At 62.2% G+C, this 114,660-nt stretch carries 103 protein-coding genes and 2 tRNA genes (1 of these 105 only partly in view); 52 read left to right on the top strand and 53 right to left on the bottom strand.

Features of this window, described 5'->3' with window-relative positions:
• On the bottom strand, window positions 1-782 hold the 5' portion of the coding sequence (locus JQ641_RS26470; protein WP_211998810.1) for a DUF6662 family protein. It extends 85 nt beyond the left edge of the window; the window shows 782 of its 867 coding nt (coding positions 1-782); its start codon is at window positions 780-782; the stop codon falls past the left edge of the window.
• A 361-nt stretch (window positions 783-1,143) separates the two neighbouring features.
• Window positions 1,144-1,224, bottom strand: coding sequence for a pyrroloquinoline quinone precursor peptide PqqA (gene pqqA, locus JQ641_RS26465; protein ID WP_192736930.1), 81 nt, complete (start codon window positions 1,222-1,224; stop codon window positions 1,144-1,146).
• Between the two features lie 349 nt (window positions 1,225-1,573).
• On the opposite strand from pqqA, the gene JQ641_RS26460 reads away from it, so the two are divergent.
• The 3 genes from JQ641_RS26460 to JQ641_RS26450 are packed head-to-tail and all read left to right on the top strand — an operon-like array spanning window position 1,574 to window position 3,587.
• Window positions 1,574-2,344 carry a MotA/TolQ/ExbB proton channel family protein gene (locus JQ641_RS26460; RefSeq protein ID WP_211998809.1) on the top strand — a complete coding sequence of 257 codons (771 nt, stop codon included), beginning with the start codon at window positions 1,574-1,576 and terminating at the stop codon, window positions 2,342-2,344.
• Window positions 2,341-2,973: a hypothetical protein gene (locus JQ641_RS26455; protein ID WP_211998808.1), complete on the top strand. Its 633-nt coding sequence runs from the start codon at window positions 2,341-2,343 to the stop codon at window positions 2,971-2,973. The genes JQ641_RS26460 and JQ641_RS26455 overlap by 4 nt, the downstream gene beginning before the upstream one ends.
• A 2-nt stretch (window positions 2,974-2,975) precedes the next feature.
• Window positions 2,976-3,587 (top strand): hypothetical protein, encoded by a 612-nt coding sequence (locus tag JQ641_RS26450; protein WP_211998807.1) that lies wholly within the window; start codon window positions 2,976-2,978, stop codon window positions 3,585-3,587.
• A gap of 111 nt (window positions 3,588-3,698) precedes the next feature.
• Here the strand turns inward: JQ641_RS26450 and JQ641_RS26445 are convergent, their stop codons facing one another.
• A complete protein-coding gene (locus tag JQ641_RS26445; RefSeq protein ID WP_211998806.1) occupies window positions 3,699-4,043 on the bottom strand; it encodes a hypothetical protein in 345 nt (114 codons plus the stop codon).
• A gap of 160 nt (window positions 4,044-4,203) precedes the next feature.
• On the opposite strand from JQ641_RS26445, the gene JQ641_RS26440 reads away from it, so the two are divergent.
• The gene (locus JQ641_RS26440) at window positions 4,204-4,458 is read left to right on the top strand and encodes a hypothetical protein (RefSeq protein ID WP_211998805.1); all 255 of its coding nucleotides are present in this window, start codon (window positions 4,204-4,206) and stop codon (window positions 4,456-4,458) included.
• A gap of 8 nt (window positions 4,459-4,466) precedes the next feature.
• Here the strand turns inward: JQ641_RS26440 and JQ641_RS26435 are convergent, their stop codons facing one another.
• Both JQ641_RS26435 and JQ641_RS26430 read right to left on the bottom strand, forming a co-directional pair.
• A complete protein-coding gene (locus tag JQ641_RS26435) occupies window positions 4,467-4,859 on the bottom strand; it encodes a hypothetical protein (RefSeq protein WP_211998804.1) in 393 nt (130 codons plus the stop codon).
• 163 nt (window positions 4,860-5,022) lie between these two features.
• Window positions 5,023-5,991 (bottom strand): helix-turn-helix domain-containing protein, encoded by a 969-nt coding sequence (locus JQ641_RS26430; RefSeq protein WP_192736685.1) that lies wholly within the window; start codon window positions 5,989-5,991, stop codon window positions 5,023-5,025.
• 413 nt (window positions 5,992-6,404) lie between these two features.
• Between JQ641_RS26430 and xoxF5 the strand changes: the two genes are divergently transcribed.
• The 5 genes from xoxF5 (at window position 6,405) to JQ641_RS26405 (ending at window position 15,863) form a co-directional block, all read left to right on the top strand.
• Window positions 6,405-8,210: a lanthanide-dependent methanol dehydrogenase XoxF5 gene (gene xoxF5 / locus JQ641_RS26425; protein ID WP_211998803.1), complete on the top strand. Its 1,806-nt coding sequence runs from the start codon at window positions 6,405-6,407 to the stop codon at window positions 8,208-8,210.
• A gap of 109 nt (window positions 8,211-8,319) precedes the next feature.
• Window positions 8,320-8,808 carry a c-type cytochrome, methanol metabolism-related gene (locus JQ641_RS26420; RefSeq protein WP_211998883.1) on the top strand — a complete coding sequence of 163 codons (489 nt, stop codon included), beginning with the start codon at window positions 8,320-8,322 and terminating at the stop codon, window positions 8,806-8,808.
• A gap of 67 nt (window positions 8,809-8,875) precedes the next feature.
• Window positions 8,876-9,985 (top strand): S-(hydroxymethyl)glutathione dehydrogenase/class III alcohol dehydrogenase, encoded by a 1,110-nt coding sequence (locus tag JQ641_RS26415; RefSeq protein WP_211998802.1) that lies wholly within the window; start codon window positions 8,876-8,878, stop codon window positions 9,983-9,985.
• A gap of 35 nt (window positions 9,986-10,020) precedes the next feature.
• Window positions 10,021-10,590: an S-(hydroxymethyl)glutathione synthase gene (gfa, locus tag JQ641_RS26410; RefSeq protein WP_211998801.1), complete on the top strand. Its 570-nt coding sequence runs from the start codon at window positions 10,021-10,023 to the stop codon at window positions 10,588-10,590.
• A 437-nt stretch (window positions 10,591-11,027) separates the two neighbouring features.
• Window positions 11,028-15,863, top strand: a complete 4,836-nt coding sequence (locus JQ641_RS26405) for an NAD-glutamate dehydrogenase (RefSeq protein ID WP_211998800.1) — start codon at window positions 11,028-11,030, stop codon at window positions 15,861-15,863.
• Window positions 15,864-15,896: 33 nt separating this feature from the next.
• On the opposite strand, the gene JQ641_RS26400 is transcribed toward JQ641_RS26405, so the two are convergent.
• From JQ641_RS26400 to JQ641_RS26375, 6 genes are read right to left on the bottom strand one after another with little or no spacing between them, the layout of a single operon-like run.
• A complete protein-coding gene (locus JQ641_RS26400; protein WP_211998799.1) occupies window positions 15,897-17,783 on the bottom strand; it encodes an ABC transporter ATP-binding protein in 1,887 nt (628 codons plus the stop codon).
• Between the two features lie 23 nt (window positions 17,784-17,806).
• Entirely contained in the window at window positions 17,807-18,733 is a 927-nt protein-coding gene (locus JQ641_RS26395) for a 2-hydroxyacid dehydrogenase (protein WP_211998798.1), read from the bottom strand.
• Between the two features lie 23 nt (window positions 18,734-18,756).
• Window positions 18,757-20,085 (bottom strand): NAD(P)/FAD-dependent oxidoreductase, encoded by a 1,329-nt coding sequence (locus JQ641_RS26390; RefSeq protein ID WP_211998797.1) that lies wholly within the window; start codon window positions 20,083-20,085, stop codon window positions 18,757-18,759.
• 42 nt (window positions 20,086-20,127) lie between these two features.
• Window positions 20,128-21,003 (bottom strand): ABC transporter permease, encoded by an 876-nt coding sequence (locus JQ641_RS26385; RefSeq protein ID WP_211998796.1) that lies wholly within the window; start codon window positions 21,001-21,003, stop codon window positions 20,128-20,130.
• A gap of 3 nt (window positions 21,004-21,006) precedes the next feature.
• Window positions 21,007-21,957, bottom strand: coding sequence for an ABC transporter permease (locus JQ641_RS26380; protein WP_211998795.1), 951 nt, complete (start codon window positions 21,955-21,957; stop codon window positions 21,007-21,009).
• Window positions 21,958-21,983: 26 nt separating this feature from the next.
• Window positions 21,984-23,681, bottom strand: coding sequence for a peptide ABC transporter substrate-binding protein (locus tag JQ641_RS26375; protein WP_211998794.1), 1,698 nt, complete (start codon window positions 23,679-23,681; stop codon window positions 21,984-21,986).
• A 227-nt stretch (window positions 23,682-23,908) separates the two neighbouring features.
• On the opposite strand from JQ641_RS26375, the gene JQ641_RS26370 reads away from it, so the two are divergent.
• Window positions 23,909-24,544 (top strand): helix-turn-helix domain-containing protein, encoded by a 636-nt coding sequence (locus JQ641_RS26370; RefSeq protein ID WP_211998793.1) that lies wholly within the window; start codon window positions 23,909-23,911, stop codon window positions 24,542-24,544.
• A 485-nt stretch (window positions 24,545-25,029) separates the two neighbouring features.
• Window positions 25,030-26,103, top strand: coding sequence for a DUF6161 domain-containing protein (locus JQ641_RS26365; protein WP_211998792.1), 1,074 nt, complete (start codon window positions 25,030-25,032; stop codon window positions 26,101-26,103).
• Window positions 26,104-26,195: 92 nt separating this feature from the next.
• On the opposite strand, the gene JQ641_RS26360 is transcribed toward JQ641_RS26365, so the two are convergent.
• A tRNA-Glu gene (locus JQ641_RS26360) sits at window positions 26,196-26,270 on the bottom strand.
• Window positions 26,271-26,329: 59 nt separating this feature from the next.
• On the opposite strand from JQ641_RS26360, the gene JQ641_RS26355 reads away from it, so the two are divergent.
• The 4 genes from JQ641_RS26355 to JQ641_RS26340 all read left to right on the top strand — a co-directional run bounded on the left by JQ641_RS26355 (window position 26,330) and on the right by JQ641_RS26340 (window position 30,077).
• Window positions 26,330-26,710: a hypothetical protein gene (locus JQ641_RS26355; RefSeq protein ID WP_211998791.1), complete on the top strand. Its 381-nt coding sequence runs from the start codon at window positions 26,330-26,332 to the stop codon at window positions 26,708-26,710.
• A 253-nt stretch (window positions 26,711-26,963) separates the two neighbouring features.
• Entirely contained in the window at window positions 26,964-27,416 is a 453-nt protein-coding gene (locus tag JQ641_RS26350; RefSeq protein WP_211998790.1) for a (2Fe-2S)-binding protein, read from the top strand.
• A 2-nt stretch (window positions 27,417-27,418) separates the two neighbouring features.
• On the top strand, window positions 27,419-29,737 hold the full coding sequence (locus tag JQ641_RS26345) for a xanthine dehydrogenase family protein molybdopterin-binding subunit (protein WP_211998789.1): 2,319 nt from the start codon (window positions 27,419-27,421) through the stop codon (window positions 29,735-29,737).
• 55 nt (window positions 29,738-29,792) lie between these two features.
• Window positions 29,793-30,077, top strand: a complete 285-nt coding sequence (locus JQ641_RS26340) for a hypothetical protein (protein WP_249150713.1) — start codon at window positions 29,793-29,795, stop codon at window positions 30,075-30,077.
• 69 nt (window positions 30,078-30,146) lie between these two features.
• Here JQ641_RS26340 and JQ641_RS26335 read toward each other — a convergent pair whose 3' ends face one another.
• From JQ641_RS26335 to JQ641_RS26325, 3 genes are all read right to left on the bottom strand, one after another.
• The gene (locus JQ641_RS26335; protein WP_211998788.1) at window positions 30,147-31,877 is read right to left on the bottom strand and encodes a methanol/ethanol family PQQ-dependent dehydrogenase; all 1,731 of its coding nucleotides are present in this window, start codon (window positions 31,875-31,877) and stop codon (window positions 30,147-30,149) included.
• A gap of 74 nt (window positions 31,878-31,951) precedes the next feature.
• Window positions 31,952-32,593: a QcrA and Rieske domain-containing protein gene (locus tag JQ641_RS26330; protein ID WP_211998787.1), complete on the bottom strand. Its 642-nt coding sequence runs from the start codon at window positions 32,591-32,593 to the stop codon at window positions 31,952-31,954.
• Window positions 32,594-32,720: 127 nt separating this feature from the next.
• A complete protein-coding gene (locus JQ641_RS26325; protein ID WP_211998786.1) occupies window positions 32,721-33,056 on the bottom strand; it encodes a hypothetical protein in 336 nt (111 codons plus the stop codon).
• 14 nt (window positions 33,057-33,070) lie between these two features.
• Here JQ641_RS26325 and JQ641_RS26320 point away from each other — a divergent pair, with 14 nt between their 5' ends.
• Together JQ641_RS26320 and rpoH are read left to right on the top strand one after the other, a co-directional pair.
• Complete coding sequence (locus tag JQ641_RS26320) at window positions 33,071-34,087, top strand: RluA family pseudouridine synthase (protein WP_249150711.1); 1,017 nt, start codon at window positions 33,071-33,073, stop codon at window positions 34,085-34,087.
• Between the two features lie 215 nt (window positions 34,088-34,302).
• Window positions 34,303-35,202 (top strand): RNA polymerase sigma factor RpoH, encoded by a 900-nt coding sequence (rpoH, locus tag JQ641_RS26315; RefSeq protein WP_192736706.1) that lies wholly within the window; start codon window positions 34,303-34,305, stop codon window positions 35,200-35,202.
• Window positions 35,203-35,460: 258 nt separating this feature from the next.
• On the opposite strand, the gene JQ641_RS26310 is transcribed toward rpoH, so the two are convergent.
• The 4 genes from JQ641_RS26310 to JQ641_RS26295 all read right to left on the bottom strand — a co-directional run bounded on the left by JQ641_RS26310 (window position 35,461) and on the right by JQ641_RS26295 (window position 39,357).
• The gene (locus JQ641_RS26310; protein WP_211998785.1) at window positions 35,461-36,084 is read right to left on the bottom strand and encodes a peptidoglycan recognition protein family protein; all 624 of its coding nucleotides are present in this window, start codon (window positions 36,082-36,084) and stop codon (window positions 35,461-35,463) included.
• 39 nt (window positions 36,085-36,123) lie between these two features.
• The gene (locus tag JQ641_RS26305; RefSeq protein ID WP_211998784.1) at window positions 36,124-37,341 is read right to left on the bottom strand and encodes a GGDEF domain-containing protein; all 1,218 of its coding nucleotides are present in this window, start codon (window positions 37,339-37,341) and stop codon (window positions 36,124-36,126) included.
• A 745-nt stretch (window positions 37,342-38,086) separates the two neighbouring features.
• The gene (locus JQ641_RS26300; protein ID WP_211998783.1) at window positions 38,087-38,701 is read right to left on the bottom strand and encodes a LysE family translocator; all 615 of its coding nucleotides are present in this window, start codon (window positions 38,699-38,701) and stop codon (window positions 38,087-38,089) included.
• A gap of 260 nt (window positions 38,702-38,961) precedes the next feature.
• A complete protein-coding gene (locus JQ641_RS26295) occupies window positions 38,962-39,357 on the bottom strand; it encodes a response regulator (protein ID WP_211998782.1) in 396 nt (131 codons plus the stop codon).
• A 145-nt stretch (window positions 39,358-39,502) separates the two neighbouring features.
• On the opposite strand from JQ641_RS26295, the gene JQ641_RS26290 reads away from it, so the two are divergent.
• Entirely contained in the window at window positions 39,503-40,351 is an 849-nt protein-coding gene (locus tag JQ641_RS26290; protein ID WP_211998781.1) for an SDR family NAD(P)-dependent oxidoreductase, read from the top strand.
• A gap of 628 nt (window positions 40,352-40,979) precedes the next feature.
• Here JQ641_RS26290 and JQ641_RS26285 read toward each other — a convergent pair.
• The 3 genes from JQ641_RS26285 to JQ641_RS26275 form a co-directional block, all read right to left on the bottom strand.
• A complete protein-coding gene (locus JQ641_RS26285) occupies window positions 40,980-41,714 on the bottom strand; it encodes an ABC transporter permease family protein (protein ID WP_211998780.1) in 735 nt (244 codons plus the stop codon).
• 272 nt (window positions 41,715-41,986) lie between these two features.
• On the bottom strand, window positions 41,987-42,793 hold the full coding sequence (locus JQ641_RS26280) for a lytic murein transglycosylase (protein ID WP_211998779.1): 807 nt from the start codon (window positions 42,791-42,793) through the stop codon (window positions 41,987-41,989).
• A 192-nt stretch (window positions 42,794-42,985) separates the two neighbouring features.
• Window positions 42,986-43,789, bottom strand: a complete 804-nt coding sequence (locus tag JQ641_RS26275) for a lytic murein transglycosylase (RefSeq protein WP_211998778.1) — start codon at window positions 43,787-43,789, stop codon at window positions 42,986-42,988.
• A gap of 128 nt (window positions 43,790-43,917) precedes the next feature.
• Here JQ641_RS26275 and JQ641_RS26270 point away from each other — a divergent pair, with 128 nt between their 5' ends.
• Window positions 43,918-44,859 (top strand): OmpA family protein, encoded by a 942-nt coding sequence (locus JQ641_RS26270; protein WP_211998777.1) that lies wholly within the window; start codon window positions 43,918-43,920, stop codon window positions 44,857-44,859.
• Between the two features lie 134 nt (window positions 44,860-44,993).
• On the opposite strand, the gene JQ641_RS26265 is transcribed toward JQ641_RS26270, so the two are convergent.
• Window positions 44,994-46,349, bottom strand: coding sequence for a hypothetical protein (locus JQ641_RS26265; RefSeq protein ID WP_211998776.1), 1,356 nt, complete (start codon window positions 46,347-46,349; stop codon window positions 44,994-44,996).
• A gap of 346 nt (window positions 46,350-46,695) precedes the next feature.
• On the bottom strand, window positions 46,696-47,061 hold the full coding sequence (locus tag JQ641_RS26260; RefSeq protein WP_211998775.1) for a hypothetical protein: 366 nt from the start codon (window positions 47,059-47,061) through the stop codon (window positions 46,696-46,698).
• 350 nt (window positions 47,062-47,411) lie between these two features.
• On the opposite strand from JQ641_RS26260, the gene JQ641_RS26255 reads away from it, so the two are divergent.
• Entirely contained in the window at window positions 47,412-47,648 is a 237-nt protein-coding gene (locus tag JQ641_RS26255; RefSeq protein WP_192736715.1) for a hypothetical protein, read from the top strand.
• A gap of 172 nt (window positions 47,649-47,820) precedes the next feature.
• Here the strand turns inward: JQ641_RS26255 and JQ641_RS26250 are convergent, their stop codons facing one another.
• The 3 genes from JQ641_RS26250 to dnaG all read right to left on the bottom strand — a co-directional run bounded on the left by JQ641_RS26250 (window position 47,821) and on the right by dnaG (window position 52,743).
• Window positions 47,821-48,201: a thiol-disulfide oxidoreductase DCC family protein gene (locus tag JQ641_RS26250; RefSeq protein WP_211998880.1), complete on the bottom strand. Its 381-nt coding sequence runs from the start codon at window positions 48,199-48,201 to the stop codon at window positions 47,821-47,823.
• A 124-nt stretch (window positions 48,202-48,325) separates the two neighbouring features.
• Window positions 48,326-50,455 (bottom strand): RNA polymerase sigma factor RpoD, encoded by a 2,130-nt coding sequence (gene rpoD / locus JQ641_RS26245; protein WP_211998774.1) that lies wholly within the window; start codon window positions 50,453-50,455, stop codon window positions 48,326-48,328.
• 254 nt (window positions 50,456-50,709) lie between these two features.
• A complete protein-coding gene (gene dnaG, locus JQ641_RS26240) occupies window positions 50,710-52,743 on the bottom strand; it encodes a DNA primase (RefSeq protein WP_211998773.1) in 2,034 nt (677 codons plus the stop codon).
• 184 nt (window positions 52,744-52,927) lie between these two features.
• Between dnaG and JQ641_RS26235 the strand changes: the two genes are divergently transcribed.
• Window positions 52,928-53,494, top strand: coding sequence for a chlorite dismutase family protein (locus JQ641_RS26235; RefSeq protein WP_211998772.1), 567 nt, complete (start codon window positions 52,928-52,930; stop codon window positions 53,492-53,494).
• Between the two features lie 110 nt (window positions 53,495-53,604).
• Here JQ641_RS26235 and JQ641_RS26230 read toward each other — a convergent pair whose 3' ends face one another.
• The 3 genes from JQ641_RS26230 to JQ641_RS26220 form a co-directional block, all read right to left on the bottom strand.
• A complete protein-coding gene (locus tag JQ641_RS26230; protein WP_211998771.1) occupies window positions 53,605-54,003 on the bottom strand; it encodes a gamma-glutamylcyclotransferase family protein in 399 nt (132 codons plus the stop codon).
• 111 nt (window positions 54,004-54,114) lie between these two features.
• Entirely contained in the window at window positions 54,115-54,927 is an 813-nt protein-coding gene (locus JQ641_RS26225) for a transglutaminase-like domain-containing protein (protein ID WP_211998770.1), read from the bottom strand.
• A gap of 2 nt (window positions 54,928-54,929) precedes the next feature.
• Window positions 54,930-55,829, bottom strand: a complete 900-nt coding sequence (locus JQ641_RS26220) for a transglutaminase family protein (RefSeq protein WP_211998769.1) — start codon at window positions 55,827-55,829, stop codon at window positions 54,930-54,932.
• A gap of 99 nt (window positions 55,830-55,928) precedes the next feature.
• On the opposite strand from JQ641_RS26220, the gene JQ641_RS26215 reads away from it, so the two are divergent.
• Window positions 55,929-56,732, top strand: coding sequence for an N-formylglutamate amidohydrolase (locus tag JQ641_RS26215; RefSeq protein ID WP_211998768.1), 804 nt, complete (start codon window positions 55,929-55,931; stop codon window positions 56,730-56,732).
• Between the two features lie 98 nt (window positions 56,733-56,830).
• On the opposite strand, the gene JQ641_RS26210 is transcribed toward JQ641_RS26215, so the two are convergent.
• From JQ641_RS26210 to JQ641_RS26200, 3 genes are all read right to left on the bottom strand, one after another.
• Entirely contained in the window at window positions 56,831-57,586 is a 756-nt protein-coding gene (locus tag JQ641_RS26210; protein WP_211998767.1) for a tetratricopeptide repeat protein, read from the bottom strand.
• Between the two features lie 125 nt (window positions 57,587-57,711).
• Entirely contained in the window at window positions 57,712-58,686 is a 975-nt protein-coding gene (locus tag JQ641_RS26205) for a DUF3592 domain-containing protein (protein ID WP_211998766.1), read from the bottom strand.
• Between the two features lie 66 nt (window positions 58,687-58,752).
• Window positions 58,753-59,370: a LysE family translocator gene (locus JQ641_RS26200; RefSeq protein ID WP_211998765.1), complete on the bottom strand. Its 618-nt coding sequence runs from the start codon at window positions 59,368-59,370 to the stop codon at window positions 58,753-58,755.
• A gap of 359 nt (window positions 59,371-59,729) precedes the next feature.
• Between JQ641_RS26200 and JQ641_RS26195 the strand changes: the two genes are divergently transcribed.
• From JQ641_RS26195 to JQ641_RS26185, 3 genes are all read left to right on the top strand, one after another.
• Window positions 59,730-60,044, top strand: a complete 315-nt coding sequence (locus JQ641_RS26195) for an ArsR/SmtB family transcription factor (protein ID WP_211998879.1) — start codon at window positions 59,730-59,732, stop codon at window positions 60,042-60,044.
• A 39-nt stretch (window positions 60,045-60,083) separates the two neighbouring features.
• Complete coding sequence (locus JQ641_RS26190; protein WP_211998764.1) at window positions 60,084-60,596, top strand: SRPBCC family protein; 513 nt, start codon at window positions 60,084-60,086, stop codon at window positions 60,594-60,596.
• Window positions 60,597-60,954: 358 nt separating this feature from the next.
• Window positions 60,955-63,180, top strand: a complete 2,226-nt coding sequence (locus JQ641_RS26185) for an ATP-binding protein (protein WP_211998763.1) — start codon at window positions 60,955-60,957, stop codon at window positions 63,178-63,180.
• Between the two features lie 4 nt (window positions 63,181-63,184).
• Here the strand turns inward: JQ641_RS26185 and JQ641_RS26180 are convergent, their stop codons facing one another.
• The 6 genes from JQ641_RS26180 to JQ641_RS26155 all read right to left on the bottom strand — a co-directional run bounded on the left by JQ641_RS26180 (window position 63,185) and on the right by JQ641_RS26155 (window position 67,651).
• Complete coding sequence (locus JQ641_RS26180) at window positions 63,185-63,622, bottom strand: hypothetical protein (RefSeq protein WP_211998762.1); 438 nt, start codon at window positions 63,620-63,622, stop codon at window positions 63,185-63,187.
• A 19-nt stretch (window positions 63,623-63,641) separates the two neighbouring features.
• Window positions 63,642-63,995, bottom strand: coding sequence for a nuclear transport factor 2 family protein (locus JQ641_RS26175; RefSeq protein ID WP_211998878.1), 354 nt, complete (start codon window positions 63,993-63,995; stop codon window positions 63,642-63,644).
• A gap of 95 nt (window positions 63,996-64,090) precedes the next feature.
• On the bottom strand, window positions 64,091-64,561 hold the full coding sequence (locus JQ641_RS26170) for a MarR family winged helix-turn-helix transcriptional regulator (protein WP_211998761.1): 471 nt from the start codon (window positions 64,559-64,561) through the stop codon (window positions 64,091-64,093).
• 32 nt (window positions 64,562-64,593) lie between these two features.
• The gene (locus JQ641_RS26165) at window positions 64,594-66,204 is read right to left on the bottom strand and encodes an acyl-CoA synthetase (protein WP_211998760.1); all 1,611 of its coding nucleotides are present in this window, start codon (window positions 66,202-66,204) and stop codon (window positions 64,594-64,596) included.
• Between the two features lie 169 nt (window positions 66,205-66,373).
• The gene (locus JQ641_RS26160) at window positions 66,374-66,829 is read right to left on the bottom strand and encodes a GatB/YqeY domain-containing protein (RefSeq protein ID WP_211998759.1); all 456 of its coding nucleotides are present in this window, start codon (window positions 66,827-66,829) and stop codon (window positions 66,374-66,376) included.
• 120 nt (window positions 66,830-66,949) lie between these two features.
• Window positions 66,950-67,651: an alpha/beta fold hydrolase gene (locus tag JQ641_RS26155; protein WP_211998758.1), complete on the bottom strand. Its 702-nt coding sequence runs from the start codon at window positions 67,649-67,651 to the stop codon at window positions 66,950-66,952.
• A 222-nt stretch (window positions 67,652-67,873) separates the two neighbouring features.
• Here JQ641_RS26155 and carA point away from each other — a divergent pair, with 222 nt between their 5' ends.
• The 3 genes from carA (at window position 67,874) to JQ641_RS26140 (ending at window position 70,410) form a co-directional block, all read left to right on the top strand.
• A complete protein-coding gene (gene carA, locus JQ641_RS26150; protein WP_211998757.1) occupies window positions 67,874-69,064 on the top strand; it encodes a glutamine-hydrolyzing carbamoyl-phosphate synthase small subunit in 1,191 nt (396 codons plus the stop codon).
• 172 nt (window positions 69,065-69,236) lie between these two features.
• A complete protein-coding gene (locus JQ641_RS26145) occupies window positions 69,237-69,734 on the top strand; it encodes a PaaI family thioesterase (RefSeq protein WP_211998756.1) in 498 nt (165 codons plus the stop codon).
• Between the two features lie 148 nt (window positions 69,735-69,882).
• Window positions 69,883-70,410, top strand: a complete 528-nt coding sequence (locus tag JQ641_RS26140; RefSeq protein ID WP_211998755.1) for a hypothetical protein — start codon at window positions 69,883-69,885, stop codon at window positions 70,408-70,410.
• A 116-nt stretch (window positions 70,411-70,526) separates the two neighbouring features.
• On the opposite strand, the gene JQ641_RS26135 is transcribed toward JQ641_RS26140, so the two are convergent.
• Window positions 70,527-71,636: an HlyD family secretion protein gene (locus JQ641_RS26135; RefSeq protein WP_211998754.1), complete on the bottom strand. Its 1,110-nt coding sequence runs from the start codon at window positions 71,634-71,636 to the stop codon at window positions 70,527-70,529.
• Between the two features lie 235 nt (window positions 71,637-71,871).
• Between JQ641_RS26135 and JQ641_RS26130 the strand changes: the two genes are divergently transcribed.
• From JQ641_RS26130 to JQ641_RS26110, 5 genes are all read left to right on the top strand, one after another.
• A complete protein-coding gene (locus JQ641_RS26130; protein ID WP_211998753.1) occupies window positions 71,872-73,314 on the top strand; it encodes a DUF1254 domain-containing protein in 1,443 nt (480 codons plus the stop codon).
• Between the two features lie 108 nt (window positions 73,315-73,422).
• A complete protein-coding gene (locus JQ641_RS26125; protein WP_211998752.1) occupies window positions 73,423-74,865 on the top strand; it encodes a DUF1254 domain-containing protein in 1,443 nt (480 codons plus the stop codon).
• 105 nt (window positions 74,866-74,970) lie between these two features.
• Window positions 74,971-76,413: a DUF1254 domain-containing protein gene (locus JQ641_RS26120; RefSeq protein WP_211998751.1), complete on the top strand. Its 1,443-nt coding sequence runs from the start codon at window positions 74,971-74,973 to the stop codon at window positions 76,411-76,413.
• A gap of 108 nt (window positions 76,414-76,521) precedes the next feature.
• Window positions 76,522-77,952 (top strand): DUF1254 domain-containing protein, encoded by a 1,431-nt coding sequence (locus JQ641_RS26115; protein ID WP_211998750.1) that lies wholly within the window; start codon window positions 76,522-76,524, stop codon window positions 77,950-77,952.
• 284 nt (window positions 77,953-78,236) lie between these two features.
• On the top strand, window positions 78,237-79,238 hold the full coding sequence (locus tag JQ641_RS26110; protein ID WP_249150707.1) for a SphA family protein: 1,002 nt from the start codon (window positions 78,237-78,239) through the stop codon (window positions 79,236-79,238).
• 4 nt (window positions 79,239-79,242) lie between these two features.
• Here the strand turns inward: JQ641_RS26110 and JQ641_RS26105 are convergent, their stop codons facing one another.
• Complete coding sequence (locus tag JQ641_RS26105; protein WP_211998748.1) at window positions 79,243-79,545, bottom strand: hypothetical protein; 303 nt, start codon at window positions 79,543-79,545, stop codon at window positions 79,243-79,245.
• 249 nt (window positions 79,546-79,794) lie between these two features.
• On the opposite strand from JQ641_RS26105, the gene JQ641_RS26100 reads away from it, so the two are divergent.
• On the top strand, window positions 79,795-80,892 hold the full coding sequence (locus tag JQ641_RS26100; RefSeq protein WP_211998747.1) for a mandelate racemase/muconate lactonizing enzyme family protein: 1,098 nt from the start codon (window positions 79,795-79,797) through the stop codon (window positions 80,890-80,892).
• Between the two features lie 101 nt (window positions 80,893-80,993).
• On the opposite strand, the gene JQ641_RS26095 is transcribed toward JQ641_RS26100, so the two are convergent.
• Window positions 80,994-81,524, bottom strand: a complete 531-nt coding sequence (locus JQ641_RS26095; RefSeq protein ID WP_211998746.1) for a Dps family protein — start codon at window positions 81,522-81,524, stop codon at window positions 80,994-80,996.
• Window positions 81,525-81,648: 124 nt separating this feature from the next.
• On the opposite strand from JQ641_RS26095, the gene JQ641_RS26090 reads away from it, so the two are divergent.
• The 6 genes from JQ641_RS26090 to JQ641_RS26065 all read left to right on the top strand — a co-directional run bounded on the left by JQ641_RS26090 (window position 81,649) and on the right by JQ641_RS26065 (window position 88,480).
• Window positions 81,649-82,350, top strand: a complete 702-nt coding sequence (locus JQ641_RS26090) for a class I SAM-dependent methyltransferase (protein WP_211998877.1) — start codon at window positions 81,649-81,651, stop codon at window positions 82,348-82,350.
• A 505-nt stretch (window positions 82,351-82,855) separates the two neighbouring features.
• A complete protein-coding gene (gene carB / locus JQ641_RS26085) occupies window positions 82,856-86,320 on the top strand; it encodes a carbamoyl-phosphate synthase large subunit (protein WP_211998745.1) in 3,465 nt (1,154 codons plus the stop codon).
• A gap of 224 nt (window positions 86,321-86,544) precedes the next feature.
• Window positions 86,545-87,018, top strand: coding sequence for a transcription elongation factor GreA (gene greA, locus JQ641_RS26080; protein WP_192736743.1), 474 nt, complete (start codon window positions 86,545-86,547; stop codon window positions 87,016-87,018).
• A gap of 81 nt (window positions 87,019-87,099) precedes the next feature.
• Complete coding sequence (locus JQ641_RS26075; RefSeq protein WP_249150704.1) at window positions 87,100-87,378, top strand: hypothetical protein; 279 nt, start codon at window positions 87,100-87,102, stop codon at window positions 87,376-87,378.
• Between the two features lie 287 nt (window positions 87,379-87,665).
• Window positions 87,666-88,061, top strand: coding sequence for a DoxX family protein (locus JQ641_RS26070; protein ID WP_211998744.1), 396 nt, complete (start codon window positions 87,666-87,668; stop codon window positions 88,059-88,061).
• 11 nt (window positions 88,062-88,072) lie between these two features.
• Window positions 88,073-88,480: a DoxX family protein gene (locus JQ641_RS26065; protein WP_249150702.1), complete on the top strand. Its 408-nt coding sequence runs from the start codon at window positions 88,073-88,075 to the stop codon at window positions 88,478-88,480.
• A 150-nt stretch (window positions 88,481-88,630) separates the two neighbouring features.
• Here JQ641_RS26065 and JQ641_RS26060 read toward each other — a convergent pair whose 3' ends face one another.
• Window positions 88,631-89,110: an Lrp/AsnC family transcriptional regulator gene (locus JQ641_RS26060; protein ID WP_192736745.1), complete on the bottom strand. Its 480-nt coding sequence runs from the start codon at window positions 89,108-89,110 to the stop codon at window positions 88,631-88,633.
• Between the two features lie 311 nt (window positions 89,111-89,421).
• On the opposite strand from JQ641_RS26060, the gene trxB reads away from it, so the two are divergent.
• The 5 genes from trxB to JQ641_RS38525 all read left to right on the top strand — a co-directional run bounded on the left by trxB (window position 89,422) and on the right by JQ641_RS38525 (window position 93,852).
• Window positions 89,422-90,387 (top strand): thioredoxin-disulfide reductase, encoded by a 966-nt coding sequence (gene trxB / locus JQ641_RS26055; RefSeq protein WP_211998743.1) that lies wholly within the window; start codon window positions 89,422-89,424, stop codon window positions 90,385-90,387.
• 32 nt (window positions 90,388-90,419) lie between these two features.
• Entirely contained in the window at window positions 90,420-91,313 is an 894-nt protein-coding gene (locus JQ641_RS26050) for a LysR family transcriptional regulator (RefSeq protein WP_192736747.1), read from the top strand.
• An 820-nt stretch (window positions 91,314-92,133) separates the two neighbouring features.
• Window positions 92,134-93,054: a 4-hydroxy-tetrahydrodipicolinate synthase gene (gene dapA, locus JQ641_RS26045; protein WP_211998742.1), complete on the top strand. Its 921-nt coding sequence runs from the start codon at window positions 92,134-92,136 to the stop codon at window positions 93,052-93,054.
• 382 nt (window positions 93,055-93,436) lie between these two features.
• Window positions 93,437-93,586: a hypothetical protein gene (locus JQ641_RS26040; RefSeq protein WP_211998741.1), complete on the top strand. Its 150-nt coding sequence runs from the start codon at window positions 93,437-93,439 to the stop codon at window positions 93,584-93,586.
• A 131-nt stretch (window positions 93,587-93,717) separates the two neighbouring features.
• Window positions 93,718-93,852 (top strand): hypothetical protein, encoded by a 135-nt coding sequence (locus JQ641_RS38525; RefSeq protein ID WP_283813432.1) that lies wholly within the window; start codon window positions 93,718-93,720, stop codon window positions 93,850-93,852.
• 103 nt (window positions 93,853-93,955) lie between these two features.
• On the opposite strand, the gene JQ641_RS26035 is transcribed toward JQ641_RS38525, so the two are convergent.
• Window positions 93,956-94,636, bottom strand: coding sequence for an AAA family ATPase (locus JQ641_RS26035; protein ID WP_192736750.1), 681 nt, complete (start codon window positions 94,634-94,636; stop codon window positions 93,956-93,958).
• Between the two features lie 191 nt (window positions 94,637-94,827).
• A complete protein-coding gene (locus JQ641_RS26030) occupies window positions 94,828-95,121 on the bottom strand; it encodes a hypothetical protein (RefSeq protein WP_502754995.1) in 294 nt (97 codons plus the stop codon).
• A 509-nt stretch (window positions 95,122-95,630) separates the two neighbouring features.
• Between JQ641_RS26030 and JQ641_RS26025 the strand changes: the two genes are divergently transcribed.
• A complete protein-coding gene (locus JQ641_RS26025) occupies window positions 95,631-96,059 on the top strand; it encodes a hypothetical protein (RefSeq protein ID WP_211998739.1) in 429 nt (142 codons plus the stop codon).
• Window positions 96,060-96,141: 82 nt separating this feature from the next.
• On the opposite strand, the gene JQ641_RS26020 is transcribed toward JQ641_RS26025, so the two are convergent.
• The 3 genes from JQ641_RS26020 to JQ641_RS26010 form a co-directional block, all read right to left on the bottom strand.
• Window positions 96,142-96,219, bottom strand: a tRNA-His gene (locus JQ641_RS26020).
• A 236-nt stretch (window positions 96,220-96,455) separates the two neighbouring features.
• Entirely contained in the window at window positions 96,456-96,890 is a 435-nt protein-coding gene (locus JQ641_RS26015) for a phasin (RefSeq protein ID WP_211998738.1), read from the bottom strand.
• Window positions 96,891-97,226: 336 nt separating this feature from the next.
• Window positions 97,227-97,604: a phasin family protein gene (locus JQ641_RS26010; RefSeq protein ID WP_211998737.1), complete on the bottom strand. Its 378-nt coding sequence runs from the start codon at window positions 97,602-97,604 to the stop codon at window positions 97,227-97,229.
• A gap of 366 nt (window positions 97,605-97,970) precedes the next feature.
• Here JQ641_RS26010 and JQ641_RS26005 point away from each other — a divergent pair, with 366 nt between their 5' ends.
• The 3 genes from JQ641_RS26005 to JQ641_RS25995 all read left to right on the top strand — a co-directional run bounded on the left by JQ641_RS26005 (window position 97,971) and on the right by JQ641_RS25995 (window position 103,559).
• Window positions 97,971-101,621: a sensor histidine kinase gene (locus JQ641_RS26005; RefSeq protein ID WP_211998874.1), complete on the top strand. Its 3,651-nt coding sequence runs from the start codon at window positions 97,971-97,973 to the stop codon at window positions 101,619-101,621.
• A gap of 25 nt (window positions 101,622-101,646) precedes the next feature.
• Window positions 101,647-102,603, top strand: coding sequence for a threonine/serine dehydratase (locus JQ641_RS26000; protein WP_211998736.1), 957 nt, complete (start codon window positions 101,647-101,649; stop codon window positions 102,601-102,603).
• A 128-nt stretch (window positions 102,604-102,731) separates the two neighbouring features.
• Window positions 102,732-103,559: a metallophosphoesterase family protein gene (locus JQ641_RS25995; protein ID WP_211998735.1), complete on the top strand. Its 828-nt coding sequence runs from the start codon at window positions 102,732-102,734 to the stop codon at window positions 103,557-103,559.
• Here the strand turns inward: JQ641_RS25995 and JQ641_RS25990 are convergent.
• On the bottom strand, window positions 103,498-103,983 hold the full coding sequence (locus tag JQ641_RS25990; protein ID WP_211998734.1) for a Crp/Fnr family transcriptional regulator: 486 nt from the start codon (window positions 103,981-103,983) through the stop codon (window positions 103,498-103,500). The genes JQ641_RS25995 and JQ641_RS25990 overlap by 62 nt on opposite strands.
• A gap of 191 nt (window positions 103,984-104,174) precedes the next feature.
• On the opposite strand from JQ641_RS25990, the gene JQ641_RS25985 reads away from it, so the two are divergent.
• Both JQ641_RS25985 and JQ641_RS25980 read left to right on the top strand, forming a co-directional pair.
• The gene (locus tag JQ641_RS25985; protein ID WP_211998733.1) at window positions 104,175-105,203 is read left to right on the top strand and encodes a Fe(3+) ABC transporter substrate-binding protein; all 1,029 of its coding nucleotides are present in this window, start codon (window positions 104,175-104,177) and stop codon (window positions 105,201-105,203) included.
• A gap of 157 nt (window positions 105,204-105,360) precedes the next feature.
• Window positions 105,361-106,959, top strand: a complete 1,599-nt coding sequence (locus JQ641_RS25980) for an ABC transporter permease (RefSeq protein ID WP_211998873.1) — start codon at window positions 105,361-105,363, stop codon at window positions 106,957-106,959.
• A gap of 113 nt (window positions 106,960-107,072) precedes the next feature.
• Here JQ641_RS25980 and JQ641_RS25975 read toward each other — a convergent pair whose 3' ends face one another.
• Both JQ641_RS25975 and JQ641_RS25970 read right to left on the bottom strand, forming a co-directional pair.
• A complete protein-coding gene (locus JQ641_RS25975) occupies window positions 107,073-107,723 on the bottom strand; it encodes a 3-oxoacid CoA-transferase subunit B (protein WP_211998732.1) in 651 nt (216 codons plus the stop codon).
• A 20-nt stretch (window positions 107,724-107,743) separates the two neighbouring features.
• The gene (locus tag JQ641_RS25970; RefSeq protein ID WP_211998731.1) at window positions 107,744-108,451 is read right to left on the bottom strand and encodes a CoA transferase subunit A; all 708 of its coding nucleotides are present in this window, start codon (window positions 108,449-108,451) and stop codon (window positions 107,744-107,746) included.
• Window positions 108,452-108,701: 250 nt separating this feature from the next.
• On the opposite strand from JQ641_RS25970, the gene JQ641_RS25965 reads away from it, so the two are divergent.
• Window positions 108,702-110,624, top strand: coding sequence for an AsmA family protein (locus JQ641_RS25965; RefSeq protein ID WP_211998730.1), 1,923 nt, complete (start codon window positions 108,702-108,704; stop codon window positions 110,622-110,624).
• 1,071 nt (window positions 110,625-111,695) lie between these two features.
• On the opposite strand, the gene JQ641_RS38120 is transcribed toward JQ641_RS25965, so the two are convergent.
• Both JQ641_RS38120 and aroE read right to left on the bottom strand, forming a co-directional pair.
• Complete coding sequence (locus JQ641_RS38120; RefSeq protein WP_211998729.1) at window positions 111,696-112,496, bottom strand: tetratricopeptide repeat protein; 801 nt, start codon at window positions 112,494-112,496, stop codon at window positions 111,696-111,698.
• A gap of 752 nt (window positions 112,497-113,248) precedes the next feature.
• Window positions 113,249-114,073, bottom strand: coding sequence for a shikimate dehydrogenase (aroE, locus tag JQ641_RS25955; RefSeq protein ID WP_211998872.1), 825 nt, complete (start codon window positions 114,071-114,073; stop codon window positions 113,249-113,251).
• Between the last annotated feature and the right edge of the window lie 587 nt (window positions 114,074-114,660).

Below are 114,660 nucleotides of genomic sequence, written 5' to 3'. Positions count from 1 at the left end.
CCCCATGCCTGAACGCTCCAGGCCGCGGTCAATCGTGAGCGCGGCGACAATTGAAAATAGGCCGTGGGCCCGACAAACAGTGCCTGGCCTGCGAGTTCCTGCAACCCGATCCCTTCATATTGCCGCAGGTAGCGTGCTTCACCGCCGAGAAAGAAACCCGGACGTGTTTGCACCATCAAGGCGAGCGCAGCGCCGATGGTCGATTCCTGCTCTGCGGCTCCGGTGCCGACAACGCGCGTCCATTCCGGCTGGTAGATCAGATTGACTGCAGCGACGGCGACGTTCGGAATTATTTCGCGGTCGAACGCCAGCGTTAGTCCCGCCCCGTAGCTTCGCACCGCCGCTGCCGTAGTCTCGTCAATGCGGCTGCCGTGGCTTTCTACCGCGACGGTAAAGCCAAATGGGGCCGCGTCCCGATCGAGAAACCGGTAGCGCAGGTCCACCGACACGCCTTCCCACGACAACTGGCGCCGATCCTCCAGACCGGGAACGCCGCGGATGTAATGGGACGCAAAGCTGGTTCCCAACTCCACCCGAACATTTTTGGCAGGCACGAATTCCAATTCGAATTCCTGCCCGATCGCGCGATACTTTCCGCCATTCTTGGAAAATCGTCCGGTGGTCTCGCTCTGCAGCTCGCGCTCGCCGACACTGCCGATATCCGTGCCGATCATGAAGCCGAACAGATGCTCGGTATCAATGCCCTCCGCGCAAACAGCACCCGGAAGCAGCACGGAGAGACAGACGAATGCCGCCCGGCAGGTGTTGGAACGAATTGGCATCCACGAGCCACAGGAATGAAAACGACGGGAATGAACGAGGCGTCACTGCCGGCACCTTAGCATGGCGCAGATGGCGACGGCCAAGGAATCGGAAGGCGTAATCCCTGAATTCCGGCCATGGCAGAAGGTGCCGGCGCGAGGACGCCAATGAGGGAAAATGGAATGACAAGCTTCTTCTGCAAGAAGCCTGACGGCGCCGATCAATGCAAAGGGAGTTGGACGCTGCGTGATTTCGCGATGCGATGTTCTGAAATATTGAGCCGGACTAAATCTCGAGCCGGACTGGATCTTGAACCGGACGCCTGCCGCGGCTCGTAGCAGCAGAGTGCAGCCAGAGCCGGGCAGAACGTTTCGATGCAGTCTATTTGCGCGATGCGCAGGCGTACATGTTGATTTCCATGCCCACCGACACTTCGACGATTTTCGGAGTCTTCCAAGTCATTCGGGGTCCTCCCAACTAGTTTGGCGCGACGTTCACGCCGGGGCAGAACCTAGGGCGGCCCCGGACGCAGCGCAAGTACGGAACATCGACCGCACAACGCTGGATTGCCGCACTTACGCTCGAAATTTCTCTCTCGGACAAAGTTACTTCCCTCTTGGGCAAATGCGGAACACCGGATCGTCTCGCGGCATGAGCGCAATAGCGCACGGGCCGTGAAAGACCTTGTGCCCAACGGACGCTTGAATCGACATTTGACGAATTCGGTTTGCCTGCCCATGCGACATGTGGAAGGTTGGCGTTCTCTTGGGTCGAGGTTCTTGGGTCCAGGTTCTTGGGTCGAGGTGTCCGGATGCCAACGGCGAGTGGCGATCTTGATTCTTTTGGTGACCGCGGGCCTCTGTTGCGATGGCTGGTCTTCACCGGGCTGTGGATTTTTGCGTTCTTTCTTTTGTGGCGCTTCGGCCTCGTTCGGCAGATGGTCGCTGGCGATCGTACCTATCTTTCGCCGATCATCGCTCTGCTCTATTTTGCGACGTCGCTACACTGCCTGTGGCGCACGATCGTGATCGCACGCGAGGGCGATGCGGCGCGCCGCACCGGCGCATTGATCGCGTCTGGATCGGGGCGCCTTGATCTTGACGGCGACGCCGTCGTCGTCGAAGGCGCCGGCCAGCTTCCAACCGGTCTGGTCGCGGCTCACATTCGCGACCTTGCCGTCAAGGCACGCCTGCAGGGATCCCGGAAGCTCGATCAGACGCTGCTGCTGCGCGGGCTGGCCAGCCGGCTCCGCGGCTCCAACCAGTTTGGCGCCTTCGCCAGCGACACGCTGATGAAGCTGGGCCTGCTCGGCACGATCATCGGCTTCATCATGATGCTGGCGCCAATTGCAGGGTTAGATCCCAGCGACCGCAGCACGGTCAGATCTTCGATGAATCTGATGAGCGACGGCATGGCGGTCGCCATGTACACGACGCTCGCCGGTCTCGTCGGTTCCATCCTCGTCAGGATCCAGTACTACATGCTCGACGATGCGACCGCGAAGCTGTTTGCCTTCGCCGTCGGGCTGACGGAAGTCCGCGTGGTTTCGATCCTGGAGAATCGACCCGAGGCGGCGGAATGATCGACGAATATGACCTCATGCCGCAGGAGGAGCCGTTCGATCCGTTCGCGGTCATGCTGTTCAAGGCGTTACAGGTCCTCGCCTTCCTGTTCTTCGTCGCATTGCTGGCCATCGCGCCCGAGGCAAAGGATGGCAAGATCGACAGCAAGGCGGAATTCCTGGTCACGATGGCCTGGCCCGACCAGCATCCTGATGACTTCGACATGTTCGTCCAGGACCCGCTTGGCAACATGGTCTGGTATCGACGGCGCGAGGCTGGATTCATGCTGCTCGACCGCGACGATCGTGGTGGCGCCAATGATTTCATTCTGGTCAACGGCCGCAAGGTGCTGTCGCCGATCCGCCAGGAGACGGTCAGCATCCGCGGCATCGTCGCCGGCGAATACACCGTTAATATCTACCATTTTATCGCGATGGGCCGCGAACCCGTGCCGGTCTCGGTGAAGGTCGAGAAGCTCAATCCAACGGTTCAGGTCGTCCACTACGACAAGATGGTGATGCAAAGCGCGGGCACCGAACGCACCGCCGTCCGCTTTTCGATCGACGCCAGCGGCGGCATCGTCGACGTCAACCATCACGAAAAGTCGCTGCTGCAGACGCTGCGCAACCGGCTCAGCAAGAGTGGCTGACCATGGAATTGCAGAAGGAAATCCTGGGTCTGTCGATCGCCTACGCGCTGCTGGCGGCGTTGTTGCTGATATTTGTGCTGCGCGCTCGCGTATCCTGGCAGCTCAAGGCAGCGGCCGTGCTTGTCACCAGCGTCTACTACTGCGTGGCGTTCTTCCGCATCGAAGGCCTGGCCGGCTGGTCGGCGCCCGCACCGCTGCCGTCGCAGTTCCAGTTGTTGTGGGCGCGGGTCGTCGAGCCGAACCCGCTCGATCGCGATCCCGGCGCGGTGCATATCTGGGTCGAGGAACTCGATGCCGCCAATCTTCCGAGCGGTCAGCCGCGGGCCCATCGCCTGCCCTATTCCGCGGCACTCGCGCACAAGGTGACCGCGGCGCGCGACGAGATCATGAAAGGCCATCCGCAGGGCGGACGCGCGGCCGATTACGGATCCGGCAATGGACAACCCGCGCCGGAAGGTCCCGCGGATGTCTCAACGCTTCGCCCGACGGCTGCACCGGGCGGCGATCCGATGAGCGGCGGCCCGCTCGATCTATCGTTCCTGACCGGTGAAGCCGGCAACATCGAATTCGCGCCGCTACCCGCTCCGATTCTTCCACCCAAGGACGGGCCCTGAAGCTGATCGACGCGGCGGCGTGCCGGTCAGTGAGCACACCGAACACCACTGTTCTGTCGCGGCTAGCCGCAGCCGATCACCATCGGCGGTCCCGGCTTAATTACAGCTGGCCTAATCACAAGCCTTTTCGGCCATTTGCTGATCAGACTTGTGCTGATCAGACTTGGCGCCTTGGGCCTGCTGCGCCGCCGTCGGCTGACCTTGCATCTGCTTTTGCGTATCCTGCGAAGACGCTGCGACATCGCTGGCTGCACGATTCATCGTGCTGGTTGGCGCGTGTTCCTTGGCATCGGAAGCCATGCCGGTGGTCTGGCCGGTGCCAACCGATGCGGGTCCGGAACCCGCGTCCTTCAGATTTGCGGCGCGACCGGTGGTGTCGCACGGGGCAGCCATTGCGCTGCCGATGCTCAAAATAGCGATCGAGCAAGCCGCGAGAATGAGTCGTTTCGTGTTCATCTGATCCTCCTTGGAGCTGCCGTGCGCCCCAGCACGTCAGGACGGAGGAGCAACCGGTTCGGAGGCCACGGGTTCCGGGTGGCGGGTCGAATCTCGCTGTTGTTTAATCGGGCGCAACTCATGTTTCCGATCAGTGTCTACAATTTGCGAGGCTAGTCACATGCGACCATTGATCTGCGGAACGATCGGGGCCTTCCTCGCGATTTGCCTCGCGCCAGCGGTCGAGGCCCAGGACAACAGGCAACTCAAGCAGCCGGCACCGGCCTCGGCAAACCCGCCTGCAACACTGACCGGCAAGGAGCGGCTCGGCAGGAAATGGATGGATGAGCAGCGGATCGACAATTGCAATGTGCCGATCGACAAGCGTGGATCCCAGAAGCGGCCGAGCATCTGTCCGCATGTTCCGATGGGCTGATCAAGCGCTCATACGCCGCCGGGCTGGACGTAACAGAACACGTGACCGTTGCGGTTCATGAAAACGACGCCGTGCCCGGTCGGATTCGACTGGTCCCATTTGAGCTTGTAGTGCGGGATTTCGATTTCCGTTCCGTTCTTGACGTGGGGCCGGCCGAGCGGTTCATCCGGCCGGTCATCGGTAATGCGCACGTAGGTCTTGCCATCCCGAACGTGGATCTCATCGGCCCAGTAGGCGTCGGCCTCGCCGCAACAAGATGCGCTGGGAGCATCGGGCTGCATCAGCGATTGGTACCACTGCCGGATCGCAGGATCCGCGTTTTCCCATTGACCAAGGTCGCGCGCGCCGAGCGCTGTAACGGAACAACCGAAAATTCCGAGAAAAAGGATGATTCGCTTCATCCGTCCCGCTCCTGTGTTCTCCGGCGGGATGATCAAAGCAATGTTCGTGCCGCCAAAAGCCCGTATGGAACCGGGCCAAGCAAGGCTCCGACTGGGCGACGAGCCGCTGCGCTATCGGAGCTTCGATCTACGGATCGGGTTCAGATCAGGAGAGTTGAGGAACTCAGGAAGCGTCTGGAGCCGGGCTGCTGTGCTGCGCCTTCTGGATCGAAGACGGAACAATGCCGAAATACCTGCGGAAGACCCGGCTGAAGTGGGACGAACTCGAAAAGCCCCATGAGAATGCGACATCCGTGACGGTCTTGCCGCCGTGCGTCTCCAGTTCGTGACGGCAGTTCTGCAACCGTGCCTGCCAGATATAATCGCTGACGGTCATGCCCCGGTCGCTGAACAGCATGTGCAGATAACGCTTGGTGCAGCCCAGTGCGGCGGAAATCTGATCGATGCACAGATCAGGATCGCGCAGATGTTCGCGGATGAAGGCCTGAGCGCGAATATACATCGCCTCGGGGCCGCCGCGATCGAAACTCGCGTCCGCTTCGCGCAGCGGCAACAGCAACAGATCGATCAGCGAATCGGCGACGACGACCGCGTTGTTCGGCGACAGTCTGGCAGCCTGGTCAAATGCGGCATGAACGAAGTCATAGGCAATGCGGCCGGTGCCCGTGCGCGCCGAGAGCTTGCACGCCGACATCCGCGCCGTATGGAAGCCGCGCTCCTGCAGCAGCGCCTTCGGCACGATGACGACTTCATGCCGCGTCAGCGCCGGACTGACGATCGTATGCGGACAGGATACATCGTAGGCAAGACAATCGCCGGGCATCAGATCGATACGCCGGCCCTCCTGCTCGAAATAGGAAACGCCGTGCGTCTGAAACAATATCTTGACGTAGGGATGCTCGCTGGCTTTTGAACGGGACACGGTGTGCGCGATGCGATGCTGGCTGACCTCGATCTGACAGAGCTTCAGTTTTGAGACCGTCGTGTAGTTGACACGCGCTTCGAGCGACGAAGCTTTCAACGGATCTATGTCAAATTGGCCGCAAAGATCCGTCAGTGCATCCGACCAGCACTGGATCTGCTTCTTCGGCGACAATCCCGAAGTGGTAAGCGAGTGGAGCGTATCAACCATTTCCAGCCACCGATTCGAGAAACGTAACTGTTGCCGCGGGAGACTCGGTCACGGTGAAGTTTGATTTACCTCAATTTAGAACGGTCGTTGTTGCCTAAGCAACGTATGTCCCGGCATCCACTTGACAATCCTCCGACTTAGTTTCTGCGCCGTCAAGGGGAAGGTTCGCCTCGACCGTGCGACATCCGTCGTAGTGCGCCGCACAGCGGCGGCCCAAACCGCTGCCTTATGTGTGGCAACGCCCACAGCGATTTCGGGAGAAAACAGAAAGTTCGCCGAGGTTCGCTTTGGAGCAAATGCCCTTCCCTCTTGGGCAAGTTTCCCATTCCCGAACGGGATAAAGATACGGGACAAAATCGAAAAAGTGGGCCGCCACCTCGGCGGTACCTAGGCTTCATCAGTGGGAGGACGCAATGCGCAGACTGCTATTTGCAACTTGTTTTGGTTCCATGGCGGCGTTCGCCGTGGGCAGCGCCGTAGCCAACGAGGAATTGATCAAAATGTCGCAGAACCCGAAGGATTGGGTGATGCCGGCAGGCGACTACGCCAATACACGCTACTCGAAACTGAACCAGATCACGGCAGCCAATGTCGGCAAGCTCCAGGTCGCCTGGACCTTCTCGACCGGCGTGCTGCGTGGCCACGAAGGCGGACCGCTCATCATCGGCAACATGATGTACGTCCACACCCCGTTCCCAAACAAGGTCTATGCCCTTGACCTATCCAAGGACCAACAGATCGTCTGGAAGTACGAGCCGAAGCAGGATCCGAACGTCATTCCGGTGATGTGCTGCGACACCGTAAACCGTGGCGTAGCCTACGGCGACGGCAAGATCTTCCTGCACCAGGCCGACACCACGCTGGTCGCTCTCGACGCCAAGACCGGCAAACTTGAGTGGTCGGTGAAGAACGGTGATCCCGGCAAGGGCGCAACCGGCACTTCCGCACCGCTCGTCATCAAGGACAAGGTCCTGGTTGGCATCTCCGGCGGCGAGTTCGGCGTGCAGTGTCACGTCACCGCCTACGATCTCAAGTCAGGCAAGCAGGTGTGGCGGGCCTTCTCCGAAGGGCCGGATGATCAGCTCTTGGTCGACCCCGAGAAGACGACCGATCTCGGCAAGCCGATCGGCAAGGACTCGAGCATCAAGACCTGGCAAGGCGATCAGTGGAAGATCGGCGGCGGCTGCACATGGGGCTGGCTGTCCTATGACCCCGCGCTCAACATGGTCTATTACGGCTCGGGAAATCCCTCGACCTGGAACCCGAAGCAGCGCCCGGGCGACAACAAGTGGTCAATGACCATTTTTGCGCGCAATGCCGATACCGGGATGGCCCGCTGGGTCTACCAGATGACGCCCCATGATGAATGGGACTATGACGGCGTCAACGAAATGATCCTGAGCGACCAGCAGTTCAATGGCGCGGAGCGCAAGCTTCTCACCCATTTCGACCGCAACGGGCTCGCTTATACGCTCGACCGCGTCAACGGTGAATTGCTTGTCGCCGAAAAGTACGATCCGAAGGTCAACTGGACCACCGGCGTCGACATGAACAAGAGCTCGCCGACCTACGGCCGTCCCAAGGTCGTCAGTCAATATTCGACAGAACAGACCGGCGAGGACAAGAATACCAAGGGCATCTGCCCGGCCGCGCTCGGTACCAAGGACGAGCAGCCGGCAGCCTACTCGCCGGACACCCAGCTGTTCTATGTGCCGACCAACCACGTCTGCATGGACTATGAGCCGTTCAAGGTGAGCTACACCGCAGGCCAGCCCTATGTCGGGGCGACGCTCTCGATGTACCCGCCTCCCGGCGAATCCCACATGGGCAACTTCATTGCCTGGGACAACAAGACCGGCAAGATCGTGTGGTCGAACAAGGAGCAGTTCTCGGTGTGGTCCGGTGCGCTCGCCACCGCCGGCGGCGTGGTGTTCTACGGAACGCTCGAAGGTTACCTCAAGGCGGTCGATGCCAAGACGGGCAAGGAACTCTACAAGTTCAGGACCCCGTCCGGCATCATCGGCAACGTCACGACCTATGAGCAGGGCGGCCGGCAGTATGTCGCAATTCTGTCCGGCGTCGGTGGCTGGGCAGGCATCGGCCTTGCGGCCGGTCTGACCGATCCGACCGATGGTCTCGGCGCGGTCGGCGGCTACGCTGCGCTTAGCAACTACACGGCGCTTGGCGGATCACTGACCGTATTCGCCCTGCCGCAGTAAACTGAACGATCTACCCTTCCGGCGCATGGACTGGCTCCATGCGCCGGAGCACTTCCCAACAAATCCCGAGGACAAGCTCTTGCGTACAATCTGGTTTGTGGGTGCCGCGATGATCTTCGTGGTATCTGGCGGAATTACTCTCGCTGCAGACGCGGTCGATCCGACTGCCGTCAAGTCCGAGGACGGAAAGTACTTCGACAAGGAAGGCACCCCGACCTTCAAGGTCGCCCCTGACGGTACGGTGGATTGGTACACCTATTCCGGATACCGCCGCTATCACTCTGAATGCCATGTCTGCCATGGCCCCGACGGGATGGGATCGACCTACGCCCCCGCCCTCACGGATTCGGTCAAGACCATGAGCTACGGAGACTTCGTCGGCGTTGTCGCGAGCGGCCGCAAGAACGTGAGTTCGTCGCAGGAGAACGTGATGCCGGCGCTCGGCGATAATCCGAACGTCGCCTGCTACATGGACGACCTCTACATCTATCTGCGCGCCCGCGCCAATAACGCGGTCGGACGCGTGCGTCCTGCCAAGAAGGAAGACAAGCCTGACGCCTACACCGAGGCGGAGAATTCCTGCATGGGCAAGAAATGATCATCCGGAGTGAGCGCGGGGGACAGGTGTCCTTGCAGCGCCCTCAAGACGAAAAGTGGAGTTGAGAATGAAGACGCGCGCTGCCGTGGCTTTTGAAGCCAAAAAGCCTCTCGAGATCGTGGAAGTCGATCTGGAAGGCCCGAAAGCCGGCGAAGTCCTGGTCGAGATAAAGGCGACCGGAATTTGCCACACGGATGCCTACACGCTTGACGGTTTCGACAGCGAGGGAATCTTCCCCTCGATCCTCGGCCATGAGGGCGCCGGCGTCGTTCGCGAGGTCGGCGCGGGCGTCACGTCACTGAAGCCGGGCGACCATGTGATCCCGCTTTACACACCCGAATGTCGCCAGTGCAAAAGCTGTCTCAGTCAAAAGACGAACCTTTGCACTGCAATTCGCGCCACGCAGGGCAAGGGCGTGATGCCCGACGGCACGTCGCGGTTCAGCTACAAGGGCAAGCCCGTCTTCCACTACATGGGCTGCTCGACGTTCTCGAACTTTACCGTGCTGCCGGAAATTGCGCTGGCGAAGATCCGCGAAGACGCCCCGTTCGACAAGAGCTGCTACATCGGTTGCGGCGTGACGACCGGGGTCGGCGCGGTGGTCAACACCGCCAAGGTTACACCGGGCGCCAACGTAGTGGTGTTCGGACTTGGCGGAATCGGACTCAACGTGATTCAGGGCGCCAAAATGGTCGGCGCCGACAAGATCATCGGGGTCGACATCAACGATAGCAAGGAAGCATGGGGCCGTCGCTTCGGCATGACCCATTTCGTCAACCCGACCAAGGTCGGCGGCGACATCGTTGCGCATCTGGTCACGCTCACCGACGGCGGCGCCGACTACACCTTCGACTGCACCGGCAACACGACAGTGATGCGCCAGGCGCTCGAGGCGTGCCATCGCGGCTGGGGTGTCTCTGTCGTGATCGGGGTGGCGGAATCCGGCAAGGAAATCGCGACCCGGCCGTTCCAGCTGGTGACCGGCCGGGTGTGGAAAGGAACTGCGTTCGGCGGCGCGCGCGGCCGTACCGATGTCCCGAAGATCGTTGACTGGTACATGAACGGAAAGATCGAGATCGACCCGATGATCACCCACGTCCTCACGCTGGAGGAGATCAACAAGGGCTTCGATCTGATGCACGAGGGCAAGTCGATCCGTTCGGTCGTCGTTTTCTAAAGCCAAAGAACGTCAAACATAAGGAGGATAGGCCCATGACTGTTCACATCCACCCATCGGTCGACAACGGCGTCAAGAAAGGATCGGGCAGCTTTGCCGGCGGCACCCTTGCCTGCAAATGCGCGGACAAGGCGGTCAAGGTCGGCATCAAGGGTGATGTCGCCCACAACCACGCCTGCGGCTGCACCAAATGCTGGAAGCCGGCCGGAGCAACCTTCTCGGTGGTGGCGGTCGTGCCACGCGAAAACGTGTCGGTGCTGGAAAACGGCGACAAGCTGCAAATTGTCGACGCGTCGGCAGCCATCCAACGCCACGCCTGCAAGGCCTGCGGCACGCATATGTACGGGCGGATCGAGAACAAGGGACATCCCTTCTACGGCCTCGACTTCATCCACCCCGAACTATTCCAGGAAGCCGGTTCGGCGGCACCCGGGTTTGCCGCGTTTGTATCGTCCGTGATCGAAGCCGGCGTCGCTCCGTCTGATATGGCGGGGATCAGATCGCGCCTCACAGAGCTCGGGCTCGAGCCCTATGATTGCCTGTCTCCGCCGCTGATGGATGCGATCGCTACCCACGTGGCGAAATCGAAAGCCAAAGCAGCCTGACCCTGCAATCGTCTGCGACCGCCGGTGAGCTTTACTGCCACCGGCGGAGCCGCGATCAGCCGCGCGAGATTCGGCCTCGAAGACCGTAGTTTGACGCTGGAAATCGCAAGCATTTGGTAACGGCGGAGCGCCCCACCCCCTGCTGCAGGAATTCCTCGTTCGTAAGCTGTACCAGCAAGGCTCGCGCGAATGCGCCGCGGCGGGTGACCTTTCCCGACCTCCGATAACCGACCTGCCAGCAAGTCAAGCCCTCTCGAAGTCGGCCGGAACGCATACTGAAGATGCATTTCCCGAGATTTGATGGCATAATCATCAAGGGCTGCTGAGACTCCGAGACCGGGATTGCGCGTACAATCCCCGGCCAAAAGCGATGCGCCCAAAGAGATGCACTCCAGAATCCAGCGAACGATCGCGGCTGCGGTCAGACGGCGAGAGAAATGGAGGACCTTATGGCGTCATGGCGTGACGACAAGGCCCGGGCGACCCTGATCCACGAAGCCGCGGGTAATGTGCAGCCGGGCAAGGCGCCCCGATCCTTTGCCGAGCATCTGTTCGGCCATACCAATCTCGAGGACCTCGCCAACTACGATGCGGCCTCCCTGGCCTTCCTGGCGGAACAGGCCTGGGAGCATGTGCAGCAACGCACCACGGGCCGTGCCGACATCCGTGTCGTCAATCCGATGATGCCCGACGGGCGCGAGATTTCCGTGCTCGAAGTTCTCAACGACAACATGCCCTTCCTGTTCGATTCCACCATGGCCGAGCTCGCCGAGCGGGGCATCGAGGTCACGCTGGTCGCCCACCCGATCATCGCCGTGGAGCGCAACGAGCAAGGCAAGCTGGTGCATTTCTACGGCGAAGCGCTGCCCGAGGGAGCAAAGGGCGAACGCGAAAGCCTGATCCATTTCCACATCGCCCGCCTGGACGCCGAAGCCGACCGCCAGAAGCTGATCGAGGGCCTGACCAGGACGCTCAGCGACGTGCGCGCCTGCGTCGCCGACTGGCGGGCCATGCGCGCCCGGGTCGAGCAGGCGATCATGACCTTCCGCTCCAATCCGCCGCCGCTGCCGATCGACGAGGTCGCCGAAGCCAACCAGTTCCTGCAATGGCTGTGCGCCGACAATTTCACCTTCCTGGGCTTGCGCGAATATCGATTCTCGCCCGACGCCGATGCGCCGGACGACATCAGCACGGGCGAAGGCCTCGGCATCCTGCGTGACCCCGATGTGAAGGTTCTTCGCCGCGGCGCCGAAATGGTGGTCATGACGCCGGAAATCCGCGAATTCATGCGCGAGCCGACCGTCCTGATGGTGGTCAAGGCCAATGTGAACAGCCGTGTTCATCGGCGCGTCCGCATGGATTATGTCGGCATCAAGCTCTATGCGCCCGACGGGCGGCTCGAGGGCGAGTTGCGCCTCGTCGGCCTGTTCACCTCGGGTGCCTATACCCGCTCGGCGCGGCAGATCCCCTATGTCCGCCACAAGGTCGAGCAGGTGTTGCAGCGCGCCGGCTTCGACCCGGCCAGTCATTCAGGCAAGGCGGTCCTGCATATCCTCGAAGACTATCCACGCGACGAGCTTTTCCAGCTCGATGCCACGACGCTCTACAATTTCGTCATGGATGTCCTGACGCTCTATGAGCGTCCCCGCGTGCGGGCGCTGGCACGGGCCGACAAGTTCGACCGCTTCGTCTCCATCCTCGTCTTCATTCCGCGCGAGAAATATGACACCGATGTGCGCACGCGCGTCGCGGACTTCCTGGCGCAGGTCTACAAGGGGCGCGTGGCCGCCTCATACGCTTCCTTCCCCGAGGGATCGCTTGCGCGCGTCCACTACATCATCGGGCGCTATGAGGGCAAAACGCCCGTCGTCGAGCGCGCGACGCTGGAAGCCGAGATCAGCACCATCGCCGCGACCTGGGGTGACAAGCTGAAAGCGGCGCTCGCCGCCTCCACCGACGGCATGCGAGCGCGCATGCTCGCCAACCGTTACGCCCAGGCCTTCACTGGCGGCTACACCGAGGCTTTCGGCACCTCGCAGGCGATTGCCGATATCGCCACCATCGAAAAGCTCACCCCGGCGCGGCCGGTGGCGATTTCGGCCCACCGCATCGACGGCGAGGACGATCCAACACGCTTCGGTCTCAAGGTCTTCTCGCTTGGCGCGCCCCTGTCGCTGTCGTACCGGGTGCCGGTGATCGAACATCACGGCCTGCGCGTCGTCAACGAGCGCACCTATCAGATCGTGCCTCGCGCCATGCCGGCGCCGGCGCCGGTATGGCTGCACGACATGACGATCGAGGCCAATGACGGCAAGCCGATCGTGATCAGCTCGGAATTCGGCCATCGTCTGGAAGCCTCGATCATGGCGGTGGTCGGCGATCGGGCCGAATCCGACGGATACAACGCCCTCATCCTGCGTACGGACCTGAGCTGGCGCGAGGTTTCGACCATCCGCGCGCTCTCCCGCTACCTGCACCAGATCCGCGCGCCGTTCAGCCAGGACTACATGTGGGAGACCTTGCGCAAGAACACCGCGATCACCGCCAGCATGGTCGCGCTGTTCCAGGCCCGCCTCGATCCGCGCCTCGCCGCCACCGACGCCGAGCGCTCGGCGCGTGAAGCGACCCTCCTCACCGAGATCGAGGAGCAACTCCAATCCGTCGCTTCGCTCGACGAAGACCGCATCCTGCGCCGCTTCACCAATCTGGTGCAGGCAGCCATCCGCACCAATCTGTGGCAGATCGGCCAGGACGGACATCCGCGTCCGGTGATCTCGTTCAAGTTCGACGCGCGCAAGATCGAGGACTTGCCGGCCCCGCGGCCGCTCTACGAGATCTTCGTCTATTCGCCGCGTGTCGAAGGTATTCATCTGCGCTTCGGCAAGGTCGCACGCGGCGGGTTGCGCTGGTCTGACCGGCCGCAAGACTTCCGCACCGAGATCCTCGGCCTGGTCAAGGCCCAGCAGGTCAAGAACGCCGTGATCGTGCCTGTCGGCGCCAAGGGCGGCTTCGTGCCAAAACGCCTGCCGCCGCCCTCCAATCGCGACGCCTTCATGGCCGAAGGCACCGAAGCCTATCGCATCTTCATCCGCTCCATGCTCGAACTCACCGACAATCTCGACGGCGACGACATCGTGTCGCCCGACTCCACCGTGCGGCATGACGGCGACGACCCCTACCTCGTCGTCGCCGCCGACAAGGGCACCGCCACCTTCTCCGACATCGCCAACGCGATCTCGACCGAGAAGAACCACTGGCTCGGCGATGCCTTCGCCTCCGGCGGCAGCCAGGGCTATGACCACAAGAAGATGGGGATCACGGCGCGCGGCGCCTGGGAGGCGGTGAAGCGTCACTTCCGCGAGTTCGGCACCGACATTCAGACCATGCCGTTCACCGTCGCCGGCGTGGGCGACATGTCCGGCGATGTGTTCGGCAATGGCATGCTACTCTCGCCGGCGACCAGGCTGGTCGCGGCTTTCGATCACCGCGACATCTTCATCGATCCCTCGCCCGACCCGGCCGTCAGCCACGCCGAACGCCTGCGCATGTTCAACCTGCCGCGGTCGAGCTGGCAGGATTACAACAAGGGGCTGATCTCACAGGGCGGCGGCGTGTTCTCGCGCTCTCTCAAGGCCATTGCGCTCGCCCCGGAAGTGCGCACCCTGCTTGATCTCGACAAGCCGCAAGCCACGCCGTTCGAGGTGATGACGGCGATTCTGAAAGCGCGCGTCGACCTGCTCTGGTTCGGCGGCATCGGCAGCTATATCCGCGCGTCGGGAGAAAACGACGATCAGGTCGGCGATCGCGCCAACGATCCGATCCGCGTCACCGGCGCCGATATCCGCGCCCGGGTGATCGGCGAGGGCGCCAACCTCGGCGTGACCCAGCGCGGCCGCATCGAGGCCGCGCAGAAAGGCGTCAAGCTCAACACCGACGCGATCGACAATTCGGCCGGCGTGAACACCTCCGACGTCGAGGTCAATATCAAGATCGCGCTGGCGCGCCCCGAGCGCGAGGGACACCTCAGTGCGGCTGACCGCAACAGCCTGCTGGCCGCGATGACCGACGAGGTCGGCGTCCTGGTGCTGCGCAACAATTATCTGCAGACGCTGGCGCTTTCTCTGGCCGAACGCAAGGGCTTGGCAGAGACCGGCTTCCTCATGCGCCTGATGCAGTCGCTCGAGCAGCGCGGCCTTCTCAGCCGCGCTGTGGAATTCCTGCCCGACGACGCAGCGATCGCCGAACGCGCCCGGCGCGGCCAATCCCTGACCCGGCCGGAACTTGCCGTACTGCTCGCTTACGCCAAGCTGACGCTTTACGACGACCTGCTCGCCGCCAGCGTACCTGACGATCCGTATCTTGCCCGCGAATTGTCTCAGTACTTCCCGCGCGAGCTTGAGGACAAATTCCCCGCTGCAGTGGAGCAGCATCGCCTTCGACGGGAGATTATCGCCACCAATCTCGCCAATGCCGTCATCAATCGCGGCGGCCCGGCGTGTGTCGTGCGCCTGATCGACGAGACGGACGCCGAGGTGTCGACCGTCGTCATGGCCTTCGTAGCGGTGGACGAATCCTACGGTCTGAAGCGGCTGAACGACGCGATCGATGCGCTCGACACCCGCATCGACGGGCAATTGCAGCTTACCCTCTACGCGGCGCTTCAGGATCTCCTGCTCTCCCGTATGGTCTGGTATGTGCGCAACGTCGATTTCAAGGCCGGCCTGGACCCGGTCATCGCGCGCTTCGGCCCGAGCATCCGCGAGATCGTCGCTGGACTCGACAAGACCCTTCCGGAGGACTTGCTGGCCGGGCGCGGCAAGCGACGGCAGGACCTGATCGATGCCGGCGTCCCAGCCGACGTCGCAGGCGAGTTCGCCGATCTCGACGCCTTGGTCTCGGCGCCGGATATCGTGACTGTAGCGGAGCGCACCAGCCGAACCATCGGCGACGCCGCCGCTACCTTCTTCGCTGCCGAGGCTAATTTCCGTCTCGATCGCCTTATCGCCGCGGCACGCAGCGTCCCGGCCAACGATAATTACGAACGTCTCGCCATTGATCGCGCCATTGACCAGATCGCAGCCGCCGAAAGAAGACTGGCTGCGGACATGCTGGCAACCGGCCAATGCGGCCAGGAGGCCGCCGAGAACTGGCTGGCGGCTCATCCTGAAGCGACGCGCATCCGTCGCTCGGTCGAGGAGATCGTAGCCAGCGGCCTGACGCTCGCGAAGCTGACGGTGGCGGCGAACTTGCTCGGGGATATGGTGAAAGGTTGAGCAGGCGCGCTCACAAGCGATTCGGGATACCGGTCAGCCCGACCATTCTTCGTCCCAAACCTGGACGACGTGGCCCGGCGTGACCTCGCGGTACTGGCGAACCGGAGGCTGGTAGTCGGGCGCGCGCACCGGACTTTTGATTTCGTCGTTGGATACACCGCGCTTCTCGGCGCGGCGCGCCGGATCGGGGATCGGCACCGCCGCCATCAGCTTCCTGGTATAGGGATGCTGCGGATTCCCGAACACCGCCGCGCGGGGTCCGATCTCGACAATTTCGCCGAGATACATGACAGCAACACGGTGGCTCATCCGCTCGACCACCGCGATGTCATGCGAGATGAACAGATAGGCAAGACCCATGCTCGCCTGAAGGTCGAGCATCAGATTGACCACCTGCGCCTTGACCGAGACGTCGAGCGCCGAGACCGCCTCGTCGGCGATGATCAGCCTGGGCCCGAGCGCCAGCGCGCGGGCGATGCAGATGCGCTGGCGTTGCCCGCCGGAGAACTCGTGCGGAAAGCGCGACGCCATATCTGCCGTCAGTCCGACGCGAACCAACAGATCGGCAACCTTGTCGCGCGCTTGCGACGAAGAAGCCAGTCCATGGGCATAGAGCGGCGCGGCGACCGCCGAGCCGACCGACATGCGCGGATTGAGGCTCGCGAACGGATCCTGGAAGACGATTTGCATGCGCTTGCGCAAGGCGCGCAGGGCCCAGGCACCCATGCCGAGGACATCCTCGCCATCGACCCGCACGGAGCCGCTGTCCGGCTCGACCAGCTTGAGGATGGACCGTCCCGTCGTCGACTTGCCGCAGCCGGACTCACCGACAAGCGCCAGTGTTTCACCGGCGTGCACGCTGAAGGATATGTTCTCCACCGCATGGACGCGGCCCGAGACCTTGCCGAACAGGCCGGAGCGGATCGGAAAGCGCGTGGTCAGGTTGGCGACGTCGAGCACCGGCCGCTCTGATGCGGCGACGGTATCGGGCGTCTCCGTCGGTTCATCCGACGTTCCCGTCACCTTGTCGACGATCGGAAATCGCATCGGCCGCGCCCGCCCCTCCATGGAGCCGAGACGCGGCACGGCGGAGAGAAGCGCGCGGGTATAAGGATGCGAAGGCGCGGCGAAGATCCGTGCAGTGCTGTCGGCCTCGACCGCCTGGCCGTCATACATCACCACGGTGCGGTCCGCGATCTCGGCCACCACTCCCATGTCATGGGTGATGAAGAGGATCGACATATCCTCTTCTTCCTGCAGAACCTTGAGGAGCTCGAGGATCTGCGCCTGGATCGTGACGTCGAGCGCGGTGGTCGGCTCGTCGGCGATGAGCAGCTTCGGTCTGCAAGCCAGCGCCATGGCGATCATCACGCGCTGGCGCATGCCGCCGGAGAAGCGATGGGGATGTTCATGGAAACGCGACTTCGCCGCCGGGATGCGGACCCTCTCGAGCAAACGAACGGTCTCGGCCTCGGCCGCCGCGCGCGACATGCCCCGATGGTAGATCAGCGCTTCGGCGATCTGGAAGCCGATGGTCAGCACCGGATTGAGGCTGGTCATCGGTTCCTGGAAGATCATGGCAACTTCGTTGCCGCGCACATCCTGCATGGTCTGTTCAGGCAGCGTCAGGAGATCGCGGCCCGCCAGCTTGATGCTGCCCTCGATGCGGCCGTTCTCTTGCGGAATCAGCCGCATGATGGAGAGAGCCGTGACGCTCTTGCCCGAACCAGATTCCCCGACGATCGCCACCGTCTCTTTCGCGGCAACGTCGAACGATACGTTCCGGACGACGGGAATCCATTGCCCCTCGCGCGTGAACGAGGTGGTCAGACCCGAGATCGACAGCACCGGCGAACCCGCCGCCTGGGCCGGCTTCACGCCGGTGGCGAGAGGGTCAAGTCCGCTTGGGCCAATGCTCATCCTGAAGCTTTCAATGCACGGTTTCAGTAGCCGCGGTCATGATCGACACGACCCGGCAGGGCTTCGCCGCGGCGGTGGCGAGCGATGGTATCGAGTACGAATTCGACCGCCGCTTCCGGCGTCGTCATGCTGGCGATATGTGGCGTAAGGAGAATGCGCGGATGGCTCCAGAACGGATGGCCCGCCGGCAACGGCTCGGGTTTGGCGACGTCGAGAACGGCTGACGACAACAGGCCGCGCTCCAGAGCCGCAATGAGGTCTGCCTCGACCAGATGCCCGCCCCGCCCGACATTGACGAGTTGAGCACCACGCGGCAGCGCCTCGAACAGACTCATATTCAGGATGCCGCGGGTTTCATCGGTCAGCGGCAGCAGGCAGACAAGGATGTCAGTCTGCGCGAGGAAATCGGGCAATGTCTCCCGGCCCGCATAACAACTGACACCCTCTATGGTGCGTGGGGAGCGGTTCCACCCCGCAAGCGGAAAGCCGAATAGTTTGAGCCGTTCGAGCACCGCCTGACCGAGCAGACCGAGGCCCATCACGCCAACACGTCGTTTCGCAGCCGGCGTGACCCGGATCTCGCGCCATGTCTGCTCGCGCTGCTGGGCGATGAAGTGCAGGAGATCACGGTGCAGCGCAAGCACGGCCATGGTGACATACTCAACCATGCCCTCCGCGATGCCGGGCTCCAGCATGCGGATCAGCGGAACATGGGGTGGGATCTGCGAGAAATCGAATTGATCGACCCCTGCGCCGACCGAGAAGATGAGTTCGAGATTGGGGAAGGTTGCGGCGATGTTTTCCGGCGGGCTCCACACCGCGAGATAGCGCACCTCTGCCGGATCGCCGACATCGGGCCAAAGCCGGAACGGCAGCTCCGGGGCGCGCGCCGCAAAATGGTGGGCCCATTCCAGCCCGCGGGTCGCGTTCGCCTTGTAGAGGAATGTCATGGCGCGGGGCCGATCCGATGCCGCTAGAACAGGCTGACCGGCGCCAGCGGCCGGCCGTCGATGAGGCGCGTATGGCTGTAGGCCGCCGGATCGACCAGCGGTGTTTCGCCCGTGACGAGATCGGCAGCGAGCTTGCCGGCTGCCGGGCCAATGCCGAAGCCATGACCGCTGAAGCCGGTCGCGAGGAAAAACCCCGGCATCGCATCGACACGCGAAATCACCGGAATGGTGTCCGGCGTCGTATCGATTGTGCCTCCCCAGGCCTCCGCGACTTCGATGCCCTTCAAATCAGGATTCGACTTGATCAGCGCCGCGAGCGCCGAAGTGACCAGCGACATGTCAGGCGCGGGATCGCGCACCCGCTCGGTTTCGAACGGCGAAGGCTTGTCGAGGCTCCAGCTGGTGCCGCGCATGATCTGATCGAAAAACGACTTTCCGAACGACAGCTTCAGTCCCTTGCGGCGCTGCTTGTAGGTCGGCCAGAAAGTTTTGGCATAGCGAAACAGATCCGGCGACACTTCCACCGTGCCGCGGCCGCGCAGCGCCAGCGTGAAGCCGCCATCGAGGCGGCGGCGAATGCAATAGAAGTCGGTGCCGAGCGCGCCCATCGTGATTTCCGGCGCCGGCGTGGTGCGGCACGCGGTGGCGTTGACGAGGCCGATCGGCAGCTCGATGCCGTGGCGCCGGCAAAACAGCGACGACCACGCGCCACCCGCCAGCAGCACGGACTGCGTGCGAATAGCCCCCTTCTCGGTGACGACCGCGCTCACCTGTCCGCCCTGGGTTTCGAGCCCGCGCGCGGCACATCCCTGGTGAATCGTGACACCGTGCTTGCGCGCGGCGGCCGCGAGCGCCGGCACCGCCATCGAAGGCTCGGCGCGCCCGTCACTCGGCGTGTGCAAACCGCCGACCCAGCTATCGGCATTGCCGGGCACGCGCTCGGCGACCTCGGCCGCCGACAGGACCGTCGAATGAACCTGCTGTTCGCGGGCGATCTCGGCCCACTTCTCCCATGCGGCCAGTTCCTGCGGGTTCTTGGTCAGGAACATGACACCGGTGCGTCGAAACCCGGCATCGACGCCGGCGTCGTTCTGCATGTCCTCCCACAGCCGCAGCGCCTCGCGGGCCAGCGGGATCTCGGCGCGGGCACGGCCCTGCTGACGGCACCAGCCCCAGTTGCGGCTCGACTGCTCCGCGCCGACATGACCCTTCTCGATCAGCGCGACGGAGTGTCCTTTCTTCGCCAGATGATAGGCCGCCGAAACGCCGATGACGCCACCACCGATGACGACGACATCGGCTTGCGCCGGCAAGCGTTCGTCGCTTGTGATGCGGCTCAGTGGCGGGGACATGAGACTCTCCTACAGTAGCGTTGATCGAAGCCGGACGGCTCCTTATGGGATGTTCATGCGCGGATCGAGCGCGTCGCGCAGTCCGTCGCCGAGGAAGTTGAAGCTGGTCACGGCCAGCGTGATGGCAACGCCCGGCGCGATCGCAAGCCAGGGCGCACTCGTCATATAGATCTGCGCATTGTTGAGCATGTTGCCCCAGCTCGCGGCCGGCGGCTGAATGCCGAATCCGAGATAGCTGACATAGGATTCGAGCAGGATCGCCTTGGCGACGTTGAGCGTGGCCGCAACCACGATCGGCGCCATCGCGTTGGGCACGAGTTCGCGGAACATGATCCGCAGGTTGGACGAACCGAAGGCGACGGCGGCGATCGCGAACTCGCGTTCGCGAAGCGAACGGACCTGCGCTTCCACCACGCGGGCGACGCTCATCCACGCGGTGGCCGCGATCAGCAAGGTGGTGGTCATCAGGCCCGGCTCGGTGAGCGCCGCCAGCGCCAGCAACAGAAAGATCGCGGGGAAGCACAGCACGGCATCGACGAACCGCATCAGCACGGCGCCGATGACGCCGCCGTAGAAACCCGCGAAAGCGCCGACAAGGATGCCGACCGCCATGGCGATGGTCATGGCGACGATGCCGATGGAGAGCGACACGCGACCTCCCATCATCAGCCGCGCCAGTACATCGCGGCCGAGCTCGTCAGTGCCGAGTATGTGGGCTCCCGACAATGGCGGCGCGAACCGCTTCATGATGTCGATATAGGTGTCGTCGAACGGCAAAATATAAGGGCCGAACGCCGAACCCAGCACGAGGATGACGATGGTCACGGCACCCGCCAAGGCGAGCCGATGACGGCGGAAGCGCTGCCAGGCGGCCTGGCCTGGAGCAAGTTGGACGGTCTGCAAGGCTGCGGTGCTCATCGCCTATCCCACCCTGATCCGAGGATCGACGACGGCATAAAGGATGTCGGCGAGAAGAGAACCGATCAGCACCATCATGGCCGAAAACATCAGGATGCCCATCACGACCGGATAATCGCGATAGCCGATGGAATCGAGGAACAGCCGGCCCATGCCGGGCCAGGTGAACACGGTCTCGGTGACCAGCGCGCCGCCGAGCAATGTTGGAAACTGAAGGCCCGCAACTGTGATCATCGGCAGCAGGGCGTTGCGCAAGGCATGCACCGTCAGGATGCGCCACTCCGGCATCCCCTTGGCGCGCGCCGTGCGGATGTAATCCTGGTTGATGACTTCGAGCATGGAGGAGCGCATGAAGCGTCCCCAGATGGCGGTCTCGACAAGCGCCAGCACCACGGCCGGTGCGATCAGATGATGCAGGAGATCGAGAAATGAGCCGTCGCCGATCGTGTGCCGGTTGCCGGACGGCAGCCAGCCGAGCTTCACCGAAAACAGATAGATCGTGACGAGCCCGAACCAGAACGTCGGAATGGAAAGCGCGATCATGGCGCCGACGGTTGCCAGCGAATCGAACAATGAATAGCGGCGCACGGCGCCAAGCACGCCGATCCAGCAGCCGAGCAGAACCGCGATGAGGGTCGCGGTCGCCATCAGTTCGAGCGTGGCGCCGAGATGCGAGCCGATGACGGACAGCACGGGCTCGCCGTCCCGATAGGAGCGACCCCAGTCGCCTCTGACCATGCGCCCGAACCAGTCGAGATACTGGATCGGCAGCGGACGATCGAGGCCCAGCTGTTTGGTGACGCGATCGAGGTCCTCCTGCGTCATTTGCGCCGAGGCGGCGAATTGCGAGAGCGGGCCGCCAGGCGCCAGATGGAGGATCGCAAAGCCGAGCGCCGAGACAATCACCAGCAACATGATCGCCTGCATCAGGCGATTGGCGACGTAACGGGCCATTCAGGCAATCCCCCGGATCAGACGCGTCAGGTCCAGTACCATTCGCGGATGTTCCAGCAGTTGGACGAGGCGTTGATGTTGTGCCGGAAGCCTTGCAAGCCTTCCTTGACGCCCTCGGTGATGGTGCCCTGGAACAGCGGCAGCACCGCGAGGTCGTTGCGGATCAACTTCTGAAGGTCGCCATAGATCGCCTTGCGCTTGGCAAGATCGAACTGCTTGGCGCCTTCGGCGAGCAGCCGGTCGGCCTCCGGACTCTGGTATTGATAGGTGTTGAAGCCGCGTCCGCCTTTGGCCGGGATGGCGCCCGAGCCGAAGCGCGGCGTCACGTCCGGATCGCTGCCCAGCATGAAGTTCACCGACACCAGGACCGAGTTGAACTTCGACTGCTGCCAGAACTCGCCCCAGATCACCGCAGCCGGCATGTTGTTCACGCGCATCGCGGCGCCGATCGCGCGCCAGTCCTGAATCAGCAGTTGCTGGGTTTGTTCGCGCACGGCGTTGCCGGACGTGGTCGAATTGGTGAATTCGAGCTTGGCGCCGCCCTTCTCGCGGATGCCGCCGGCGCCGCGGACCCATCCCGCCGCATCGAGCAGCGCATTTGCCTTCGCCGGATCGTAGCTGTGCTGCGGCAGGCCCTGCTGGAACGACCAGGCCTGTTGCGGCACAAAACTCTCGGTCTGCGTCGGCAGGCCGTAATTGAGCGCGTCGATGATCGCCTTCTTGTTGATCGCGAGATAAAGCGCCTCGCGCACCGTGCGGTCGGTGAATGGACCGAAATCCAGATTCGGCGCGACATGCTCCACCGAGGCCGTCGACGACACGAAAATCTTGCGGCCGCGCAATGTTTTCGCCTCTTGCACGAAGTTTGGCAGGATTCCCTGCAAGCCCGTGTAATCGACCTGGCCGGTGCGGAACTGGGTGTACAGGACGGTCAGGTCCGGGATGTATTTGAAGACGACGCGCTCCAGATAAGGCCCTTTGCCGTGGTAGCCGGTATGGGCGTGCAACAGGATGTGGTCGCCAGGCACGCGCTCGCCCCAACGGAACGGTCCGGTCCCGACCGGCGCATTGTGGAACGGCGAGCTGTTCGGATCCGACACCTTCTCCAGGATGTGCTTGGGCACCATGCAGGTCAGCGACAGGATCGACATATAGGGCGAATACGGCGCCTCCATGCGCCAGTGAACCTCGTCGGGCGCGACGACCTTGATGTCCTTGACCAGGTTATGGCCGACGCGGTTGCGCGCGCGGAAATCCGTGTTGTTGATCAGCTCGAGCGAGAACTTGACGTCATCAGCCGTAAACGCCGTGCCGTCATGCCACTTGGCGTTACTGCGCAGCTTGATCTTCCAGGTCAGGCCGTCGGCCGACAGTCCGCCGTTCTCGATGGTGGGGACTTCGCGGGCCAGGTCAGGAACGAAGTTGCCATCGGGATCGATGAACCACAGCGGCGAGAAGACTTGCCACCAAACGCCCTGATCGACCTCGATACCGGGCATCAGGGGATGAAAGACGGTCGGCTCCTGCGACAGCGCCGCGATCACCTGCCCGCGTGGCTTGGCGGGCGGATTGCCGGGACGTTCGGTCTGGGCAAAGGCGGAAGTCGAAACGGTCAGTCCGGCCGCGGCACTGGCGCCGAGCAGCATGAACTGCCGGCGGTTCGGTATGACGGGGTTCAGATGGCCCAGCGCTGGAACGTCGAACTTGCCAATTTTGTCCGCCATGAACCCTCTCCGTTTCCGCACGAGGCGTCGTTTCCCCACTTCCGGGTGAAAACCCGGCAATGGAGGGGATTGATCGAACTTTAGCATTTCTAAATATTTGCACAGAAATTTCATCACAGCTAAATAATCGAGTCAATCGTAATGATGGTATGACTGGTCAGTTTAGTAGGACTGATCGCGTTTGGTGCCGGCACGAAAAGGTTGGGCGGCGAGATATGGAGAACGACATGGGTGGCCGCAGCGGCGCGGGCGTTCCGAAGAACGCCCAGGCGATCGAAAGCGACGACGCGGTCGATCAGCGGCGTCTCGGCGAAACCGTGCGGCTGCTGCGCCAGCGCGCAGGCTTCTCGATTCAGGACGTCGCCAAACGCACCGGGCTGTCCACCGGCATGATCAGCCAGCTCGAACGCGCGCTCGCCATGCCCTCCGTGCGCACGTTGCGTCTCCTCAGCATCGCGCTCGACGTGCCGATCTCCTATTTCTTCGGAGCAACCGACGCCGGCGAGCCGCAGCGCTACATCGTTCGGAAGAATGACCGTCGGCTGCTTCGGCTCACCGCCAGCGGCGTCGTCAAGGAAGCGCTCACCCCTGCGGAGAAGGGTGAACTCGAACTCTATGAACTCACGCTCAACCCCGGCGGCTCGTCGGGCACCGACTTCTTCCAGCACACCGGTGAAAAGGCGGGCTACGTATTGTCGGGCAGCCTGCGTCTGTGGCTCGACCACGAAGCCCATGTCCTGGAGGCGGGCGACAGTTTCCGCTTCCCGAGCATCGTGCCGCACATGTTCGACAATCCGACGCAGCAGGTAGCGCGCGTCATCTGGGTAACGACGCTGCGCCGAACCGATCCGCCTACTGGTTGACGTGCGCGGTGCGGCCGCCGACACTGTGAGCGTCGCAACGTCTCACGCGATTCTGCGCTAATGGAAAACCAGCATGGCGTGGCAAGCTGCCTAGGCATCGAACGGCATGACCCGCCACTCAAATGAAATACCGTTCCCCGCATGTATGGGCGACATCGACATTCCGCTGCATCCCGCGCTCGCGGAAAGCATTGCGGCGACGAGGATCGGAAACATTACGTTTCTGATCACCTAGTATGCTAGACATTTCACGGCGAATGGATTCGGGAACAAGTTTAAAGACTGATGTCGTCAAGCCGACTTTCCGCATTGCTCGGCACATGGTGTGCGCAAGGCAGCGTCAACAGGGCTGGCGGAAGCTAGCGCAACGTCGCACGAGACAATGGCTGTGACGGGGCATTAGACGCTAGAGGAAGTTGAGCGCTACGCCAAGCCGCGAATCGAAAGTCTGCCCGATTCGGCAATGTCAAAACTCAGAAGGTCCCATGCCTGACAATAGTAGCTGGCTAATCAATATTCCTTCACAAGGAATCTCCGTCAGCTCTCACGGCAAGGATCAGATTTTACAGTTCTTTGAACGGGAGGCGGACTTCTATCGCGCCTTAGCCATAAACAACTTCAACGTGGTATTCGCAAATAATAGCTATGGCTCAGTAGAACTAACGGCTCCTGCCCTAGATCAATTGTCTAAGATTTCCCAAGAGATCAACGCAGGCAAGACTGCGCTACTTGACCAGTACATTGCGGACGCGAAAGCGGGCACTATTCTTGTTGGTGCGAGTCCCACTGGTCAACGCATCAGGAAGCTCAAGGAATTGGACGGCAACGCAGCAACGATGGTCGCCGCCATTCTTTCACCGAAGTGGCTTAAAACAAATCACAGCACCGCGCGCGACATGATCGCCCTGTTTCGGGCCATCGCCTTTGCAAATCCTACGACCCATGGATTCGACAATCTCATCGAGGCATCACAAGCCACGCGAGATTCAAAGGAGGCTCGCGACTTAAGCCGAAATTCGGCTGCAAAGCTGGAAGAGTTTATCACGGAGAAAAAACAACTCATCCTCGAACTGGAGAGTCTGTATCGGACTCAATTGACCATCCAAGAACCTGCTATTTCTTGGGAGAATATTGCGAAGCGAAAAACGAGAGTTTGGGTTGGGTGGTTGATTTTTTTTGGAGTCATGGTGGTCGCGCCACTTGTAGCGGCTCTCTGCTTCTGGGGACCGGTTTCAGAATCGATCATCAAACTGACCTCTTCTACGAACGGTGGTGTTTCGATCTCCGGACTTGCCGCGATATCGATCCCGGCCCTTTTTTATGCGTGGCTGTTGAAAAACATCAGCCGAGTTTTCATACAAAATCTGAACTTGGCAGATGATGCAGCTCACCGCCGCTCGCTGGCGCTAACATACATGGGGTTACTGCGTGACGAGCAACATCCAGCGACCGATCAGGATCGGGCCATTATCTTGAACGCTCTGTTTCGACCGATCCCGCCGCAAAACGCTGATGAGGGACCGCCGGTTGGACTGATTGAACTCATCAAGAGCAAATAGGAACGTTCTGCGCACACTCGTTGTCCATCGACGAATCGAGTGGGACAAAAAGCCATAAAATACCGATCAAATTCAGTGACTTGAAAACAAGCTGGCGCTCCCTAGGGGAATCGAACCCCTGTTTCAGCCTTGAGAGGGCCGCGTCCTAACCGCTAGACGAAGGGAGCGTTGGCTTGAGGGAATAGCCGCGAAATCGTCCGGCTGCAAGGCGCTGAAGGCCATGGTTTTGGCGATCTACGGCTGGCCGGGCATGATTTTGGCGGCCTGGCATCGAAATCAGGCTTCAGGGCGCCTTCAACTGAGCGATGGCGGCGGCGCCGGCCGAAGGGTCGAGACTGACGACGGCCCCGAGAATCCGGAACTCAGTGACGACCGGGCGCGCATCTGCAGTCCGCTGCCGCGCGACTGGGCGCTGAGCGTTTTGCTGACGAATTTCAGCCTGCCGGCGGGTTTTGGCGGCCTGGCGTCGAAGGCGAGGACTTGGTCACCGCCTGTACCCAGCGTCACCTCCTCGCCGGTGCAACGCCGTTCGAACGAACTCAACGCCTTCCCTGCCCGCTTCCGCGCGCGGCGAGAGAAACCCAGCCGCCGGAAGCCCTGCTTCTGACAAACGGCAAATCCAAAACACCTGTCTGTGAAGTCACCGCGGCGTTAACGTCTGATAGCATCGCCGTATTCTGATGCCGAGGCCGGCCAGGCCAAATCGCGAAAGGACATCCGCAAACCGCAAACTGCCTTGGAAAACTGCCTTGGAATATTGCCCTGGGCAGGGAAACCCGCGCGGCGATCCGAGCCAATGGAAATGTGTTCCGGCTCGCGCCGCAAACAGATCAACAGCTTAAAAAGAGCGAGGGACAGCCATGATCAAGGTGAAGATAAACGGCCAGGAACAAAATTGGGATGGCGATCCGGATCTTCCGTTACTCTGGTTTCTCCGGGACGAGGCGGGACTGACGGGGACCAAATATGGCTGCGGCCAGGCCCTGTGCGGCTCGTGCACCGTCATCATCGACAAGCAGGCCGTGCGCGCCTGCATCACTTCGGTTTCCGACGTGGTCGGCCGCGACGTCACCACCATCGAGGGCCTGCACCCGACCGGCGATCACCCGGTGCAGAAGGCCTGGCGCCAGCTCAATGTCCCGCAATGCGGCTACTGCCAGACCGGCCAGATCATGCAGGGCGCCGCGCTGTTGATGGACAATCCAAAACCTTCCCATGACCAGATCCGCGAAGCGATGGCGGGCAACATCTGCCGCTGCGGCTGTTACCAGCGCATCGAGAACGCCGTGCATCTCGCGTCAACGGGGGTGTGATCATGAATATCCTCACCAATCCCAAGAAACTCCGTGGCTTTGAGCGGCATCTCAAGGTCGAGAACGTTTCCCGCCGCAGCATCCTGAAAGGCCTCGGCATCGCCGGCGGCTTTGCGCTCGCGGCGCCCGTGATGTCACGCCCGGCTTTCGCCGCCTACGAGACCGGCGCATCGAAGATGCCGCACGGCACCGTGGTCGATCCACGCGTGTTCGTCTCGATCGCACCCGACGGCATCGTCACCATCGTCGGCCACCGCGCCGAGATGGGAACCGGCGTGCGGACCAGCCTGCCGCTGATCGTCGCCGAGGAGATGGAAGCCGACTGGTCGCGCGTCCGGGTTCAGCAGGCGCCCGGCAACGAGGCCAAATACGGCAACCAGGACACCGACGGCTCGCGCAGCACGCGGCATTATCTGATGCCGATGCGCCAGATCGGCGCCTCGGCGCGCTCGATGCTGGAGGCCGCCGCCGCCAAACGCTGGGGCGTGCCGGCGACCGAAGTGAAGGCCCGCAATCACGAGGTGGTCCACGCTGCGAGCGGACGCAAGCTTGGCTTCGGCGAGCTCGCCGCCGATGCCGCCAAGGAATCGGTGCCTGGGATCGAAGGGTTGAAGCTGAAGGACCCGAAGGATTTCCGCTATCTCGGCAAGGGCCAGATCGGCATCGTCGACCTCAGGGACATTACCGTCGGCAAGGCGCATTACGGCGCCGATATTCGGCTGCCGGGCATGAAATACGCCGTCATCGCCCGCCCGCCGGTGACCGGCGGCAAGGTGAAGTCGTTCGACGCGACGGAAGCGATGAAGGTCTCCGGCGTCGAGAAGGTATTGGAGGTCAAGGGCTGGCCGTGGCCGTCCAAATTCCAGCCGCTCGGCGGCGTTGCCGTGATCGCCCGCAACACCGGGGCTGCGATCAAGGGACGCGATGCGCTGAAGATCGTCTGGGATGATGGCGCCAACGGCAAATACGACTCGGTCGCCTACCGCGCCTCGCTCGAAGAGGCCGCGCGCAAACCGGGGCTGGTGGTGCGCAAGGAAGGCGACGCCGATGCGGCGTTGAAGAGCGCCGACATGGTGATAACCGGCGAGTATTACGTGCCGCATCTGGCGCATGTCAGCATGGAACCACCGGTCGCGGTCGCCGATGTCAAAGGCGACAAGTGCGAAATCTGGGCGCCGGTGCAAAGTGCCGGCGGCACCCGCGAAGACGTCGCCAAGACGCTCGGCATCCCCGAGGCCAACGTGACCGTGAACGTCACGCTGCTCGGCGGCGGGTTCGGGCGCAAATCGAAATGCGATTTCGCGATCGAGGCGGCGCTGCTGTCGAAGGAACTCGGTGCACCCGTGAAGGTGCAATGGACGCGGGAGGACGACGTTCGCAACGGCTTCCTGCACACGGTTTCGCTGGAACGCATCGAGGCGGGGCTCGACAAGAGCGGCAAGGTGATCGCGTGGCGGCACCGCAGCGTGGCGCCGACGATTGCCTCGACCTTCGCGGCTGGTGCGAAGCATGAGGCGCCGTTCGAACTCGGCATGGGACTGATCGACAACCCGTTCGAGATCGCCAACCTGCAATGCGAGAATCCGGAAGCGGCCGCGCATACCCGCATCGGCTGGTTCCGTGCGGTGTCGAACATCCCGCGCGCCTTCGCGGTCCAGTCCATGGTCGCCGAAATCGCTTCGGCGACCAAGCGCGACCCGAAGGACATGCTGCTGGAGCTGATCGGATCGCCGCGGCTCGTCAACCTGTCTTCGGTGAAAGACCCATGGAACTACGGCGAGCCCTATAGCAGCTATCCGATCGACACCGCCCGCCTTCGCAAGGTGGTCGAGCTGGTCGCGGACAAGGGTGGCTGGGGACGGTCCGTGCCGAAAGGCCACGGGCTCGGCATCGCCGTGCACCGGAGTTTCGTCAGCTACATCGCGACCATCGTCGAGGTCGCCATTGACGGCAAGGGCAAGCTCACAGTGCCGAGGGTCGATACCGCGATCGATTGCGGAACCTATGTCAATCCGGAGCGCATCGAATCCCAGATCGAGGGCGCGGCGATCATGGGGCTGAGCCTCGCCAAATATGGCGAGATCACTTTCAAGGACGGCAAGGTGCAACAGGGCAATTTCGACGATTTCCCTGTGATCCGGATGGACGAGTCCCCGCTGGTGACCCACGTCTATATCGTGCCGCCGGGCCCCGACACGCCGCCCAGCGGCGTCGGCGAACCCGGCGTGCCGCCGTTCGCGCCGGCCTTGATCAACGCGATCTTCGCCGCCACAGGTAAGCGCATCCGGAGCCTGCCGATCGGCAAGCAACTGGAGGCGTGACAAGGAACGTTAAAGGGCTGTGGCCGTTTTCATCGATCTGACAGGAGCCAGGTCGATGAAAAGGTCGATGAAAATCACGATGGTGAGATTGGGGGCGCTCGCGGCAACCTTGCTGTCGGGCGTCCTGCTTTTTGACATGCAGGCAGCGAACGCCCAGACCAACGCTGCGCCGGACGCAACGGCAACGCGGCCGGCGAAGACGCCGTCAGGCCAGACTTCGATTCCAAGCAGCGGGCCGGCGGCCACGACGACGCAAACCACCGGCGAAGCCAGCCGGGATCCGACCATCAAGCAGATGAACGAAACCGAAAAGTCGAAGGTCGATTCCAAAGGCAAATGACTTGAAATAAAAAGCGGCGGGGGTTGACCCCGCCGCTTTCCACACCACCCCCGTCGAACCGTTCGGCCCTTACTTCTTGACGGCGAATACCCAGACGACGCCGCCTTGCGGCACGTTGTTCTCGACACCCACGTTATTCTGGGTCGCCAGCGCGTCCTGGATGCGCTGCGCGTCCACGCCCCACCCGGACTGCACGGCGATATATTGCGTGCCATCGACCTCATAGGCGATCGGCATGCCCACGATGCCGGAGTTGGTCTTCTGCTCCCACAACTTCTCGCCCGTCTTGGCGTGGTAGGCACGGAACATCCGGTCGTTGGTGCCGCCAACGAAAACGAGGTCACCCGCCGTCGCCGTCACCGAGCCGAACAGTTGGGATTTGGGGAAGTTCTGCTGCCAGACCTTTTTCCCGGTGGCCGGATCCCACGCCTGCAGTTCGCCAAAATGATCGGCGCCGGGGCGAACCTTCAGGCCGATGTCTTCGGGCTTGGTGCCGAGCCAAAGCTGGCCCGCAACCAGCGGCACTTTCTCGCCGGTGAAGCCACCGCAGAAATTCTCGTTGGCGGGCACGTAGACCAGGCCGGTCTTCGGGCTATAGGCCGCCGACGGCCAATCCTTGCCGCCCCACAGCGACGGACAGAACTCGACCCGCTTGCCAATCACCGGCTTGTGCGCGGGATCGACGATCGGCCTGCCGGTCTCCGGCTCGATTCCTTTCCAGACGTCGGTGTGAACAAAGGGCCAGCCGCTGACGTAGTTGATCTTGTCGGCCTTGCGCTCGAGCACCCAGAAGATCGCGTTGCGGCCGGGATGAATCAGGCTCTTGATGGTGCGACCGTCCTTTTGCAGGTCGATCAGCATCGGCGCCTCGACCTCGTCCCAGTCCCATGAATCGTTCTGATGGTACTGGAAGTATGTCTTTATCTTCCCGTTCTCGGGGGCGAGCGCGAGCACCGAGGTTGAGTAGAGATTGTCGCCGGGATGAGTATTGCCCGGCCAGGGTGCGGCATTGCCGGTGCCCCAATAGATGGTCTTGGTTTCGATGTCGTAATTGCCGGTCATCCAGGCCGGCGCGCCGCCCGATTTCCAGTCGTCACCGCTCCAGGTTTCGTGACCGGGTTCGCCGGGACCCGGAATCGTGAAGGTGCGCCACAGTTCCTTGCCGTTCTCGGCATCATACGCGACGACATAGCCGCGTATGCCGAATTCACCGCCGGAACCGCCGACGATCACCTTGCCATCGACGACCAGCGGCATCAGCGTCAGGTATTGACCCTTCTTGTAGTCCTGAACCTTGGTGTCCCACAGCACCTTGCCGGTTTTGGCGTCGAGCGCGACGACGTGATCGTCGGTCGTCGCCAGATACAATTTGTCCTGCCACAGTCCGACGCCGCGGTTGGTCGGATGCAATTGAAAGAGGTCGTCGGGAAGCTGGCGCTTGTATCGCCAATACTCGTCGCCGGTCTTGGCGTTGAGCGCGATCACCTGCCCCGCAGGCGTCGCGACAAACATCACGCCGTTGTTGACGATCGGCGGCGCCTCATGGCCTTCGACCACACCGGTCGAGAAGGTCCATACCGGCGTGAGGTCCTTGACGTTCGAAGTGTTGATCTGGTCGAGCGGGCTGTAGCCCTGCCCGTCGTAAGTCCGGCGATACAGCATCCAGTTGCCGGGTTCGGGTTTTTCGAGGCGGGCCGACGTCACCGGGCTGTAATTCTCGATCGGTCCAGCGCCGGCGGCGGCTGAGACAAGGCACGTGAATGCGACAGAGCTCGACAATAACCATTGTTTTGTGGTCATGAGACGCAACCTCCCTGTTTTTGTTTTTCATTCATTCCATCGTCGTGCGAATGCGATGCGGCTTCATCCTCCAGTCAGGTACCTACCTTTCCAATGAATGTTGCAGTGACGGTGAGCGCATCGTCCGTGATCGCCAGCGGAAGCGCCGCCAGGCGCCGCGGCGCCGGCCCGAACAGGACTTTTGCGCTTTCCCGCGGATCATATTCGGAGTTGTGGCAGGCACATTTGAACACGAGCTTGTCGCCCGACGCCTGTTTCACCCAGCCGGTGACCGGGCATCCCGTGTGCGAACAGATCAGCGAATAGGCGACGATGCCGTCGGCGCTGCGTGATCGCGTGTCATCATCGAGTTCGGCCGGATCGAGCCTGACCACCAAAAGCTCGTTCAACCGCGAGCCCTTGCGGATCACGGCGGTCTTGGGGTCCTTTGGCCAGGCGCGCACAGGAGGCCCGCCGAGCTTCAAATCCTCAGGCTTGATGGCCTCACCCGCGCGGTCCCCTTCCGAGAACACCAGCGTGTCGGCTTTTTGCGGCCGCAGATTGCTGCCGGGCTGATCATCTTCCGCAACGGAGGGCTCTGGAGCAGCAAGACAGGCGCAAGTCGCAAGCGCTGTCAGCAGCATCGCACGCCGCGTCGGATCGGAACATGAAACCGCGCCATCGTGTTCGACGATGTCGTCCATAGGAACCGCGGCGCTGGGGTTGGATTCCGACATGGCGCAAGCTGAGCGTGTAACTCAGCCAAAAAAATGGCGAGCGTCCAACCTGCCAGCGTTGCTGCTACGCGAAAAATCACCTTGCATTCTGAAGTTGAGTTCGACGAGCGGCCGTCGATCGCTCCGCTCAGGGCTCGCTAACGAATTTCAGCTGCCCTACAGGTTTCAGCGTCTTTGCATCAAATGTGCGGATTTCAGTTACGCCGCCGATATCGAGGGTCACGACCAGCCGGTCGCCGGCGACGCCGGTGGACACGATACGGGCGCCTTTCGGCAAGCTCGCCGTGGTATCTGATATCGCTGCGGGGCTTCCCTCGCTGCGATAAAGACGATAGCCGATGGCGGTCAGGACGATGGCGACGGCGAGCGCCGAGGTCAGGCCTGCGATCAGCATCATCCGCCGCACCCGCGCAAACAGCGCGGCCTGTTCGGGGGTCGGTTCGGGCGCAACGGTATCAGTCATGCAAAGGCTCTTCTTTGGAACAAGTCACGTCTTCGAATAACGGCGAGAGGCTGGAGGTCACGGTCGGCGGCGACGAAGGATCGCCCCGGCTCGACCGTGTGCTCGCGGTGCTTCGCCCCGAACTGTCGCGGTCCCGCCTGAAGGCGCTGATCCTCGCCGGTTCCGTCACCGCCAAGGGCACCCCCATTCGCGACCCCGCTTATCATGTTGCCAAAGGCGATACGATCACAATCGACGTCCCGGAGGCCACCCCGCCCGAGCCAAAGGGCGAGGATATCGCGCTCGATATCGTCTTCGAGGACGAGGACATTATCGTCATCGACAAGCCAAAGGGCCTGGTCGTGCATCCCGCTGCCGGCCACGAAACCGGCACGCTGGTCAACGCGCTGATTGCCCATTGCGGCGCAAGCCTTTCCGGCATCGGCGGCGTCCGCCGCCCGGGCATCGTGCACCGGCTCGACAAGGACACGACGGGGTTGATGGTCGTCGCCAAAAACGACCGCGCGCACCAATCACTCACGGCGCAATTCGCCGACCATGGCCGTACCGGGCCAATGCGGCGCGGCTATATGGCCTTTATCTGGGGCGTGCCGAACCGCCAGCGCGGCACGGTCAACGCGCCGATCGACCGGCATCCCTTTGCCCGCGAGAAAATGGCGGTGCGCGACAGCGGCCGTGAAGCGGTTACTCATTGGGAGCTGCAGGCGGCCTTCAATGGCCGGGACGGCAAACCGGTCGCCTCACTGCTGGCCTGTCAGCTCGAGACCGGACGGACCCATCAGATCCGGGTGCATCTTTCCCATATCGACCACCCCCTGATGGGCGATGCGGTCTATGGCCCGCACTTCAAGACCAAGGCCGGCCAGCTCGGGCCCGGAGGTCAGGCTGCCTTGGCCGCGCTCGGCCGGCAGGCCCTGCACGCCTACCTGCTTACCTTGGAGCATCCTCGGACCGGAGAGCTTTTGCACTGGGAGGCGGCCCTACCGGAGGATTTGCTTCTCCTGAGGGGCACCCTCGAAGCGGCGCTATGACGCAGCCGATTCAGAAAAGTGATGCTATGCCAACAGGTTATGGCAGGCACACGGGGACGTGACGTCAGCATTCCTTCCCTATCGGCCCCCATTTGGTGTATGTTGCACCTGCGCTGAATATCCAGCGCGGAACATCGCAGCCTGGTCGGCTTTAACACAGCGATCACCTGCCGGGCCCGCCGCTATCGGGGGCCTGAACCACTGGAGGGCGCTCAATGGCCCGTACAGCTACGTTGCCGGTTCTCAATGGAGAATCCGGCCTTTCTAGATACCTCGCCGAGATCCGCAAATTTCCGATGCTGGAACCCCAGCAGGAATACATGTTCGCCAAGCGTTGGCGCGAACATGACGATCGCGACGCGGCACACCACCTTGTCACCAGCCATCTCCGGCTCGTCGCCAAGATCGCCATGGGCTATCGCGGCTACGGCCTGCCTATTTCCGAGGTCGTCTCGGAAGGCAATGTCGGCCTGATGCAGGCGGTCAAGCGGTTCGAACCCGAAAAGGGCTTCCGGCTCGCTACCTACGCCATGTGGTGGATCAAGGCGTCAATACAAGAGTACATTCTGCGTTCCTGGTCGCTCGTGAAAATGGGCACCACCGCGAACCAGAAGAAGCTGTTCTTCAACCTGCGCAAGGCGAAGAGCAAGATCTCCGCGCTGGACGAAGGCGATCTCCGCCCCGATCAGGTGGCGATCATTGCCAAGCGCCTCGGCGTGACGAATCAGGACGTGATCGACATGAACCGCCGCCTCGGTGGCGACGCGTCGCTCAACGCTCCGATCCGCGACGACGGTGAAGCCGGCGAATGGCAGGACTGGCTGGTCGATAACTCGCCCAACCAGGAAGCCATCATGGCTGAGCACGAGGAGTTCGATCATCGCCGGCAGGCGCTGAACGGCGCCATCGGTGTGCTCAACCCGCGCGAACGCCGCATCTTCGAGGCGCGGCGTCTGGCGGAAGAGCCGATGACGCTGGAAGACCTCGCCGCCGAATTCGGCGTGTCGCGCGAGCGCGTGCGGCAGATCGAGGTCCGCGCTTTCGAGAAGGTGCAGTCGGCCGTCAAGGGCACGATTGCCCGGCAGGAAGCCGCCGTGCTCGAAGCCGCGCACTAATTCGCGGCCAAGGTAATTAACGACGAAAGCCGGCGGCAACGCCGGCTTTTTGTTGTTTGGTAGCTCAACGCTCGCGGTGTCGTCCTCCGCGAAAGCGGGGGACCCAGTACGCCGCGGCGGAAATGAGACGTCGCGCAATAACTGCGGCCTCTGGAATACTGGATCGTCCGGTCAAGCCGGACGATGACAGCGAGGACCTAATCCGCGATACTGGTGGACCGGTTCAGCGCGCTCCAGCAGCGCGCCAAGACTGAGAGCTTACTCCCCCCACTCCCGCGCCAGCTTTGCAAGTTCGCAGCCTTCGCAGTACCGGGCGTCCTTGAAGTCGATCCAGTTATGCGCATAGACCTGCGTCAGTGGGATGCCGTAACGCGCGCGCAGGACCTTGACCAGGATGCGCCACGCCGCCACCTGCGCCTCGGTGGGACCGCGCGTTACATCAGGAAAATTGCCGGCGAATTCCACGCCGACCGAATTGTTGCCGACCACCTGACGAAAGGTCGGGCGGTTGTCGATGTATTTGTTGTCGTTGCGGTTGCCGCCGTCGCCGTGGGTCGGCACCAGATTTTCCGGCACCGCCCAGTACACGGTGCCGTCGGTTTCGACCCAGACCATGACGCCGCGCCGCGTCGGATTTTTGGACTGCGCCTGCGCACCGCCACGGGCCGAGCCGGCCGGGCCTTCGGTCTGGTGCACGATGATGTTGCGCCAGGGATGCGCCTTGGCAACGTCGCCCCATGGCGCCAGCCAGACCATCTTCAACCCCGGAATCTCGGGCGTGCCGGACGATCGCGCGATGGTCGCGAGGTCGGGCGTTTGGGCAGCAGCGGGAAGAGTGAACGCGATGGCGCAGAGCGCGATCGCAAGGCGGCGGAGCTTCATACGCAAAGGATCCAGTGACGACCCCTTGAGTAACATGCTTCAGGCGCGCTTGCGCAAGCTCGCATCCGCCAGCACGGCTATTTCGATCCCGGGCACCAGCGGCGGCGCGGGCTCGTAGGTCGCAAAGCAGTTTCGGCCGCCCTTCTTGGCGTCGTAGAGCGCGTGGTCGGCGGCCGCGATCAGACGGTCGGGGAACGCCCCCATCTCCCGGGTCCATTGTGCGACGCCGATCGAGACCGAGATCGGAATATCGTTGCCCATGCATTGTTCGGCATCGGCGCGGCATACTTCCAGCACCCGGCGCGCGATCATCGCGCCTTCGCGCAAGGTCGAGGACGGCAGCACGATGCAGAACTCGTCGCCGCCCGACCGCGCCAGCATGTCGCCGGGGCGCAGGCGGGTTTGCGCCATCAGGGTGAAATGCTGCAGGCAGGCGTCGCCGGCGGCGTGGCCGTAGGTGTCGTTGATGCCCTTGAAGCCGTCGAGGTCGATCACCAGCAGCGCGAACGGCTGGTTGCTGCGCTCCGAGCGGGCGCATTCCTCGGTCAGGCGCTGCACCAAATGGCGGCGGTTGCCGACGCCGGTGAGGTCGTCGAGCAGCGCCAGATCGGCGACTTCGCTGCGCAGATGGTCCATCGCCATCAGCAGGAAACCGAAATTCAGCGCCATCGACAGGAATACCAGCATCAGGATCACGGCCGACTGCGCCGGGCTGAAATGCATGTAGGAGAAACCGCCGGCGATGCCGCCGATCAGCCGGACTGCATAGATGGCGATGATGAGGCTGGCCACGATGGCGGCCAGCCGCGCACCCGGATTGACGCGGCCCTGATGCGGGGTGAGCAGCAATTTGATGCTCAGCGCCAGCGGAAGAACCTGGGCGATGGTGAAGATGGTGATGCGCGCCGGCGCGCTGTCATAGGCGAACATGAAAAACGAAAGGCCGGCGAAGCTCAGCCCCATCACCAGCCAGGTGGCGCGCCACGACACCTGCTTTTCGAAGAATTTCTGGACGCCCATCGCGGCGAGGCAGAGCGCGAAAATCATCGCGGTGCCCGCGATGAGCAGCGGCCAGAGTGCGTCGGTCACGACGCGCAGCATCGCAACGGCCGCGCCTGCCGCCGCCATGAACGAGGAGCCGGTCCAGTATCGCGCGGCATAGAATGACGGATAGCTGCGGATCACGTAGGCCCAGATCAGGCCCAGCGCGAGAAAATTGATGACGAACACCGTCCACAGCGTCGGAACGCTCAGCATCGCGTGCCCGGGACGCTTAGCGTCCCGTCTCCCCTGTTAGATCGCCCCAGTAAATCGCTCAAGGCTTTCACCTCCGCGGGCGTTTCCCCGATCGACAATCCCCGTTGTCTTACGGACAAGGTGCGCCCTGCTCGCTTAACGGACTCTCACCGTCGCCGGGTAATCAATACCGTGGTTTTAAATTGATGAAGAGCGCGCGCGTTGGGGCATCGTTAAGCATGATGCGCGCGGCGCGATCGGCGGTACCGAACGGCATTTTCGCGGAAAAGCACGTCAAAATGCATAACAGCTGTGGATAACATGATGACGGCGACGTGACAGCACGCGGCAGCACGCCGCGAATCTGTTGCAATTGATCTTGAGGATGTTGCGAGGTTGGCCCTCCGCCAAGCATGCCTCGGAGTCGCGTTTCAATCCATTAAAACCTTGAGAGGATTTACTATGGCTAAGAAAGCGAAGAAGGCGAAAAAGGCGAAGAAGGCGAAGAAGGCCAAGAAGTCGAAGAAGTGAATTTTGGCCCGGGTGGGGCGCTCAGTTCCGCCCGGGCTTCCACTTTCAAGGCTTCCACTTTCAAGGCTTCCACTTTCAAGGCCCCCACTTTCAAGGCTTCACTTTCAAGGCTCTACTTACGTTCAAGGCTTCCACTTTCAAGCCTCTCAATTGCAAAACCATCGATTTCGAAAGCAGCGGGCCTCGGGCCCGCTTTTTATTTTCCCGGGGTCATCGCCCGGCTTGACGACAACATCTACCGCTCCGCAAACGCCAGCTTCGCGCCCAGCGCGGCAAATCCCGCCGCGAAGCTGCGGCGCAGCCACGCCATTACCCTCGGCCGGGTGATGACGCGGTCGCGGACGCCGGCCGCGAACAGGCCGTAGATCGCGAACACCGCAAACGTCATCGCCATGAAGACCCCGCTCAATTCAAGCATCCGCGCCAACGGATAGGCCTCATCCACCGCGATGAACTGCGGCAGGAAGGCGAGGAAAAAGATCGAGAGCTTTGGGTTGAGGATGTTGATCAGCACCGCCGTGACGATCACCCGCCGGCTCGATCGGCCCGGCGCCGGCCGGGCGTCGAGCGCAAGCGCGCCGGTTTCGCGCAGCGCCTGCCAGGCCATGAACAGCAGATAGACCACGCCGCACCATTTCAACACCGCGAACGCCAAAGCGCTGGTATGCAGCACGGCGGCAAGCCCGAGCATCGCCGCCAGCATCTGCGGCAGGATGCCGAGCGTGCAGCCGAAGGCGGCGGCGATCGAGGCGCGGCCGCCTTGCGTCAGCGCCACCGCCAGCGTGTAGAGCACGCCGGTGCCGGGGGATGCGACCACGATCAACGTGGTGAGCAGGAAGGACCATGTCATCAACGAGACCCCATTGGCTGCGAAAGCCGCGCCGGTCGGCCATATCATGGCGCGGCCGGTTGCGGAAGCAGCGCACCCGAAACCCTGGGATCACGAAGCCGTGCTGGCTAATGCTTGATTTCGTCATGCCCGGCCTTGTGCCGGGCATCCACGTCTTACTTTGCCGCCACATCTTGCTTTGCCGCCAAGACGTGGATGGCCGGGTCAAGCCCGGCCATGACAAATGATGGTGGCGCTTGGATGGTGGCGCTCGGCCCCAGCTACGCCTCGCCCACCCGGCTCCAGGCGATCGACATCCTTTCCGCCTCGCGGATCACGTCCAGCGGCGCCCAGGGCTTCGCCCAGAATTGGGCGCCATCCGGCAGCTTCTGCCGAAGCGGTTTGCCCGAGGTGACGATCACATCGATGTCCGGATTGAATTTCTTGGCGACATGCGCGAGCTCCACGCCGTTCTTGTGGCCGGCGAGCTGGACGTCGGTCATGACAAGCACGAGGCTCGCCCCCGCCTCCTCCAGCACCAGTTCGGCGGCCTCCGCGCTTTCGCACTCGATCACGTCCATGTCGCTTTCTTCCAGCAACAGGCAGATCATTTCCCGCTGCATCGGATCGTCTTCGACAACGAGTGCGGTCGCCCGAAAAGGCTTCGATTGTCCCATAGGTCGCCCTCCTGAATGGGTATTCATCACGGTAACAGGGGGTTAAAGCGGAAAATCGCTTTATGTTCGGTTCCAATTTGCGAAAGATGCGGGAACCCGCGCAACGCGGCCTGCCTGTTTTCTCATCTGTTGGAGCTGACCTCGCATGACTGCCATCAATGGATCGGCCGCCGCCGTAACCGGCGCGGCCAGCGGCATCGGCCGCGCTTTGGCGCTTGAACTGGCCGCGCGCGGCTGCGATCTGGCGCTGGCCGACCGCGACGAGGCCGGGCTGCAGCAGGTCGCCGCCGAGATCGCAAAAGCGCACCAGCGCAAGGTCTCGACGCACCGCGTCGATGTCGGCGAGCCCGGGCAGATCGCGGAATTCGCTGAAGCCGCCAGCGCCGCGCATCCCAGGCTGAACATCGTGATCAACAATGCCGGCGTCGCATTGCTCGGCCAGTTCAGCGAGATCGAACAGGCGCAGATGGACTGGCTGTTCAACATCAATTTCTGGGGCACGGTGCACGGCACGCGCGCGTTCCTGCCGATCCTGGCAAAGCAGCGCGAGGCGCATATCGTCAATCTCTCCTCGATCTTCGGCATCATCGCGCCGCCCGGCCAGACCGCCTATAGCGCGGCGAAATTCGCAGTGCGCGGCTTTTCGGAAAGCCTGCGGCATGAGCTCGCGATGGCGAACAGTTCAGTGCGATTGTCGGTGGTGCATCCCGGCGGCGTCGCCACCAGCATCGTACGCAATTCCCGCACCGGCGCCGGCGTCACCGACAACGCCCGCCGCGCCCAATCGATCGACCGCTTCGATGCGGTGGCGAAGACGACGCCGCCGGCGGCGGCACAGCGCATCATCCTCGGCATCGAGAAAAACCAGCCGCGGATTCTGATCGGCAACGACGCATGGTACATGGATCTCCTGCAGCGCTTCCGGCCGGCGACGTATTGGGCGGTGCTGGCCAAGCGGCTGGAGAAGGCTGCCAATGCGGTGAAGGTTTCGTGAGAGCAATACACTCGGTGTCGTCCCGGGCTTGACCCGGGACCCATACTCCGCGGCGGTCATTGTTTGCAGAAGGTCACTAACGCCGGCGATCTTACCGATGGGCCGCGGCGTATGGGTCCCGGGTCAAGCCCGGGACGACGTGGATATAGTTTCGCGTTCTCGCGTCGCACAGCGACCGAGGTTTGCAAATTCGTTCCGCCCTCTCCAATCAGAGGGCGCAGGGAATGCCGGATGCGCGCTGCACCCGCGGTCTCATGTGCGATTGTGCATAAGAATGCTGCACATGAGCATACAGGGCAGCGGAGAACATCCGACATTCCCTGCGCAATGGCTTTACGGCTTATATCGTGCTCTCCCCGGTGAGACGGCCTCTATTGCCACCGTCGCCCCTCGGAAGCGTTGGCTCCCGAAAGACTTGACGCCGTTACGGGCGCCAGGACCACACGACTTCGCCGTACGCCTTTGCTGCGACCGTCAATCGCAACATCAACGTCCACCGCATCCCCGCCCCTCGTCATGACGACGGCCGACGCCCCTCTGAATGGGACGGGATGGGCGAGAATGTGCCGGTGATTTGGCTCGAAGGAAAGAAGATTATTTTTGATTTTCGGAAATTATTCACTTGACATCATTTCCGTAAATCGGAAGTGATTTGCCCGACGTGGTGATTTGCCGCAGGATCGGATTGAAGCGCGTCCGCCGCCATGATCGCCGCGGCGGCAACCAACACGATGCACGCGCCGGCCAGCACGACGGAGAGCGAGAGTGCACCGTGCAGCCCGCCCGCCATGACGCCCCAACTGGGCCGTGGCGGCTGCAGGCCGAGGCCGATCGCATCCAACGTGCTGACCGGCACGATGAGCCAGCCGAACAGCAGCAAGCCGAGGCGTGCGAGCGATGGCGGGGCCGTAACCCGCAGATAGGCCACGGCGACGGAAAACATCATTCCGAAACCGACGATGCTCCTCCCGTGTCCGGGACCGAGCCAGGCGATGCCAGCGATGACAGCAAGAAAGCCCGGCAACAACGATGCAGCGCCGAGAGCTGCGAGCATGATATGGCCGACGGGCGAACGCCCGAGCAGGAATTTCGGCGCCACGAACAGGGCGCGCGCGAGAACAATGACGACGCGTTCGAACCGCCGCGTCAGGAGACGCACCAGCAGGCCGGTAGCCAGAGCGAACGCTGCCGTCGCCAGGGTTTGCCCCAGCGTATAGGTTGCGCCGGCGAGCAGTCGGCTGAGCGTATCGCGGCCGAGCTCATCGCGGCCGAGCCAGTTGGCGAAGTCGGGCACGGCGAACCGCATGGGAAGGTTGACGCCCAAATAAGCATCCGGAGACAGCAGCGCGCCGCCGATCGCCATTGCCGCACCGATCACGAGGATAGTTGCGCCGACAGTCAAGCGGATTGAAGCCACGGTACCCACCCTTGCTTTCATGGAGTCGGGTAGTCGCGTCCAGGCCCCGTTGCGTTCAGCGCCACGGCGCCCCTTCACGGAAGCCACCCTACCCAGGAATATCCCTCATGGTGAGGAGCCCGCACCGCGGGCGTCTCGAACCATGCAGCCCGTGGCCCATCCTTCGAGACGGCCGCTTCGCGGCCTCCTCAGGATGAGGGCTGTGCGCGTGGCGCGACCTACCGCCCTACCAATTGATCCGCGAAATAGCCGATCGTCTTGCGATAGATCGTGGCTCGGTTCCACTCGCGCATCGCTTCGAAGTTCGGCGTGCCTTCGCTATAGGGCGCGCCGGGCTTGAAGCCGGAGACGTGCAGCAGGTTGGCGGTGGAGGCGAGCACGTCGGGGACGCTGTGGCGCAGGTCGACGTGGCCGTTGCCGTCGAAATCGACGCCGTATTTGATGTAGGATGACGGCAGGAATTGCGTCTGGCCGATTTCGCCGGCGAAGGCGCCGACCATGTCGCGCAGCGGCAGGTCGCCGCGCTGCACGATCTTCAGCGCGGCGATCAGTTCGCCCTGGAACAGTTCGGTGCGGCGGCAATCATGCGCCATGGTGGCGAGCGTGCGGACGACCGGCATCTTGCCGACGTCGCCCTTGCCGAAATCGGATTCCAGCCCCCAGATCGCGACGATGATCTCCGGCGGCACGCCGTACTGCTTCTCGATCCGCGACAGCAGCGAGGCGTGCTTCAGCAGCATCTGCCGCCCCATCTTGATCCGCCCGGGCCCGACGCGGGTCGAGACATACTGCTCGAACGTCTTGTTGAAGGTGCCGCGCTGGCGCCGGTCAAAGGCCAGCACCGCCGGATCCTGCGTCACGCCCGACAGCGCCTGCGAAATCACGCCCTGCGAAACGCCGGCGGCGGCGGCTTCCTGCGATATCGCCGCCACGAAGGTATTGAAATCGCCGCCGCAGCGGGCGGCGTGAGCGGGGCTGGCGGCAATGACGGCGCCGAACAAAACGGCCAGACAAAACTTGCGCATGCGAATCCCTTGTAACGTCCAGGTTGAGTCGATCATGCCATGAGATGAGGGTGTGGAGGAGAGGACATCGCGACGCTCTCTCTTCTCGTCATGGCCGGGCTTGTCCCGGCCATCCACGTCTTTGGCTCAAGAGGAGAGGAAGACGTGGATGCCCGGGTCAAGCCCGGGCATGACGGTGGAGAGAGGTTGCCCTCACTCACTCCCCCCATCGATCTGCCGGCCCATCAGCGCGATCGCCTTCTGATAGACCCCCGCGGCGTTCCAGGCCTGGATGGCGGCGAAGTTGGGTTCGCCGGGCTGGTAGCCGGCGCCGGCGCGCCAGCCATGGGCTTTGAGGAAATTCGCGGCCGAGCTCAGCGCGTTGGCGGAGTTTTCCAGATTGCCGGTGCCATAGGCCAGGATGGCCTTGGGCATGAACTGGGTCTGGCCGACTTCGCCGTGCATGGAGCCGCGCTGGTTCGGCGAGAGCACGCCGCGATCGATCAACTGCAGCGCCGCGTAAAGGTGCTCGGTGAAATAGGCCGTGCGCCGGCAGTCATAGGCCAGCGTCGTGATCGAGGCGAGCATATTCTGGTTGCCGCGCACGGCGCCGAACCCGGTCTCCATGCCCCAGATCGCGAGCAGCGGTCCCGGCGGCACGCCGTAACGCTGCTGGATGGAAGAAAACAGTGCGGCCTGCGAGTTCTTCAATTGGCGCCCCTTGGCGACGATCGCGTTGGCGCCACGCTTGGCGAGAAACTGCTCAAGCGACAGCTGAAAACTGCGCTGGCCGCGGTCGGCGTTGATGGTCGCCTGCGCATAATTCGTCGCCATCATGGCCTGGACGGTCGCGGCGCTGATGCCCTTGGCCCGCGCTTCGCCGGCGAACGACTGCTTCCAGGCATCGAAGCCGGCGGCGGAGTTGCCGCATTGCGCGGCATTGGCTTGCGGGAGAGACGCGAAGAAAACGGCGAGAACAAGGGAGCAGAAGGCAAAGGCATGGCGAAAGAAGTGCATGGGGAAACCATCTTCAGTGTGGGTGCCGGAAAATCAGGTCTGCTTCTAGCACGTCTGCCGCCGCGCTTCGAGCGTTGCGGCAAGGCCGCTTGGCCGGTATCTTTCCCAAAAATGCAGAGATTTTCCGAATGGCCCTTCCCCACGCGATCATCAAGCCGCTCCTCGTTTTGCTCGCCTTTTTGCTCGCGCCGGCCGCGGCCCTGGCGCAGACCCGCGATGTCGCGGGCTCGAAGGATTTTCCCGGCATCGGCCGTTTCGCCGGCAGCGTGATATCAGGGCATCAGGTGAAGAATTTCGATGTCGCGCGGATGCAGGCGGCCCCCTTCAAGGACGGCAAGCCATCGGATACGCCGCGCCTCGAAGGCCGCATCACCCGCATCGCCTATCGCACCAGTCCCGGCCCATCGATTGTAGAAGTCTCGCGGAATTTCGAGACGCAGCTGACAAAAGCCGGATTCGAGACGCTGCTGAGCTGCGACACCGAAGCCTGCGGCGGCATTCCCTTCACCGAGGCGATCGAGGCGCTGCCGATCCCGCAGATGTGGGTGGACGGTTTCAACTACCATTACTTTTCGGTGCACAAGCGCGAGAACGGCCGCGAGATTTATGCCAGCGTCGTCGTCAGCGAGAACAACCGCGATATCTACGCGCAGCTCACGATCGCTGAACTCGGCGCGATCGAGAACAAGATGGTGGATGCGACTGTCATGGAGAAGGGCCTGCGCGAGACCGGCCGCGTCGCGCTTTACGGCATCTACTTCGACACCGACAAGGCGATCATCCGGCCCGAGAGCCGCCCCACCCTCGAACAGATCGCAAAGCTGCTGGCCTCTCAGGTCGCGCTCAGCGTCTTCATCGTCGGCCACACCGACAGCCAGGGCCCCTACACCTACAACCTCGACCTCTCCCGCCGCCGCGCCGAAGCGATCGCCGAAGAGCTGGTGAAGACGTATCATATCGGCGCGCCACGGCTGCGCACCGCGGGCGTGGCACATCTGTCGCCGGTGGGGTCGAATGCGAGTGAGGCTGGGCGGGCGTTGAACAGAAGGGTGGAGTTGGTGGCGCCGTAGGGGGTGTGCGCAATGCGGGCAGTGTGATTTTTAGTTTGCGCACCCTTACTAAGCTCCCTCCTCTCGTATCGACACCAGCTTGCTTCTCGAGGAGAGGCCCACATGACCAGCGGCGCGATGAACGAGTTTCGCCCTTATCCAAGGCTATTTTTTTCATACTGTACTGACGCGAATGTCTCGTCTAGGCAAATCTGTTGCAACATGAACCAAGGCTCGCGAAGGGAGGTCAGTCTCGTGCCAAACAAATCGGTCTCCAGCATCTTGGCTAGGTCCAGCTCAACACTCTGACGAAGGCGAAGGTGGTCGGCATTATTTCTAAGAAGTCGAATCCTCGAAAATGCATCAAACAGGTAGGGGAAATGATTTGGCATGTCGGAATAGAAAAACTTCTTTCCTTTCATTGCATCGATTGGCTCAACAAATGTTTGGTTCATCGAATTGATAAACGACGTGAAGTCACTCCAACTGCGGCAGACTTTAATAGACGCAAATTGGTCAGCCTCCACGATGTATGGGGCACCATACAGACCGATCTTCCCCATGACATCACACGATTTTAGAAACTGCTTCATATCGCGCAAGATTCCATCTTTACGTCGCTCAAGCCAATCTATTCGATCGAGCTCAGCCACCATCGTCCGCAATTCTCCTGACTTACGCTGTCGCGCCGACTCAAATGCGATGTATCTTTTGATGACCGGTATTCGAAAATCTGGTCGACCAGATTTATCTACACCGATCAATCCGTATCCCTTCAGATGCTTGATAAACTCTGGCTCGGCCGCAAACTCCAGAAAATCCACGATTTCGCCCCGGGAGATTTTCTCCAACAACTCATACTCAATGCCATAAAACTGCTTCAGTTCAGAAACGACGTGACGGCAATAGAACTGCAGATCGCTTTCCCTCTGAACCTCTTCCTTAACGAGCCGATCTTTAGAGATGGAAATTGGTCTCTCAAGCTCTTCCCGCACGATCGCCTTATTAGTAAAACTGCAAGCCATTCTAGTTAAGAGCGGATGGCCACCATAGCGTTGCTGGAGATAATCAAGCGCAGAATCTTCGTAAGTCAGACCGATTTGCCTACCCATCCTCCTAATCATTGAATGGGTATCTTCGGTCCGGAGCCCGGTTAGCATCACGTCCTTTACAATCCCGAACATTGGATTCTGCACACCGTCGATGAGATCAATCTCACACATGTATGGATTTACACCTGCGATCACGATCGACAGCTTTCGAATTTCACTTTGGACAGACCAAAGTGTCTGCCAAAAATCGATGTAGTCTCGCCTCCAATGTGTATCCAATTGCGAGAGTGGCGAGATAAACTCGATCTCATCAAAAATTATCGCGAGTTTTTTGTCTTTGGGGCATGAGGACAGAAGATTTTCAAACCGCGCAACGTGGTCTTTGCCCTGAATCGAATTTTCTGACGATTCAGCGATTTCGATAATCCTTCTGTAACGTGATCCAATAGTTCTCGCCAAGTCATCTGCCTAATATTCGGCCGCTTGCAATCGACATAGATCGCGTTCGCTATTTTATTCTCTTGGCACGTCCGTAAAATCTTATAGAGAAGCGACGTCTTTCCAGTTTTGCGTAATCCAAAGAGACCGGTGTTCTGAGATTTCCTGATCGTGTCCAAGATTTCATCGACTATTCTTCCACGACCAAAGAAGAACATGTCATTGTCTAGTGGAAGCTGATAATCGAAAATGTCGCGAGCAAAGAGCTGTGTTGAGAGCTTGTTCCGCACAAACCAACGATCTTCGCTTGCAGCAACGGCGTTTTCCTTAAAGATCACGATCGGACTTCTGAACTGCGGATGGTCTCCTAGATATGAGTCGATCCATTGTTCGACATTTGATCCGCGCTAACTAAGATAAATGAGAGCGGGTCCGCTCTGCCGCGAAAGGGTTGCTCGGAATAAATTTGCTCAATCGCCTGCATCGTTCGAGGCTGAATGGAATGATGACCGGAGACGACGAGCAGGAGTTCGTCTTGGAAACCGAATGTTGTCTCCAGTAGCCGATGGGGTTGCAGCAAATAAGCGGAGAGGGTTGTATTCGCGGCATTTATCTTGCGTCCGTAGTTGACGTCAAAATCGAAGAGAAACGGCTGCAACACCTCGAGTTCAGCCGGGTTTACCCGGATATGGACGTTGAATACGTCCTCGCGAATTTTTCCTTTGACCGCCATCTTCATCCCCAAGTTGAATCGATAACAATCTTTACTTGCATCCATCTGACGTCAATAGGGATATGAATGGATGAACCGGCAGTTCGACGGCGACTGCACTTGGGCGAGAGGAAATCGCACCAACAGGCCGCGGCCTTGGAAGCCGGACCGCTGCCTTTTATGAAGACCTAGTCAATGCGGCTGGCAAACGCGAAGCCGCATTCCGTTACCCAAAAGCTGCTGAGGTCCTGCGACCTTGACGGATGCTTCAGCCACAGCTCCTCGCATCAACTTGTTCCCAGTGTAAGTCGTTGCCCATACCAATACGCATTTCTCTTTGACAACCCCGTCCTTATCGACCAAAAGCCCGCATGGCCAAGAAACCCGGGACCAATCCCAAAGGCGAGTTTGCCTTCTTCAATGTCGTCTATGAAGACGACTCGCAGCGCTCCAACCGGCGCGTGCCTGCCGAATTGCTCGGCGGGCTCGACGGCGACGAGCCGGCGCGTGCGTTCATCCTCGAGCAGGACCGCGAGATCGCCGAGAAATCCGGCCGCACGCCGCTGGAGATCAAGAGCATCAGCCGGGTTGGGGCGAAGAAGAAGTAATCGCGGGTACATCACCCGGCCTGTCCTCAGACTCGGTGCACCTCTCCCGCTTGCGGGGGAGGTCGGCGCGAAGCGCCGGGTGGGGGCTCTCTCCCCACGAAGAGTGTGACTCGCGGAGACACCCCCACCCCAGCCCTCCCCCGCAAGCGGGAGAGGGAGCGCACCTCCGCCCTCACCAATGGCCTTTGCGCCTGTTCCACGCGAACAGGAGATCGGCAAATCGGTCATAGGCGAACCGTGTCACCGGCAGCATCAGCCGGTTGCCGAACAGTGACGCCAGCCAGCCCTCGCCTTTTGTCACACGCCAGATCGCGATCGCGACATCGGCGCCGACGATCAGGCGGCCGGATTCGTCCGTCGCATGCAGCCGGCGGCGCACATCATCGAGCGAGACGCTGTAACTCGCGAGCGCTTCGGGTTGTTCGTTGATGTCCCTGAATTCAATGTCGCCGGCGCGGACGGCGGCCAGCAGCTTGTTGCGTTGCCAGTCGATGCCGGCATCGCAGACGGGACAGCGCGTGTTGTACCAGACGACGAGGCGGTGCCCGCTCATCGCGGTACGCAGGGTTGCGCGAAGCGCGTGCGGATTGCCGACACCAGTGCGGTACATACGAAAATGGCGGCCACGAAGGCCGCCATTGCAATGGTGAGATGCCGTTGGGCCATCCGCGTGCCGATCAGTTATCGAGGAAGCTCCGCAGCTTCCTTGACCGGCTCGGATGCTTCAGCTTGCGCAGCGCCTTGGCTTCGATCTGACGGATACGTTCGCGGGTAACCGAGAACTGCTGGCCGACTTCTTCCAGCGTGTGGTCGGTGTTCATGCCGATGCCGAAGCGCATGCGGAGCACGCGCTCTTCGCGGGGCGTCAGCGAGGCCAGCACGCGGGTGGTGGTTTCGCGCAGGTTGGACTGGATCGCGGCGTCGATGGGCAGGATCGCGTTCTTGTCCTCGATGAAATCGCCGAGATGCGAATCTTCCTCGTCACCGACAGGGGTTTCGAGCGAGAGCGGCTCTTTGGCGATCTTGAGAACTTTGCGCACCTTCTCCAGGGGCATGCCGAGCTTTTCGGCGAGCTCTTCCGGGGTCGGTTCGCGGCCGATCTCGTTCAGCATCTGGCGGCTCGTGCGCACGATCTTGTTGATGGTCTCGATCATGTGCACGGGAATGCGGATGGTGCGCGCCTGGTCGGCGATCGAGCGCGTGATCGCCTGCCGGATCCACCATGTCGCGTAGGTCGAGAACTTGTAGCCGCGGCGGTATTCGAACTTATCGACCGCCTTCATCAGGCCGATATTGCCTTCCTGGATCAGGTCGAGGAACTGCAGGCCGCGGTTGGTGTATTTCTTGGCGATCGAGATCACGAGACGCAGATTCGCCTCGACCATTTCCTTCTTGGCCTGGCGGGCTTCGCGCTCGCCCTTCTGCACGCCGTGCACGATCTTGCGGAATTCGCCGATCTCGAGCCCGGTCAATGCGGCCAGCGACTGGATCTCGTGGCGCAGGTCCTTGATGCGGTCCTTTTCGTGATGGACGAAATTCTTCCAGCCCTTGGCGGAAAGTTTCGAGACACGGTTGAGCCAGCGCGGATCGAGCTCCGAGCCCTGGTAGTTGCGCAAAAAGTCTTCGCGCGCGACGCCGTGGCTGTCGCCGAGGCGCAGCAGGCGGCCTTCGAACGAGACGAGGCGCTTGTTGATGTCGTAGAGCTGCTCGACCAGTGAATCGATACGGGCCTGGTTGAGCCGCAGCGACTTCACCTCGACGATGATTTCGTCCTTCAGCTTCTTGTACTTGCGCTCCTGCGAGGGCGACAGCGTCTCGCTCTGCAGCTGGTTGGCGATGTCCTGCTCCTGCAGACGGCGCAGCTTCTTGTACTCGGAAGCGATCTTGTCGAAGGTTTCGACGACCTTCGGCTTCAGCTCGGCCTCGATGGCGGCGAGCGACATCTGGTTTTCGAACTCGTCGTCGTCCATGTCGCCTTCGGCGGCGGCCTCGGCCGGATCCTTTTCCTCGGTGTCGCCACCGGGCGCGGACGCAGGGGCTGCGCGGAACGGCGTCGCCGACGGCGGGGCGGCCGGCGGCGCGACATGCGAAGGCGCGCCATTGCCGTTGGCAGAAGCGACCGGCTGGCCGTCGGGGCCGACGGGCGCCGCCAGCATCGCCGGGTTCATGTTGTTCTTGGCGTCGGGGCCGGCATAGGTGGCTTCGAGATCGATGATGTCGCGAAGGAAGATCTTTCCTTCGTTGAGCTCGTCGCGCCAGATGATGATGGCCTGGAAGGTCAGCGGGCTTTCGCAGAGGCCCGCGATCATCGCCTCGCGGCCGGCCTCGATGCGCTTTGCGATGGCGATTTCGCCCTCGCGCGACAGCAGCTCGACTGTGCCCATCTCGCGCAGATACATGCGGACGGGATCGTCGGTGCGCTCGCCGGGCTCGGATTTCTTGACCTCGGTGACGGCCTTCTGCGTGACCTCGACAAGCTCGTTGTCGGTCTCGTCGTCGGCCTCTTCCTTCTCGTCCTCAGAGTCGGACTCTTCGGCTTCGGACACGTTGATGCCCATGTCCGACAGCATCGACATGATGTCTTCGATCTGTTCGGGCGAGGTGGTGTCGGAAGGCAAAACTTCGTTGAGCTGATCGAAGGTCACGAAGCCGCGCTTCTTGGCCTGCTTGATCATCTTCTTGACGGCGGCATCCGACAGATCGAGCAACGGCGACGGGGCGTCCGGCGAGTCCTTCTCGGGGGCGTCCGCTGCCTTGTCGTCTTTTTCCTTGTCTTTAACCTGCAGCGTCTTTGCCTTGGTGGCCATTCATCAAGCTCCCGAAACGCGCTCATGCAGGATGCGGCCGCCGCACCTGCAAAGAAAACAAAAGTTGCTCACGACGCGGAAAGGGCGGCGCAGACTGTCGCCACCCCGAATCCCCGTTTCGCCGGTTATGTCTACTAGCCGTAAGGCTCTTAAGCTTCGCTTAACCCTGTTTTTGCAGCCAAACCATGGGTTTGGCGAGTCTTTTAACGGCTCCGGCACGAGCCGTCCGCATCATTTTTTCATCTGACGCTTAATCAGACGCTTTGCCGGAACCGGCCTGAAAGCTCGCCAAAACCCTCAATCAGGGCCTCGGTGCCGTCCAGCGACTCCAAACGGACGCTGACGTCCTTTAACCACGCCAGATTGGCCTCGCTGGACTCCTCGCCCAGGGCCAGCTCGGCATCCTTCTTTTCCCTAAGTAGGGCGTGCGTTTTCTGATGCAAGGCAACGAGTTGCTGCCAGGTGGAAAGAACATCCTCGCGGGCGGCGCCGATTTGCACGCCCCACACCGCCCCGGTCGTAATCGCGCTGCCAACCCTTTGAAGAACTTGCGAAAATCCGCGCGCTTCGAGATCGGCGCGCATTTTCTCGGCCTGTTCTTCGACATCGGGCGAATGGTGATGGTCGCTGGCAAAGGCTGCAATAATACCGGCGCGGAGCTTGTTGGCCTCCGGATGGGCCAGTTCCAGGGCCGCCACCTCCTCCAGATGGTCGTGCAGCAGCCATGGGTGGTTGATCAGGGACTGCAGAATCAGCGCTTCCCGGCGCGACATCGCGCTGCGCTGGCCGCGCATGATCGGGCTGTTGGCAAGCTGGGGGCTCGCGGCCTGGTAGGGGCCGCGGTTGATGGTCTGGCTGGCGGAGCCCGCCTGCCCGCGCCCGCCATAGGGCGCCGCCCGGCCCGCCGGGCCCGGGGTGAAGCTGCGGGAGGCAAAACGGCGGCCTGATTCGCTCGCGCGTCCGCCGCCGAAATTGCCGCCTCCAAAATTGCCGCGGCCGTAGCCGCCGCGGCCGCCTTCGGGCGCAAAGGTGTTGCGCAGCCGCTCGGAGAGATCCTGGCGATAATAGCGCCGCACCACTTCGTCGCGGATGCCGTTCGAGAGTTCGCCGATCCGCGCCTCCAGCGCCGCGCGGCGCTCCGGCGTTGCAAAGGTGCCGCCTTCGATCTCGCGCGACCACACGATATCGGCGAGACCACGCGCCGCTGAAATGACTTCCTCGATCGCGGCGCGGCCGCCGGAGCGCGCGAGATCGTCAGGGTCCTGTCCCTCGGGCAGCAGCGCAAAGCGCAGACTCTTTCCGGGCTTGAGATGCGGCAGCGCAAGATCAGCCGCGCGCCACGCGGCTTTCTTGCCGGCCTTGTCGCCGTCAAAGCAAAGGATCGGCTCGTCCACCATCTTCCACAGCAGCATCAGCTGGTTTTCGGTCAGCGCGGTGCCGAGAGGTGCGACGCTGGCCTTGAAGCCGGTGGTCACCATCGCGATGACGTCGACATAGCCTTCGACCACGATCAGCGGGGCGCCGTCATGCGTGGCCTGCCGCGCGGTGGCGAGGTTGTAGAGATTGTCGCCCTTGTGAAACAGCGGGGTTTCCGGCGAATTCATGTATTTGGCGGGGACGTCCTTCTCCAGCGCCCGGCCGCCGAAGGCGATCACGCGATTACGGACATCGGTGATGGGAAACATCACGCGGTCGCGGAATTTGTCGTACGGCACCGGGATATCTTCGCCGCCGTTGAGCAGCCCGGCCTCGACCATGTCCTCGGTCGGGATGCCCTGTGCGCCCAGATATTCTTTCAGCGCAAAGCGGTCGCCGGACGCGTAGCCGATGCGAAATTGCAGCTGCGTCGCCGGCGAAATCGCGCGGTCGGCAAGATAGCCGCGCGCCTTGGCGCCGCCCCGCGAAGCCAGCGTGTCGGCGAAGAATTTGGCGGCGAGCTCCATCACGTCGTACAGCGTCTTGCGGCGCTGCTCGTGCCTTGCCGCATCCGGCGTTACCGCAGGGAGCGCCATGCCGGCCATCGAGGCGAGGCGTTCGACGGCCTCGGTAAAACCGACGCCCTCGGTCTCCATCAAAAACGAGATGATGTCGCCATGCTTGCCGGAGGAGAAGTCGTGGTAAAAACCCTTCTGGTCGTTGACCGTGAAGGACGGCGACTTCTCCTGCTGGAACGGCGACAGCCCCTTCCACTCCCGTCCCGCCTTCTTCAGCTTGACGCGCCGCCCCACGACTTCGGAGACCGGAAGCCGGGCGCGCAGTTCTTCGAGGAATTGGGGCGTAAAGCGCATATGGGATTTGGGCCTTGATTCGCTGGGCCGGATTCTAGCAGTTGGCCAACCGGCCATGGATACAGGGCGGGCGGCGGGAAATACGAAACGTATTGGGCTTCTCGCCGCTATTCACAGCCCCCGCCATCCCGGATGGCCCGGATGACATCTTGAACCCGGCCCGGTTCCACGCTTCCATAGGGCCATGTTCACGACCTTCAGAGGCGGGCAAAGCGGGGCCTGGCAGGTGGTGTCGCAGGCCGCGGTCAAGGGCACGGGGCTATTGCGGGCGCCGGCGCTCTCGATCGTCCATTCCCCCTCGATCGCGCTGCCGATCCTGCCCTCGCAGACCTCCTGGCGGCTCGCTGGGGTCGCGAGCCATGTGCGCTATACCGAGCGCGCCGAGAAGGAAAAGCTGGTGGCGGCGCAGGCCGGGCTCGGGCGCCCCGAAGCGACCTGCGCGGCGCTGATCCCGATCAAGAAGAGCACCGCGTGGTGGGACCTGACGCAGGAAGAGCGGCGCGAGATTTTCGAGGACAAGTCGCAGCACATCGCGGCCAGCCTGAAGTATCTGCCCGCCATCGCGCGCCAGCTCTATCACTGCCGCGATCTCGGCGAGCCCTTCGATTTCCTGACCTGGTTCGAATACGACGTTGCGAATTCAGCGCTGTTCGACGAACTGGTCGCGACGCTGCGCGCCACGGAAGAATGGACGTATGTTGAGCGCGAGGTCGATGTGCGGCTGGAGCAGGAGCGGCTGGATGCGGGGTAGCCGTCCTCCATCGTCGTCATGGCCGGGCTTGTCCCGGCCATCCACGTCTTCGGTCAACACGAAAGCAAGACGTGGATGCCCGGGACAAGCCCGGGCATGACGGAGCAAAATTACTGCTCCAAGAACTTCCCCGACACAATCCGCGGCAGGCCGGCGACGGGCCAGTTATAGACATACGTCCACGCCTCATCAGCGCTGCCGTCGGCGAGCGTGACGTTCAGCATCTGCCTGACATATTCGGTCGGCGGCTGAAAGCCGGGGCCGCAGGCCTCGTACATGTCGAACTCGCCGAGCAGCGCATCGCGGTCGCGCAGGCGATACACTTCGCCGGACACGGTGTCGGCAGGATCGTCCGACAGCACCAGTCCAGGATAGTGCTTGATGAGATAGAGCCGGCCGCGGCACGTGGCCTCGCCGATGAAATCGGCGCTGCGCGACAGCAGCTTCGCCATCGGATGGTCGAAGCCGCGCATCAGGGTGCCGTAGACGAACAGACGATCTGAAATCATGGGCCCTTCATGTCATTGCGAGCGCAGCGAAGCAATCCATGTAGTCGCGCGAAGAAAGAATGGATTGCTTCGTCGCTCCGCTCCTCGCAATGACGGCGGAGAGTGCGCGTCTTAAGCCACCACCACCTCGTCGCTGACGACGACGAACTTCACGAGGTCCATCCGGCCAAAACTCGTGGTCAGCGCGACGTCGGCGGCGTCGCGGCCGGTGCCCATCAGGATGCGGCCGATCCGCGGGTGATTGTGCCGGGCGTCGAACGTGTACCACTGGCCGGAGAGGTAGACCTGAAACCAGCCGGAGAAATCCATCGGCGCGGGATCCCTGGGGATGCCGATATCGCCCATGTAACCCGTGCAATAGCGCGCCGGGATGTTCATGCAGCGGCAGAACGTCAGCGCCAGATGCGCAAAATCGCGGCAGACGCCGGCGCCCTGCTCGTAGACGTCGTGCGCCGACTTCATGTGATGCGCGTGCTGGTAGCCGAACGTCACGTGGTTATGGACGAATTCGACGATCGCCTGCACCCGCGCCCAGCCCTCGGGTGTGTTGCCGAACAGCGACCAGGCGATGTCGGTGAGCTTGTCGGTCTCGCAATAGCGGCTCGGCATCAGATATTGCAGCACCTCGTCCGGCAACTGGTCGATCGGGAGTTGCTGCGCGGTCGGCATCACAATGTCAGGCAGGCCGGAATCGCGCACCAGCGCGCTGCCGCGCAAGGTCACGCCGCCGGCGGGCGCCACCAGCCGGCCGCAGACATTGCCGAAGATGTCGCGATAAAAACCGATCGGCACGTCAGGCTCGGCGACGATGCGCTCGGTGCCGACGATGTCGGAGAAGCGCGACGGATGGATCGAGAGCATGATCACCATCGGCGTCGGCTGCACGGCCGCATAGGCAATCTCGAAGCCGACCTTGATCTCCATAATCAGACCTTTTCCGCCTGCGCTTCGTCGATGACGGAGACGACGTTGATATTGACCTCCATGCCGACAAAGGCGTCCGCCGAGCCGAGGTAGGCGCCGTGCAGCGGGATTGCCTGGCGCGGATCGCGCGCTACCGCCACACGAATGAGGTCGCGGGTGCCGATGATGCCATTGGTCGGATCAAACTCGATCCAGCCCTCGCTCGGCAGATAGACCTGCACCCATGCATGCGTCGAGCCGCCGCCGACATAACCATGCGCACTGTCGCCGGGAATGAAGAGATAGCCGGACACGAATCGCGCGGCGATGCCGAGCCGCCGCAGCGCCTCGATCATGAACAGCGCATAGTCGCGGCAGGTGCCCGACTTCGTCTGCAGCGTATCGAGAGGATGCTGTGTGCCCTGCTCGTGACGCTTGCGATAGGTGAAAGCTTCGCGGATGCCATGGGTCATGCCGCTGAGAATGTTGTAGGTCCGCGTCGGCCCGTCGGCTTCGAGAAATCCCCGCGCCCAGAACGACAGCTCCCCGTTGGGATCGCCATATTGCGGCGTGATGAACTGCACCAGGTCGGGAAACTCTTCGTCGTCGTACAGGAATGGATAGAAGTAGGCCGGGTCATCCGCGGTCAGCGCGAATTCTTCCGCCGGGTTGTGCTCGATCGTAGCCATTGAAGTGAACGACAGCGTCTGCGCGCGCTCGTCGAAGGTCGCGATCGCGACGCTGTTGCCGAACACGTCATGGATCCAGCGCAGCTGCATCGGCTGCGGCTCGATCTCGAGGCTGCCGGACAGCACGCGCAGATCATGTCCGTCGCGCGGACGCAGCATGATGCGATGTTCGCCGAACGCCACCGGGTGCGTGTAGCGATATACGGTCTTGTGATGAATCGTGAGTAACGGCATCGTCAAACAATCATCGTGATTCTGGGCCGGCTAATCTATACAAAAACCTGCTCATTTGTAGGCCGACATGCCGCTTCGATAGGCAATACGTAAGGAAAAATGGTTTTGAACCACGTCGGCGACACATCATTACTCTTGGGATCTCAGGATGTTCCCCCGGTCCGGGAATATAATGCCGAGGGACGCTCGCCGTTTCTGCTCACGTGTGACCATTACGGGCGGCTGATTCCGCAAGCGCTCGGCGATCTCGGATTGCCGGAGAGCGAACTCGTGCGGCACATCGCGTGGGACATCGGCATCGCCGGCGTCGCCGAAATGCTATCGAAACATCTCGGCGCGCATCTGATCGTGCAGCGCTATTCGCGGCTGGTGATCGACTGCAACCGCCCGCCTGATGTCGCAAGCTCGATCCCGCTCATCAGCGAAACCACGACGATCCCCGGCAATGAAGGCATCGCGCGAGAAGCCGCGGAATTGCGCCGAACGCAGATCTTCGATCCCTATCACCGCCGTATCGGCGAGATCATCGACGCGCGCCGGGAGCGGAAGATGCCGACGATACTGGTTTCGCTGCACAGCTTCACACCTGTTTATGCCGGCATCGCGCGTCCCTGGCACATCGGCACGCTCTATCAGCGCGACAAGCTATTGCCGCCGCTGCTGCTGCAATTGCTGCGCGCGGAGCCTGATCTCGTCGTCGGCGACAACGAGCCCTATGCGGTCAGCGACCAGACCGACTACACCATCCCCGTTCACGCCGAGGCGCGCGGCCTGATGAACACGGGAATCGAAATCCGTCAGGACCTGATTTCGGATCAGGCCGGCGAGAAGGCGTGGGCCGCCCGGCTGGCGCGCATTCTTGGTGAGATCGAGACGATTTTTCGGTCGCGGCAGGTGATCTAGATTTTCTCTTCGCACCCAACGCTGCGTTCCCTCTCCCCTTGCGGGGTCGAGACGAGCGAAGCTCGCGCTTGGGGTTGTGCAAGCCTATCGAAGCCGACCTATGGCGCGCCCATTTTGTCCAACCGCTCGCGGGCTTCTTGCTGCCGCTGACGCTCGATGTCGGTTTTCGCCGGCAGTTCGATGCACTTTCGATAATCCGCCGCGGCCCGTTTGGAGTTGCCTATCCCCTCGAACGATGCGGCACGGCCGAACCATGCCAAAGGCCAGCCGGCATTGATATCTATCGTGCGATCGAAGGCCGCAATGGCTTCGCCGTGATGCCCGATAGCTCTCAACTGATTGCCTCGCTGCATATACAGCGCGGCCACCAGAATTCGATCGAGGCGCATGGCGCTGTCGATATCGACGGTCGAAAGTTCGCGTTGACCGACGGCTTGATGGGCCATTGCCCTGCCGAAATGCGCCTGCACCAGATCGGGGTCGCGCCCTATGGCTTCGTCGAAATCGCGTATCGCAAGCTGATGTTCACCTTTGGCGTCGTAAGCCAGGCCCCGCTCCAGATAAAGCCCGGCAATATCGGGATCGATGCGGAGCGCAGCGTCGAGATCGGCGATGGCGCGGTCATACTCACCGCTAACTCTGAGCCCGATGCCTCTGTTGGCGAGCGCATTGAAGTCTGCGGGATTTGACTGAAGGATTTGCGTGCATGAATCGATCCGGCCGGACTGGCAATCTTTTCCGACATCAGCCGCCATGCAGGTCGTTGCGCTGAAAAGGATCAGCAGAGCTGTCAGCAATCGGCGGTTCGGGATCTGCAAAGGTCGCACCGGATTTTCTCTCGTGATGAGCGGCAAGAGTACGACCGGCCAGGTGCGCTCACTGTGATTGCGCTCACAGATCCCGAGAGAGAGAGAGAGAGAGAGAGAGAGAGAGAGAGAGAGAGAGAGAGGGGGGCGACCTTGAGGGTTCTTCAGGAAACCTAACCGTGGAGGGCGACGTAATAAGTCAGCCCCGCAAAGGCGAGCACCAGCAGCCACAGGAACCACACGAACAATGCTCGCGGCTCCAGTGTCGCTTCGGATGGATTGGCGGGGTTGACCCAGACCTTGACCCGGGCGCCGTCCTGATAAGGCGGCGTGAGTTTTCGCGTCAGCCAGTCCGAGCTCGACGCGACATTGCTGGAAAGGGTTGCGTGCGTGCCGGTGTAGGACTGGTTGTTGTAAATGTACGTGTAGAGCACCTTGCGCTGATACATGATTTGCCCGCGCGGCCCGTTGTCGGTTGGCGCGGCGCGGTACTGCTCGAGACCGGACAGCTTGATGATGCCGGATACGACCGGCCATTTCCCGGCGAGCTGTGCCTGCCGGTGCATCGCGAGCGCGAACAGCGCGATCACGCTGCCGAACGCGCCGAAGGCAATGACCAATGGCGACGCGGTTGGATGGGCCAGTTTTGTCGAGACGAGTTCGCTCAGCTTGTTGAGCCCGAGCGCCGAGCCGAACACGATCACGAGCGTGATCGCGGTGCCGATGCCAAGGCAGCCCCACAGCCCCTTGGGCAGGTCGCGTTCCAGCACCGCTTCCTTTGGATGCAGCGGATTGTAATAGACTGTTACGTCGGCGCCGACCGGATATCTGGCGATGGTCTCGGCGACCTCGAAATTGCCGAGGTCCTCGCCGATGCTGACGCGGTTGTTGCGCAGCGCCTTCCCGGCCACGGAATATTCGTAGATGATGTTGGCGAAGTTGCGCTGCTCGGTGCGATAGCCGCCTTCCCGGTTGCTGTCGATCACCCTGACCTCGCGCACCTGGGCATGCGAGGCCACGATCTTGCCGGCCGCCGACGGCCATTCGCGGGCGGCGCGCACCTGCAGCGTCTTGTAAACGGCGGCGCCCAGCAGCAGCCCGAGCGGCGCGAGCAGGATCGCAAAGACGAACCAGGGCAGATCGGGCACGGAGATTTTCCTCAGACGACGGCGCGTTGCATTAGACGCGCCATCGCCGCCCGCGGTTCAAGCGAGCTATTTCGCCCGGGTCAGCGCCAGCCAGATGCCTCCGCCGATCATGAAGCCGCCTGAGATCCGCGACACCAGCCGTGTGCGCTCCGCCGAGAAGAACAGCCGGGCCCGGCCGGCGAGCAGCGCATAGACCGCGTCGGTCATGGCGGCAGTCACCATGAACGTCGCGCCGAGCAGCGCCACTTGCGGGAAGTGGTCCTGCTGCATGTCCATGAACTGCGGGATGAAGGCGCCGAAGAACACCAGCACCTTGGGGTTCGAGAGCAGCACCAGAAAGCCCTGCAGGAAGAAGCCGCCGCGCGGCGGCGGTGGCGGTTCGTCTGATTTGATGCCCTCCACCGGCTCACGAACCAGCTTGATGCCGAGCCAGATCAGATAGGCCGCACCGGCGAAACGCACCCAGTCGAACCAGTAGCCCATCGTCGCCATCAGCGAGGTCAGGCCGACCGCGACGATGCCGATCACGATGGCAAGGCCGACCTGGGCGCCGGCGACATTGATCAGCGCCGCGCGGGTGCCGTGGCGCAGGCCGTTGGCGATGATGAGCGTGACCACCGGACCCGGCAGCAACGCCAGCGCAATGCAGGCAGCGACGAAAGCGAGATAGACCTGGAGGGACATGAGGGAACTCGGGGTGGGAGGGAGCTTACGGCATTAATGCACGTGAGGACTGGAGATGGAAGCGGCGCTCTATCTCCCGCTCCACCGTTTGCGAGAAGGGGGTGGAGGAAAGAGGGATCACGACGGCATAGACATATTTCGTCGTCCCGGCGAAGGCCGGGACCCATACGCCGCGGCTGGCGTAGTTGGAAATGGACGATAACGACCAGTGTGCAAGGCAATTGCCGCCGGTGGTTATGGGTCCCGGCCTTCGCCGGGACGACGAGGCAAGAGCGCTTCTTCACCTTCCCTCCATCGCCGCGAACGCCTCAAAACCACACTATTGACATGCAACCATTTGGTTGCCTATTATCCCCACCATGGATGAAGTCTTCCGAGCGCTTGCCGACGCCTCGCGACGCGCGTTGCTGGACAGGCTTCATGCCAGGAACGGACAAACCTTGGGCGAACTGTGCGACGGCCTCGCCATGACGCGGCAGGCCGTAACAAAACACCTTGGAATCCTCGAAACGGCCAACCTCGTCACCACGCTCCGGCATGGCCGCGAGAAGCTGCACTATCTGAACCCAGTTCCGATCCATCAGATCGGCGAACGCTGGATCAAGAAATTCGAGCGCGGCAAGCTCACCGCGCTCAGCGAATTGAAACGGCAATTGGAGAAGCGTGATGAGTAAGCCGGAATTCGTCGCCCGCCTCGGCATCGAGGGCGTGTCATGAACATCGACAAATTCAAACCCGCGATCGTCTATACGATCTACATCGCCTCGACACCCGAGAAGATATGGCAGGCGCTGACGACGGCGGAGTTCAGCAGAAAATATTTCTTCGGCCATGCCGTCGAAGTCGATCTGAAGGTCGGCGGCGCCTACATCGTGCGTACGCCTGATGGCGCGCTGCATATCAGCGGCGAGGTGATCGAATGCCATCCACCGAGGCGGCTGACCGTCACCTTCAACGTCAACTGGCCGGTGCTGATCGAAAAGCTTGGGCCGACGCTGGTGACGTACGAGATCGAACAAGCGGGCGAAGCTGTGAAGCTGACGATGCTGCAATCGCACGACCGCATCATCAGCGACGATATCCTCTCCGGCGGCCGCCAGGGCTGGCCGGCGATCCTCTCCAGCCTCAAGAGCGTGCTGGAGACGGGTCAGCCGCTCGCGATCAAGATGGCGCCGCCGCAGCGCATGCTGGACGCGCTGAAGGCGATGGGGATTGGGACGCCTTGATGTCGTCCCGGCGAACGCCGGGACCCATACTCCGCGGCCGCCGTTACCGGAAAAGAAAGCGGATAACCACTAGCGCGCAAAACAAATGCGGCCTGGGGTTATGGGTCCCGGCGTTCGCCGGGACGACGGTGGATTTGACGCAAGCGACCGCAACACGCCCCCCATCACCCGCCTGATTGCGATAGCCGAACAGAGTCTGTAGGGTCGCTTCGAGGATTCCAAAGCTATTTGAAAACTGCCGGCCCGGTTTGTCGCAAGGGGCATTTGCCATCCCGCGGCGGACGCAGCGGCACACGATTGCCGCACATTATTAGTTAAAAATGAAACTGTCTGATTCGAGCGCGAAAATTACCGACCGATGAGCTTGCGCACCCGGCTACTGATACTCGTTATCGCGGCCATGCTGGTGCCGGCTATCCTCGTAGGACTGCGCTTCGCTCAAAATCGCACCAGCGAAATCAACGCGGCGCTCGCCAATTTGTCGGCAACGGCCGACGATATTTCCAAGGATCTGGACGAGAAAATTCAGGGCACGGCGCAGCTTCACTATGGCCTGGCCCGCGCCCGCGACCTCGACACGTCAGACAAGGTGGCGTGTTCGGCCTTCCTCTCCGCGGTGCGCGAGGAATACCCGCAGTTCACCGGCATCCTGACCATCACGCCTGACGGCGCCCTGTTCTGCGACTCGCTGCGGACCAACCGCACCCTCGACTTGCGGGACCGCGCCTATTTCAAGCAGGCCCTGACGGCGCACGGTACCGTCACGCTGGAGCCGGTGTTCGGCCGGCTGACCGGGACCTCCGTGCTGCAGATCGCGTACCCCACCCGCTCGGAATCCGGCGAGCTGAAATTCATCCTGCTGGCGTCGTTCAACCTGCGCAAATTCGCCGAGTACGACACGCGCCTGCTGAACGGCAAGGACGTGCTGCTGGTTGACAGGAAAGGCACCGTGCTGGTTGCCCCGCAAGGCAAGGGATGGACCGAGCCCGCCGGTGCATCGATCGCAAACTCGGAGCTGTTCCGGTTCGCGGCCGCAGCTGACCGGGGGCCGTTCCACGAGGTGAAGGACGCCGAGGGCCGGACGCATGTATGGGCGGTCGCCCGCTCGCCATCGATCCGGGACGCCGGCCTCTATATCATGGTGGGGCTGCCCAAGGACGGCCTGGTTGCCGCCGCCAACCGCCGCGTCTACGAGGATCTGGCGATGCTTACGGTGGCCTCCCTGCTGCTGCTCGCTGGCGTTTGGCTGCTGGCGACTTTGGGCGTCGGCCGCCAGGTCGGACGGCTCGCCGGGATGGCGCGGAGGCTCGGACTTGGCGATCTGAGCGCGCGGATTCCCGAGCCGCATCCAGGCGGCGAACTGGGCGGGCTGATGACGCTGCTCAACGGCACCGCCGAGTCGCTCGAGCGGCAGCGCGCCGCCATCGAGGAGCTCAATCAGAAGCTCAGCCAATCCCAGAAGATGGAGGCGATGGGTCAGCTCACCGGCGGCGTCGCGCACGATTTCAACAATCTTCTGACCGTCATCCTGGGCAACGCGGAATACCTCGCCGAGAAGCTGGCCGCGAACCGGGAACTGCACACCATCGCCGACAGCATCGCCACCGCCGCCGAGCGCGGCTCGGACCTCACAAGGAGCCTGCTCGCCTTCGCCCGCAAGCAGCCCTTGACGCCGCAAGACATCGACATCGGCCAGAAAATTCTCGGCATGGAACAATTGCTGCGGCGAACCCTGGGCGAACATATCGAATGCGAATTCCTGCTCGATCGGGACTTGTGGCGCGCCAGCGTCGATCCCGGTCAATTGGCGTCCGCGCTGCTCAATCTGGTGCTCAATGCGCGCGATGCGATGCCGCAGGGCGGCAAGCTGACGGTCGAGGTCCGCAATATCGCGCTCGATGAATCCGACCTCGACGTCAATGGCGAGGCCCGGCCCGGCGATTACGTCGAGGTGGCCGTGGCCGATACCGGTAGCGGCATGATTGCCGAAGTGGCCAGCCGCGCCTTCGAGCCGTTCTTTACCACCAAGGAAGTGGGCAAAGGCACCGGCCTCGGCCTCAGCATGGTCTATGGGTTCGCAAAACAATCCGGCGGCGCGATGCAAATTCGCTCCGAGCCGGGACGAGGCACCGCCGTCAGGCTTTTCTTCCCCCGCATCGATGCGCCGCGCAGAGCCGCCGCGCCGCCCGCTGACCAGCTCGCCGCGCATGCCGGTACCGAGACCATTCTCGTTGTCGAGGACAATGATCTGGTGCGTGCCTATGTCGAAAAGGAGCTGAAGGAGCTTGGCTATCGCGTGATCGCGACGCGCAACGGGCGCGAGGCGCTGGAGGTATTGCGCCAGCGCAACGAGATCGATCTGCTGTTTACGGATGTCGTGATGCCCGGCGGCATGTTCGGACCGGAGCTTGCCAGGGAAGCATCGCGGCTGCGGCCCGAACTCAAGGTGCTTTTCACTTCCGGCTACACCGAGCATCCGGTCCAGCCGGTCGACGGCCTCGACAGTGAAGCGAAAATTCTGAACAAGCCGTACCGGCGGAACGACCTGGCGCTGATGCTGAGGTTGGTGCTGAAGGGGAGTTGAGCGGTCAGAACGAAAGCAGCAAGAAGACCACGACAAGATTTGCCACGAACAGTATCGCGTCGATGGCAAAGATCCGGAGCATCGGGCCCTTCAACACGGGCCAGTATGCCGCCCCAACGCGTCCCCCGCGCATCAGGACCGGAAGGTTATAGGCGAACTGACTGAAGTGACACGCGGCAAAGAACAGGAACAACGCAAGCTGCGCGTCAGTGGCCCCAAAGAAGGGCGGCCGGGCCAGGAGATACAGCGACAGCAGGCCGATCGGCAGATTGATCCCGCCCAGGAACGCCACGCTGGCCGACAAGGTCGGCGCGATCGGATTTCCGCGCTCCTCGCGCGGCACCAGTATTTTCAGCGTATTGCTCTGGGCGATGCTGAACTGGATGAAGGCGCCGCCGAACCAGAGTGTGTTGAGGAGCAGAACGAAATCCGAGAATCGCATCGTTACTTTCCGTACATGGCTATTTTCCGTAGAAGGCCTCGCTGCGCACCACACGGCCCGCAGCGTCGAAGTCCATGAATTCGCTGGCGCGCGTGTCGCCGAGCTGCCACCAGACCGTCAGGCGCGCGATCGTGTCGTCCCAGCTCCAGCTCAGGATTTTAAGGTCCGCGCTCTCGATGTGTCCGTAAGCCTTGCGCCAGTAGGCGCGAATGTTTTCGGCGCCCGCGACCACAGGGGAATCCGTCAGTTTGATCGCCAAGGGGGAGCGCATCTCCGCGTTCTCGGCAAAGTGCGACACGACAGCGTCGATATCAACCTTGCACCAGCTTGCGCACCACGCCTCGACAAAGCGTCCGGCGGCGGCCCGGTCCATCGTCTGTTTGCTCAAGCTCCCGCACCTCCCCCAGCATCACTGCAGAGAAAGTTGTCACGGCGCGATCTTCAAGTCAACTATGTTGACCTTAAAAATCAATTGTTGTCGGCGATGGCCCCCATGACGGCCATCCACGCGGCAGCGCCACGCGGGCCGACACGATCGAACGCCTCGCTCACGACCTTGCGCTCATGGTCCGATGCCCGTTGTTCACAGCGTTTTCCTGCTTCCGTCAGCCGCAGCAATTTGGAGCGATGCTGCTCGGGCGACCGCCTCGATGTCAGCAGCTTGCGCTCCAGCAGAAGGTTGAGCGGCCGGTTCAAGGCTTGTTTGGAGATGCCGAGAATTTCGATCAGCGAGCCGATCGAGACGCCGGGCTGCCTGGCAACCACGTAGAGAATGCGGTGGTGCGGGCGTGAAAGGCCAAGGGTCGCAAGATACTGATCGGCGGAAAGCGTCATGCCGCGCCAGCCGTAATACATCAGCTCCAGCGCCGCATCCAAATCATGGAGCTTCCTAAGCGAGGCGCGGTGCAAGCCCGCGGCGTGAGGCACAGTTTTTTGCATTTTCCTAACCGCAAAGAATTGACCGAACAGATTTACCCCAGCGCCCGCAATTCGCGTCGCAGCACCTTGCCGGTCGCGGTCATGGGGAGGCTTTCCGCGAACTGCACGAAGCGCGGATATTCGTGGGCGGCGAGTTGTACCTTGACGAATTCCTGAATCTCGCGCGCCAGCGCGTCGCTGGGCGCAAAGCCCGGACGCAGCACGATCCAGGCCTTGATCGATTCGGTACGGATCGGATCGGGAATACCGACCACCGCCGACATCGCCACCGCCGGGTGCTTCATCAAGGTGTGCTCGATCTCCGACGGCCCGACGCGATAGCCGGCCGTGGTGATGACGTCGTCCTCACGGCTGACATACCAGAAGTAACCGTCCTCATCCTGCACGCCGAGATCGCCGGTCAGCAAGAACTCGCCGGCATACTTCTTCGCGGTCGCTTCCGGATTGCGCCAGTATTCGATCATGGTGCACGGACAAGGCTGGCGAACGCCGATGACGCCGCGGGTGCCACGCGGCTGCTCCTCGCCCTGGTCGTTGACGATGCGCACGTCAAAACCCGGCGTCGCCCGGCCCATCGAACCCGGCCGGATCGGAAACAGTTTTGAATTGCTGCCGATCACGAGATTGCATTCGGTCTGGCCGAACACTTCATGGGCATCGACGCCGAAGGTCGCGCGCACCCAGTCGAGCAATTCGCCGCCCAGCGACTCGCCGCCGGTGAAGATGCTGCGAAGATTTACGCCCGCGTTCTTCACGCCGGCCTGCCGCATCAGTTTCAGCGCCGTCGGCGGCAGGAACACGTTGCGGATGCCGTGCTCGGCCATAATTTGCATCGCGGCCTGCGGCTCGAATTTGCGTGCGCGGTGCCCGACCAGCGGCACGCCGTGATACCAGAACGCGAACAGGCCATTGATCAGGCCGCCGATCCAGGCCCAGTCCGCCGGCGTCCACATCAGGTCGCCGGGTTTTGGAATGAAGTCGTGGCACATCTCGACATTGGGCAGATGGCCGAGCACGACGCGATGCGCGTGCAGCGCGCCCTTGGGATTTCCCGTGGTGCCTGACGTGTAGATGATCAGGCCGGGATCGTCGGCCGAGGTGTCGACGGTCGCAAAGTCCGGCGATGCGGCTTTCAACGAAGACCAGAACGGCCTGGTGCCCGCGGGCGCGCGGTCGCCGATCACATAGATGGTCTTCAGCTCCGGCAGGCGGTCGCGGATCTTTGCGAGCTTGTCCCAGCCGGCCTCGTCGGTGATGACAGCCTTGGCCTCAGAATTGGAGAGCCGAAACTCCAGCGCGTCCTCGCCGAACAGCGCGAACAGGGGAATCGAGATCAGGCCGGAGCGAAACGCCGCCAGATGGGCGATCGGCAATTCCAGCGATTGCGACAGGAACACCGCGACGCGGTCGCCGCGCACAAGGCCATCGGCATCAAGCACATTGGCGAAGCGGCGCGACATGTCAGCGACCTCGTCGAACGAGGTTTTCGTCGCGGTGCCGTCCTCGTCGATATAGATCAGCGCAAGGCGGCCGGAGCCATCGGCATGACGGTCGCAGCACGCGGTCGCAATGTTGAACCGCGCCGGGATATCCCAGCGGAAGTTTTTGTAGAGCTCGTCATAGGTGGCGGCTTCGGTGAGCATGGCCTTGGTCGTGTCCCTGGAAGTTGCGTCGTCCCGGCGAACGCCGGGACCCATACTCCGCGGCCGGCGTTGTTGGAAAAGGAAGGCAACGACCAGCGCGCTAGAACAATTACCGCCGGTGGCTATGGGTCCCGGCCTTCGCCGGGACGACAGCCAATGAGAGATTCCCTCACCCCGCGAGCGCCGCCTTCACCAATCCGCTGGCTTTACCAAAATCCATCTGTCCGGCGTATTTTGCCTTCAGCACCGCGATCACCTTGCCCATGTCCTTCATGCCGGCGGCGCCGGTTTCAGTGACCGCGGCCGATATCGCCGCCTTGACGTCGTCATCCGACATCTGCTTCGGCAAATAAGCTGATATCACCGCGATCTCCTCGCGCTCCTGGGCGGCGAGTTCGGCGCGGCCGCCCTTGTCGTAGAGTTCGACGGATTCCTGGCGCTGCTTGATCATCTTCTGGAACACGCCGAGCAGGTCGGCATCGCTGAGCGGCGGCTTGCCCTCCCCGCGTGCGGCGATGTCGGCGTTCTTGATGGTCGAATTGACCATGCGCAGCGTGGACAGCTTGCGCTCGTCCTTGGCCCGCATCGCGTCCTTGACCGCATTGTTGATGTCGTCGCGCAGCATGTTCGTATCCTTTGGCTTTCAGAGCCCTGATCTAAGCGCTTCGCGCCGGCAGAACAACCATAGCGTTTTCGAGCGAAGTCGAGACCGGTTCGCGTCAAGAAAACGCGTCAAAACAAGAATCTAGTTCCGCAGCCATTCCGTCAGCGCGTCGGCGGTCTCCTGCGGCGCTTCCACCTGTGGCAGGTGACCGCAATTGGCCAGCACCACCAGTTTGGCCCCGGGAATGCCGCTCGCCATCTCCATCGAGAGCGAGTTCGGGATGGTGTTGTCCTGGTCGCCGGTCAGCACCAGCGTCGGACATCTGATCCACGCCAGCGTGGGGCGCGAATCCGGCCGGCCGATCACGGCGGTCTGCTGGCGGACGAACGCCTCCGGCCCGATATCGTCGCCCATGTCATGGACAAGCTGGCGCAACGCGGCATCGCCCTGCCGCGACGGGTGCACGAAGCCGGGAAACAGCTCGTCGAGCACGGCGCGGTATTCGCCACCTTTTGCGCGGGCGATCATGCCCTGGCGGCGGGTCGTCGCTTCGCCGGTGTCGGGCCGCGCCTGGGTGCTGATCAGCGCCAGCTTCGCCACCCGCTCGGGCGCCTGCCGCATGATCTCGAAGGCGATGTAGCCGCCCATGGAATGCCCGGCGAGCGCAAAGCGCGGCGGCGCCTCGGCCAGGATCCGCCGTGCGATCGCGCCCATATTGTCGTCGCGCTTGTGGTTGGCGACCGTCACCGGCCCCAACTGCCACAGGGCCGGCACCACGGGCCCAAACAGCCGCGGCGAGCACGCGAGACCCGGAACGAGCAGGATCGGCATCGTATTGTCCATGCGGACTCCTGATGGGGCGCTTTGGGGTGAAAAGCGGCCCTAGCTTCTTGTTTTGACGCGTTTTCTTGACGCGAACCGGCGTCCACTTCGCTCGAAAACGCTATGAAATGGGAACTCCAGATTAGGCTGGTGGCACGGCCTGTCAAATATGCAGTGAAACGCGTGTGAATCCGCGTTTTTGGGGGTTCACGCGGCGGGGTACGCCGACTATGTAATGCGCTCATGACAATCCCTGAAAACTCGTCAGCCTGGCCGGACCTCAAACCGACCGCGCTCCTCGTGCTCGCCGATGGCACCGTGCTGGAAGGCTTTGGCCTCGGCGCGGAAGGCCAGGCCGTTGGCGAAGTCTGCTTCAACACCGCGATGACCGGTTATGAGGAGGTCCTCACCGATCCCTCCTATGCCGGGCAGCTCATCACCTTCACCTTCCCGCATATCGGCAACGTCGGCACCAACGACGAGGATATCGAGACGGTGAACATGGCGGCGACGCCGGGTGCGCGCGGCGTGATCCTGCGCTCCGCCATCACCGATCCCTCGAACTACCGCTCGGCAAAACATCTCGACGGATGGCTGAAGGCGCGCGGCATCATCGGCCTTTCCGGCATTGACACCCGTGCGCTGACCGCGCTGATCCGCTCCAAGGGCATGCCGAATGCCGTGATCGCGCACGCCAAGGACGGCAAGTTCGACCTGCACGGACTCAAGGAAGAAGCGCGCGAATGGCCCGGCCTCGAAGGCATGGACCTGGTGCCGATGGTGACCTCGGCTCAGCGCTTCACCTGGGACGAGACGCCGTGGGGCTGGGAAAAGGGCTTTGGCCGCCAGACCGCGCCCAAATTCAACGTGGTCGCGATCGACTACGGCATCAAGCGCAACATCCTGCGGCTGCTCGCCGGCGAGGGCTGCAAGATCACCGTGGTGCCGGCGACCACATCAGCCGAAGACATTCTGGCGATGAAGCCGGACGGCGTGTTTCTCTCTAACGGCCCCGGCGATCCCGCCGCGACCGGCAAGTACGCGGTGCCTGTGATCAAGCAGGTGATCGATTCGGGCACGCCGACCTTCGGCATCTGTCTCGGCCATCAGATGCTGGGCCTCGCCGTCGGCGCCAGGACCAAGAAGATGCATCAGGGCCATCACGGCGCCAATCATCCGGTCAAGGACGAGACCACCGGCAAGGTGGAAATCACGTCCATGAACCACGGCTTTGCGGTGGACGAAAAGACGCTGCCGAAGGGTGCCACGCAGACCCATATCTCGCTGTTCGACGGCTCCAATTGCGGCATCCAGCTCGACGGCAAGCCGGTGTTCTCGGTGCAGTACCACCCGGAAGCCTCACCGGGACCGCGGGATTCGCATTACCTGTTCAAGCGGTTCGCGGATCTGATGCGGGCGAACAAGAAGGCGTAAGCCGCCACCGTCATTGCCGGGCTTGACCCGGCAATCCATCCACTTTGAAGATTGATGGATGCCCGGATCAAGTCCGGGCATGACAATCTGTCGTCCGCATATGACAATCTGTCACTGGATTGCCGTCTAAAGTCTTAGTATGATGTCGGTAATATTAAACAGGAACCGCCCCATGGACACCGCCCCCGCCCCCAAGGTCGAATACGGCGTGACGCCGACCAGCGTGATGGCGTCGATGACGGGTCTCGAATTTGTCCGCGCGATTTTCGAGGGCAGATTGCCGGCGCCGCCGATCATGGAGAATGTCGAGCCGTTCGATTCCACCGCCGAGAACGGCGTCGTGACCTTTCACAGCGTGCCGGGCTTCCGGCACTACAACCCGATCGGCTCGGTGCATGGCGGCTACGCCGCGATCCTGCTGGATTCCGCGATGGGCCTCGCCGTCCACACTACGCTGCCGGCCGGCACCGGCTACACCACGCTGGAATTCAAGATCTCCTTCATCAAGGGCATGACCAAGGATACCGGCCCTGTGAAGTCGGAAGGCCGCACGCTCAGCGTCGGCCGCCGCGCCGCCACCGCGGAAGCGCGCATCACCGATTCCAAGGGCCGCCTGCTCGCCCACGCCACCACGACCTGCCTGGTGTTTGAAATCCCGAAGGGAACGTGAGGGGCGCACATCCGTTGACATCGTAGATGTCGTAGGGTGGGCAAAGCGAAGCGTGCCCACCATCGTGCTTGTGGTAGCATTGGTGGGCATGGCGCGAAGGGCGCGCCTTTGCCCACCCTACGATTCCCCGCGATTCCGGAGCACGACCATGTCCGTCGTCAGCGAAGACCTTCAGCCGCTCACCTTCGACTTCGTCGATGACGGCCTGGTGCCGAACAGCAAGATGCCGTTCCTGGTCTACAAGCGCGCGATCGACGTCGACAACGACCATCCCGAAAAGACCATCGAGGGCCTGTTCGGCGCCAATGGCTGGGGCGCGATGTGGCGCAACGGCGTCTATGATTATCTGCACTACCACGCCACCGTGCACGAAGTGCTCGGGGTCGCCCGCGGCAACGCCATCGTGCGGTTCGGCGGCGACAATGGCACGGACCTCGCGATCGCCGCCGGTGACGTCGCGATCCTGCCCGCGGGCACCGGGCATCAATGCCTGTCGTCGAGCGCTGACTTCTCCGTCGTCGGCGCCTATCCGCCCGGCCCGCCGGCCGAAATCACGCGCGCGACGCCGGAGAACCACGCCAAGGCGTTGAAGACGATTCCGAACGTGAAACTGCCGAAGGCCGATCCGGTGATGGGGGCGAATGGTCCGCTAGTAAAACTATGGAAGCGCGGGTGATACTGCGGTTCGACGGGATTGCGACGATTTGTCCTGTGTCGTCTGGGGCACGATTATCTGGCACAAAATGCATAGACGGTGCGCGCCGCCGGTCGTGAAGACGCAGATCGGCGCAGCTAGAGATACGCCGTATAGGAACTGATCCACACCAGGATCGACGCAAGAAGGCCGATCACACCCGCCTTTTCTGAAAATGCAGTTGCGCTGCCGGACATTCCGAGACGAAGTGAGTCACGGTCCATTCCGTCAGGGATCGATATCTCCGCCGGAAACACCGTCGCCCCGCCGAACGTATTGGTGCGCGCCAGCGTTCCCGACACGGCGATCTGCCCCTGGCCGATGCCCCTCGGAATGGCGGTAATCTTCGCGTGATAGATGCGTCCCGGGACGTTGTCGAAAACGATATCGACAGCTGCGCCCTCCTTGATGGTCTGAAAGCCGTTCTGCGAAAACATTCCAACCAGCGTGATCTCCTTCTCGACGATGAACGACATCGCCGAGCGCGCCTGCAGCGCCCGATCGCCAACGGTCAATGCGACGACGGTGACATAGCCGTCGGCCGGGGCACGAATGGTCGTCTGCGACAATTCCCAGTTGGCGTTATCGAGTTGCGCCTGTAGCTGCGCGACTGAGGTGTTGACGCCACCGATCTCCGAATCCATCGCCAGCTTGGCGCTCTGCTGGGCCGCTTTGGCGACGTCGAGCTGCGCCGACACGGTTTCGTACTGAACCTGCTTGTCCTGCGCTTGGAATTGCGTGCTGGCATCGTCAGCGGCAAGTGTCTGGATATCGTCGAGCCGCTTCTTGTTGTAGGCGACCTGCGTGGTGAGCCCGCTGACATTCGCCGTCGCCTGCTCGTAATTCGCTTTCAGTATCTCGGTTTGCTGCTTTGCAGCAGCGAGCGAGGCCTGCAACTGCGCGACCTTGTATTGAAATGGCGCCGGGTCGATTTGAAACAGCACATCGTTGGCTTTGACCGGCACGTTCGGCTTGACCGGGATTGCAACGATTTGCCCGGTCACATTCGGTGTCACTTCCACCACGCGGCCGGTGACCGTCACGCGCCCCGATGGCGTGAGATAATTAAAAAGCGCGAGAAATGCGGCGAGAAGAAATATTCCAACAGCGATTGAGACCGTGCCGGACAACCAGCCCCACCGCACCAGTTTGAACTTCGAGAACACGGCCCACAGCGCGACTAGGTAGAGGCACAAAATAATGACCATGGCTGGCCCTCATTATTGGTTTGTGCTAACTTTTCTCCCGGAGGTAGCTGAAGATACGTTTGCACCGTTAGCTTCATTGCTCCTGTTTTTCCAGCACGATGTTTCGATCCTGCATACGCCGTGAGGCGTTTTATGCAGCCATGCAGCACGTTCTCCCGCATACGCGATCTCTTGCCTACGCAATCTCTCTCGCTCCAGAGCGAGATGCTTTCAAGCCGAGATAGGAGACAGCACCATGTTGACGAAACGCGACCTGCTTCGTTCCGCAGCGCTAGCTGCACTGACAGTTACGACGATGACGCCCATCCCGGCCAATGCGCAGGCCAAAGCCGAATGGCCTGACATCCGCGAGGCCAAGGCCATCGCCGAGGAAGGCTTCATCTATGGCCTTCCCATCGTAATGAACTACGCTGTCATGTACGAATATTCGGTCGACAGGAATTCGGGGCAATTCAAGGCACCGTTCAATCAGATTAAAAACGAGGCGCGCGTCTTTACCTACAAGGACACCTCGATCGTCACCCCTAACAGCGATACACCCTATTCCTTCCTCTGGATGGATCTGCGCGCGGAGCCGATGGTGCTGTCGGTGCCGGCGGTGGAAAAGGGCCGCTACTACGCGGTGCAACTTGAAGACGGCAATACCTACAATTACGGCTACATCGGCAGCCGCGCGACCGGTACCGAAGCGGGCGACTACATGGTCGCCGGCCCGGGTTGGAACGGTACGCCCCCGCCTGGCATCAAGAAGGTATTTCGATCCACGACGCAGTTCTCCGTCGCGGGGTATCGCACCCAGTTGTTCGGTGCGGACGATATGCCCAACGTTGAGAAGGTCCAGGCGGGCTACAAGGCCCAGCCGCTCTCGGCCTATCTGAAGCAACCAACGACGACTGCGGCCGCCGCTATAGACTTCCCCAAGGTCGATAAGGAATTGGTGAAGAAAAACTTCTTTGAGTATCTCGACTTTTCCTTGCAGTTCGCACCGGCGACGCCGGACGAAGCGGAAATCCGCGCCAAGCTCGCGCGCATCGGCGTCGGCCCCGGCAAGACCTTTGATTTCAAGGACCTCCCGATCGCGCACAAGCTCGAGATCGGCCTTGGCATGAAAGACGGCGAGGAGAAGGTCGACAAGTACCTCGAGAACGGCTTCAAGAATATCAACGGATGGAAAATCGGATCGTTCTTCGGAGATCGCGAGTTTTTCAACGGCAACTGGCTGCTGCGGGCGGCGGCCGCCAAGGGCGGCATCTATGGCAACGACGCCGTGGAAGCCGTGTACCCCTTCACCAAGAATCTGGCCAACGGCGACGTGCTCGATGGTTCCAAGAATAAATACTCCGTCACCTTCCCCGCCGGACAGCTTCCGCCTGTGAACGCGTTCTGGTCCGTGACCATGTACGACGGCAAGAGCCAGCTGCTGATCGAAAACCCGATCAACCGGTATCTGATCAACTCGCCGATGCTACCCGGCATGAAGAAAAATGCCGACGGCTCTCTCACGCTGTACGTCCAGAAGGACTCACCCGGCGCCGACAAAGACGCCAATTGGTTGCCGGCGCCGAATGGCCCAATCTATCTGGTGATGCGGCTGTACTGGCCGAAGACCGAAGCTCCGTCGGTGCTGCCGCCGGGCAACGGCACCTGGCAGCCGCCGGCGATCGTGGCGTTGCAATAGCGTTGAGGCAGCGCGGGACTCGTCATTACCGCGATCCCGCGCGTGTCCCGAAATCTGCAATCGACACCCGCTTGAGCCCAAGCGGTGAAGCGACAGAGGAGTGTTCACATGATCACGAAACGCGATCTGCTCCGTGCCGCAGCACTGGCTGCGATGACAGTTACCACCATGACGCCGGTTCCGGCGAGCGCGCAGGCCAAGGCGGAATGGCCCGACATCATCGAGGCCAAAAGAATTGCTGAGGAAGGCTTCATCTATGGCCTGCCGATCGTGATGAACTACGCTGTGATGTACGAGTTCTCCGTGGACACGAAGAACAGCCAGTTCAAGGCGCCGTTCAATCAGATCAAAAACCTGGCGTATGTCGCGACCTACAAGGACACCGCTGTCGTGACGCCCAACAGCGACACGCCATACTCCACGCTTTGGTTCGATCTGCGCGCCGAGCCGATGGTTGTTTCGGTGCCGGCCGTTGAGAAGAGCCGCTATTACACGGTGCAGCTGATCGACGGCAACACCTTCAATTTTGGCTATATCGGCAGCCGCGCGACCGGCATCGACGCCGGAGACTACATGGTCGTTGGGCCGAACTGGCAGGGCGCCACTCCGCCCGGAATCAAGAAGGTCTTCCAGTCCTCGACCCAGTTTGCCTTCGCGGCCATTCGTACGCAGCTCTTCAATCCGGAGGATATGCCGAATGTCGTGAAGGTCCAGGCCGGCTACAAGGCGCAGCCGCTATCGGCCTATCTCAAGCAGCCGGTAACGACCGCTTCGGCCGCGATCGACTTTCCCAAGGTCGATGCGGAGCTGGTGAAGAAGAACTTCTTCGAATATCTCGACTTCGCGCTGCAGTTTGCACCGGCGGGCCCGGAAGAACGCACCATTCGCGAGAAGCTCGCGCGCATCGGGGTTGGCGCGGGCAAGACCTTCAACTTCAAGGATCTTCCGCTCGAACACAAACTCGAAGTCGGGCTTGGGATGAAGGAAGGTGAGGAGAAGGTTGAAAAGTATCTCGCTGGTGGACAGAAAGACGTCAACGGATGGAAAATCGGATCGCTGTTCGGTGACCGTCTGTTCTACAGCGGCGATTGGCTGAAGCGGGCCGCCGCCGCAAAAGGCGGCATTTATGGCAATGACGCCGCGGAAGCCGTCTACCCCATGACCAAAACGCTCGCCAACGGCGAAGTGCTCGACTCTTCAAAGCGCAGATACACAATCACCTTTGCCGCCGGGCAATATCCGCCGGTCGAGGCGTTCTGGTCGGTGACCATGTATGACGGCAAGAGCCAATTGCTGATCGAGAATCCGATCAATCGATATTTGATCAATTCGCCGATGCTGCCAGGCATGAAGAAGAATCCGGACGGCTCTCTCACGCTGCATCTCCAGAAAGATTCACCGGGCGCCGACAAGGAATCCAACTGGCTGCCGGCGCCGAACGGCGAAATGTACCTGGTGATGCGGCTCTATTGGCCGAAGACCGAAGCGCCGTCGATCCTACCGCCGGGCGAAGGAACTTGGCAGCCGCCGGCGATCGTGGCGCTGCAATAGCGTTGCGCCGAGAGGCAGCGCGGGACCCGTCATTACCGCGATCCCGCGCGTGCCCCGAGATTCAGGATCGAATCCGCGCTCGAACCCAGGCAAGGGAATGTTCACATGATTACAAAACGCGACCTTCTTCGTTCCGCAGCGCTTGCAGCATTTACCGTCTCGACGGCGAATTCCATCCCGGCGCAAGCGCAGACGAGTGCCGAGCGTCCAGGCTTCTTCAAGGCAAAGGACATCGCCGAGGCGGGCTTCATCTTCGGCCTGCCAATCGTGATGAACTACGGCATCATGTATGAATTCGCCATCGATCGCACTTCGAGCCAGTTCAAGGCGCCGTTCAACCAGTTCAAGAACGACCCCAACGTCTTTACCTACAAGGACACCGCGGTCGTGACGCCGAACAGCGACACGCCCTATTCGATCGGGTGGATGGATTTTCGGGCGGAGCCCATCGTCATTTCCGTGCCGGCGATCGACCCGAAGCGCTACTATTCGGTCCAACTCTGTGACGGCAACACCTATAATTATGGCTACATCGGCACCCGCGCCACCGGAAGCGAGGCCGGAGATTATCTGGTTGTCGGCCCGGACTGGAAGGGCGCAACGCCTCCCGGAATCAAGAAGGTCTTCCAGTCGAGCACCCAGCTATCGATCGTCATCTTCCGCACCCAGCTTTTCAACGCTGGCGATATCGACAACGTCAAGAAGGTGCAGGCCGGCTACAAGATGCAGCCACTTTCCACCTATCTGAAACAGCCGACGACGACGGCCGCGACGGCCATCGACTTTCCGAAGATCGACAAGGAGCTCGTGAAAACCAACTTCTTCGAGTATCTCGATTTTGCGCTGCAGTTTGCTCCCGTGCAGGAAAACGAGAAGGAGATCCGCGCCGCGCTCGCGAAGATTGGCGTCGGCCCCGGCAAGACCTTTAACTTCAAGGACCTGCCGCTGGAGCAAAAGCTCGAGATTGGCCTCGGCATGAAGGAAGGCGAGAAGAAGGTCGAGGAAGGCGTCGCCAAGGCCGGCACGACCATCAACGGCTGGCAGGTCAGCGCGTTGCCGGGCGATAACGCCCACTACAATGGCGACTGGCTCAAGCGCGCCGTCGCCGCCAAGGCCGGTATCTACGGCAATAATCCGGCGGAAGCGACCTATCCGCTCACCCGCATCGATGGCGACGGCCAGACGCTCGATGGCAGCAAGCACAATTACACCCTGACATTCCCGCCGGGCCAGGAGCCACCAGTCAACGCGTTCTGGTCGCTCACCATGTATGACGGCAAGTCGCAGCTCCTGATCGAAAATCCGATCAACCGCTATTTGATCAATTCGCCGATGCTTCCGGATATGAAGAAGAACGCGGACGGGTCACTGACGCTCTACATCCAGAACAAATCGCCGGGTGCGGACAAGGAATCGAACTGGCTGCCGGCACCGAACGACACGATCTACCTGGTCATGCGGCTCTACTGGCCGAAGACGGAGTCACCTTCGATCCTCCCGCCAGGCGAAGGCACCTGGAAGCCGCCGGCCGTCGTGGCGGCGAAGTAGCGTTCAGACCGAAGGCACCGCGGGACTCGTCATCGTGATCCCGCGCGTGTCCAGGCTCGGAAGGCAAGTGAAAGCAAATTTGAGTGCCGTTTTGCACGGGAGTGAGTCATGAAAGCTGTACTCACACGAACGCTTTGCGGCGCTGTACTGACTTTTGCATTGACCGCCGTATTCGCACCAGCCGGCGCCCAGCAGACGAGCCTGTCGAAATTCTCCACCGAACAACTCGCCAATCGAATGCTGGAACGCCGCGCCGTGGACGCCGTCATCTGGGGCATGCCCATCGTCAGCTTCGACTCGCTGCGGCAAGCCTACTTCCGCGACGGCAAGGCGAAATACGGCGACATCATCTGGTGGCCCAAAGGCAGCACCTGGAAGAACCAGTCGTTCACCGTCAATACAACCCTTCGCTACCTTTTTGCCTTCTTCAACATAAAAGACGATGGGCCGATGGTTCTGGACCTGCCGCCGGCGGCCAATGGGTCCAGCTTCCTGGGCACCATTTGCGATGCCTGGCAGGTACCGCTCACCGACGTCGGGTTCGAGGGCAAAGGCGGCAAATACCTGGTGCTGCCACCCGACTACACGGGCGAGGTGCCGGCCGGCTATATCCCCGTGCGTTCAAAGACCTACAACACATTCGCCGGCCTCCGCTCCATCCTGGAGAGCAACTCGGAAGAGGACGTGCGCAGGGGTGACGCGCTGGTAAAGCAGATCAAGGTCTACCCCTTGGCCGAGGCCAGTAACCCGCCTGCGCCGCGGTTCGTGGATATGACCAACACCCTCTATGACGGCCTCGCGCGATTCGACGAAAGCTTTTACACCAGCCTTGCCCGCATGCTGAATGAGGAGACGGTACAGCCCCAGGATCTGCAGATGATGGGCATGCTCCGACCACTCGGCATCGAGAAGGGCAAGGAGTTCAAGCCCGATGCCGCGACCGTGGCACAGTTGAAGTCCGCCGCGGCGGAAGCCGGTGCCTGGCTCCTCGGACAGCAGTCTAAGATCGGTGAAGACTGGTGGCCGGGCAGCCAGTGGAAATTGCTGGTCCCGCCGATTGGCCCGCAGACGGGATTCAAGTGGGCCGTGCCAAACTATTTCGACGTGGATACGCGCGGCGCTGCTTTCGCCGGCTTCTTCCTGCCTCCCGCGAAGCTCGGCGGAGGCAGCTTCTACCTTGCCGCGTACTTCGACAACGGCGGCCAGCCGCTCCGCGGCGAGAACCCCTATCGACTGCACGTTCCAGCCAATGTTCCGGTAAGTCAGTTCTGGGCTGTCACCATTTACAACGCTGAAACGTCGGCCCTCTTCCTCAACCTGCCACGCCCGACCCTGGATTCATTGGACAAAGGGCTGCGCAAGAACGCCGACGGCTCGGTGGACATCCACTTTGGATCGCAGGCGCCCGCCGGTCGGGAGTCGAACTGGATTTTCACGCCGGCGGGAGCGAACTGGTTCCCCTGGTTTCGATTCTACGGTCCTGAAAAGGCGGTCTTCGACAAGAGTTGGAAGATGCCCGACATCGAGCAGGTAAAATGATCTGCGAATTAACGTGAACATCAGATGGGGCGGATGCCTTCACAATGCCCGATGAGGTGAACAACACGCGATTGTCTCGTGGCTTTGGCGCAACAGCCGCGACGGATATTCGAACTGGACCTTCTTTCCGAGCGATGGCTTGCGACGAGACATTCATTCCATGTCAATCTGGGGTTGATCGCTGTGATCTCCAGGCACCCGGGGGCAAGCAGATGACACACACCATCGCCCAACGAAATTCCAACCGTCGGCGCACGTGCTACAGCATTGGCGTGGCGCTGCTGATGTCCGGATCCATGTCCGGTGCCGCCTACGCGGACGAAACCGGCGTTTCGTACTGGCTTCCCGGGCGGTTCTCTAGCCTCGCGGCGACGCCGCAGGTGCCGGGCTGGTCGATGGCCGCGGTGTATTATCACACCACGGTCGAAGCATCGGGCGCCGTTGCCGCGGCCAGGCAGATCCAGATCGGGCGATTCCCGGCAAACGTGAACGTCAACTTCAATGCGAACCTGAACGCGCAGGCCGATCTCGTTCTGCTCAATCCCACCTATACGTTCGGAACGCCAGTGCTTGGCGGACAATTGGCCATCGGCGTCACCGGCCTGTTCGGTCGCGCTAACACCGGCATTGACGGAACGCTCACCACCGTGCTCGGACCGTTGGTGACGACCCGCACCGGAATCATCTCGGATTCACTCACTTCGGTCGGCGACCTCTATCCGCAGGCCACGCTGAAGTGGAATGCCGGGGTGCACAACTTCATGACCTATCTGACCGGCGACATTCCGGTGGGCGCCTACGATCCCAGTCGCCTCTCCAACCTCGGTATCGGGCACGCCGCGATCGACGGCGGCGGTGGCTACACCTACTTCAACCCGGCGACCGGGCACGAATTCTCCGCCGTCGCCGGCTTCACCTACAATTTCAAGAACCGCGACACGCAATACCAGAACGGAATCGACTTCCACGTCGATTGGGGGATGTCGAAATTCCTCTCCAAGCAGTTTTTCGTCGGCCTCGTCGGATATGGATATCAGCAGATCACCGACGACTTTGGTCAACATCCCCAGCTCGGCGGATTCCGTTCGCGCGTGTTCGGCATCGGTCCGCAGATCGGGTTTCTGTTCCCGGTCGGCGACATGCAGGGATACCTCAACCTGAAAGGCTATGGCGAGTTCGAGGCGCAGAACCGGCCATCGGGATGGAATACCTGGCTGACGTTCTCGATCTCGCCGATGGCGCCCACCAGCACGGTGACACCAACGCGCCGGACGGTCACGAAGTGAACGATCAACGCGCCCACTGACCCATCTGGAGGCAGGTCTGCAGGCTGACGTAACTTGGCGTGCCGCCAATGCTCTCCTGCGAGACGCAACTCGCGCGGCTGGACGCAGGGAATTTGGACCACTGGCTTGCGAGTTGCTGGCGCGCTTGCTGTTCATCGCTGATGCAGGTCTTGAGCGACTGATCGACGGTGAGTCCGGCAGTAGCGGCAATGTCGAGCTTGCAGTTTCGCGTGATATCGAACTTCGGCACTCCGTCAGCGACGGGCATGACCAGTTGCGAACCCAATACGATCATAGAGACGGACATAGGCATTTCCGACCTCCTGCTGCTCTGGCTCGCTTGCATCGTAGCGCAAGCCGTCCGGACCGCCAGTCTTATTTAGCTACTGTCGCGTGCGCAGGGTGAGCAAAGCCAACGGGTCTCCGCGAACGCGCGTCGCGTCGCTGCATTGGAGGCATGACGCACAGCGCTGGATCAGCGCCGGCGTTATGTGATTGACTTTCCCCTGCCCGAGATCAGGCCAACATGATCCGGGCCAGCACAGGGAAACGTCCGATGACCGCCAACCCAGACATGACCATCCGTGACATCCGCGTGACGATGCTGCGCCTGCCCTGGGCCGACGATCCCTGGCTGAAGGGGGCCGCGCTTGGCGCGACGCGCGACATCCTGATCTGCGAGGTCGAGACCGCAGGCGGCGTTACCGGCATGGGCTATCTGTTCGTGTTCCGCCCGGGGATGAAGTCGATCGCGGCCTGTCTCGAGGAGTGCATCATCCCGCGCGTGAAGGGCAAGGACGCCACCGCGATCGAGGCGATCTGGCGCGACCTGTGGACCGCGACGATGACCTATGGCCGCGGCGGCATCGCCGCGATGGCGATGTCGGCGATCGACATCGCGCTGTGGGATGCGGTGGGCAAGCGCGCCGGCCTGCCGCTGCACCGGCTGTGGGGCCATTATCGCTCGGAAATCCCGATCTACGGCTCGGGCTGCTTCCGCGGCGCCGGCGGCGACGGCATGATCGAGAAGGCGCTGCACTTCGTGAAGCAGGGCTACAAGGCGATCAAGATGCAGGTCGCGCATGTGCACACGCCTGCGCAGGACCTCGACAATGTACGCCGCATGCGCGAGGCGCTCGGGCCCGACATCGACATCATGATCGACGTCAACATGGGCTGGAGCGCCGATGTCGCCATCGAGATGGGACGCAAATTCGAAAAGTACGATATCTACTGGCTCGAAGAACCCGTGCCGGCCGACGATTTCGCCGGCTACCAGCGCATCGCAGCAGCGCTCGACATGCGCGTCGTCGGTGGCGAGACCCATTTCACGCGCTACGATCTGCGGCCGTTCTTTATCAATCCCTGCCTGCCGATCCTGCAGCCCGACCCGATGCGCGGCGGCATGACGGACCTTCGCAAGATCTCCGCACTGGCCGACACTTTTGGCGTCACCATCGCGCCGCATCTGTTTCCCGAACTCAACGTGCACCTCCTGGCCTCGATCCCGAACGGCATCTGGTGCGAGAACATGGGGCTGATCGACGACCTCTGGGTCGATCCACCGCAGATCGCCAACGGCATGATCACCGCGCCGGAGCGGCCCGGACATGGGCTGCAGTTCAAGGAAGAGGTAATGAAGTTCAGGATTTAGATCGTAGGGTGGGCAAAGCGAAGCGTGCCCACCATCTTATGTCGCGCAGGAATGGTGGGCACGGCGCAACGCGCCTTTGCCCACCCTACAAATCACAACCACTACGCCGCGTTGGCGCTTTCCTGGCGGCTGGCTTCGAACAGGAACCAGGTGCGGCGCTCGGTCTCGTCGACGAACAGTTCGAGCAACTGCGCGGTGCCGGTATCGTCGTGGTCGTCGGCAAGCTTGTGGGCTTTGCGCATGGCGGCCGCCATGTGCTTGTTGTCTTCCATCAATTCGCGCAGCATTTCGCGCGGCGGGACGTAAGCCTCGTTGTTGTCCTGGATGGTCTGCAGCTTTGCGATCTGCCCGATCGAACGCAGCGTGACGCCGCCAAGCTTGCGCACCCGCTCGGCGAGCTGGTCGGTGGTACCGAAGATCGCCTCCGCCTGCTCGTCCAGCATCAGATGGTAATCGCGGAAATGCCGGCCGGAGACGTGCCAGTGGAAATTCTTGGTCTTCATGTAGAGCGCGAAGGCGTCAGCCAGCAGCACGTTGAGCGACGCCGAAATCTTGTCCACCGCGGCCTGCGGCAGATCGGTCGGCGTATCGAGTTCGGGGGACACTTTTTCGGATTTGTTGGCTTTGCTCACGTTGAACCTTCCTGTTAGGAAACCGGACAGCGGTGGCATTGGACATTGGCCGCCGAACACCCTAACGCATCACTTTCCCGGCGGTTCCTTGCCGGAAACCCCTGTTTTGCCGGACGCAGCCCCGATGGACGAATGGATCGACTATTACGATTCCACGCATACGATCTATGCGAGCAAGCTGCATCGGGACCTGCATTTCCAGATCATCGCGCGCGACATCATCGGCTACATCTCGTCGCCTGACGCTGTCGTGCTGGACTATGCCTGCGGCGAGGCGCTGTCGGCGGCCAAGGTGGCGGACGCCTGCGCAAAACTCTATCTCGCCGAACCCGCCCCCGGCGTGCGCGGCCGGCTGATCGCGCGCTTTGCGCCGAACACCAAAATCCGCGTCCGTTCGCTGGATGAGCTCCGGAGTATGGACGCGCAGTCGATCGATCTCGTCGTCATGAACTCGGTGGCGCAATACATGACGCAGCAAGAGCTGGATTCCGCATTCGCGATCATTCGCCGGCTGCTGAAGCCGAGCGGGCGGCTGGTGCTGGGCGATATCCTGCGGCCCGAGGTCGGCATGGGGCGAGACGTGCTGGCGCTGTTGAAATTCGCAAGCTCCCACGGCTTCCTGACGGACGCGCTCTACGGCCTCGCCTCTACGGCCCTGTCGGATTACCGGCAATTGCGCACCCGCGTCGGCCTGCAGCGCTACAGCGAAGATGAGATGATCGCCAAGCTGACGCGGGCCGGCTTCGCCGCTTCGCGCGCCCCCGACAATATCGGCCACAATCCCTGGAGGATGACCTTCATCGCCCACCACCCATCGGTGCGCTAGTTAGGGTTAATAAAAGGTAAACGTAGCTCACCGGCCCGTGATCGGTAATGATCGCCTTGGCCCGGTGGCGGAAGCGACAACGCGAGAACGGTGCATCGTTCTTTATCCTGGTTCAAATCCAGGCCGGGCCTCCAGCCTTCGCGGCTCCGCCGCTTCGGCTAGGCAGGCCCCTTCGTGGCGAAGGCTGCCACGGCGAAGCCCGAAGGGCGAAGACGGGCCTCGGCAATCTCCATCTATCGGGGCTACGCGTGGCGCAGCCACGCTGAGACCGTCAGGACGAAGCGTGTACGGCGTAGCTGGAGCGCAGCGAAAGCGTAGACGGACTGACCATAGGCAAGCCCAAAATAGCCAAAATCGCGGTTGATGGCCCGTTTTTGGGGGTTTCGCGGGTGCGAAATCTGGTCTAAAGACCACCCGCGCGCGAGGGTAACCCGCGCTCTTGGCTTAGGGGACGCGCAGCATGCGCGCCCTTTTTTTGTGCCCAAATTCCAGTCCGCGAGACCTGATGCCCAAAAGAACCGACATCTCCACCATCCTGATCATCGGCGCCGGCCCCATCGTGATCGGCCAGGCCTGCGAATTCGACTATTCAGGCACCCAGGCGGTGAAGGCGCTGAAGGAAGAGGGCTACCGGGTCGTCCTGGTCAATTCCAATCCGGCGACGATCATGACCGACCCGGAACTGGCCGATGCCACCTATATCGAGCCAATCACGCCGGAAATCGTCGGCAAGATCATCGAAAAAGAACGCCACGTCATTCCCGGCGGCTTTGCGCTGCTGCCGACCATGGGCGGCCAGACCGCGCTGAATTGCGCGCTGTCGCTCCGCCGTCAGGGCACACTCGACAAGTTCGACGTCGAAATGATCGGCGCCACCGCTGATGCCATCGACAAGGCCGAGGACCGCCAGCTGTTCCGCGAGGCCATGACCAAGATCGGGCTGGAGACGCCAAAATCGCGGCTCGCCAACGCCTCGGCGCTGAAGAAGTCGTTTCGCGATAAATACCTTGCCGAGCGGGAGAAAGCGTCCGGCGCAGCACTTGAAGAGCTGGAACGGCAGTGGACGCTCGGCGAGAACGACCGCCGCAAGCGCTATCAGGAGCACGCGTTCGGCGAGGCGCTGATGGCGCTGTCCGAGATTGGCCTGCCCGCCATTATCCGGCCCTCCTTTACCATGGGCGGCACCGGCGGCGGCATTGCCTACAACAAGGAAGAATTCCTCGACATCATCGAGCGCGGGCTCGACGCCTCGCCGACCAACGAGGTCTTGATCGAGGAAAGCGTGCTCGGCTGGAAAGAGTACGAGATGGAGGTGGTGCGCGATAAAAAGGACAATTGCATCATCATCTGCTCGATCGAGAACCTCGATCCGATGGGCGTGCATACCGGCGATTCCATCACCATCGCGCCGGCCCTGACGCTGACCGACAAGGAATACCAGATCATGCGCGACGCCTCGCTGGCGGTGCTGCGCGAGATCGGGGTCGAGACCGGCGGCTCCAACGTGCAGTTCGGCATCAACCCGGCCGACGGCCGCATGGTCGTAATCGAGATGAACCCGCGCGTGTCGCGCTCTTCTGCCCTTGCTTCGAAGGCCACCGGCTTTCCGATTGCAAAGGTCGCGGCCAAGCTCGCGGTCGGCTACACGCTGGACGAGATCGCCAACGACATCACCGGCGGCGCCACGCCGGCCTCGTTCGAGCCGACCATCGATTACGTCGTCGTCAAGATACCGCGCTTTGCGTTCGAGAAATTCCCCGGCGCCTCCCACACCTTGACCACGTCGATGAAGTCGGTCGGCGAAGTGATGGCGATCGGCCGCACCTTCCAGGAGAGCCTGCAGAAGGCGCTGCGCGGGCTCGAGACCGGACTCACCGGCCTCGATGAAATCGAGATCGATGACCTCGGCCGCGGCGACGACAAGAACGCGGTCCGCGCCGCATTGGGCACGCCGACGCCCAACCGCATCCTGCAAGTCGCCCAGGCGATGCGGCTCGGCTGGTCCAACGAAGAGATCTTCAATTCCTGCAAGATCGATCCCTGGTTCCTCGCCGAGATGCGCGGCATCGTCGACATGGAAGCCAAGATCAAGGCGAACGGCCTGCCCGGCAACGCGTTCGGCATGCGGACGCTGAAAGCGATGGGCTTTTCCGACGCACGGCTCGCCGTGCTTGCAGAGGCCACCGAAGCCGAGGTGACCGCCAAACGCCACGCGCTCGGGGTTCGTCCGGTGTTCAAGCGCATCGATACCTGTGCGGCGGAGTTCGCATCTCCCACCGCCTACATGTACTCGACCTATGAATCGCCTTTTGCCGGCAATCTCGCCGACGAGAGCGCACCCTCCGACAAGAAGAAGGTCATCATCCTCGGCGGCGGACCGAACCGGATCGGCCAGGGCATCGAGTTCGACTATTGCTGCTGCCACGCCTGCTTTGCGCTGCATGACGCCGGCTACGAGACCATCATGGTCAACTGCAATCCGGAAACCGTGTCGACCGACTACGACACCGCGGACCGGCTCTATTTCGAACCGCTCACCGCCGAGGACGTGCTGGAAATCATCGCCACCGAACGGACCAACGGCACGCTGCACGGCGTGATCGTGCAGTTCGGCGGCCAGACCCCGCTGAAGCTGGCGCGCGCGCTGGAGGCCGCCGACGTGCCGATCCTCGGCACCTCGCCCGACGCCATCGACCTTGCCGAAGACCGCGACCGCTTCAAGCGCGTGCTCGACAAGCTAAGGTTAAAGCAGCCCAAGAACGGCATCGCCTATTCGGTCGAGCAGGCGCGGCTGGTGGCGGCCGATCTCGGCCTGCCGCTGGTGGTGCGTCCGTCCTACGTGCTGGGCGGCCGCGCGATGCAGATCATCCGCGAGGAAGAGCAGCTCAACAATTATCTGCTCGGCACGCTGCCCGAGCTGGTGCCGGCCGACGTCAAGGCGCGCTACCCCAACGACAAGACCGGGCAGATCAACACCGTGCTCGGCAAGAACCCGCTATTGTTCGACCGCTATCTTTCCGACGCCACCGAGATCGACGTCGACTGCCTGTGCGACGGCAAGGACACGTTCGTCGTCGGTATCATGGAGCACATCGAGGAAGCCGGCATTCACTCCGGCGATTCCGCCTGTTCGCTGCCGCCGCATTCGCTGGATGGGGCGATGATCACCGAGCTCGAACGGCAGACCCGCGAACTCGCGCTCGGCCTCGACGTGGTCGGCCTGATGAACGTGCAATACGCCATCAAGGACGGCGACATCTACGTACTCGAGGTCAACCCGCGGGCGTCGCGCACGGTGCCGTTCGTCGCCAAGGTGGTCGGCACGCCGGTGGCGAAGATCGCGGCGAGAATCATGGCCGGCGAGAAGCTCGCGGACTTCAATCTGAAGAAGCGCAAGCTCGGCCATGTCGGCGTCAAGGAATCGGTATTCCCGTTCGCGCGTTTCCCCGGCGTCGATACCGTGCTCGGTCCGGAGATGCGCTCGACCGGCGAAGTGATGGGCATCGATCGTTCGTTCGAGGTCGCCTTCGCCAAGAGCCAGCTCGGCGGCGGCACCCGCGTGCCGCGCAAGGGCACCGTGTTCGTCTCGGTGCGCGAGAGCGACAAGACCCGCATCGCGGACGCCGTGCGGCTGCTGCATTCGCTCGGCTTCAGGGTGATGGCCACATCGGGCACCCAGCGCTTCCTCACCGATTCCGGCGTGCCGACCGAAAAAGTGAACAAGGTGCTGGAGGGCCGGCCGCACATCGTCGACGCCATCACCAATGGCGACATCCAGCTCGTCTTCAACACCACCGAGGGGCCGCAGGCGCTGGCCGACAGCCGTTCGTTGCGACGGGCTGCCCTCTTGCATAAAGTGCCATATTACACCACTCTTTCCGGTGCTGTGGCGGCCGCACAGGGCATCCGCGCCTATCTGGGCGGAGACCTTGAGGTCCGCACGCTGCAGAGTTACTTTTCCGAAAACTGATCGTTCGCCGGGCCAAATTGCCCGCTAAACGGTTGGCAACAAAGCCGTATGGCTGGAACCCACCGCTCGTTTGGAAGTTGTATCGGCCCTTGACGGGGCCGAAAATTAATAGGCTGGCGGGCTCGCGTTTCGGGCCCGAATGGCCCCGAATCGAAATCGAAAGACTGCTTCGTGCGCGCAACTTCTGAAGGGGCGGCTCGCACGGGCGAAGGACGGAAGAGATGATGGAAAAGGTTCCGATGACCGCCGGTGGCTATGCCGCCCTCGAGGTCGAGTTGAAGAAGCGCCAGTCGGAAGACCGGCCGCGCATCATCGAGCACATCGCCGAGGCGCGCTCGCATGGCGACCTTTCGGAAAACGCGGAATATCACGCCGCCAAGGAAGAGCAGTCGCATAATGAAGGCCGCATCGCCGAGATCGAAGACAAGCTCGCGCGCGCCGACATCATCGATATTTCAAAGCTCTCCGGCGACACCATCATGTTCGGCGCCACCGTCACGCTGGTCGACGAGGACACCGAGAAGAAAGCGGTGTGGCAGATCGTCGGTGAGCCGGAGGCCGATGCCAAGAAGGGCCGCATCTCCATCACCTCGCCGCTGGCCCGCGCCTTGATCGGCAAGAAGAAGGGCACGACCGTAGAGGTCATGGCGCCCGGCGGCGCCAAGGCCTACGAGATCACCAAGGTCGAGTGGCGCTAGGCTGGAGCCAGGTTTGCCCCGGCGGGCACTGCCCGCCGGTCCGGGGCTGGAACATGCGTTCATCGCCTTGAGGAAGACGGCATGCGGCCAGATCACCATCTCGTTGCGTGCCTCGCTTTCGCACTGACGAGCGTGCTTGCCGGATGCAATATTGCGGCCGCGGCCGAACTCCCGATTCCGCCGCGCAACGCACCCAAAGACCGCGGCAATTATTCGATGCAATCCGGTCCGCCGAATTGCAGCCGCTGGACCGACGACTGCGTCAACTGCACGCGCGGCGCCAAGGATGAGCCCGCGACCTGCTCCAACATCGGCATTGCCTGTCAGCCCAAAGCGATCCGCTGCCTCGGCGCGCAGTGATCCAATGCAGCTTCCTGCTTGGGTTGGACGGCCTCGTAGTTCGCGACGCACCGCCTCGTCGCTCCCCACCATGAGGGTCGCCGCTGAACTGGATCACGCTCTAGCGGCAGAGTGCCGCAGCAAAGTCACCTGGAAGTAATCTCGCGCGAGACGCGGCAAACACGCAGCGCCCCCGTATAATTCCCGTGCTGCTCGCCAAAACGTCATCGGATTCCGGCCGCCGCGCGCTTTTCCTCCAGGCCTCGACACGATACCAAGTGGAACTCGATCCAACTTGGGGGACTCTCATGACAGAAGCACTCGCGGCGTGGACGCCGCGCGTATTGAGTATACTGCGTATCATCACCGGCCTTTTGATCATCCAGCACGGCATGGGCAAGATCATCGGATGGCCGGTGGTGGCGATGTACGCCACCGTGCAGCCGTTCTCGCTAGTCGGCGCCGCCGGCTTCATTGAACTGATCGGCGGCGCGCTGCTGATCGTCGGCCTGTGCACACGCCCGGTCGCCTTCATTCTTTCCGGCATGATGGCGTTCGCCTATTTCATCGGCCACTTCCCGAAGGGCTTTCATCCCTTGATCAACGGCGGCACGCTGGCGGCCTTGTACTGCTTCACCTGCCTCTATCTGTCGACCGCGGGCGCAGGTCCGTGGAGCGTCGACGCAGCAACCAAGCGGGCTTGAGGGAGCGGACAATGGACAAGTTCAACAAGATGCTCGCAAGCGGCGAGCCGATGGTTCTCAGCGTCTTCCGTTTCATCACCGGATTGCTGCTGTTTCAGTACGGCGTCGCCAAGCTGTTCAAATATCCGCCGGTGCCGATGTTCGCCAAGGTCGAGCTGATGTCGCTGTACGGCGCGGCCGGTTCGCTCGAACTGGTCCTCGGCGGCCTTCTGATGATCGGTCTTCTGACCCGGCCCGTGGCCTTCATCCTGTCAGGTGAAATGGCGTTCGCCTATTTCATGGGGCACTATCCCAAAGGCTTCATCCCGATCCTGAACGGCGGCAACGCCTCGATCCTGTTCTGCTTCGGCTGCCTCTATCTGTTCTTTGCCGGCGGCGGACCGTTCAGCGTGGATGCGATGATGGGAAAGAAGCGGTAGGGAGCGGCAAGGAGCGGCGCTCCAACTAACACTGTCATTCCGGGGCGCGCGAAAGCGCGAACCTCAGGTGCGCAATTGCGCACCGGGGAATCTCGAGATCCCGGATTCGATGCTCCGCATCGCTCCGGGATGACGGGATAACGCGCAGCGTTATCCCGTCACCTTCAAATCGAGCGGCACTGCCGCTTCGTATTTCGAATTGTGCAGCACCAGCGACGTCCTGACATTGCGCACATGGGGCGCCGACGTCAGATGGGTGACGAAATCCTGGAACGTCGCCATGTCGGGCGCCACGCATTTCAGGATGAAATCCACCTCTCCCGACAGCATCCAGCATTCGCGCACCAGGGGCTCGGCGCGGACAAATTCCTCGAAGGCGCGCAAGTCAGCTTCGGCCTGGCTCGACAGGTGCACGGAGGCAAACACGGTGACGTCGAAGCCGAGCCGGCGCGGATCCAGCATGCCGCGGTAGCCCTGAATGTAACCTTCTTCCTCCAGCGTCCTGACCCGGCGCAGGCAAGGCGGCGGCGAGATGCCGACCCGTTTGGCCAGTTCGACGTTGGTGATTCGGCCATCGGCCTGGATTTCGGAAAGAATTCTAAGGTCGATCTCGTCGAGATTCTTCGACACGCGGTCCGGTTCCTTTGGGTTCCCAAGGCTTTTTGGGGTTGGCTGGGCTTGGGAAGGTGTTTGCCGGCAACACTCTTAGCGCAGCTGCCATCGCTTGCGCAATTTTATTGCGCGTGCACTGCGCCATTTTGCGTGAATCCAGAGAAAATACCGCAGTTCCGGGGAAAATTCGCTTATTTGAATTGCAAATCTTGCATGGCTACCCAGATATCATAGACTTGGATTTGACACTTTTAGCGCCGCGCGACGCATTTCCCGGCGCTTCCCGCACAAGTCCTCATCAAAATCCTCCAAAGAGAGGGAATCTGCCGATGCCCGCGCCTATCCATGCCAAGGTCGTCATTATCGGTTCCGGCCCCGCCGGGTACACCGCAGCGATCTACGCCGCGCGGGCGATGCTTGAGCCGGTGCTGATCCAGGGCATCCAGCCCGGCGGACAGCTCACCATCACCACCGACGTGGAAAACTATCCGGGCTTTGCGGATGTCATCCAGGGTCCGTGGCTGATGGAGCAGATGGAAAAACAGGCAGCCCATGTCGGCACCAAGCTCGTCACCGATCTCGTCACCAAACTCGACACCACGCAGCGGCCGTTCCGCCTGACCTGCGACAGCGGCGACGTCTATCTCGCCGAAACCGTGATCCTCGCCACCGGCGCGCAGGCGCGCTGGCTCGGCATGCCGTCGGAAGAGAAGTTCAAGGGTTTTGGCGTTTCGGCCTGCGCGACCTGCGACGGCTTCTTCTATCGGGCTAAGGAAGTCATGGTGGTCGGCGGCGGCAACACCGCGGTCGAGGAAGCGCTGTTCCTCACCAACTTCGCCTCGCAAGTCACCGTCGTGCATCGCCGCGATCATTTCCGCGCCGAGCGCATCCTGCAGGACCGCCTGTTCAAGAACCCGAAGATCAAGGTGATCTGGGACAGTGCGATCGACGAAATCTGCGGCACCGAAAATCCGGGCAAGGTCACCCATGTGCGCCTGAAGAACGTCAAGAGCGGCACGCTGACGGAGGTGCCCGCTGACGGCGTCTTCATCGCCATCGGCCACGCGCCGGCAACCGAACTCGTCGCCGGTCAGGTCAAACTGAAACCCTCCGGCTATGTCGAGGTGGCGCCGAACTCGACGGCGACGTCGGTGCCCGGCCTGTTCGCCGCCGGCGACGTCGCGGACGAAACCTGGCGGCAGGCGGTCACGGCCGCGGGCCTTGGCTGTATGGCGGCCCTCGAGGCCGAGCGCTTTCTCGCCGTGCGTGCGAGTGATCGGGCGGCGGCAGAATGATTACGCGTCGAACACGGGACGGATTCACGGACATGGATTGGGACAAGCTGAAGGTGTTTCACGCGGCGGCGGAAGCGGGCAGCTTCACCCATGCCGGCGAGCAACTCGGGCTTTCGCAATCGGCGGTATCGCGGCAAGTCTCGGCGCTGGAGCAGGAGCTTGCGGTATCGCTGTTCCACCGCCATGCGCGCGGCCTGATCCTCACCGAACAGGGCGACCTGCTGTTCCGCACCGCGCATGACGTGTTCATGCAGCTGCAGGCGGCGCGCGCCAAGCTCACCGACAGCCGCGAGCGGCCGTCAGGCGATCTCAAGATCACCACGCCGCCGGCGCTCGGCATCAACTGGCTGATTCCGCGGCTCGACGAGTTCACCAGCCTCTATCCGGATATCCGCATCTCGCTGATCGTGACCGACGAGGATCTCGACCTGTCGATGCGCGAGGCCGACGTCGCGATCCGGACCCGCAAGCCGACCCAGCCGGACCTGATCCAGCGCAAGCTGTTCTCGATCGGATTCCACGCCTATTGCTCGCCGGAATACATCAAGCGCTTCGGCACGCCGCGCACCCTCGACGACCTCGACTCGCATCGCATCATCATGCTCGGCGACGCGCAGGTGCCGCCGCATCTGCAGAACCGCAGCTGGCTGATCGACGCCGGCCGCAACGGCTCGGGTCCGCGCGAGGCTTACTTCAAGGTCAACAACATCCTTGGTCTTGTCAGGGCCTGTCAGCAGGGGCTCGGCATCGCCGCCCTGCCCGACTATCTGGTCGAGGAGAACAACCGTCTGGTGCAGCTGTTCGGCGAGACCGACTCGATCCAGATCGACACCTACTTCGTCTATCCCGAAGAGTTGAAGACGGTGGCGCGGGTGCAGGTGTTCCGCGATTTCGTGGTGAGCAAGGCGCAGCGCTGGCCCTCCTAGAGCGTGATGACTTCTCTTCGATTCGTCATCCCGCTCTAGCTCTTTGTTTGAGCATGATCTTTTCGGAAAACCGGTGCCCACTTTTCCGGATCATGCTTTAGCATTTCGGTCTGACTGGAATTTCGGTTCTGCAAGAATCTAGAGCTATTGATTCAGAACCGAAGCTCTAGATTCTTGTTTTGACGCGTTTTCTTGACGCGAGCCGGTATCGACCTCGCATCACGTGCGGCACACACTTCGCTCGAAAACGCTTTCGCAGCAGCCGACGTTTCCCGCCTTCCGGATTAGCGGCTCTTATAAAGCCCCCGGTCTCCGCATGTCAGACATGCGGCTTAACCGGTTTACGCAAGCCGCCGATGGGGATCATAGTGTTTACACGCTGAGCGATCGTGTCGCGCATATGTCCCCCTCCTCCAGTGGCGCGGGCGCTCAGTAATCCCTCTTGGAAGGTGATTGTGTCGGCCTCACGTGGCCAATACCTTAAGCCGGGCTCTTATGGGCCCGGCTTTTTTTCTTCTCCGGATCGCTTCGTCTGCAGACGATTTCCGCTGAACCTTCTTCGTCTCCAGATCCTTTCTTCTCCCGTAAAACAAACGTCATCGAGCGTGCGCGGATTGACAGCGCGCCGTTGCGCCATCATCATCAACACATGATCACGAATTCGTGCGCCGCTCTGTCGTCGAAAAAAGGTCCCCACCCGGGGACCCGAGATCGACGCGCGCGATAGATCAACCGCCAAGCCGATCCCGAAACCCCGCCGTCTGGACGGGGTTTTTTTATGTGTCCCGTCTCCGGCAAAAGCCTTCAAGGAGATGGAACCATGTCTACCGATCCGCAAAACCGATTACAGGGCCTCTGGCTGCCCCTCGTTACGCCGTTTCGCAACGGCGAACTCGATGAGCCGTCGCTGCGCCGCATGATCAGGCATTACGCCAACAGCCCGGTCGACGGCTTGATCCTCGCCGCCACCTCGGGCGAGGGCATGACGCTCGACCAGGGCGAGCTCGAGCAGCTGGTGTCGGTGACCCGAGCCGAGATCTCGGCTAGCCGCCGCTATATTCCGATCTGTCTCGGCCTGTCCGGCGCCAGCACGCGCAAGATGCTGGATACGCTGGACGAGACCGCCGCCTGGCCGATCGACTTCTATCTGATCGCCAGCCCCTATTACACGCGGCCGTCGCAGCGCGGCCTGCTGCGGCATTTCACGGTGCTCGCCGATCACGCCTCATGGCCGATCGTGCTCTACAACATCCCCTACCGAACCGCGGTCAATCTCACCAACGAGACCCTGCTGCAGCTCGCCGCGCATCGCAACATCGTCGGCATCAAGGATTGCTCTGCGGACCGCGCCCAGTCGATCGAGTTCCTCGCGCGGCGGCCGAAAGGTTTTCGCGTGCTGACCGGCGAGGACGCGCACTATCACGAGGCGCTGGTCGACGGCGCCGACGGCGCCATCCTGTTGTCGGCGCATCTGGAGACCGACGCGTTCGCCTCGGTGCGGACGCTGATGCAGCAGGGCGACCACCCGGGTGCACAGACGTGCTGGGACAATATTTCCGAACTGACGCGGCTGTTGTTCGCCGAACCCAGCCCGGCGCCTGCAAAATACTGGCTGGCGCAGAGCGGGCTGATCGACAGTGCCGAGGTCCGGCTGCCGATGGTGGAAGTCAGCGCGGAACTCGCGGCGCGCCTCGATGCGGAGCGGGAGCGGCGCGCGCCGGCCCTGTTGCGGCGGGCGTAGCAAAGGCGTCGCAGCCGGCTCCCTCCCGTTTGCGGGAGCATTGCGCACAAAAAAGCCGCCGCACGCGGAAGACCGCGGCGACGGCTTTTCTGTCGCTCCACACCGGCTCGGATGATGCGGAGGCGGATAAGGTGACCGGAATTTCTTCCAATCGTGTGGACGCCGGCCGGCAAAATTGCCTGACCGCGTTGGCGCAATGTTAACCGCATTCGCCCGCGTCGCCTCAGCCGATCGCCGCGCGATCTTTGCAAACGCGGCGGCGTTCCGGAACGCTGGTTAACGGTTGGTGAGAGCGGCGCTTCAAAATCGTTCAAAGCATTGCCGTCAACTTTAAAATCTCAGGCGTATTGATGTCCTCATTGAGAAAACGGGGGGACATCAAATGATCGATCACACCAGTGACAATTGGAAGTTTCCGACCAGCGAACGCGTCCAGCGGGTGCAGGACGTTCTGCTGGTTTCGTCCTTTGCCTTGTGGGCGACACTGATCGGCTTCGCGCCGGTCGTGACCTGGCGCCTGCTGATGGCTTGAACGAAAACGCAGGTGCTGCCGTGGTTAATCGGCGGTAGCACCTGCGGTCAAATGCGAGCGAAATTGCGACCGGGATTTTAAAAGCGGTCGCGTATCAAGCTCGTCACAACGGAAAAACGCGGGGGCGCGTCGTGGAAATCGAAAACAATACACTCCCTGATCAACAGGGCTTTACGACCGAGGACGTTCTTTGGGCGGTCGGCATCTGGTCGGTGATCCTGACCATGTCGCCGGTCGTCGTGTTCTACATGCTGATGGTGGCCTGAGCAGGCTTGCTCCGCCTGTCAGTCCGGGGCGCATCAACATCCAATCGGACAAAGAAAAACGCGCGGAGTCCCGCGCGTCTTTTTAAGTCCGTAAGCGGCGTTGTTACGCCGCTTGCTTGTGCATGGCGCCGGAAGCCGACGCGTTGCCGCGGATGGCCTTGATCGAACGTTCGATCGCAGCCCACAGCCGGCTGATTTCCGCAGCGGCCCGGCCTTCCGCATAATACTCGCGGGCGCCTTCGCCGTTGCCAAGCGCCAGCAACAGATCGGCACGGTTGGTGATCTGACCGCTCCACACCGGCGCACGGAACTTGATCAATGCTTCACGCGCGATGGTGACGATGCGGCTTTCAACGCCGTCCCGGCTCGCCGGGGCACCGTTGATGACGACCGCGTAGGGCTTGCGCGCCGCACGGCAGGTCTGAATGGTTTCCTGCACGGCATTGACGTCAAACACGCCGGGCCGCGCCGGAATGATCACCATCGTGGCGTTCTTGATGGCGTCGTCGACGACGGCCGACAAATTCGGCGGCGTGTCGATGAACACCCATTCGATACCGTCGCGCTTGGCGGCGGCGATAATTCCGCTTACCGAATTCACCGCAGCCTTGATCGGCGGCTCGTTCGTTCCACGCAATTTGTGCCAGAGAGTAAGCGATCCCTGCGGATCAGCATCAACCATTAAACAGGGCTTCGTCGACTTATGGACGTGCGCAGCAATGTGGGCAGCCAGGGTACTTTTTCCCGAGCCCCCCTTACGCGAAGCAAAAACTATGACGTTCATACCTTGGCCTCCAGATTGACCCCAGAAGCCGAAAATGAATCAGCGCACTGATTCGTGAAAGAAAAATTTGCTGCTTATCGCGAAGAAGCCACTGATTAGCCAAGAAAGCTGCTTTTTGAGTCACACTGCGTGCGACCGCGCAATCCGTGATGGAATCGCAAAAACGGAATCGCCAGAGTGGCTTGATCGATTCAGCGCATGCTTTTTGTGCGCTGACGTTCGATCCACTTGCGCTCGATCCATCCGAGCAGCTTCGCCATCGGCGGCTGCAGAAACGGGACGTCCTGCGCGAACAAAAGGAGTCCGAGCGGCAGCATCCAGAGTCCAAGCACCGGCAAGATGCTGAAAATGCCGCCGAGGATCAGCAGAATGGCGATCGGAATCCTGACGTAGCGCGACGACGGCTTGCGCAGCCAGCCGACGAATCTGGCCGGGCCGGCCGGCAGCTTGGCTTCGAACCAGGCGAAATGCCGGTCGAGCTCCATTTGCGATTCTTTGCTCAATTAATCTCTCCTCGTGCTGAAGAGATGTTGACTCGCAGCTGGAGGCACAAGGCGTCAGTCTGTCGCGCGAAAGGGGCTTGAAATGGCATGCCGCGCTCAGGTCCGGGCTGGTTTTGCCGGTTTCTTGGGCTTACGCACCTTGGCCGCGGATTTCCGCGGGGCCGGCTTGATCGCCATTGGCCTGCCGACGGGCGCTGCAGCGGCCCGGCTCGGTTCGGGACCAGATCTGAATTGCGCCCGGCAGGGCGGCGAAAGTTGAGACTTCTTGGCGACCATGCAGGCGGTGACTCGATCGACATTGGGAATTTCGGAGCTGCAAAGCCGGAAAGCGTCGCTGGTGCAGGCCTGTTCCTGTTCAGCGGTGTAGCTCTGACCCGAAGCCGGCAGCGATGAAAATGCGAGCGCCGTCGCCAACACCAAACCAAACCCGAAATTACTGATCCGAAAAGTCGCCATGAATCCCCCCGAGGCAATGATTCCACGAATTGTGGGTGAACCGCCCGGGATTGGCAAGCAGGGGTGGACAACACGCCACAGCACAATTGGGCGCGACGAGAGCTGATTTCACCGGCCGGATTGCAACCGCGATCGTCGTCGTCGTCATCCTGATGCGGCTGGCTATTCTTTTTCCGGCGATCGCAATTGACGCGCCCGGTGCCTCGCTGCGCCATGTGGTGGCCGATACGAAGGCTCGAAGCTGGCTGATCCTGAAAAGCTTTTTTATTGTGCTGCTGCCGGTATTGGCCGGGCTCCTGGCGGTCGGCTTGATCAGCGACCTCGACGATCTGCCCAGCTGGTGGCCCGCAGCCAGAACAACGTTCGACAGTCCGCTCGAGCTGCTGGCGACGGTGTTGGCGGCTGCGACCGCATCGCGGCTGTACGGCTGGATCGGCCATCAGGTGAAGGGCGTGCCGGTCTGATGCGGTCAGGCATCATTGGCCGGACACACGCCGCGGCCAGCGCAACGAATCGGGCGGTCTCGGGGAATATCCGCGATGGGGTTGGTACAGTTGGGTGGGCTCGAACCACCGACCTCCTGTTCCACAGACAGGCGCTCTAACCAGACTGAGCTACAACTGCATCCTGCGCGAGCCCCCACGAAAAGGGGGTGGCGAATGGGCGGGAAACTAGGTGCAACGCCACGCTTTGGCAAGGCCACCAGCCACCCGATTATCAGTCGTTTCGGGGGCGGACAAAGTTCATTTGCATCCGGGCATAGACGGCCCAACCTTGCGAAAGACCCGGCCCAAGGACAGAAGAGGCAACAAAAAAGCCCGGGCTGACCTGCCCGGGCTTCTTCGAACCTTGATGCGGGCTCAGGCGGCCGGCTGCTGGTACTTCGCGGCCGACGCCTTGATCGGTTCGACGGTTTCGGTCGCAACCTTCTGGCCGAGTTCGGCGAGTTCCTTGGCCTGGGCCGAGAACGTCTCGAACTGCTTCTTGGCGTGCGAGGTCCACAGCTCCATGGCGGCTGCCGGCGTCTTCACGCTGAGCAGGTCCTGCGCGAAGTCGAGTGAGGACGTGGTGTTGGCCTTGAAGAACTCGAACAGCTTGGCCGAGTAGGCGCTGGCACCCTTGCTGGCCGAGGTGAACACGGCTTCCATGGTGCCGTTATGGCTCTCGGCCACATCCTTGAACTTGGCGTAGTTGTCGCGCGCCTGCGAAACGCCCTTTTCGGCGAACGCACGCACCTGCTCGGGGACTTCGAAGGGAATGATGGAGGCGGAGAACGGATCGGTCGAACTGGTCATTCGCATGCTTCCTTCGCAACGGGGTGAATCGTGGTGACCCCTTGCGAACGCCACCGGTGAAAACGCCGGTCGCGCCGTACTGGATCACACGGTCTCTGCTTTTTTGAGCACGATCTTCTCGGAATACCGGTACATATTTCCGGATCGAACTCCGGTCTTGGGGAGTGCCCATCGTCGGGCATGCCCAATAAACACCCTTATCATGTCAATTTTGTGCAACGCAAAGCAAAACAATGTGCACTGCGACATGCATTGCCCGTACTGGCTGTATTTCAGTCCTCTATATCCTAAAGTAGAAGAGAGAGGCTCTTGAAACAAATGCCCTTCAGGCCTTCCTCAGATCTTGGGCTTCGCCGCATCCATCGCGGTGCGGCTGACAATCTGACCCATCTCGCTGGCTTGCTCCGCCAGCGCACGCATCTGGCCCTGCACATACTCGCTGTGCAGCCGCATCACCTCGGTCAGATCCTTGGCCTTCAGCAGCGCTTGCGCGTAGTCCAGCGAGGTCTGCACGTTCTTTTCGGCGAAGGCGACCGCCTTGCTGCCGATTTCCTTGGCGTTGGTGCGCGCGGCGTCGCCGCGATCCTCAAGCGAGCCCGCGGCCTGGTGCGCGGAGGACAGGAATTTCTCGAAGGTCTGGCGGGCCTGCTCGAAGCTCGCCTCCGCCATCGATCGCATTTCCTTTGGAATCTCGAAACGGCCATCGTCGCTCATGGTCCCACTCCTGTGGTGTTGGGGGCTGCTTGGCAGGCGTCCAGGTATCGCTAAAAGACCGCACCGGTATGGTGCCGTGGGCGGTTCCGAATCGTGCATCTTGGGCCGAAGGCTCAGGTTCACATCGTGAACCTCCGGCTGTCTTTTGCAACAAGCTCAACGCCGCAGAGGCCGGTTCGGTTCACCCGGATTAAGGTTATTGCGGCTTAGAATACCGCTTGGGTCCGCCCGGCCGTGGACCTGCCGCGCCGCGCTTGCGATACTGGCGATCCACTTGCGATCCTGAAAGTGCAGTCAGCGTTTGGCCGCCGATTCGCAAAAATCATCCTCGAGCAGAAGGCTCATATCCACGGTCATGTCGCGCTGATGAATAATGCCGAACTCCAGATGCTAGCGCTCGGCGATCCGCGGCTGGCGGTGCACGCGACGAGCGCGCTGGCCGCCTGGCTGTGGTCGAGCGACGGCACGCGGGTTCTGTGGGCCAATCCGGTCGGCGCACGCTTGTTCGGCACGGCCAACAGCACAGCGCTGGCGGGGAAAATTTTCGGACCGGCCGATCCGCATCGGCGGCAGATCGCGCGGCTCGCCGGCCGCCTGCTGGCGGGCGGTGCGGTCCGGCTGGAGCGGCTGCAAGGTTTTGGCGCGACGCCCGGCATGTTAGCTACCTGCGGCTGTTCGCGGCTCGATCTGCAGGATGGCAGCCACGGTATTTTGGTTGCCGCCGGCAACATCTCGGGCCGCGCCATGCCACTGCCGGAACGGCTGCAGCGGCTGGTCGAGGGTCTCGCGATGCCAGTTGCGGCGTTTACCCGTGACGGCATCCTGACCGGCACCAGCGATGCGGCGCGTCCCCTGCTCGGCTTTCAAAATCTGGTCGAGGCCGGCCTCGACGATGCGCGCCAGGACGCGCTGAAGCAGGGCGCCGTCGCCACCGCGATCGACATCGGCCGCATGGTGCTGCAACGGGTTGGCGCTGGCGCCGACATCGGCCTCGTCGCGCTGATCGTGCCGGACGCCGTGCACGCCGCAGCACCGGAGCCCGTCGCACCGATGCAGCCGCAAGAAGAGCAGCCGCAAGAAGAATTGCCTGAACCACGCGATCCGCCGATGGCGGGAATTGTCGCGAACGATCCCGCACCCGAACCGCCGCAGCCCGCCCCCGCCCCCATGGGCGAAGCGCCGGCCGCCTTGGCGCTGTTCGACGCGCTCGCAGAGGCGCCGGATGAAGACCCCGAAACCGAGCCGGTCGCCGCGGCGCCGTCCATCAGCGAACCAACCGCCGCGTTGCCGCCTGAACCATCGCCTGACGTCGAAGCGATCGCCGACGAAGCCACGCCCTCATTCGCCGCCGACGCCGCGCCTGAATCATCAGCCGAAAACCTGACAGCGCCGACCGCCGCCGCACCCGTCAAGGCGCCGTCCTGGTTCGAAGAGCCGTCGCCGCATGCGCGGCGGCTTCCGTTGCGCTTCATGTGGCAGATGGATCAGGAAGGCCGCTTCACGCTCGGCGCCGATGAATTCACCCGGCTGATCGGCCCGCACACCACCGCCGGCTTCGGCCGGTTGTGGAGCGACATCGCGCAAACCTTCGACCTCGATCCCGAAGGCCGCGTGATGAAGGCGTTCGCCACGCGCCAGACCTGGAGCGGCATCACGCTGAACTGGCCGGTCGACGGCGGCGCGCGGCTGCCGGTCGAATTGTCGGGTCTGCCGATCTTCGATCGCGCACGGCATTTTGCCGGCTTTCGCGGCTTCGGCGTTTGCCGCGATCTCGACGGCCTGGCACGGCTGGCCGCCTTGCGCCGCTACGAATTCTTCGGTGGAGCACCCGCGCCGGTCGCGCCGGAACCGCGCTCGGCTGATATCGTCCAGGCAGGCCCGGCGTCAGATTCGGTCGGCCCGGAGTTGCCCGCGCAGGACCCGTCCGCTGAGGACGCGCCTCAAGAAGCGTTGCCGCAAGAAAATTTAAGCGAAAATTTCAGCGAGAACGTGACCGCGCAGCCGACCGCGGCAGATGACCCGCCCGCGGAATTTGTCATCGAGACCAGCGTCGCGTCGCCTCCCGTTACGGAACTGCCCGATCCGATTGCTTCCGAGATTTCACACCCAACCGATCTGGATGCCGCCGTGGATACCCCAAAGGATACTCTGGCAGAAATGCAGGCGGAAACGCCGAAGAACGTTCTGCCGTTCCGCCCCCCCGGCGACGCCAAGCCGCCATCGCTGACGCCGGTCGAAAACAGCGCCTTCAACGAACTCGCGCGGCAATTGTCGGCGCGGCTCGAGAACGAGAACGGCAATGAGACGACACAGGCCGTCACCGGCCTCGATGAAACCGTGGTCGAGAACGCCGCATCGACGGACGCGCATGCGGCAGCTTCACAGGAAGCCGCGAGCGATGCCCCGGTGCCGCCGAAATGGCTGGCCCCCTCCGAGCCGCCGGCGCGCGGCGAAAGCAGGCGCGACAAGGCGCTGCTCGACTTGCTGCCTGTCGGCATTCTGATCTACCGGCTCGACCGGCTGCTCTACGCCAACCCCGCCTTCCTCACGCAGATCGGCTATCCGAGCCTGCATGCGCTGGAAGATGCCGGCGGGCTCGACGCGCTCTATGTCGAGCCCGGCGTCTCCAACGCGCCCTCGACGTCGGACACCGGCACGCCGGTGATGATCTCCGCGAGCCAGCCGCAACCTGCGGAAGAAGACCCGGAAGGGCGCGCATCGACGCCACCGGCGCCGACCGACGCGCGCCTCTACACGATTTCATGGGACGGCGATTCCGCGCTCGCTTTGATCTTCTCGGGCGCGCGCAACGAAGGCGCCGCCGTCGCCGCTGCGATCGCGGAAGCTGTGCCGGTTGCCGAACCGGCAGTTGAACCACTGGTCCCCGAACCTTTGCCGGCGGGCCACGCCGATGCCGAAGAACTCGGCGCCATCCTCGACACCACGGCCGAAGGCATCGTGATGTTCGACGCCGAGGGCAACATCAGCTCAGTCAACCGCAGCGCCGAAGCGCTGTTCGGCTATGACGGCGAGGACCTGGCGCGGCGCAATCTGGCGGATCTGTTCGCGCCGGAAAGCCAGCACGAGGTGTTCGACTATCTCGCCAGCATCAAATCCGAAGGCGTCGCCAGCCTGCTCGAACACGGCCGCGAGACGCTCGGGCGCGAGAGCAAGGGCGGCTTCATTCCGCTGTCGATGACGATGGGACGGACCAAGGCCGACGGTCCGAATTTCTTCGCTGTTTTCCGCGACCTGTCGCAGGCCAAGCAAAGCGAGAACGAGTTGCGGGAAGCGCGGCGCCTCGCCGAGCGCGCCGCCAGCGCCAAGGCCGACGTGCTGGCCCGCATCAGCCATGAGGTACGCACGCCGCTCAACGCCATCATCGGTTTTTCCGAGGTGATGATCGGCGAACGTTTCGGCGCGCTCGGCAATGAGCGCTATGTCGAATACATGAAGGACATCCGCGCTTCCGGCGAGCGGGTGATCTCCATCATCAACGACCTGCTCGATCTGTCGAGGATCGAGACCGGCAAGCTCGATCTGTCGTTCACCAACCAGAATCTCAACGAACTGGTCGAGAGTTGCGTCGCCGTGATGCAGCCGCAGGCCAACCGCGAACGCATCATCATCCGCACCTCGCTGGCGCACACGCTGCCGCCTGTTATCGCCGACGCGCGCGCGCTGCGCCAGATCACGCTCAACCTGATCGGCAATTCGATTCATCTCGCCAATGCCGGCGGCCAGGTCATCGTCTCCACGGCGTTGTCTGATTTCGGCGAAGTGATGCTGCGGGTCCGCGATACCGGCCACGGCCTCAACGACAACGAAGTCGCCGCCGCCCTGGAGCCGTTCCGCACCCCGGCACCATCCGATCAGGCCTCCGACGGCTCCGGCGTCAGCCTCTCGCTGACCAAGGCGCTGGTCGAAGCCAACCGCGCCCGATTCCAGATCAAGACCGGCACGCGCTCGGGCACGCTGATCGAGGTGGTGTTCTCGCACGCGACCGCAAAGGCCTGAGCGCGGCAAGCTGCAGGAGACTGCCATGGATGGACCTGGTGAAGCCGTAACGCCGCAAGCCATCGCAGCGTGCGAGAAGATCATCCGGCCCTATATCAGGCGCACGCCCGTGGTCGGGACCGATGGCCGCGAGTTCGGGCTGTCCGCCGGCGCAATCTGCCTCAAGCTCGAATTGATGCAGCACTCGGGAGCGTTCAAGGCCCGCGGCGCCTTCACCAATCTGTTGACACGGGCGATCCCCAAAGCGGGCGTCGTCGCAGCATCGGGTGGCAACCACGGCGCTGCCGTCGCCTATGCTGCGATGAGGCTCGGCATACCGGCCAAGATTTTCGTTCCCAGCGTGTCGTCTCCGGCCAAGATCGCGCGCATCCGCGAATACGGCGCCGATCTTACCATCGAGGGCGATGGCTATGCGGATGCGCTCGCCGGAAGCGAAGCATGGGCGCAGCAAACCGGTGCGCTGCCGGTTCACGCATTCGACCAGAACGAAACCATCATGGGTCAGGGAACGATCGGCCTGGAGCTCGAGCAACAACTTCCCAACATCGACACGGTCCTCGTTGCGGTTGGCGGCGGCGGGCTGGTTGCAGGGATAGCGGCCTGGTACGCCGGCCGCATCAAGGTGATCGGTGTCGAGCCGTTTGCGGCGCCGACGCTGACCAGGGCGCTGGAGGCCGGACATCCCGTTGATGCGGAGGCCGGCGGGCTGGCGGCGGATTCGCTGGCGCCGCGCCGCGTCGGCGAAATTGTATTCCCGATCGTGCAGAAATACGCGCCGCGCACCGTGCTGGTGACCGACGACGCGATCGCCGACGCGCAGCAGACGCTGTGGCGCGCCTTGCGCATCGTGGCGGAGCCGGGCGGCGCCGCCGCCTTTTCGGCGATCTTGTCCGGCGCCTATCGGCCGGCCGACGGCGAACGCGTGGCCGTCGTCGTTAGCGGCGGCAACACGGCCGCGGTGAATTTCGACATCACGCGCTGAGAAGGCGAACTGCGGGTATCTGCCGCTCTCGGATCGCTGCGGCACGGCACAGTTTTTGCTCGAATCCAGCTGCCTGAATGCATCCGGACCCGGATCGCCTATTTGTCAGGCAACTGGATTGGCCGACTATGCGCTGTCTCGTTGTCGCGGACCTGCATTATTCATTGCCGCAGTTCGACTGGCTGCTCAGCGCTGCACCCCGGTTCGATCTCGTGATCTTTGCCGGCGACGCGCTCGATATCGGCTCGACGGTCGATTTCCGCGCCCAGATCGTCGTCGTGAAGAAATACCTCTCGCTGCTTTCACGCATCACCCGCGTGATCCTTTGCTCGGGCAATCATGACCTCGACGACCATAGCGCCGAGGGCGAAAAAATCTCGCGCTGGATCGGCGAGGTCCGCGAACTCGGCATCGCCTGCGACGGCGACAGCCTGACCATCGGCGACACGCTCTTCACGGTATGTCCGTGGTGGGACGGTCCCTTGGTCAAGCAGCGCCTCGAAACGCAGTTGCAGAAGGCCTCGGTGGAGCGGCTGCCGCACTGGATCTGGGTGCATCACGCGCCGCCTGCGAATTCGCCAACCAGCTGGGGCGGCAAGCGGTATTTCGGCGATGTCGATCTCGTGCAGTGGATCGCGCGCCACCAGCCCTCGATGGTGATCTCGGGCCATGTCCACCAGTCGCCCTTCATTTCCGAGGGCTCATGGTTCGACCGGCTCGGCGATACCTGGGTATTCAATACCGGATTGCAGCCCGGCCGGCCGCCCACCTACATCGTGCTCGATCTCGACGAGGCGACCGCGTTCTGGCTTTCGGCGGACCACGCGCAATCGATCGACCTCAAGGCGCCGTTGCAGCGGCCGGCGGCAACGATTCAAACCGCGCCGCCCTGGCTCATATCCTTGGATCAGATTGCCGATCCGAGCCTGGTGAAACCTGTGTCGGCGGAAGGTTGATCATGCTCTGCAGGACGTCTCCGACCATCGCGAGGTGATTGCCGTGGCCGGCATATTGCCGCTTGAGATCGGCGAGATAGGTGTTGGCGACGTTGAGCCGCTGCGCCAGCATCCTCGCGATCATCAGCGACACCGCCGGCTGCTGCCGCAGGAAAGATGCGGCATCGTCGATCTCGTAGATCGCCGAATCCTGCGCCGCACGCACGGTGGCGGTGTGCGGCGTGTCGAGCAGCACCGACATTTCGCCGAGTACCGCGCCTGGCTCGGCAATGGTGGCAACGATGGTGTCGCCCTTGATGACCTCGAGCCGTCCCTCGATCAGCACATATAGATGCCCGGTGCGGGCGCCCTCGTGAAGAACTTCGGTGCCGGCGGCGACGCTCCGCCTCGTACCGCCAATGCAATATTCGAGAATGTCGCGCATCGGCTTACCTCCGCTAGGGCCGAGATTAGGCACGGAGCGTGCCAAGGTCGAACAAATATTTTGGAATGCTTCTAAATTAGAATCTGGAATCGCTCTAAAAGAATGCCGTCGCGACATCGCGGCGCTTCGTGCGCGCTATCCGCTGGGCTAGTGAAACCGGCATCATCCTCGTGCCTGCCGGAGCAGCCATCATGATTAAATTTCGCGTCTTCGCCGCATCAGCGGCGTTGTTTGGTTTGGCCTCGACCGCCATCACCACGGCTTCCGCCGATAACGGCGAGGTCAACGTCTATACCTATCGCGAATCCAAGCTGATCCAGCCGCTGTTCGATGCCTTTACCAAAGACACCGGCGTCAAGGTCAACGTCGTCTCGGCGAGTTCAGGGCTCGAGCAGCGCATGAAGGCCGAGGGCGCCAACAGCCCGGCCGACGTGCTGCTGACGGTCGATATCGGCCGCATGGACGATGCGGTGAAGGCCGAGGTGTCTCAGCCGATCAAGTCGGAGGCGCTCGACAAGGTCGTGCCGGCGCAATACCGCGATCCCGACGGACACTGGGCCGGCATTTCGATGCGCGCGCGCGTGATCTACGCCTCGAAGGATCGCGTCAAGCAGGACGCCATCACCTATGAAGAGCTCGCCGATCCCAAGTGGAAGGGCAAGATCTGCATCCGCTCCGGCCAGCACATCTACAACAACGGACTGTTCGCGGCCTACACCGCGAAGTACGGCGAGGCCAAAGCCGAGGAATGGCTGCGCGGCGTCAAGGCCAATCTGGCGCAGAAGCCGTCGGGCGGAGATCGCGAGGCCGCGCGCGACGTCGCCGCCGGCAAGTGCGACATCGGCATCGGCAATACCTATTACTGGGCGCTGATGATGAACAACGATCCCGAAAAGAAGCCGTGGGCGGAAGCCACCAAGGTGATCCTGCCGACGTTCGTGGGCGGCGGCACCCACGTCAATCTGTCCGGCGTGCTGCTGGCCAAGCACGCGCCGAACAGGGCCAATGGCGTCAAGCTGATCGAATGGCTCGCCGGTGAAAAGGCGCAGCAGATGTATGCCGACCAGAACTACGAATATCCGGTGCGCGCCGGCGTCGCCATCAACCCGACGATTGCGGGCTATGGCAAGCTCAACGCCGATACCCTGCCGATCGCCAAGGTCGCCGCCAACCGCAAGGCGGCTGCGACGCTGGTAGACAAGGTCGGCTTTGATAATTGATCTTATCCGGTCGCGGCACACTCCGATGCGTTCCCTCCCCCTTGTGGGGGGAGGGAGCAGACCTTCGCCAGTCGAGGCACCGGCACCTCTCACCTAAGACAACCCTCCAGTGACCCCTTCCGCGCACGCCGGACGGATCTCGGCGGCAATCGCGGTCATGACCGCGATCATGGTCGCCGCGCCCGTGATCGCGGTCATCGCGCTGGCGATGAATCCCGCGCCCGATCTGTGGCGGGACCTGATCGCCTATGTGCTGCCGCGGGCGATGCTCGACACCGCGCTGTTGCTGTTCGGCGTCGGCATGCTGGCGCTTGTGATCGGCGCCGGCACCGCATGGCTGATTTCGCTGCATGACTTTCCCGGCCGCGCGCTGTTGTTGTGGCTGATGCCGCTGCCGCTGGCGATTCCGACCTACATCGCCGCCTACGTCTATGCCGACCTGTTCGAGCCGCTCGGCCTCGTTCACCGCACGCTGGCGATCTGGTTTCCGCTGCGCGACGCGGTGGCCGTCCTGCCCAACCTGCGTTCGATGCCGGGCGCGATCATCGTCATCGGCCTCGTGCTCTACCCATACGTCTATCTCTCGGCGCGGACGATGTTTCAGTTCCAGAGCGCCGAATTCGCCGAGGCCGCGCGAACGCTCGGCGCCAGCCGCCTGCAGATATTCTTCCGCGTCTCGCTGCCGATGGCACGGCCGGCGCTGGCGGTCGGCGTGGCGCTGGTGTCGCTGGAAACCTTGAACGACATCGGCGCCAGCGAATATCTCGGCGTCCGTACGCTCACCGTGTCGATCTTCACGACCTGGCTCAACCGCGGCAGCCTCGCCGGCGCGGCGCAATTGTCCTGTTTCATGCTGGCGATCGTGGCCGGCCTGATCGCGATCGAACGCTATGGCCGCCGCAACGTCGCGACCGGGTTTTCCGCCGAGAGCCCGCGGCTGACGCCGCGCACGCGATTGCACGGCAGCCGGGGCTGGTGGACGTTTGCGGCCTGCCTCACGCCGGTGCTGCTCGGCTTCATCGTGCCGGTGCTGTTTCTGATGCAGCAGAGCTTCAAGCGCGGGCTCTTGACCAATTTCGACATGACGCTGGGGCGCGATGCCTTCAATTCGGTGGCGTTCGCAACGCTGGCGACGCTGATCGCGCTCGGGCTGGGCTTTGCCACCATCCTGGCCTGGCGCTGGCGCCCGGACCCGGTGCGCCTCGTCGCGATGAACATCTCGCAAACCGGCTACGCCCTGCCCGGCCTGGTTCTCGCGCTGGGCCTGCTGACCCCGGTGCTCGCGATCGACAATGGCCTGAGCGCGCTCGGCGGATGGCTCGGACGTTCAACGCCAGGGCTGATCCTGGTCGGCTCGGGCGCAGCCGTCGTGATCGCCTATGTGATTCGATTCCTGGCGGTGCCGACCGGACTGATCAAGGCAGGCTTCGAGCGAATCCCGCACGACTACGACGACAGCGCGCGCGCCGCCGGCGCAAAGCAAGCAACCACGATGCGGCTGATCCATCTGCCGCTGCTCCGGCCGGCGATGCTGGGCGCCGTCATCATCGTGTTCGTGGACTGTCTGAAGGAATTGCCGGCGACGCTGCTGCTGCGTCCGCTCAACGTCGATACGCTGGCAACCTCGATCTACCAGTTCGCCAGCCGCGGCAGTTTTGAGGACGGCGCGCTCGCAGCATTGCTGATCGTCGCCGCCAGCATCGGCCCGGTGGCGTGGCTGACGCGGTTTTCCGACGTGCCGTCAGGCCCGGCGTAGGTGGCACGAAGCGTAGGGTGGGCAAAGCGAAGCGTGCCCACCATTCCTTGCGTTGCTCATGATGGTGGGCACGGCGCACGAGCGCCTTTGCCCACCCTACGAGACCTCGTCCTTTAAGCGTTCTTCAGCGCGACGCGGAATTCGGCTTCGGTCTTGGCCTTGACCTCGTCCAGCGTGACGCCGTCGGCGAGCTCGATCAGCGCCATGCCGTCCTTGCCGTGCTTGTCGATGGTGAAGACAGCCAGATCCGTCACCACCATGTCGACGACCTTCTCGCCGGTCAGCGGCAGGTTGCAGCTCTTCAGGAGTTTCGGGCCGTCCTTGGCGGAATGCTCCATCACGACGACGACGCGCTTGACGCCGGCGACGAGGTCCATCGCGCCGCCCATGCCCTTGACCATCTTGCCCGGGATCATCCAGTTGGCGAGGTCGCCGTTCTGCGCCACCTGCATCGCGCCGAGGATCGACAGATCGATATGCCCGCCGCGCACCATAGCGAAGGATTCGGCCGACGAGAAATAGCTGGTCGACGGCAGTTCGCTGACCGTCTGCTTGCCGGCGTTGATGAGATCGGCGTCTTCCTCGCCCTCATAGGGGAACGGGCCCATGCCGAGCATGCCGTTCTCGCTCTGCAGGCTGACGTCGATGCCGTCGGGGATGTAGTTCGAGACCAGCGTCGGAATGCCGATGCCGAGATTGACGTAATAACCGTCGCGCAACTCTTTGGCGGCACGAGCGGCCATCTGTTCACGGGTCCAGGCCATGGTGTCTGCTTCCTGTTGAGTTACGCTGCGGGGCGCGGACGGGTGTTGCGGAACTCGATCCGCTTCTTGCCGGTGCCGACGTCGATGATGCGTTTGACGAAAATGCCTGGTGTGTGGATGTGGTCGGGGTCGATCTCGCCGGCCGGCACCAGATGCTCGACCTCGGCGATGGTGATCCTGGCAGCGGTCGCCATCATCGGGTTAAAATTGCGCGCGGTCTTGCGGTAGACCAGATTCCCGGCGGTATCGCCCTTCCAGGCGTGGACGATGGCGAGGTCGGCGAACAGGCCGCGCTCCATGATGTACTTCTCGCCGTCGAATTCCTTCACTTCCTTGCCTTCGGCGATCAGGGTGCCGACGCCGGTCTTGGTGAAGAAGGCCGGGATACCGGCGCCGCCGGCGCGGATGCGCTCGGCCAGCGTGCCCTGCGGGTTGAATTCGAGTTCCAGTTCGCCGGCGAGGTATTGCTGGGCGAACAGCTTGTTCTCGCCGACATAGGACGAGATCATCTTCTTGATCTGCCGGGTCTCCAGCAGCCGGCTCAGCCCGATGCCGTCGACCCCGGCATTGTTGGAGATGACGGTGAGGCCCTTCACGCCGGATTCGCGGATCGCGTCCGACAGGGTCTCGGCGATGCCGCAAAGACCGAAACCACCCGACATGATCATCATGCCGTCCTTGAGAACGCCATCGAGTGCCGATTTGGCGTCGGGGTAAACCTTGTTCATGGATGTCTGACCTGATGGAGGAAACGGCTCAAGGCCGGCATAATCTTAGGGATTATTAGGCGAAATCTTCGCACTGCGTCAATGCGCGCGCTTTTGGACCATCGGCAGCGGTTCACAACGCCAGGATGGCCTTGAAAGCGTCAAGAAAACCCTTCAGGTTGTGTGGGTTGGCAAGGGCTGAAAGCTAGACGCGGCCGCCCCCGGACAACCAAACCCTCGACCTCAACCCGACCTGGATATGTCTTTGACGATGGCCCAAGGAATGAAGCGCCTGGGGATGCCGATTGCGGCGTTTCTCGGCTTGGCTTTGATCGGCCTGATCGGGACCTCCTGGTTCCTCAACCGGGACGCGCTGCGCCAGGCGGTCGAGGCGCAGATTCGCGCCGTCACCGGGCTCGATCTGGTCGTCTCGGGTGCGATCGACGTCTCGGTATTTCCCGGCAGCTATGTCTCGTTTCACAATGTCAGGCTGAAGGGCGGCGCCACCGTCGACCCCGCGCTGCAGGTCGACGTGCTGACGGCGAATCTGCGCCTGCTGCCGCTGTTGCTGCGACGGTTCGAGATCGCCGACGTCATGATGCTGCGGCCGCATATCCGCGTCGTCAGGGACGGCCATGGCGAGAGCAACTGGACGCCGTTCGTCGAGACCATCGCTCGCGCCATGAAGCCGGGCGCCGAGAATCAGGTGTCGTTCTCCGAGATCCGGATCCAGGACGGCGTGCTCAACTATGAAGACGCCACCAGCCAGGTCTCCGAGGCGCTAAGCGATATCGACCTGTCGCTGGCCTGGCCGTCGATCTCGCGTTCGTTCGCCGCCACCGGGCAGTTCGACTGGCGCGGCGAGCGCGTCGACGGCTCGGTCAGCGCCAGCGATTTCGTCGCGCTGCTGTCGGGCGATCGCTCCGGCGTGAAGGCGCGGCTGGTCAGCGCACCGCTGAAACTGGCATTCGATGGCGCGCTCGCCAACCGCACCAGCCTGATGATGGAAGGCACGGTGACGATCGACAGCCCGTCGCTGCGCAACGCGTTGCGCTGGATGGGACAGTCGCCGCCCGGCGGCGGCTTCGGCCGCTTCGCGCTGAAGGCCCGCGCCAATGTGGTCGGCGGTTCCGTTGCGCTGACCAATGTGAATGTCGAACTCGACGGCAACGTCGCCGAAGGCGTGATGACCTTTGCCAATAACGGCCGGCAGACGCTGCAGGCGACGCTGGCCGCCGGGGCGCTGGATTTCACGCCGTACATCTCGACCTTCCGCCTGCTGGCGAGCGGCGCGCGCGACTGGAATCGGCAATTGTTCGACCTGAACTCGTTGTCGACCACCGATCTCGACATGCGGCTGTCGGCCGCCAAGGTGACGGTCGGCTCGACCAAGCTCGGCCGCACCGCCTTTGGCGCCAATCTGCGCAGCGGCGCGCTCGCGCTCTCGGTCGCCGAGGCGCAGATGTATGGCGGCATCGCCAAGGGCACGTTCGGCGTCGCCCGCTCGGACGCGATCGCCGACGTCAAGGCCCAGTTCCAGTTCACCGATGTCGACCTGCACGCCTGCGCATCCGAATTGTTCGGTGTCAACAAGCTCTCCGGCCGCGGCAATCTCAATGTCTCGCTGGTGGCCTCGGGCTCCAGCCCGTTCGGGCTCGTCACCTCGCTCGACGGCACCGCGACCCTGACCGGACGTGACGGCGCGATCGCGGGCTTCAATGTCGAGCAGCTGTTGAAACGGCTGGAACGGCGGCCGCTGTCCGGCAGCGGCAATTTCCGCAACGGCTCGACGCCGTTCGATACGCTCAACGTGTCGGTTAAGTTCAACGACGGCATCGCGACCGCCGAAGACGTCCGCGTCGAAGGTCCCACGACGCGTCTCACCCTGACCGGCACCGCCTCGGTGCCGGCGCGCGAATACGATCTGAAGGGCGTCGCCAGTCTGACGTCTGCACCCAACGCGCCGCCCGGCTTCGACCTGCCCTTCGTGGTGCAGGGCCCGTGGGACGATCCATTGGTGTTCCCCGATCCCGAAAGCCTGATCCGCCGTTCGCCGGGCGCCGCCCCGCTGCTGGATGCCGTGAAGGATCGCAAGACCCGCGACGCCGTTCGCTCGGTGATCGAGCGGATCACCGGCGGCGGCCCAAGGCCGGCGGCACCGGCGGCGGCAGAAGGTGCCTCGAAGCCTAACTGACGATGGCAGGACGACAAGCCTGTTCACGATGACGGTTGCGAGCAAGCTCGGACCGGCACCGACGTCGGCTGGTCTTCCGGAATAACTGAACATTAACCATACGAGCCCATGATTTGAGCCGAATTCAGGTGGGCAAGCGCGCGCGAGCCATTGCTGGTTTGTCACCACGATGGCTCTTTTGCTGACCGGTGATGGGAAGAATCTCGCGACTGGGCTGAGACGTAGGGAACACAGGTGGCCGAAGCACCGGGCAGGGAAGCGCAAGGGGGCAAACAGCCCGAGGCGGCACCGCGGGTAGCCTCTAGCCCGGTGCCGGTGTTAGCTGTCTCGCTGGCTGCCATGGCCGTCATTGGTGCCGCCACCGCCAATTCCTTGCCGAGTTTCGGCGGCTTCTCACTGCCGATTTTCAATCAGTTCTCTTTGCCGAGCGTCGATCAGTTCTCCTTGCCGGACTTCAGCCGCTTCTCCCCGCCAAATCACAATCGCGTCGCTGCAACTCCTCCGCCGACCCCGGCTCCGGTCCTCGTACCGGATCCGGTTGTCAGGGCGGGACTGCGGGACATTCAGACGTCGCAGGAGCAAAACGCCGATGTGTTGATGTCGCTCATGCAAAGCGCCTCAGCCCAACAGGCGGATTTGAAAAGAATAACCCGTCAACTTTCCTTGCTGACGGCGCAGGTGAGCTCCCTGCAGAATCAGGCGGCGCCGCTGACGACTTCCAGCATCCCACCGCTCACGACTTCCAGCATCCCACGTCCAAATCCTCGCACGCGGATCATCCAGGCATCGCGAAAAGTACCCCCTCCAGTTCTCCCTCCAACTCCCCCTCCACTTCCCAAGCCTGCCGGCCCCTTTTCGGTAGGGGGCGCTCCGCTCAGTCCGGCACCTGGATCGGGCGCAAGCTAGACGGACAACGCCTCCGCCATCTCCTCGAGCCGATCTTGGGAGCAAAGCAGGATCCGGCAAAGATCGTGATGTCTGCTTTTGGGGGCAAATCGGAAGTCGCCGACGCAGAGGCTCACGTCCGCAAATGACCCACAGCAGACATTGCTTCCGCGACGCACGGGAATACTACCGTTCTGGTTTCGACTTCCACTCAACCGCCAGCTTCTGCGCTTCGGCGATCTGTGCCGGGGTCATCTGTTGCGCGACGCGATTTCGATTGCTGATCGCATCCTGGTCACTTCGCGCAGCCGCCAAACTGAGCCACATGTATGCTTGAATATTGTCTTGCGGCACGCCTAGTCCCGTAGCGTAACAGAGGCCAAGATATACCTGCGCTCCAAGATGACCTTGGTCTGCAGCGCGGCGAAACCACTTCGCAGCCTCGATCCGGTTCTCGGACACGGCCACGCCCGCGAAATGCAGGACCCCGACGTTGAACTGCGCGCCATCGTTACCGCGCTCGGCGGCAAGGTGATACCACTTCAATGCTTCAGCTTTGTTCTGAGGCACCCCATTGCCGTTGTCGTACAAGGTCCCCAGGTTGTACTGGGCGAAGGTATGGCCTTGATCGGCTGCGAGGCGCCACCACTTTGCAGCCCTAGCGTAATTTTTCGGCACACCTTGGCCGCCGTCGTACATGAACCCGAGTGCGTACTGCGCCTCGGCATTGCCTTGGTCGGCCAGCGGACGCCAGAGCCGTAGTGCGGTTGCGTAGTCGCGTCTGCTATGCGCCACCTGCGCATCCTCAAACGGCCCCGCAACAGCGCCTCCCGCCATCGACAGCGGCGAAGCGAGCGCGAGAAGGACCAGGAGGATTCGGACGATCGGCATGGGAAGCCTCAATTGGCGTCGCGCGATCGGCGCGGCACGCGCCGCCGTCGCGACGATGGCGGCTTGTTTGTCGCGGGCCGCCCGCGAAAGGTTCACCGCCGACCGCCTCTTGCGGACACAACGAACGACCATTGTGCATTAGCCCGGATCAGATCCGTGCCTTTGCAAGCATGTCGCCTATTGGCACTTTTGAGACATGCCGACCGGCCCTGACGATGTCTGCTTCCGCGGGAAAACCGGAAGTAGTCTGCCGACGACCAAAGTGGGGCGATTGGCCCATAGCGGACATTGGTTCAGACAGGCTCTTGATCTCCATGTTCCCGTTGCTTGCTCCCGAAGTAGCCTATGAGACCCGCAAGTAGGACTGGCGGGAAAAGGGCGAGGTGAACCATAGCCAGTAGTGGCCCCCAAGGAAGCAACTTTCCAATGGTGGGGCGTTCAAGCATGGTCGTGGCAACGAGGGTAACTATTTCAGTCAGAACGACGCACGATTGCCAACTCCGCAACCGGGAGCCAACCAGTACGCCCGGGAGAATCGCAAAGGCGAACATTGCGGGCCAGAGCAGCGCGTACGAAAAACCTATCAGGTACCAACGGTCTCCTCCGACGACGGCGGACAAACCGACGAATGCTCCGAGCAGGAGCGCTGCAATGGCCATTTTCATGCAAAGGTTGTGGCGCGGATTTCCTAAAACTCAATAAATAATTCGGCCTAGTAGCCGATGCATGCTGGGCTGCCTTGGCACCTTTCGGACCTGCCGAACCTCGCAGCGAACGTCGGCTATGAGGGGTAAACCGGAAATGCCTCGGACATCGCCAAACCGACGCGATTGACCCAAAGCCGACATTCACGTCAACGGGACAGTCAGTTTAGCAATTACCGCGGCTGTTGCCGGCCTTACCCCGCGCCACCAAGCGAAAGCCTCGGCGGCTTGCTCGACGAGCATGCCGACGCCGTCGCAAACTCGGGCGACGCCCGATTCGCGGGCAAGGCGCAAGAATGGGGTCAACCCCTTGCCATAGGCGAGTTCGTAGGCGAGCGAGGCATTGCTGAAGAAGTTTGCTGAGACCGGGAGAGCTTCGCCCCGCAAGCTCGCCGACGTGGCGTTGATCACGACATCATAGCGTTCCGCATCCTTTAGTCTGTCATAACCGCTCGCGATGACCGAGCCATACGAGCCAAAGGCTTCAGCGAGCGACCGCGCTTTCTCAAACGTCCGATTTATGATCACAAGCTCTGCCGGTCTGGCTTCAAGTAAGGGCAGCAAGGCGCCGCGCGCTGCACCACCTGACCCCAACAGTAAGACGCGCTTGCCTGGCAGGGGAATGCCTTGGTTGTATTCGATATCACGCAACAGGCCGACGCCGTCAAAGTTGTCAGCCTCGACCACATCGCCAACGAAGGACATCGCATTGGTGGCACCCGCAAGACGCGCGCGGTCGAGCAACTTGGTCGCATAGCAAAAGGCATCGAGCTTGAACGGTGCGGTGATGTTCAACCCGCGTGCGCCCTTGTGGCGGAAGGCGTCTACAACTGCCGCGAAGCCCCCTTCGGGGGCCTCGATCGCCGTATACTCGAGCTCTTGGCCGGTTTGCTGTGCGAATGCACGATGGATCAGAGGCGACTTGGAGTGGCCGATGGGATTGCCGATGACGGCGTATCGATCAGTCATGGTCAAGTTGTCTTTCTGCCAAAGTGCTTGACGACCGGTTCCGCGTACAGCACGCCGTCGGGAACACGTTTATATCATGCGAAATCAAGGATGTCGGCTTCTGGCACTTTTCGGACCTCACGCCACGCCCTGAATTGCGTCCGTAGTCCAGGGTAAAGCAGCCGCCGGGCGATCGCTTGAGCTTATGGGCTCACCCCGCAATCTGCCTACGCGTTGAGAACTGCGTCGAGGCGTGCGCAATAGCAATCTGCAAGCGAGGGCGCGACAAATCAACCCGACGGGCAAATCACTTCCGATTGTCAGAAATCATGTCAAGTCCTATATTTCTGTAAATCAAAAATATATCTCTTTCCTTCGACCCAAATCACCGGCACATTCTCATCCATCCCGTCCCATTCAGAGGGGCGTCGGCCGTCGTCACGACGAGGGGCGGGTCGCGGTGGACGCTGAGGTTGCGATTGACGGTCGCGGCTGAAGCGTACGGCGAAAGCGTGTGGTCCTGGCGCCCGTAACGGCGTCAAGTCCTGCGGGAGCTAACGCTTCCGAGGGGCGACGGTGGCAATAGAGGCCGTCTCACCGGGGAGAGC

It is taken from the genome of Bradyrhizobium sp. JYMT SZCCT0180 (assembly GCF_018130165.1).
In the GTDB taxonomy this organism is placed as follows: Bacteria; Pseudomonadota; Alphaproteobacteria; order Rhizobiales; family Xanthobacteraceae; genus Bradyrhizobium.
The sequence above is the reverse complement of the archived record's forward strand: the minus strand, read 5'-3'. Positions and strand labels throughout refer to the sequence as shown.

Bases quoted from the DNA above. Each gene is read 5' to 3' on its own strand.
- JQ641_RS26010 (WP_211998737.1), bottom strand. From the start codon at position 97,604: ATGAGCGACGATGGCCGTTTCGAGATTCCAAAGGAAATGCGATCGATG.
- JQ641_RS26215 (WP_211998768.1), top strand. From the start codon at position 55,929: ATGGTTTTGAACCACGTCGGCGACACATCATTACTCTTGGGATCTCAG.
- JQ641_RS26455 (WP_211998808.1), top strand. From the start codon at position 2,341: ATGATCGACGAATATGACCTCATGCCGCAGGAGGAGCCGTTCGATCCG.
- JQ641_RS26255 (WP_192736715.1), top strand. From the start codon at position 47,412: ATGGCCAAGAAACCCGGGACCAATCCCAAAGGCGAGTTTGCCTTCTTC.
- JQ641_RS26420 (WP_211998883.1), top strand. From the start codon at position 8,320: ATGATCTTCGTGGTATCTGGCGGAATTACTCTCGCTGCAGACGCGGTC.
- JQ641_RS26260 (WP_211998775.1), bottom strand. From the start codon at position 47,061: ATGGCGGTCAAAGGAAAAATTCGCGAGGACGTATTCAACGTCCATATC.
- carB (WP_211998745.1), top strand. From the start codon at position 82,856: ATGCCCAAAAGAACCGACATCTCCACCATCCTGATCATCGGCGCCGGC.
- JQ641_RS25995 (WP_211998735.1), top strand. From the start codon at position 102,732: ATGCGCTGTCTCGTTGTCGCGGACCTGCATTATTCATTGCCGCAGTTC.
- JQ641_RS26400 (WP_211998799.1), bottom strand. From the start codon at position 17,783: ATGAGCATTGGCCCAAGCGGACTTGACCCTCTCGCCACCGGCGTGAAG.
- JQ641_RS26100 (WP_211998747.1), top strand. From the start codon at position 79,795: ATGACCGCCAACCCAGACATGACCATCCGTGACATCCGCGTGACGATG.
- JQ641_RS26310 (WP_211998785.1), bottom strand. From the start codon at position 36,084: ATGAAGCTCCGCCGCCTTGCGATCGCGCTCTGCGCCATCGCGTTCACT.
- JQ641_RS26430 (WP_192736685.1), bottom strand. From the start codon at position 5,991: ATGGTTGATACGCTCCACTCGCTTACCACTTCGGGATTGTCGCCGAAG.
- JQ641_RS26145 (WP_211998756.1), top strand. From the start codon at position 69,237: ATGGACACCGCCCCCGCCCCCAAGGTCGAATACGGCGTGACGCCGACC.
- JQ641_RS26175 (WP_211998878.1), bottom strand. From the start codon at position 63,995: ATGGACCGGGCCGCCGCCGGACGCTTTGTCGAGGCGTGGTGCGCAAGC.
- JQ641_RS25975 (WP_211998732.1), bottom strand. From the start codon at position 107,723: ATGGCCTGGACCCGTGAACAGATGGCCGCTCGTGCCGCCAAAGAGTTG.
- JQ641_RS26200 (WP_211998765.1), bottom strand. From the start codon at position 59,370: ATGTCCCTCCAGGTCTATCTCGCTTTCGTCGCTGCCTGCATTGCGCTG.
- JQ641_RS26230 (WP_211998771.1), bottom strand. From the start codon at position 54,003: ATGATTTCAGATCGTCTGTTCGTCTACGGCACCCTGATGCGCGGCTTC.
- JQ641_RS26190 (WP_211998764.1), top strand. From the start codon at position 60,084: ATGAACATCGACAAATTCAAACCCGCGATCGTCTATACGATCTACATC.
- JQ641_RS26015 (WP_211998738.1), bottom strand. From the start codon at position 96,890: ATGACCAGTTCGACCGATCCGTTCTCCGCCTCCATCATTCCCTTCGAA.
- JQ641_RS26130 (WP_211998753.1), top strand. From the start codon at position 71,872: ATGTTGACGAAACGCGACCTGCTTCGTTCCGCAGCGCTAGCTGCACTG.
- JQ641_RS26280 (WP_211998779.1), bottom strand. From the start codon at position 42,793: ATGCGCAAGTTTTGTCTGGCCGTTTTGTTCGGCGCCGTCATTGCCGCC.
- JQ641_RS26105 (WP_211998748.1), bottom strand. From the start codon at position 79,545: ATGTCCGTCTCTATGATCGTATTGGGTTCGCAACTGGTCATGCCCGTC.
- JQ641_RS26170 (WP_211998761.1), bottom strand. From the start codon at position 64,561: ATGCAAAAAACTGTGCCTCACGCCGCGGGCTTGCACCGCGCCTCGCTT.
- JQ641_RS26075 (WP_249150704.1), top strand. From the start codon at position 87,100: ATGCGGCCAGATCACCATCTCGTTGCGTGCCTCGCTTTCGCACTGACG.
- JQ641_RS26390 (WP_211998797.1), bottom strand. From the start codon at position 20,085: ATGTCCCCGCCACTGAGCCGCATCACAAGCGACGAACGCTTGCCGGCG.
- JQ641_RS26435 (WP_211998804.1), bottom strand. From the start codon at position 4,859: ATGAAGCGAATCATCCTTTTTCTCGGAATTTTCGGTTGTTCCGTTACA.
- JQ641_RS26195 (WP_211998879.1), top strand. From the start codon at position 59,730: ATGGATGAAGTCTTCCGAGCGCTTGCCGACGCCTCGCGACGCGCGTTG.
- JQ641_RS26125 (WP_211998752.1), top strand. From the start codon at position 73,423: ATGATCACGAAACGCGATCTGCTCCGTGCCGCAGCACTGGCTGCGATG.
- gfa (WP_211998801.1), top strand. From the start codon at position 10,021: ATGACTGTTCACATCCACCCATCGGTCGACAACGGCGTCAAGAAAGGA.
- JQ641_RS26050 (WP_192736747.1), top strand. From the start codon at position 90,420: ATGGATTGGGACAAGCTGAAGGTGTTTCACGCGGCGGCGGAAGCGGGC.
- JQ641_RS26385 (WP_211998796.1), bottom strand. From the start codon at position 21,003: ATGAGCACCGCAGCCTTGCAGACCGTCCAACTTGCTCCAGGCCAGGCC.
- JQ641_RS26135 (WP_211998754.1), bottom strand. From the start codon at position 71,636: ATGGTCATTATTTTGTGCCTCTACCTAGTCGCGCTGTGGGCCGTGTTC.
- JQ641_RS26450 (WP_211998807.1), top strand. From the start codon at position 2,976: ATGGAATTGCAGAAGGAAATCCTGGGTCTGTCGATCGCCTACGCGCTG.
- JQ641_RS26110 (WP_249150707.1), top strand. From the start codon at position 78,237: ATGTCCGGATCCATGTCCGGTGCCGCCTACGCGGACGAAACCGGCGTT.
- greA (WP_192736743.1), top strand. From the start codon at position 86,545: ATGGAAAAGGTTCCGATGACCGCCGGTGGCTATGCCGCCCTCGAGGTC.
- JQ641_RS26395 (WP_211998798.1), bottom strand. From the start codon at position 18,733: ATGACATTCCTCTACAAGGCGAACGCGACCCGCGGGCTGGAATGGGCC.
- JQ641_RS26330 (WP_211998787.1), bottom strand. From the start codon at position 32,593: ATGTCGGAATCCAACCCCAGCGCCGCGGTTCCTATGGACGACATCGTC.
- JQ641_RS25970 (WP_211998731.1), bottom strand. From the start codon at position 108,451: ATGAACAAGGTTTACCCCGACGCCAAATCGGCACTCGATGGCGTTCTC.
- JQ641_RS26180 (WP_211998762.1), bottom strand. From the start codon at position 63,622: ATGCGATTCTCGGATTTCGTTCTGCTCCTCAACACACTCTGGTTCGGC.
- pqqA (WP_192736930.1), bottom strand. From the start codon at position 1,224: ATGACTTGGAAGACTCCGAAAATCGTCGAAGTGTCGGTGGGCATGGAA.
- rpoD (WP_211998774.1), bottom strand. From the start codon at position 50,455: ATGGCCACCAAGGCAAAGACGCTGCAGGTTAAAGACAAGGAAAAAGAC.
- JQ641_RS26220 (WP_211998769.1), bottom strand. From the start codon at position 55,829: ATGCCGTTACTCACGATTCATCACAAGACCGTATATCGCTACACGCAC.
- dnaG (WP_211998773.1), bottom strand. From the start codon at position 52,743: ATGCGCTTTACGCCCCAATTCCTCGAAGAACTGCGCGCCCGGCTTCCG.
- JQ641_RS25985 (WP_211998733.1), top strand. From the start codon at position 104,175: ATGATTAAATTTCGCGTCTTCGCCGCATCAGCGGCGTTGTTTGGTTTG.
- JQ641_RS26160 (WP_211998759.1), bottom strand. From the start codon at position 66,829: ATGCTGCGCGACGACATCAACAATGCGGTCAAGGACGCGATGCGGGCC.
- JQ641_RS26000 (WP_211998736.1), top strand. From the start codon at position 101,647: ATGGATGGACCTGGTGAAGCCGTAACGCCGCAAGCCATCGCAGCGTGC.
- dapA (WP_211998742.1), top strand. From the start codon at position 92,134: ATGTCTACCGATCCGCAAAACCGATTACAGGGCCTCTGGCTGCCCCTC.
- JQ641_RS26070 (WP_211998744.1), top strand. From the start codon at position 87,666: ATGACAGAAGCACTCGCGGCGTGGACGCCGCGCGTATTGAGTATACTG.
- JQ641_RS26290 (WP_211998781.1), top strand. From the start codon at position 39,503: ATGACTGCCATCAATGGATCGGCCGCCGCCGTAACCGGCGCGGCCAGC.
- JQ641_RS26415 (WP_211998802.1), top strand. From the start codon at position 8,876: ATGAAGACGCGCGCTGCCGTGGCTTTTGAAGCCAAAAAGCCTCTCGAG.
- JQ641_RS26380 (WP_211998795.1), bottom strand. From the start codon at position 21,957: ATGGCCCGTTACGTCGCCAATCGCCTGATGCAGGCGATCATGTTGCTG.
- JQ641_RS26460 (WP_211998809.1), top strand. From the start codon at position 1,574: ATGCCAACGGCGAGTGGCGATCTTGATTCTTTTGGTGACCGCGGGCCT.
- JQ641_RS26285 (WP_211998780.1), bottom strand. From the start codon at position 41,714: ATGGCGATCGGCGGCGCGCTGCTGTCTCCGGATGCTTATTTGGGCGTC.
- JQ641_RS26040 (WP_211998741.1), top strand. From the start codon at position 93,437: ATGATCGATCACACCAGTGACAATTGGAAGTTTCCGACCAGCGAACGC.
- JQ641_RS26065 (WP_249150702.1), top strand. From the start codon at position 88,073: ATGGACAAGTTCAACAAGATGCTCGCAAGCGGCGAGCCGATGGTTCTC.
- JQ641_RS26165 (WP_211998760.1), bottom strand. From the start codon at position 66,204: ATGCTCACCGAAGCCGCCACCTATGACGAGCTCTACAAAAACTTCCGC.
- JQ641_RS26140 (WP_211998755.1), top strand. From the start codon at position 69,883: ATGTCCGTCGTCAGCGAAGACCTTCAGCCGCTCACCTTCGACTTCGTC.
- JQ641_RS26325 (WP_211998786.1), bottom strand. From the start codon at position 33,056: ATGACTGATACCGTTGCGCCCGAACCGACCCCCGAACAGGCCGCGCTG.
- JQ641_RS26350 (WP_211998790.1), top strand. From the start codon at position 26,964: ATGATCAAGGTGAAGATAAACGGCCAGGAACAAAATTGGGATGGCGAT.
- JQ641_RS26405 (WP_211998800.1), top strand. From the start codon at position 11,028: ATGGAGGACCTTATGGCGTCATGGCGTGACGACAAGGCCCGGGCGACC.
- JQ641_RS26370 (WP_211998793.1), top strand. From the start codon at position 23,909: ATGGGTGGCCGCAGCGGCGCGGGCGTTCCGAAGAACGCCCAGGCGATC.
- JQ641_RS26365 (WP_211998792.1), top strand. From the start codon at position 25,030: ATGCCTGACAATAGTAGCTGGCTAATCAATATTCCTTCACAAGGAATC.
- rpoH (WP_192736706.1), top strand. From the start codon at position 34,303: ATGGCCCGTACAGCTACGTTGCCGGTTCTCAATGGAGAATCCGGCCTT.
- JQ641_RS26120 (WP_211998751.1), top strand. From the start codon at position 74,971: ATGATTACAAAACGCGACCTTCTTCGTTCCGCAGCGCTTGCAGCATTT.
- JQ641_RS26295 (WP_211998782.1), bottom strand. From the start codon at position 39,357: ATGGGACAATCGAAGCCTTTTCGGGCGACCGCACTCGTTGTCGAAGAC.
- JQ641_RS26090 (WP_211998877.1), top strand. From the start codon at position 81,649: ATGGACGAATGGATCGACTATTACGATTCCACGCATACGATCTATGCG.
- JQ641_RS25990 (WP_211998734.1), bottom strand. From the start codon at position 103,983: ATGCGCGACATTCTCGAATATTGCATTGGCGGTACGAGGCGGAGCGTC.
- JQ641_RS26030 (WP_502754995.1), bottom strand. From the start codon at position 95,121: ATGGAGCTCGACCGGCATTTCGCCTGGTTCGAAGCCAAGCTGCCGGCC.
- JQ641_RS26225 (WP_211998770.1), bottom strand. From the start codon at position 54,927: ATGGAGATCAAGGTCGGCTTCGAGATTGCCTATGCGGCCGTGCAGCCG.
- JQ641_RS25965 (WP_211998730.1), top strand. From the start codon at position 108,702: ATGGCCCAAGGAATGAAGCGCCTGGGGATGCCGATTGCGGCGTTTCTC.
- JQ641_RS26185 (WP_211998763.1), top strand. From the start codon at position 60,955: ATGAGCTTGCGCACCCGGCTACTGATACTCGTTATCGCGGCCATGCTG.
- carA (WP_211998757.1), top strand. From the start codon at position 67,874: ATGACAATCCCTGAAAACTCGTCAGCCTGGCCGGACCTCAAACCGACC.
- JQ641_RS26115 (WP_211998750.1), top strand. From the start codon at position 76,522: ATGAAAGCTGTACTCACACGAACGCTTTGCGGCGCTGTACTGACTTTT.
- JQ641_RS26250 (WP_211998880.1), bottom strand. From the start codon at position 48,201: ATGAGCGGGCACCGCCTCGTCGTCTGGTACAACACGCGCTGTCCCGTC.
- JQ641_RS26270 (WP_211998777.1), top strand. From the start codon at position 43,918: ATGGCCCTTCCCCACGCGATCATCAAGCCGCTCCTCGTTTTGCTCGCC.
- JQ641_RS26440 (WP_211998805.1), top strand. From the start codon at position 4,204: ATGCGACCATTGATCTGCGGAACGATCGGGGCCTTCCTCGCGATTTGC.
- JQ641_RS26035 (WP_192736750.1), bottom strand. From the start codon at position 94,636: ATGAACGTCATAGTTTTTGCTTCGCGTAAGGGGGGCTCGGGAAAAAGT.
- aroE (WP_211998872.1), bottom strand. From the start codon at position 114,073: ATGACTGATCGATACGCCGTCATCGGCAATCCCATCGGCCACTCCAAG.
- xoxF5 (WP_211998803.1), top strand. From the start codon at position 6,405: ATGCGCAGACTGCTATTTGCAACTTGTTTTGGTTCCATGGCGGCGTTC.
- JQ641_RS26340 (WP_249150713.1), top strand. From the start codon at position 29,793: ATGAAAAGGTCGATGAAAATCACGATGGTGAGATTGGGGGCGCTCGCG.
- JQ641_RS26335 (WP_211998788.1), bottom strand. From the start codon at position 31,877: ATGACCACAAAACAATGGTTATTGTCGAGCTCTGTCGCATTCACGTGC.
- JQ641_RS26235 (WP_211998772.1), top strand. From the start codon at position 52,928: ATGTTCACGACCTTCAGAGGCGGGCAAAGCGGGGCCTGGCAGGTGGTG.
- JQ641_RS26305 (WP_211998784.1), bottom strand. From the start codon at position 37,341: ATGCTGAGCGTTCCGACGCTGTGGACGGTGTTCGTCATCAATTTTCTC.
- trxB (WP_211998743.1), top strand. From the start codon at position 89,422: ATGCCCGCGCCTATCCATGCCAAGGTCGTCATTATCGGTTCCGGCCCC.
- JQ641_RS26375 (WP_211998794.1), bottom strand. From the start codon at position 23,681: ATGGCGGACAAAATTGGCAAGTTCGACGTTCCAGCGCTGGGCCATCTG.
- JQ641_RS25980 (WP_211998873.1), top strand. From the start codon at position 105,361: ATGACCGCGATCATGGTCGCCGCGCCCGTGATCGCGGTCATCGCGCTG.
- JQ641_RS26155 (WP_211998758.1), bottom strand. From the start codon at position 67,651: ATGGACAATACGATGCCGATCCTGCTCGTTCCGGGTCTCGCGTGCTCG.
- JQ641_RS26300 (WP_211998783.1), bottom strand. From the start codon at position 38,701: ATGACATGGTCCTTCCTGCTCACCACGTTGATCGTGGTCGCATCCCCC.
- JQ641_RS26005 (WP_211998874.1), top strand. From the start codon at position 97,971: ATGAATAATGCCGAACTCCAGATGCTAGCGCTCGGCGATCCGCGGCTG.
- JQ641_RS26345 (WP_211998789.1), top strand. From the start codon at position 27,419: ATGAATATCCTCACCAATCCCAAGAAACTCCGTGGCTTTGAGCGGCAT.
- JQ641_RS26275 (WP_211998778.1), bottom strand. From the start codon at position 43,789: ATGCACTTCTTTCGCCATGCCTTTGCCTTCTGCTCCCTTGTTCTCGCC.
- JQ641_RS26445 (WP_211998806.1), bottom strand. From the start codon at position 4,043: ATGAACACGAAACGACTCATTCTCGCGGCTTGCTCGATCGCTATTTTG.